At 69.0% G+C, this 110,154-nt stretch carries 112 protein-coding genes and 2 tRNA genes (2 of these 114 running past the window's edge); 52 read left to right on the top strand and 62 right to left on the bottom strand.

Going from position 1 to position 110,154, the window contains the following annotated elements:
- Nucleotides 1–555, bottom strand: the beginning of a protein-coding gene (locus HNR51_RS24105; protein ID WP_182556622.1) for a helicase-related protein. Its footprint begins 1,590 nt before the window's first position; the window shows 555 of its 2,145 coding nt (coding positions 1–555); it begins with the start codon at nt 553–555; the stop codon falls past the left edge of the window.
- Nucleotides 556–2,121: 1,566 nt separating this feature from the next.
- Here HNR51_RS24105 and HNR51_RS24100 point away from each other — a divergent pair.
- The 16 genes from HNR51_RS24100 (at nt 2,122) to HNR51_RS24025 (ending at nt 17,439) form a co-directional block, all read left to right on the top strand.
- Nucleotides 2,122–3,510 (top strand): site-specific integrase, encoded by a 1,389-nt coding sequence (locus HNR51_RS24100; protein WP_182556621.1) that lies wholly within the window; start codon nt 2,122–2,124, stop codon nt 3,508–3,510.
- 24 nt (nt 3,511–3,534) lie between these two features.
- A complete protein-coding gene (locus tag HNR51_RS24095; protein ID WP_182556620.1) occupies nt 3,535–3,720 on the top strand; it encodes a hypothetical protein in 186 nt (61 codons plus the stop codon).
- A gap of 574 nt (nt 3,721–4,294) precedes the next feature.
- Nucleotides 4,295–4,531: a hypothetical protein gene (locus HNR51_RS24090; protein ID WP_182556619.1), complete on the top strand. Its 237-nt coding sequence runs from the start codon at nt 4,295–4,297 to the stop codon at nt 4,529–4,531.
- 255 nt (nt 4,532–4,786) lie between these two features.
- Nucleotides 4,787–5,194 carry a hypothetical protein gene (locus HNR51_RS24085; RefSeq protein WP_182556618.1) on the top strand — a complete coding sequence of 136 codons (408 nt, stop codon included), beginning with the start codon at nt 4,787–4,789 and terminating at the stop codon, nt 5,192–5,194.
- Between the two features lie 184 nt (nt 5,195–5,378).
- On the top strand, nt 5,379–5,642 hold the full coding sequence (locus tag HNR51_RS24080) for a hypothetical protein (protein ID WP_182556617.1): 264 nt from the start codon (nt 5,379–5,381) through the stop codon (nt 5,640–5,642).
- Nucleotides 5,643–6,249: 607 nt separating this feature from the next.
- Nucleotides 6,250–6,942 carry a recombinase family protein gene (locus HNR51_RS24075; protein ID WP_182556616.1) on the top strand — a complete coding sequence of 231 codons (693 nt, stop codon included), beginning with the start codon at nt 6,250–6,252 and terminating at the stop codon, nt 6,940–6,942.
- A gap of 315 nt (nt 6,943–7,257) precedes the next feature.
- On the top strand, nt 7,258–7,539 hold the full coding sequence (locus HNR51_RS24070) for a hypothetical protein (RefSeq protein WP_182556615.1): 282 nt from the start codon (nt 7,258–7,260) through the stop codon (nt 7,537–7,539).
- Nucleotides 7,540–7,726: 187 nt separating this feature from the next.
- Nucleotides 7,727–8,119, top strand: a complete 393-nt coding sequence (locus tag HNR51_RS24065) for a hypothetical protein (protein WP_182556614.1) — start codon at nt 7,727–7,729, stop codon at nt 8,117–8,119.
- Nucleotides 8,112–8,510, top strand: a complete 399-nt coding sequence (locus tag HNR51_RS24060; protein WP_182556613.1) for a hypothetical protein — start codon at nt 8,112–8,114, stop codon at nt 8,508–8,510. The genes HNR51_RS24065 and HNR51_RS24060 overlap by 8 nt, the downstream gene beginning before the upstream one ends.
- Nucleotides 8,510–9,466 carry a hypothetical protein gene (locus HNR51_RS24055; RefSeq protein ID WP_182556612.1) on the top strand — a complete coding sequence of 319 codons (957 nt, stop codon included), beginning with the start codon at nt 8,510–8,512 and terminating at the stop codon, nt 9,464–9,466. Before HNR51_RS24060 ends, HNR51_RS24055 begins: the two co-directional genes overlap by 1 nt.
- Before the next feature lie 452 nt (nt 9,467–9,918).
- A complete protein-coding gene (locus HNR51_RS26980; RefSeq protein ID WP_182556611.1) occupies nt 9,919–10,278 on the top strand; it encodes a phage tail fiber domain-containing protein in 360 nt (119 codons plus the stop codon).
- Nucleotides 10,279–10,419: 141 nt separating this feature from the next.
- On the top strand, nt 10,420–12,072 hold the full coding sequence (locus HNR51_RS24045) for a hypothetical protein (protein WP_182556610.1): 1,653 nt from the start codon (nt 10,420–10,422) through the stop codon (nt 12,070–12,072).
- 961 nt (nt 12,073–13,033) lie between these two features.
- A complete protein-coding gene (locus HNR51_RS24040; RefSeq protein ID WP_182556609.1) occupies nt 13,034–14,665 on the top strand; it encodes an AlbA family DNA-binding domain-containing protein in 1,632 nt (543 codons plus the stop codon).
- 300 nt (nt 14,666–14,965) lie between these two features.
- Nucleotides 14,966–15,298, top strand: a complete 333-nt coding sequence (locus HNR51_RS24035; protein WP_182556608.1) for a hypothetical protein — start codon at nt 14,966–14,968, stop codon at nt 15,296–15,298.
- A 377-nt stretch (nt 15,299–15,675) separates the two neighbouring features.
- Nucleotides 15,676–16,656: a phospholipase D family protein gene (locus HNR51_RS24030; protein ID WP_182556607.1), complete on the top strand. Its 981-nt coding sequence runs from the start codon at nt 15,676–15,678 to the stop codon at nt 16,654–16,656.
- A gap of 123 nt (nt 16,657–16,779) precedes the next feature.
- On the top strand, nt 16,780–17,439 hold the full coding sequence (locus tag HNR51_RS24025; RefSeq protein WP_182556606.1) for an SOS response-associated peptidase: 660 nt from the start codon (nt 16,780–16,782) through the stop codon (nt 17,437–17,439).
- Nucleotides 17,440–17,606: 167 nt separating this feature from the next.
- On the opposite strand, the gene HNR51_RS24020 is transcribed toward HNR51_RS24025, so the two are convergent.
- From HNR51_RS24020 to HNR51_RS24010, 3 genes are all read right to left on the bottom strand, one after another.
- A tRNA-Ser gene (locus HNR51_RS24020) sits at nt 17,607–17,696 on the bottom strand.
- 158 nt (nt 17,697–17,854) lie between these two features.
- A complete protein-coding gene (locus HNR51_RS24015) occupies nt 17,855–19,390 on the bottom strand; it encodes a heme biosynthesis protein HemY (RefSeq protein WP_182556605.1) in 1,536 nt (511 codons plus the stop codon).
- 119 nt (nt 19,391–19,509) lie between these two features.
- Complete coding sequence (locus HNR51_RS24010) at nt 19,510–21,213, bottom strand: hypothetical protein (RefSeq protein WP_373325211.1); 1,704 nt, start codon at nt 21,211–21,213, stop codon at nt 19,510–19,512.
- Nucleotides 21,214–21,325: 112 nt separating this feature from the next.
- On the opposite strand from HNR51_RS24010, the gene HNR51_RS26975 reads away from it, so the two are divergent.
- Nucleotides 21,326–21,739, top strand: a complete 414-nt coding sequence (locus HNR51_RS26975) for a hypothetical protein (protein WP_239681545.1) — start codon at nt 21,326–21,328, stop codon at nt 21,737–21,739.
- Between the two features lie 255 nt (nt 21,740–21,994).
- On the opposite strand, the gene HNR51_RS24005 is transcribed toward HNR51_RS26975, so the two are convergent.
- Nucleotides 21,995–22,708 carry a uroporphyrinogen-III synthase gene (locus tag HNR51_RS24005; RefSeq protein WP_182556629.1) on the bottom strand — a complete coding sequence of 238 codons (714 nt, stop codon included), beginning with the start codon at nt 22,706–22,708 and terminating at the stop codon, nt 21,995–21,997.
- Between the two features lie 178 nt (nt 22,709–22,886).
- On the opposite strand from HNR51_RS24005, the gene tsaD reads away from it, so the two are divergent.
- Nucleotides 22,887–23,930, top strand: coding sequence for a tRNA (adenosine(37)-N6)-threonylcarbamoyltransferase complex transferase subunit TsaD (gene tsaD, locus HNR51_RS24000; RefSeq protein ID WP_182556628.1), 1,044 nt, complete (start codon nt 22,887–22,889; stop codon nt 23,928–23,930).
- A gap of 10 nt (nt 23,931–23,940) precedes the next feature.
- On the opposite strand, the gene HNR51_RS23995 is transcribed toward tsaD, so the two are convergent.
- A complete protein-coding gene (locus tag HNR51_RS23995) occupies nt 23,941–25,416 on the bottom strand; it encodes a methyl-accepting chemotaxis protein (RefSeq protein ID WP_182556603.1) in 1,476 nt (491 codons plus the stop codon).
- A gap of 545 nt (nt 25,417–25,961) precedes the next feature.
- Here HNR51_RS23995 and HNR51_RS23990 point away from each other — a divergent pair.
- The 3 genes from HNR51_RS23990 to HNR51_RS23980 all read left to right on the top strand — a co-directional run bounded on the left by HNR51_RS23990 (nt 25,962) and on the right by HNR51_RS23980 (nt 28,351).
- On the top strand, nt 25,962–26,987 hold the full coding sequence (locus HNR51_RS23990) for an NAD(P)H-dependent glycerol-3-phosphate dehydrogenase (RefSeq protein ID WP_182556602.1): 1,026 nt from the start codon (nt 25,962–25,964) through the stop codon (nt 26,985–26,987).
- A gap of 101 nt (nt 26,988–27,088) precedes the next feature.
- Complete coding sequence (locus HNR51_RS23985; RefSeq protein ID WP_182556601.1) at nt 27,089–27,508, top strand: EVE domain-containing protein; 420 nt, start codon at nt 27,089–27,091, stop codon at nt 27,506–27,508.
- 225 nt (nt 27,509–27,733) lie between these two features.
- On the top strand, nt 27,734–28,351 hold the full coding sequence (locus HNR51_RS23980) for a ParB-like protein (RefSeq protein WP_012452635.1): 618 nt from the start codon (nt 27,734–27,736) through the stop codon (nt 28,349–28,351).
- Here the strand turns inward: HNR51_RS23980 and HNR51_RS23975 are convergent.
- The 3 genes from HNR51_RS23975 to arsH all read right to left on the bottom strand — a co-directional run bounded on the left by HNR51_RS23975 (nt 28,315) and on the right by arsH (nt 30,267).
- Nucleotides 28,315–28,830: a disulfide bond formation protein B gene (locus HNR51_RS23975; RefSeq protein WP_182556600.1), complete on the bottom strand. Its 516-nt coding sequence runs from the start codon at nt 28,828–28,830 to the stop codon at nt 28,315–28,317. The two genes, HNR51_RS23980 and HNR51_RS23975, sit on opposite strands and share 37 nt — an antisense overlap.
- Nucleotides 28,827–29,408: a YqaA family protein gene (locus HNR51_RS23970; RefSeq protein WP_141950337.1), complete on the bottom strand. Its 582-nt coding sequence runs from the start codon at nt 29,406–29,408 to the stop codon at nt 28,827–28,829. Before HNR51_RS23970 ends, HNR51_RS23975 begins: the two co-directional genes overlap by 4 nt.
- A 106-nt stretch (nt 29,409–29,514) precedes the next feature.
- Complete coding sequence (gene arsH, locus HNR51_RS23965) at nt 29,515–30,267, bottom strand: arsenical resistance protein ArsH (protein ID WP_182556599.1); 753 nt, start codon at nt 30,265–30,267, stop codon at nt 29,515–29,517.
- 47 nt (nt 30,268–30,314) lie between these two features.
- Between arsH and HNR51_RS23960 the strand changes: the two genes are divergently transcribed.
- The 4 genes from HNR51_RS23960 to HNR51_RS23945 all read left to right on the top strand — a co-directional run bounded on the left by HNR51_RS23960 (nt 30,315) and on the right by HNR51_RS23945 (nt 32,626).
- Nucleotides 30,315–30,677 carry an ArsR/SmtB family transcription factor gene (locus HNR51_RS23960; protein WP_182556598.1) on the top strand — a complete coding sequence of 121 codons (363 nt, stop codon included), beginning with the start codon at nt 30,315–30,317 and terminating at the stop codon, nt 30,675–30,677.
- Nucleotides 30,670–31,107, top strand: a complete 438-nt coding sequence (gene arsC, locus HNR51_RS23955; RefSeq protein ID WP_182556597.1) for an arsenate reductase (glutaredoxin) — start codon at nt 30,670–30,672, stop codon at nt 31,105–31,107. Before HNR51_RS23960 ends, arsC begins: the two co-directional genes overlap by 8 nt.
- A 35-nt stretch (nt 31,108–31,142) precedes the next feature.
- A complete protein-coding gene (locus tag HNR51_RS23950; RefSeq protein WP_182556596.1) occupies nt 31,143–32,435 on the top strand; it encodes an arsenic transporter in 1,293 nt (430 codons plus the stop codon).
- Between the two features lie 106 nt (nt 32,436–32,541).
- Nucleotides 32,542–32,626 (top strand) — tRNA-Leu (locus HNR51_RS23945).
- Nucleotides 32,627–32,647: 21 nt separating this feature from the next.
- Here the strand turns inward: HNR51_RS23945 and HNR51_RS23940 are convergent.
- Complete coding sequence (locus HNR51_RS23940) at nt 32,648–33,559, bottom strand: AraC family transcriptional regulator (protein ID WP_182556595.1); 912 nt, start codon at nt 33,557–33,559, stop codon at nt 32,648–32,650.
- 158 nt (nt 33,560–33,717) lie between these two features.
- On the opposite strand from HNR51_RS23940, the gene HNR51_RS23935 reads away from it, so the two are divergent.
- Complete coding sequence (locus tag HNR51_RS23935; RefSeq protein WP_182556594.1) at nt 33,718–34,734, top strand: aldo/keto reductase; 1,017 nt, start codon at nt 33,718–33,720, stop codon at nt 34,732–34,734.
- Nucleotide 34,735: 1 nt separating this feature from the next.
- Here HNR51_RS23935 and HNR51_RS23930 read toward each other — a convergent pair whose 3' ends face one another.
- From HNR51_RS23930 to HNR51_RS23905, 6 genes are all read right to left on the bottom strand, one after another.
- Entirely contained in the window at nt 34,736–35,428 is a 693-nt protein-coding gene (locus HNR51_RS23930) for a glutamine amidotransferase-related protein (protein ID WP_182556593.1), read from the bottom strand.
- Nucleotides 35,429–35,458: 30 nt separating this feature from the next.
- Complete coding sequence (gene eat, locus HNR51_RS23925) at nt 35,459–36,829, bottom strand: ethanolamine permease (RefSeq protein ID WP_182556592.1); 1,371 nt, start codon at nt 36,827–36,829, stop codon at nt 35,459–35,461.
- Nucleotides 36,830–37,012: 183 nt separating this feature from the next.
- Nucleotides 37,013–37,519 (bottom strand): hypothetical protein, encoded by a 507-nt coding sequence (locus HNR51_RS23920; protein ID WP_182556591.1) that lies wholly within the window; start codon nt 37,517–37,519, stop codon nt 37,013–37,015.
- Between the two features lie 17 nt (nt 37,520–37,536).
- Entirely contained in the window at nt 37,537–38,025 is a 489-nt protein-coding gene (locus HNR51_RS23915) for a TolC family protein (protein ID WP_012452623.1), read from the bottom strand.
- A gap of 41 nt (nt 38,026–38,066) precedes the next feature.
- A complete protein-coding gene (locus HNR51_RS23910; protein WP_239681546.1) occupies nt 38,067–39,509 on the bottom strand; it encodes a chromosome partitioning protein ParA in 1,443 nt (480 codons plus the stop codon).
- A 556-nt stretch (nt 39,510–40,065) separates the two neighbouring features.
- Nucleotides 40,066–41,238: a ceramide glucosyltransferase gene (locus HNR51_RS23905; protein WP_182556589.1), complete on the bottom strand. Its 1,173-nt coding sequence runs from the start codon at nt 41,236–41,238 to the stop codon at nt 40,066–40,068.
- Between the two features lie 113 nt (nt 41,239–41,351).
- Between HNR51_RS23905 and HNR51_RS23900 the strand changes: the two genes are divergently transcribed.
- From HNR51_RS23900 to HNR51_RS23885, 4 genes are all read left to right on the top strand, one after another.
- Nucleotides 41,352–42,248 (top strand): histone deacetylase family protein, encoded by an 897-nt coding sequence (locus tag HNR51_RS23900; RefSeq protein WP_182556588.1) that lies wholly within the window; start codon nt 41,352–41,354, stop codon nt 42,246–42,248.
- A gap of 63 nt (nt 42,249–42,311) precedes the next feature.
- Complete coding sequence (locus tag HNR51_RS23895) at nt 42,312–42,743, top strand: DUF1810 domain-containing protein (RefSeq protein WP_182556587.1); 432 nt, start codon at nt 42,312–42,314, stop codon at nt 42,741–42,743.
- A 460-nt stretch (nt 42,744–43,203) separates the two neighbouring features.
- On the top strand, nt 43,204–44,061 hold the full coding sequence (locus HNR51_RS23890; protein ID WP_239681547.1) for an ATP-grasp domain-containing protein: 858 nt from the start codon (nt 43,204–43,206) through the stop codon (nt 44,059–44,061).
- A gap of 203 nt (nt 44,062–44,264) precedes the next feature.
- Nucleotides 44,265–45,575, top strand: a complete 1,311-nt coding sequence (locus tag HNR51_RS23885) for a GNAT family N-acetyltransferase (RefSeq protein ID WP_182556585.1) — start codon at nt 44,265–44,267, stop codon at nt 45,573–45,575.
- A gap of 7 nt (nt 45,576–45,582) precedes the next feature.
- Here the strand turns inward: HNR51_RS23885 and tsaA are convergent, their stop codons facing one another.
- Complete coding sequence (gene tsaA, locus HNR51_RS23880; protein ID WP_182556584.1) at nt 45,583–46,086, bottom strand: tRNA (N6-threonylcarbamoyladenosine(37)-N6)-methyltransferase TrmO; 504 nt, start codon at nt 46,084–46,086, stop codon at nt 45,583–45,585.
- A gap of 143 nt (nt 46,087–46,229) precedes the next feature.
- On the opposite strand from tsaA, the gene HNR51_RS23875 reads away from it, so the two are divergent.
- On the top strand, nt 46,230–47,717 hold the full coding sequence (locus tag HNR51_RS23875; RefSeq protein ID WP_012452615.1) for an AMP nucleosidase: 1,488 nt from the start codon (nt 46,230–46,232) through the stop codon (nt 47,715–47,717).
- 41 nt (nt 47,718–47,758) lie between these two features.
- Here the strand turns inward: HNR51_RS23875 and HNR51_RS23870 are convergent, their stop codons facing one another.
- Nucleotides 47,759–48,538, bottom strand: coding sequence for a YoaK family protein (locus tag HNR51_RS23870; RefSeq protein WP_012452614.1), 780 nt, complete (start codon nt 48,536–48,538; stop codon nt 47,759–47,761).
- A 43-nt stretch (nt 48,539–48,581) separates the two neighbouring features.
- Entirely contained in the window at nt 48,582–48,800 is a 219-nt protein-coding gene (locus HNR51_RS23865) for a hypothetical protein (protein WP_141950321.1), read from the bottom strand.
- A 97-nt stretch (nt 48,801–48,897) separates the two neighbouring features.
- Between HNR51_RS23865 and HNR51_RS23860 the strand changes: the two genes are divergently transcribed.
- Complete coding sequence (locus HNR51_RS23860; RefSeq protein ID WP_182556583.1) at nt 48,898–49,767, top strand: LysR family transcriptional regulator; 870 nt, start codon at nt 48,898–48,900, stop codon at nt 49,765–49,767.
- A 37-nt stretch (nt 49,768–49,804) separates the two neighbouring features.
- Here HNR51_RS23860 and HNR51_RS23855 read toward each other — a convergent pair whose 3' ends face one another.
- The 3 genes from HNR51_RS23855 to HNR51_RS23845 form a co-directional block, all read right to left on the bottom strand.
- Entirely contained in the window at nt 49,805–52,252 is a 2,448-nt protein-coding gene (locus HNR51_RS23855) for a PBP1A family penicillin-binding protein (protein ID WP_182556582.1), read from the bottom strand.
- A gap of 291 nt (nt 52,253–52,543) precedes the next feature.
- Nucleotides 52,544–53,587, bottom strand: coding sequence for a cytochrome d ubiquinol oxidase subunit II (cydB, locus tag HNR51_RS23850; protein WP_012452609.1), 1,044 nt, complete (start codon nt 53,585–53,587; stop codon nt 52,544–52,546).
- 63 nt (nt 53,588–53,650) lie between these two features.
- Entirely contained in the window at nt 53,651–54,010 is a 360-nt protein-coding gene (locus HNR51_RS23845; protein ID WP_182556581.1) for a hypothetical protein, read from the bottom strand.
- Between the two features lie 378 nt (nt 54,011–54,388).
- Here HNR51_RS23845 and HNR51_RS23840 point away from each other — a divergent pair, with 378 nt between their 5' ends.
- The 3 genes from HNR51_RS23840 (at nt 54,389) to HNR51_RS23830 (ending at nt 57,703) form a co-directional block, all read left to right on the top strand.
- On the top strand, nt 54,389–56,320 hold the full coding sequence (locus tag HNR51_RS23840; protein ID WP_182556580.1) for a PAS domain-containing sensor histidine kinase: 1,932 nt from the start codon (nt 54,389–54,391) through the stop codon (nt 56,318–56,320).
- A gap of 43 nt (nt 56,321–56,363) precedes the next feature.
- The gene (locus HNR51_RS23835) at nt 56,364–57,101 is read left to right on the top strand and encodes a peptidoglycan-binding domain-containing protein (RefSeq protein WP_182556579.1); all 738 of its coding nucleotides are present in this window, start codon (nt 56,364–56,366) and stop codon (nt 57,099–57,101) included.
- Between the two features lie 260 nt (nt 57,102–57,361).
- Complete coding sequence (locus HNR51_RS23830) at nt 57,362–57,703, top strand: DUF1491 family protein (protein ID WP_012452605.1); 342 nt, start codon at nt 57,362–57,364, stop codon at nt 57,701–57,703.
- A 17-nt stretch (nt 57,704–57,720) separates the two neighbouring features.
- Here the strand turns inward: HNR51_RS23830 and HNR51_RS23825 are convergent, their stop codons facing one another.
- From HNR51_RS23825 to HNR51_RS23740, 18 genes are all read right to left on the bottom strand, one after another.
- Nucleotides 57,721–58,716, bottom strand: coding sequence for a hypothetical protein (locus tag HNR51_RS23825; protein WP_182556578.1), 996 nt, complete (start codon nt 58,714–58,716; stop codon nt 57,721–57,723).
- Nucleotides 58,717–58,938: 222 nt separating this feature from the next.
- Entirely contained in the window at nt 58,939–59,385 is a 447-nt protein-coding gene (locus HNR51_RS23820) for a hypothetical protein (RefSeq protein ID WP_012452603.1), read from the bottom strand.
- 3 nt (nt 59,386–59,388) lie between these two features.
- A complete protein-coding gene (locus HNR51_RS23815) occupies nt 59,389–59,733 on the bottom strand; it encodes a flagellar protein FlgN (protein WP_152275825.1) in 345 nt (114 codons plus the stop codon).
- 6 nt (nt 59,734–59,739) lie between these two features.
- On the bottom strand, nt 59,740–60,210 hold the full coding sequence (locus HNR51_RS23810; protein WP_182556577.1) for a rod-binding protein: 471 nt from the start codon (nt 60,208–60,210) through the stop codon (nt 59,740–59,742).
- A gap of 72 nt (nt 60,211–60,282) precedes the next feature.
- Complete coding sequence (locus HNR51_RS23805) at nt 60,283–60,717, bottom strand: hypothetical protein (RefSeq protein ID WP_239681548.1); 435 nt, start codon at nt 60,715–60,717, stop codon at nt 60,283–60,285.
- Nucleotides 60,699–61,469 carry a flagellar biosynthesis protein FliR gene (fliR, locus tag HNR51_RS23800; RefSeq protein ID WP_182556576.1) on the bottom strand — a complete coding sequence of 257 codons (771 nt, stop codon included), beginning with the start codon at nt 61,467–61,469 and terminating at the stop codon, nt 60,699–60,701. The genes HNR51_RS23805 and fliR overlap by 19 nt, the downstream gene beginning before the upstream one ends.
- On the bottom strand, nt 61,466–63,547 hold the full coding sequence (gene flhA, locus HNR51_RS23795; protein ID WP_012452598.1) for a flagellar biosynthesis protein FlhA: 2,082 nt from the start codon (nt 63,545–63,547) through the stop codon (nt 61,466–61,468). The genes fliR and flhA overlap by 4 nt, the downstream gene beginning before the upstream one ends.
- Nucleotides 63,548–63,839: 292 nt before the next feature.
- On the bottom strand, nt 63,840–64,106 hold the full coding sequence (locus HNR51_RS23790) for a flagellar biosynthetic protein FliQ (protein ID WP_012452597.1): 267 nt from the start codon (nt 64,104–64,106) through the stop codon (nt 63,840–63,842).
- 129 nt (nt 64,107–64,235) lie between these two features.
- Complete coding sequence (gene flgD / locus HNR51_RS23785; protein ID WP_141950311.1) at nt 64,236–64,652, bottom strand: flagellar hook assembly protein FlgD; 417 nt, start codon at nt 64,650–64,652, stop codon at nt 64,236–64,238.
- Nucleotides 64,653–64,657: 5 nt separating this feature from the next.
- Nucleotides 64,658–65,149 (bottom strand): flagellar biosynthesis repressor FlbT, encoded by a 492-nt coding sequence (flbT, locus tag HNR51_RS23780; protein WP_373325212.1) that lies wholly within the window; start codon nt 65,147–65,149, stop codon nt 64,658–64,660.
- 46 nt (nt 65,150–65,195) lie between these two features.
- A complete protein-coding gene (gene flaF / locus HNR51_RS23775; protein WP_012452594.1) occupies nt 65,196–65,546 on the bottom strand; it encodes a flagellar biosynthesis regulator FlaF in 351 nt (116 codons plus the stop codon).
- 41 nt (nt 65,547–65,587) lie between these two features.
- Entirely contained in the window at nt 65,588–66,640 is a 1,053-nt protein-coding gene (locus HNR51_RS23770) for a flagellar hook-associated family protein (RefSeq protein ID WP_182556574.1), read from the bottom strand.
- 7 nt (nt 66,641–66,647) lie between these two features.
- Nucleotides 66,648–68,117, bottom strand: coding sequence for a flagellar hook-associated protein FlgK (gene flgK, locus HNR51_RS23765; RefSeq protein ID WP_182556573.1), 1,470 nt, complete (start codon nt 68,115–68,117; stop codon nt 66,648–66,650).
- Nucleotides 68,118–68,219: 102 nt separating this feature from the next.
- Nucleotides 68,220–69,428: a flagellar hook protein FlgE gene (locus tag HNR51_RS23760; RefSeq protein WP_012452591.1), complete on the bottom strand. Its 1,209-nt coding sequence runs from the start codon at nt 69,426–69,428 to the stop codon at nt 68,220–68,222.
- 82 nt (nt 69,429–69,510) lie between these two features.
- The gene (gene fliI, locus HNR51_RS23755; RefSeq protein WP_182556572.1) at nt 69,511–70,839 is read right to left on the bottom strand and encodes a flagellar protein export ATPase FliI; all 1,329 of its coding nucleotides are present in this window, start codon (nt 70,837–70,839) and stop codon (nt 69,511–69,513) included.
- A gap of 4 nt (nt 70,840–70,843) precedes the next feature.
- The gene (gene flgF / locus HNR51_RS23750) at nt 70,844–71,572 is read right to left on the bottom strand and encodes a flagellar basal-body rod protein FlgF (RefSeq protein WP_012452589.1); all 729 of its coding nucleotides are present in this window, start codon (nt 71,570–71,572) and stop codon (nt 70,844–70,846) included.
- 4 nt (nt 71,573–71,576) lie between these two features.
- Nucleotides 71,577–72,830 carry a DUF1217 domain-containing protein gene (locus HNR51_RS23745; RefSeq protein ID WP_182556571.1) on the bottom strand — a complete coding sequence of 418 codons (1,254 nt, stop codon included), beginning with the start codon at nt 72,828–72,830 and terminating at the stop codon, nt 71,577–71,579.
- Nucleotides 72,831–72,975: 145 nt separating this feature from the next.
- Complete coding sequence (locus HNR51_RS23740) at nt 72,976–73,542, bottom strand: hypothetical protein (RefSeq protein ID WP_182556570.1); 567 nt, start codon at nt 73,540–73,542, stop codon at nt 72,976–72,978.
- Between the two features lie 219 nt (nt 73,543–73,761).
- Here HNR51_RS23740 and HNR51_RS23735 point away from each other — a divergent pair, with 219 nt between their 5' ends.
- Nucleotides 73,762–74,067: a PilZ domain-containing protein gene (locus HNR51_RS23735; protein ID WP_182556569.1), complete on the top strand. Its 306-nt coding sequence runs from the start codon at nt 73,762–73,764 to the stop codon at nt 74,065–74,067.
- Nucleotides 74,068–74,514: 447 nt separating this feature from the next.
- Nucleotides 74,515–76,302, top strand: a complete 1,788-nt coding sequence (locus tag HNR51_RS23730) for a flagellin N-terminal helical domain-containing protein (RefSeq protein WP_182556568.1) — start codon at nt 74,515–74,517, stop codon at nt 76,300–76,302.
- A gap of 121 nt (nt 76,303–76,423) precedes the next feature.
- Here the strand turns inward: HNR51_RS23730 and HNR51_RS23725 are convergent, their stop codons facing one another.
- A complete protein-coding gene (locus HNR51_RS23725; protein ID WP_141950301.1) occupies nt 76,424–77,104 on the bottom strand; it encodes a response regulator transcription factor in 681 nt (226 codons plus the stop codon).
- Between the two features lie 392 nt (nt 77,105–77,496).
- On the opposite strand from HNR51_RS23725, the gene HNR51_RS23720 reads away from it, so the two are divergent.
- On the top strand, nt 77,497–78,774 hold the full coding sequence (locus HNR51_RS23720; RefSeq protein WP_182556567.1) for an aspartate aminotransferase type Ic: 1,278 nt from the start codon (nt 77,497–77,499) through the stop codon (nt 78,772–78,774).
- Nucleotides 78,775–79,219: 445 nt separating this feature from the next.
- On the opposite strand, the gene HNR51_RS23715 is transcribed toward HNR51_RS23720, so the two are convergent.
- The 4 genes from HNR51_RS23715 to HNR51_RS23700 form a co-directional block, all read right to left on the bottom strand.
- On the bottom strand, nt 79,220–80,338 hold the full coding sequence (locus tag HNR51_RS23715) for an ATP-dependent DNA helicase (RefSeq protein ID WP_012452582.1): 1,119 nt from the start codon (nt 80,336–80,338) through the stop codon (nt 79,220–79,222).
- A gap of 13 nt (nt 80,339–80,351) precedes the next feature.
- Nucleotides 80,352–81,275, bottom strand: a complete 924-nt coding sequence (gene hemF, locus HNR51_RS23710) for an oxygen-dependent coproporphyrinogen oxidase (RefSeq protein WP_182556566.1) — start codon at nt 81,273–81,275, stop codon at nt 80,352–80,354.
- A gap of 145 nt (nt 81,276–81,420) precedes the next feature.
- On the bottom strand, nt 81,421–83,607 hold the full coding sequence (locus HNR51_RS23705; protein ID WP_182556565.1) for a TonB-dependent siderophore receptor: 2,187 nt from the start codon (nt 83,605–83,607) through the stop codon (nt 81,421–81,423).
- A gap of 229 nt (nt 83,608–83,836) precedes the next feature.
- The gene (locus HNR51_RS23700) at nt 83,837–84,286 is read right to left on the bottom strand and encodes a tRNA (cytidine(34)-2'-O)-methyltransferase (RefSeq protein ID WP_182556564.1); all 450 of its coding nucleotides are present in this window, start codon (nt 84,284–84,286) and stop codon (nt 83,837–83,839) included.
- Nucleotides 84,287–84,414: 128 nt separating this feature from the next.
- Between HNR51_RS23700 and HNR51_RS23695 the strand changes: the two genes are divergently transcribed.
- Genes HNR51_RS23695 through HNR51_RS23685 form a run of 3 tightly spaced genes read left to right on the top strand, consistent with a single transcriptional unit; the run spans nt 84,415 to nt 88,120 of the window.
- Complete coding sequence (locus HNR51_RS23695) at nt 84,415–86,271, top strand: ABC transporter ATP-binding protein (RefSeq protein ID WP_182556563.1); 1,857 nt, start codon at nt 84,415–84,417, stop codon at nt 86,269–86,271.
- Nucleotides 86,272–86,293: 22 nt separating this feature from the next.
- Nucleotides 86,294–87,727 carry an MATE family efflux transporter gene (locus HNR51_RS23690; RefSeq protein ID WP_182556562.1) on the top strand — a complete coding sequence of 478 codons (1,434 nt, stop codon included), beginning with the start codon at nt 86,294–86,296 and terminating at the stop codon, nt 87,725–87,727.
- 45 nt (nt 87,728–87,772) lie between these two features.
- On the top strand, nt 87,773–88,120 hold the full coding sequence (locus HNR51_RS23685) for a DUF3140 domain-containing protein (protein WP_012452576.1): 348 nt from the start codon (nt 87,773–87,775) through the stop codon (nt 88,118–88,120).
- A gap of 13 nt (nt 88,121–88,133) precedes the next feature.
- Here the strand turns inward: HNR51_RS23685 and mtnA are convergent, their stop codons facing one another.
- The 8 genes from mtnA to HNR51_RS23645 form a co-directional block, all read right to left on the bottom strand.
- Nucleotides 88,134–89,231, bottom strand: coding sequence for an S-methyl-5-thioribose-1-phosphate isomerase (gene mtnA, locus HNR51_RS23680; RefSeq protein WP_182556561.1), 1,098 nt, complete (start codon nt 89,229–89,231; stop codon nt 88,134–88,136).
- Nucleotides 89,232–89,297: 66 nt separating this feature from the next.
- Nucleotides 89,298–89,492, bottom strand: coding sequence for a type II toxin-antitoxin system HicA family toxin (locus HNR51_RS23675; protein WP_182556560.1), 195 nt, complete (start codon nt 89,490–89,492; stop codon nt 89,298–89,300).
- 85 nt (nt 89,493–89,577) lie between these two features.
- Nucleotides 89,578–89,805, bottom strand: a complete 228-nt coding sequence (locus tag HNR51_RS23670; RefSeq protein ID WP_141950292.1) for a DUF1902 domain-containing protein — start codon at nt 89,803–89,805, stop codon at nt 89,578–89,580.
- A 74-nt stretch (nt 89,806–89,879) separates the two neighbouring features.
- Nucleotides 89,880–90,083, bottom strand: coding sequence for a DUF1902 domain-containing protein (locus HNR51_RS23665; protein WP_182556559.1), 204 nt, complete (start codon nt 90,081–90,083; stop codon nt 89,880–89,882).
- A gap of 103 nt (nt 90,084–90,186) precedes the next feature.
- Nucleotides 90,187–91,794: a phosphoglycerate dehydrogenase gene (gene serA, locus HNR51_RS23660; protein WP_182556558.1), complete on the bottom strand. Its 1,608-nt coding sequence runs from the start codon at nt 91,792–91,794 to the stop codon at nt 90,187–90,189.
- Between the two features lie 161 nt (nt 91,795–91,955).
- Nucleotides 91,956–93,131 carry a phosphoserine transaminase gene (locus HNR51_RS23655; RefSeq protein ID WP_182556557.1) on the bottom strand — a complete coding sequence of 392 codons (1,176 nt, stop codon included), beginning with the start codon at nt 93,129–93,131 and terminating at the stop codon, nt 91,956–91,958.
- Nucleotides 93,132–93,305: 174 nt separating this feature from the next.
- Nucleotides 93,306–94,025, bottom strand: a complete 720-nt coding sequence (gene trmD, locus HNR51_RS23650) for a tRNA (guanosine(37)-N1)-methyltransferase TrmD (RefSeq protein WP_182556556.1) — start codon at nt 94,023–94,025, stop codon at nt 93,306–93,308.
- A gap of 60 nt (nt 94,026–94,085) precedes the next feature.
- Nucleotides 94,086–94,397, bottom strand: coding sequence for a hypothetical protein (locus HNR51_RS23645; protein ID WP_182556555.1), 312 nt, complete (start codon nt 94,395–94,397; stop codon nt 94,086–94,088).
- Between the two features lie 107 nt (nt 94,398–94,504).
- On the opposite strand from HNR51_RS23645, the gene HNR51_RS23640 reads away from it, so the two are divergent.
- Nucleotides 94,505–95,239 (top strand): class I SAM-dependent methyltransferase, encoded by a 735-nt coding sequence (locus HNR51_RS23640; protein WP_182556554.1) that lies wholly within the window; start codon nt 94,505–94,507, stop codon nt 95,237–95,239.
- 68 nt (nt 95,240–95,307) lie between these two features.
- Nucleotides 95,308–96,102, top strand: a complete 795-nt coding sequence (locus tag HNR51_RS23635; protein WP_182556553.1) for a bestrophin-like domain — start codon at nt 95,308–95,310, stop codon at nt 96,100–96,102.
- A 43-nt stretch (nt 96,103–96,145) separates the two neighbouring features.
- Here the strand turns inward: HNR51_RS23635 and rimM are convergent, their stop codons facing one another.
- From rimM to HNR51_RS23610, 5 genes are all read right to left on the bottom strand, one after another.
- A complete protein-coding gene (gene rimM / locus HNR51_RS23630) occupies nt 96,146–96,820 on the bottom strand; it encodes a ribosome maturation factor RimM (protein ID WP_182556552.1) in 675 nt (224 codons plus the stop codon).
- Between the two features lie 62 nt (nt 96,821–96,882).
- On the bottom strand, nt 96,883–97,245 hold the full coding sequence (rpsP, locus tag HNR51_RS23625; protein ID WP_012452566.1) for a 30S ribosomal protein S16: 363 nt from the start codon (nt 97,243–97,245) through the stop codon (nt 96,883–96,885).
- Nucleotides 97,245–97,592, bottom strand: a complete 348-nt coding sequence (locus HNR51_RS23620; RefSeq protein WP_012452565.1) for a chorismate mutase — start codon at nt 97,590–97,592, stop codon at nt 97,245–97,247. The genes rpsP and HNR51_RS23620 overlap by 1 nt, the downstream gene beginning before the upstream one ends.
- A complete protein-coding gene (gene ffh / locus HNR51_RS23615; RefSeq protein WP_182556551.1) occupies nt 97,589–99,151 on the bottom strand; it encodes a signal recognition particle protein in 1,563 nt (520 codons plus the stop codon). Before ffh ends, HNR51_RS23620 begins: the two co-directional genes overlap by 4 nt.
- 16 nt (nt 99,152–99,167) lie before the next feature.
- Entirely contained in the window at nt 99,168–99,389 is a 222-nt protein-coding gene (locus HNR51_RS23610; protein ID WP_182556550.1) for a glutathione S-transferase, read from the bottom strand.
- Between the two features lie 340 nt (nt 99,390–99,729).
- Between HNR51_RS23610 and HNR51_RS23605 the strand changes: the two genes are divergently transcribed.
- The 3 genes from HNR51_RS23605 to HNR51_RS23595 all read left to right on the top strand — a co-directional run bounded on the left by HNR51_RS23605 (nt 99,730) and on the right by HNR51_RS23595 (nt 102,777).
- A complete protein-coding gene (locus tag HNR51_RS23605) occupies nt 99,730–100,194 on the top strand; it encodes a hypothetical protein (RefSeq protein WP_182556549.1) in 465 nt (154 codons plus the stop codon).
- Between the two features lie 386 nt (nt 100,195–100,580).
- The gene (locus tag HNR51_RS23600) at nt 100,581–101,666 is read left to right on the top strand and encodes an aromatic ring-hydroxylating oxygenase subunit alpha (RefSeq protein ID WP_182556548.1); all 1,086 of its coding nucleotides are present in this window, start codon (nt 100,581–100,583) and stop codon (nt 101,664–101,666) included.
- A 49-nt stretch (nt 101,667–101,715) separates the two neighbouring features.
- A complete protein-coding gene (locus HNR51_RS23595) occupies nt 101,716–102,777 on the top strand; it encodes an MBL fold metallo-hydrolase (RefSeq protein WP_182556547.1) in 1,062 nt (353 codons plus the stop codon).
- Between the two features lie 6 nt (nt 102,778–102,783).
- On the opposite strand, the gene HNR51_RS23590 is transcribed toward HNR51_RS23595, so the two are convergent.
- The 3 genes from HNR51_RS23590 to hslV all read right to left on the bottom strand — a co-directional run bounded on the left by HNR51_RS23590 (nt 102,784) and on the right by hslV (nt 105,657).
- On the bottom strand, nt 102,784–103,674 hold the full coding sequence (locus HNR51_RS23590) for an EamA family transporter (protein WP_182556546.1): 891 nt from the start codon (nt 103,672–103,674) through the stop codon (nt 102,784–102,786).
- 2 nt (nt 103,675–103,676) lie between these two features.
- Entirely contained in the window at nt 103,677–104,990 is a 1,314-nt protein-coding gene (gene hslU, locus HNR51_RS23585) for an ATP-dependent protease ATPase subunit HslU (protein ID WP_012452558.1), read from the bottom strand.
- 106 nt (nt 104,991–105,096) lie between these two features.
- On the bottom strand, nt 105,097–105,657 hold the full coding sequence (hslV, locus tag HNR51_RS23580) for an ATP-dependent protease subunit HslV (protein WP_041371019.1): 561 nt from the start codon (nt 105,655–105,657) through the stop codon (nt 105,097–105,099).
- 304 nt (nt 105,658–105,961) lie between these two features.
- On the opposite strand from hslV, the gene motA reads away from it, so the two are divergent.
- From motA to HNR51_RS23565, 3 genes are read left to right on the top strand one after another with little or no spacing between them, the layout of a single operon-like run.
- Nucleotides 105,962–106,837 (top strand): flagellar motor stator protein MotA, encoded by an 876-nt coding sequence (gene motA, locus HNR51_RS23575; RefSeq protein ID WP_012452556.1) that lies wholly within the window; start codon nt 105,962–105,964, stop codon nt 106,835–106,837.
- A gap of 12 nt (nt 106,838–106,849) precedes the next feature.
- Nucleotides 106,850–107,857, top strand: coding sequence for a flagellar motor switch protein FliM (locus tag HNR51_RS23570; RefSeq protein ID WP_012452555.1), 1,008 nt, complete (start codon nt 106,850–106,852; stop codon nt 107,855–107,857).
- Nucleotides 107,841–108,137, top strand: coding sequence for a hypothetical protein (locus HNR51_RS23565; RefSeq protein WP_012452554.1), 297 nt, complete (start codon nt 107,841–107,843; stop codon nt 108,135–108,137). The genes HNR51_RS23570 and HNR51_RS23565 overlap by 17 nt, the downstream gene beginning before the upstream one ends.
- A 13-nt stretch (nt 108,138–108,150) precedes the next feature.
- Here the strand turns inward: HNR51_RS23565 and HNR51_RS23560 are convergent, their stop codons facing one another.
- Nucleotides 108,151–108,450: a PepSY domain-containing protein gene (locus HNR51_RS23560; protein WP_012452553.1), complete on the bottom strand. Its 300-nt coding sequence runs from the start codon at nt 108,448–108,450 to the stop codon at nt 108,151–108,153.
- Nucleotides 108,451–108,646: 196 nt separating this feature from the next.
- On the opposite strand from HNR51_RS23560, the gene fliN reads away from it, so the two are divergent.
- The 3 genes in view from fliN to flhB are tightly spaced (at most 37 nt apart) and all read left to right on the top strand, a layout consistent with a single transcriptional unit that may run on beyond the window.
- On the top strand, nt 108,647–108,973 hold the full coding sequence (gene fliN, locus HNR51_RS23555; RefSeq protein ID WP_012452552.1) for a flagellar motor switch protein FliN: 327 nt from the start codon (nt 108,647–108,649) through the stop codon (nt 108,971–108,973).
- A 22-nt stretch (nt 108,974–108,995) separates the two neighbouring features.
- Nucleotides 108,996–110,072 carry a flagellar motor switch protein FliG gene (locus HNR51_RS23550; protein ID WP_012452551.1) on the top strand — a complete coding sequence of 359 codons (1,077 nt, stop codon included), beginning with the start codon at nt 108,996–108,998 and terminating at the stop codon, nt 110,070–110,072.
- Nucleotides 110,073–110,109: 37 nt separating this feature from the next.
- A protein-coding gene (gene flhB / locus HNR51_RS23545; protein ID WP_012452550.1) for a flagellar biosynthesis protein FlhB crosses the window boundary here: on the top strand, nt 110,110–110,154 show its 5' end (the start). 1,020 nt of this gene lie beyond the right edge of the window; 45 of the gene's 1,065 nt are visible here — the first part of the coding sequence; it begins with the start codon at nt 110,110–110,112; its stop codon lies beyond the right edge, outside the window.

Here is a 110,154-nt window from a genome sequence, read left to right as displayed (position 1 = left end):
GCGCAGGGAGCGGTCCATATGCGCGAGATAGGCCGCCGCGTCGGCGCCCACCTCGCGGAGGTCGGCGAGGATCTGAGCCCGGAGGCGATCGATGGGCTTGCGTAAAGCCCGGATGGTCTCGGCCGTCAGCTCCGCCACCGCGGCGCGCAGATCCTCAAGGCGGCGCGACGGATCGTTCCGCGCGGCCATGCCCGCGAGGATCTCGGCGACCCCCGGATCCGGGGCAACATCGACGCGCAGATCCAGGCGGCCGGCCTCGAGCAGGGGGATCTCGACCCGAACGGTCCAGCCGATGCCCTGATCCTTGCCGACCACGGCCCTGAGGGACGGAACGGCGCGTTTGAGCGCAGGAAGGCCTTCCTCGACGAAGGCACGCGCCGCCCGCATCTCGCGCAGGGCGCGCGTCACGCGCTCGTCCTCCACCGCCGCGCCGAATTCCGGCAATTCGAGATGGATGCGCAGGGCCTCGAAATCGATCTCCTTCGCCGGGAGGCCGAGCCGTCCGACGGCTTCGGTCAGGCTCTCGATCGTGGGGCGCACACGCTTGCGGGCCATGAACTCACTTTCGACAACGTCGTCGGTCCCCGGCGGGGCGCTCCAAGTCTCGATCCAGCGAGAGTGCCTCACAAGCCGTCTCGTCACCAGCCGCTGCACTTCGGGCGCGGGGCGGGCGGCTCGGTTGAGCACCAGCCCGGACGGTGGTGCGGGCAAGTGGACGCAATTGAAGGCCGGGCGCTGGATCGGCATTCCTGCAACCCGTCCGATGTTCAGCCGGTTCGCGACCGGATCCGCATTCCCCTGCGCATGACGTCGATCCTTGCGGGAGGCGGTCCCCGGAACACGGCCCATTGCCCGCCGTGGAGCCTCCGTGTGGAGCGCAATCACTTCGACCCGTTCGGTCCATTAAGCGCGACGTCGCCGGTCCCAGCGGGTCGCTTCGTTGGAAGACCGACCTTGGCCGTTACAGGGCATCAGTCGATCCAGTGCTCGGAACATGAGCATGCAGCGCGCGTTCACTGCGCACTTTTCCGAATAAACGCTCGCCAATAGGGCAATCCGATGCGCGACCTTAAGAAGTCGAACGGCTCTGCGACGCCTGCGAAATGGAAACGGAGCGGGAAAACATCGTCCGCGATGGGCATCGTTGGACTGGCAAAGGCATCATCCGTCACCACGACGAGCCAAGCGCCTCATGGACCGTCATGCGCTCCGACCAAACGCGTTTCTCCATCCAGCGATTTCGAGGGGTTCGGTTCATTTTCGAGCTGAACGCCGCAGTTCGAGGGGCCGGAGCACGGGCCCCTCGGATTCGGGCCGGCACATCGCCGCGGATTGGGCCTGCGCGTCACGCTGGAGACGGGCGCCGGTGAGCATCGGAATCGATCGGGCGTCCCCATCGGCGATTCAATTGCGAAGCCTGCGGGCAGCTTACCCCAATCAGAAACGGCGGCTCATCATCGCCCGGGAAACCGGCCCCTCCGGCGATCGCGTTGCGGCATCCGAGCGAAAAATCCCGCCGCGGCTGAGCCCAGGGGCTGCCTCTGGCGACGGTAACGACTGTCCCCCGCCGTTTCCACTCCCGCCGCCTGCGCTGCTCTGAGGAACGGCCGGCTCGGTTTGATTGGCGTCGTCACCGGCGGTCCGAGTTGCTGGCGATGGTATCGGCGCCTGCCACGCTGCGGAAGGGTGCGGCAGGAGAACGGCCCGTAGGTCTGAGGCCCAGCCTGCGCGAAGCCCGCGTGAACCTACTCCGTGTCGCCAAGACCCTCACGACTGCCGATCGGTGGCGAGCCCGCTCATCGCCGCCCTTCGGGATGTGCGACGCCCCGACATGATCGCCGCGACATGGCCGGGACGCGCGTGACGCCGTATCCGCATGACGAAACGGACGAAGGCAAGAAATCACATCAAGCGAGTAGGAGTACGGGACCAGGCAGAGCCGGAGTGCCCCGAAAACTGACTTTCTTCAGCGACTTATCGCAAAATCTGGCGGAGGGAGCGGGACCATACGCCCAGGCCCACCTAAGTGCCTGACATGCTGTGATCGTTGAGCTTTTTCCGCTTGATTTGGGGGACACATCGGGGGACATCGTGGGGGACACCTCCTCAAGGCCCCGTTCGATGCCCTCGAAGAAGCTCGGCAAGCACCTTGAACAGCACGGCAACCGCATCCGTGTGGTGATCCGTGTTCCGCCCTCGATGGTCGCCCGAGTTGGGCGGACGAAGCTCAAGCAGACCCTACAGACCACCGACCCTCTGGAAGCCGAACGGGAGAAGGTGGACGTGATCAAGCGCCTTCGAGCGATGCTCACGGGAGAGCGGGTGGCGGTCGTGCAGTCCTCCATCGTCGCTGAAGCCCTGGAGGTGAAGCGACTCCGTGATGCCGGCGAGTTGGTGATGGTCGGCGGCGGCAGTGAGGAAGACGAATACGACGCGGAGGAGGACGCCTTCCAGGCTCACGTTGACGACGTTGAAGCTCGGCATGGCGAGGCGACAGCGCAGACCTTCGCCGCCATCGCACTCGGCATCCAGACCCCGCTTCCCGCTCTCCTTGAGCGCATGTTCGCGGAGAAGGCCGATCTCTCCATCGGGTACCGAGACGACATCAAACGGGCTCTAGGGCGCCTGGAGGCGTGGTGCGACCGCACGCGAACGCCGAAGACCGTAGAGGCCATCACCCAGCGGGTGGCCGGTCGGTTCATCCACGACCAGTTCATCGAGCCGCGTGTCTCAATCAAGACCGCCAACAAGGACCTATCCGCGCTCCGCTCCTACTGGCGCTGGCTCGCGAAGCGGCACGGGACGAAGGAGAACCCGTGGCTCCAACAGTCGCTCGAAGCTCCGAAGCAGCGCCGGGAGGAGGGGAGCGCCAAGAAGCGGCCCTTCACGGACGCTGAGGTCCGCATCCTCCTCAATGGCATCCGCACCGAGCGGGAGCGTGAGTTCTCGAAGGTGAGCGCCTTGAGCGGCCTCCGGTTGGAGGAGGTGGCGGGACTACGGGTGCGTGACTGTGCCAACGGGTGCCTGCGGGTTACAGACGCGAAGACGCCGAGCGGCCTCCGCACCATTCCTGCTCACCCTGGTCTGGCCTCGATCATCGCCAAACGGAGCAAGGACAAGGCGCCTGACGCCTACCTCTTCCACGACCTTGAGGAGCAACGGCCGGGCTCCAAGCGCGACCGTTCGGCTCCCGTCAGTCAGGCGTTCACGCGCGAGCGGAGGCGCCTGGGTGTCGATGAGCGCGCCTCGGAGGCGCAGCGTCAGTCCAACGTGGACTTCCACTCCTGGCGCCGCTGGTTCGTCCGCAAGGCCGTGGAGGGACTTGAGCGCGGAGTGAAGGGGTACACGCCTTGGACCATCGCCAACGTAGTTGGGCACAAGGCCGAGGATGGGACGCTCGACGGCGTCAAACTGCCGCTCGGGATGACCATGGGCGTCTACGCGGGGGAAGCTTCGGTGGAGGCAATGCGGGCGTGCGTTGAAGCCGTGTCCCTACCTCCCGTAGATTGAAGGGAGCAGGATCGGGAGGTCGGGTTGGACTGGCTCAAGAACATCACGTTGAACCTGCACGCAGCCGGACCCGCAGCAGTGTTGTGCGTGTACCTGCTTGTAGTCGGCGCGGTCGGCATCTTCGCCAACGGCCCCGCAACTTTCTCAGTTGTGGGGATACTCGCCATGCTCGGCCCCATTCTTATCGGCGCTCTGGCACAACGAATGTAGCTAACGACACATTGGAGGGCGACGGCTCCCTCAGCCTACAACACGGGAGCTTTCACGGTCTCCCTCATCACCTTCAGCCCTGGCATCAGGGGCCTACAGCGCAGCTTCAGGCTCCGTTCCGGCACCTTCTAAGGCTGCCTGTGCCTCCTGACCAAGGATGCCGCCAGACCACTCGGATGGAGCGCCGGCAGCGTCTGTCAGCGGTGTCGCCAGAGCCATCAAGGCACCGTTTGGGGGTACGTGACCGTGCCTGACAAGCCCGGCAGACCCGCGATGATGACGCTGGTCTCGGTAGACGACCCGAGCCATCTCCTATCCACCGCTTGCACGGGTCAGGGAAGATTGTTCCGCCGCTGGTTCGACAGCCGCACGCTTCCCCGAGCGGTGTTGCAATTGAGCATCAAAACTGGCTGTCGTATGAAATTCAGCACGTCCATCATGACATTAGGGCGTCAGCAATAATTGCACCCCAGAGAACAGTTCCACCCCAGATATTCTCTTCAATATTGACCTGCGTAGAATCTGGCTGCTTCATAATACCCCTCCGCAAGTAGCGGGAACGGGAATAAAATCAATGAACATCCAGTGGGGAAAGTGGGGCATCGAGGCCCGGTCACGCAACCTGTTCGCCATCGTCAGTCGAGGCGATCTAGGCGTGAGAGTCGGGCCTTATGGCATGTCCATCATGTGGGGACACATGCCGATTACGGGCGTCTTCGTGGAAGGGTCGAAGCTCAATCGCCACTGGCACTGGGATGAGGTGCGAGCGTGGTTCACCCGGAAGCCGATCGCCCCCTTGGATGCCGTTTGAGGCTGTCCGGCAACGACTTCGGGCGGTGTTGTAATCGAGCACCGCCACACACGAACCGCCACGTGCAAGAAACTTCGCTGAAACCGATAAATATCCGAGTGATTTAGCATGCAAAGCTCGGACGCCGAAAAGTCTGCCGCAATCTTATATCCTCACATTGACGTGCTGCATCTTGGATATAATGTTGCAGGCCAGCATGATCGCTGGATTAGCCCTGCCGTTGACCGTACAGATGGCCGGCAATCGAGAGTAACGATGCACGGCCGCTACCTGCCCCCTTTGCACCTCCGTGAATTCGACGCCGTGGTACTCGCGGAGGTGCTGAGGGATCACCTTGGGCGTTCGAAGAAGGAGATGAACGCGGCTCGTGATCGTGCTGATCGGCGTGGATGGGCACTGGCTCAAGAACGCTGGCTCGCGATCCACTCCATCTGGACCAAGGTTGACGGAGAACTTCGCCTCCTTGGTCCCATGCTGCCCATCGGCCTGGAAAGCCTTGAAGGGGCCATCAGGGTCAGGGCGACAAGAATGCCCCGGTCGGCCGCCAATGCGGACACCCTGCGAGCTGAAGCGGTGGCGCGTCGAGAAGCCGAAGAGGCACGAAAGAGCCGTCTTCAAGAGGAGCGCGAGCGGTGCACACGCACCGACGAGCCTGGAGAGTGAAGCCTATCCGGGCTGTGCGGTAGCGATCGCCAGCGGCCGTGATCCCTTTGTGGCTCCCTGACTGCCCGAACGGTGCTGGCGGGCTTCCTTGATTGGCACCGCACACGCCGAAACGGCAATTACCCGCACACTAGCGAACTCGCATCCATCCCGAGCCTGACCGGCTCACGTCCGAGTCAAATCCATGACCACGACAAACGCACCCGTGACCATCGCAGGAATCGCCCTCGGCGCACCGAACTCCTACGTCGCTCAGATCGACACAGCCAACGAGGCTGAACTCGTCGCCTGCCTCCGCAAGCTCCCGGCAGAGGATTTCATTGCCGGGATGCAAGCGCTGACGAACTACCTGCACACGCTCGACCAGGGCATGGTGGTTGATCGGTACGTCACCGTGCTGGTTGAGATGGCCGGGGGACAGGCCGGTGAGGACGCGGTGAGCATCTGAGCCGACCGGATCGACCAAGTCCTTGTTCCTCTAGACGAAATCACCTCTGGCGGCCAATTACCCGCACCACTAGGGAAGAGTGAAAAAGGTTCATACTTAAGGAGACACCTAACAATGCTCCTTAACGTCTCCCTGAGGTTGTTACCTCTATCATCATAACCCTTAGAGCACCTTGTTCACGTACCTCGTAGAGTAGGTCTATGGTCCTCCTCACCGTCATCGGTGCCCTAGGATCGACCTCCGTGAACTCCATCTCCCTCCGTCACATCCTCATCGGTCTAGGCATCTTGGTCCTGATCGCCGTGGTCAACGGCTTGAATAACACCAGTCCGCATCTGTGGCGGTGAAGGGGGTCGAAATGTTTGTCGAGAATTTCTGAGAGCCCCTCGATCAATTCGAGACGGCCACTTTCCCCCTCGGCCCCTCCTCGCGTGCTACTCTGTGCGCAGCCGCGACGACGCGCGAGCGCCCACCGAGCGGCAACCACGGGCGTGTCTAGGCGCGCGTCACCACGCCGACCGAACGACAGCGGCAGACCTGGCCGCGTCAACCTCTTGCAGAAACGCCTAACGTCGGTTAGGTGATTGTGCATACGAGGTGCTGAACCATGTCCACCCGCATCGCAGTCGCCTACTTCCGTGTCTCCACGAAGCGCCAGGGCCGTAGTGGTCTAGGCCTTGAGGCACAGCGCGAGGCTGTCGAGCGGTTCGCCAGGGATCAGGGATACACGCTCCTCAGCACCTTCACCGAGGTGGAGACAGGCAAGGGCTCCGATGCCCTTGAGGCCCGTCCTCAGCTCGCGGCTGCCATACGTGACGCCAAGCTCCGCAACTGCCCGGTGTTGGTGGCGAAGCTGGATCGTCTCTCCCGAGATGTTCACTTCATCTCAGGCCTGATGCGGACCCGCGTCCCCTTCGTGGTCACCGAGCTTGGACCCGACGCAGACCCGTTTATGCTCCACATCTACGCCGCCCTTGCTGAGAAGGAGGCGAAGGTAATCAGCGAGCGGACGAAGCACGCTCTTGCTGCCGCCAGGGCGAGGGGAACGAAGCTCGGCAACCCGAACGGAGCAGCCCACCTCAAGGGACTGGGGAACGGGAGTGCTGTCGAGGCCCTCAAGGCTGGCGCTATGGAGCGCGCTGAGGGGCTGTCAGGCATCATCGCAGGCATCAAGGCTGAGGGCATCACCTCTGCCAACGGCATCGCAGGCGCGTTGAACGCTCGACACATCGCGACCCCTCGCGGCGGTAAGTGGACCGCTCGCAGCGTCCTCAACGTGATGGGACGCATTGCGGCGTAGGTCGGCCTCTGAGCCAATTACCCGCACCACTAGGAAATCCCAGGCACTCGCTTCAGGTGGGGTGTCTCTAGTTATTTACCGAATGGCCCTTCAAGCGCCTCCAAGAGGCCCCTTGAGGCCACTTCATCTGTTTTCGGATGGCCCTGGTGAACCTGCCGAGAGGCGCTTTTACCGGCTACTTCCCACCACCACACTGACCCTGTTTGCGTGACGCGTATGAGCGTCAGGACAGGCGTGTGCTCATCCAGGCTACCGACCTACCGGGGCCTGCTCCTTGCCGCCCCTTGCGGCGCACCGTCACCAACAATCGAGATCATGAACATCACCGTCAGCCCGGCTGGACGGGGGCGCTTCCACGCGCACCTCGACGGCCGCCTTCTCTGCACATCACTCACACCGTTCTTCTCAGCCGCCCGCGTCCTCAAGGCTGAAGGCGTGCTGCCCCAAGAACCGCTCACCATGACCCACGACGGGTCCACCATGGTGTGCCTGACCTCCACCGTAGGCGAGGCCGCCAACTTCACTGTCGATGAAGGCCGAAACGGCGGACCTACTCTGCGCCCTTACCGACCATCTCCGTTCGCCCGGCCCGAATAGGCCTTTGGCTCTCGCCGGTATCGACCGCCAGCGGCCGTGAAGTCTCCTTTGGTGCTGACCTACCAGATCGCGCCTGACGGACGCCTGTGAGCATACCGAGACACAACCGCACCAATCCAGTCCTGCCAGCCCGTTCCCTCTCCGCGGAACGCTGCTTCTGCATGGGCGCAACCCACCGACCAACATCATGAAATATAATGAATTGACATTCACGTCAGACCCCGATGGGCGACGCGTCGTCGGAGTTCTACTCTCAAACCGTGCCGAGACTGCTTGGCTCTACGTCGAGGATTACGCCAACGTACTCAAGGCGTATCCGCACGCCGTTTGGGGCGTCGTCAACAACGGCACTGGACGCTCCTACGTGCGAGTGAAGGTGCCAGGAAGGGCGCGACGCAATCTCACTGTCGCGCGTCTCATCGCTGGTGACTTCTCCCGTACGGCCGTCCAATTCAAGGACGGCAATTCATTCAATCTCCGCAACACGAACCTGATGCACGTCCCAGGCGGTGGAAAGTGCCGCAAGCGCCTGAAGGGTCGTGCCGCCCTCCGCATCTCGTCGGAGATGGCTCGTGTCTGAGGGAGCAACCATCACGGCTCCCGAGTGCCCCGTTGAGGAGCGCCTACCGCGCGCCGTCACCCGCCTTATCGACCGCGATCAGCACCGCGAGGGGCATCACGTCGCCAACTTCATCGGGGACGCGGAGGTGATGTTGTCCCACGGCGAGTTCTTCGGGCTCACCGAACGGGATTTCCGGCTCCTCCGTCACGTCCTGGCGACCGGCATCAAGCCCGCGAGCAACGATGAGGGCGCCGAAGTCCTCATGAACAACCGGCAGTGGGGGAACTTCGTCGGGATGCGACGCACGTACCTCCGCGCCTACCGCGACCCCTCCAACCTCATGGCGATGCTGAAGACCCGCTTCCGCGTCGCTTCCTCCTCCCAGACCCATTCTAGCGACACCAACTGATGGCCACCGTCCACACCTTCCAAGCCATGTCCGCTCCCGAGGGCAGCACCTCCAACGCCGTCCCCGAGGGCGTCATCCCGCCGTCCATCCGGCATCAGCCGGGCGTGGTGTCCGTCAACGGTGAAGGCCCTGCCGTCACCACTCGCCCCAACGGGCTCAACACGTCCGAATGGCAGTCCGGTAGCGCCGGTATCCTGTCGAGCGCCCGCACGACTGTCGGCGCACCGTCCACGGGCGGCGTGAAAGCCTCTGACATCATCACCCTGCCGAACGGCATGGAGGTGTCTGTCGCCATGGCCGAACAACTCGGCATGGTGCAGATGGACGGCAATGGCCGTTACGTCGAGGTGCAGGGCGGCGTTGATGCCGCGTCCCGTCAGCCAGAGCAGGAAGCCCCGGTTGATGACGCTGAAGGCTTCGCCGACCCGAAGGCCGAAGCGGACCTGATGGAGTTGGCGCAGAACGTCTCACCGTCCCTTCAAGTGGGCGCGGTAGCGGACGTGGTGCGCACCGGAGCCGTGGACCCGCTCACCCTCAACAGAGCGGCAGCGGAGGCAGGTATCGAGCCGGCTCAGATGCAGGCGAAGGTAGACGCCACGATGGCTCAATTCCGCGCCCAAGCGGTCGCAGCCGTTCAGGGTTTCGGCTCTGCCGACCCGGAGGACTTCTTCGAGTGGGCGCAAACCCACACGCCGGACCTCCTCAAGGAAGCGATGCAGCAACACGGCTTGCAACGGTCCACCAAGGGCTACGAACCGATCTACCGCACCTTCATCGGCTCTATGGAGCTTCATGATCCCCAATCGATCCTAGAGGCCGAGTTCGGGGGCGGCATCACGGCACGGCAGGAGCGAGGGACTGTCATCCTCAACATCCCCGGCAAGGGTGAAATTCCCTACGGCGTGGCCGTGAAGTCCGGCCTGATCAAGGTCACCGACATGGGCCGCAGGCGGTAACAGCCCACACTGATCAGGGTCGATCCGTTCGACACTGACCAACTCCTTCAGCGGCTCCCTCACGGCGGCCGTTTTCGTTTCAGCTAGAGAGCTTCACCCATGCAGACCGACCCCCTTGTCTATCCGACCCCAGTCGATGCCGCGATTGACGCCTTGATCCTCGCGGAGATGCCAGACGGCTCCCCGTTATCCGTGTCGGTCAAGGTTGATACCATTCTCGACCACGCAGGGTGCGCACACGCGCCCGACACTCTGCGCCGCCTACTCGCGACGGCCCTTTCCTACCGGCTTCGGCGCTCTCAGCGAAAGCGGAAGCTCAGGGAGTGCGAAGCTGCCTGAGACTGCCGCCACGTGGAGCGCTGAAACACCGGCAACACAGCAACCACAACCAATCACTCCCCCACAAAATAAAGCTCGCCTCGGCGGGCTTTTTCTCTGAACGAAGAAGAAAGATGTCGCACGCCTCCATCAAATACGCCGCTTCAGGGCGGACCTATGCCGTACCCTTCCCGTACATCAGCAAGTCTCATGTCGTGGTAACGGTGGACGAAACGCCCGTCCTCTTCTCATGGGCTTCTGAGCACACAGTTACTCTCGTTGTGCAGCCCCGGTCTGGGGCTGTGGTCGAGGTCGGGCGGATCACCCCGATTCCTTCTCGATTGGTGGACTTCGCTGACAGCTCCGTGCCGACTGAGGACAAACTCGGTCAGTCCGTCACGCAGCTCCTCTACCTCGTTCAGGAGAACGCAGACGGGGCACCTTCACCGGCCTGCGTGAGCGATCCCTCGTGCCTGTTGCCCGAGAGCGCCTAGCGGCCCCGCAAACGACCCGGCCCCCTCACCGGCTCTCGGAGATCACACTCCGGGGGCCTTTTCTTTTGCCCCATCAAGATTACGCACGGTCCCCCGTCGAGCGCCTTGAATCGCTCCGGGCCGATGCGTTCGGAACCCCAAGTGGACATCAACGCTAAATTCAACACCATCACTGCGGCGCGGGCACGCGATCTTTTGGGCGTCACTGCGCTCTTGGAGAAGAAACTCGACAAGGATCAGCTCTACCCCGTCCAAGCACTCGGCTACATCGGGGACGGCGCCAGCCACCCGCTCCGCTCCATCAAATTCTGTCAGTACCTCAACACCGATGGCTTCACGCTCGCTCAGTGGAAGACGCTCTTTCCGCGAGCCACGTCGTTAGACGATGAAATCGACCGCCACGCCATCCAGCGGTTCTTCGACCTTCGGCCCAAGGGCGGCAAGCTCAAGCTCCCGGCGGGGACCGCCCGCATCGACAAGGGGATTGTCACGGGTGGAGATCAGCACGTCGCCATCGAAGGTGAAGGCGGATACCTCACCGAAATCCACTTCTACGAGGCCAACGGCACGCTCTGGCAGCATGGCAATGCGACCACCAAGGCCAATGGCGTCTGGTTCGTGAACGACCTGATGGTGCGCCCGAAGGCAGTCTGTGCCGCCGCGTTCAATGTGTGGTTCAGCGGCAATCAGCCGGTCTACTGCCACACCATGCGCAATGTCCAGTTCTGCCCCAACGACGGGACCAACTACTTCATCAACGTCGCCATCACGCGGAAGATCGCCCGTGGCCTCGATTGGCAGAACGTCGTTGCCTTCGGGCGGCACTTCTTCCTGCTCAGTACGGACGCCTTCATCTTTCCTGGGACGGACGATGGGTCCGTGGCAGGGAACACGTACAACTTCAACAACTGCATGACCGTTGGGTACAGCTACGGTTGGACCTACGAGTATGTCGGCTTCACCTCGGACAACTCCCACTGCCACGAAGAGGGTCAGTTCTACAACGCGCAGAGCTATTCCGGCGTTGGCCTCTTCAAGGCCGTGAACGGGAACTACAACTACGCCCCCAGCGACAACTGGACCTTCACGTGCTGCGGCTGGCAGGGCACCGGCCCGGCGTTGCAGTGCCAGTACCTCGAACACGTTCGGATGCGTGACACGCTGTTGGTCAACGACAAGACCACCGATGCCGGCCGCGTGTCCTTCTTCAACTTCCTCGACTGCGCGTCCGTCATCCTCGACGCCAACGAGATTTTCTCCGTGGAGGGCACTGGGATTACGGCGATCTACGTGGGCGGGCCGAAGACGCGCAACATCAAGCTCCTCAACAACGACGTGGCCAACTACGCGTCCTGGGACCAGTACCTCTTCGTTCACGCCAACGTTCCCGTTCGGCAGGTGGAGGAGCGGAAGACAGCATTCGCCGGTACTGGCACCTACGCCCAGGGCAAGGCCAACGTCGCCACCGAGCAGATCAGCGAAACCCGCGTCGCTCAGTTGGTCTCCGGTGACACGTACGAGACATGGGACGTCAACGCCAAGGGCGACGTTACGTGGTCGAAGCGTTGCTTCGTCAGCGTGGACGTGAACGGCAACGCCACGATCTTCTTCCCGGCTGGCCTGTTCCGCTTCGTCCGCATGATCGAGGCGACGAACATGAACAACACGAATGGAGTTCATTCGTGGGTCGAGGTTGCTCAGTACAATACAGGCGGTGTGACCGTGCGCTTCGCGAATGGAGCCTACACCGCTGGCCAGGGCGCAGAAGTCGCTCTACGCGTAACAGGATGGTGAAATGAAACCGAAGGTAAGCAGGCACACATGCACGCCGTCTACCGGCCTCTCACGGAAGATGTGGGAGGCCGTTCTTTATGGGAGCGCCACGACCGCGTCGGCTAAACGCCTCGCGAGGGCCTTCGCGAAAGAAGCCGGCATCAATCCCTCCTTGAATCGGGTGTCTGACAAGTCGGGACAGAAGGGGATCGTAGAGGGTGGGTCCGAGTAGCGCGCGGCTTCACCCTCCTCATTATCGATGATTACCCGGAGGAGCCTCGAAAGGGGCTCCTCTTTTTTTTCTTTCTAGGAGAACATCTTATGTCGGGAACACGGAGTACGGCGGCGCTCACACAGGCCCGGCTAAGGGCAAAGCCGGGGCCTAAGCCCGGCTCGTCACGATCCTTACCGCCTCACGACACGATAACTGAAGGGGCCACGATAGGCGTCCTCCTCTCCAATCGACCGGATCGAGTGTGGCTCGATAGGGCTGACTATGCGCGCCTCATCACAGCCTACGGCACGAGGGCTTGGGTCTGGGTGAACACCGCCCGTTATGTCCGCGTCCGTCCTTCAGCTTCCGAGGATGTGCCCGTTGCGCGCGCCGTGCTGGAGAGCGACGGAGGTGGCTTCGTTCATTATGCGGATGGCGACAGGCTCAACCTTCGCCGTGAGAACCTCTCTATCCAGCCACAGAGGGAGCGGGGTCGTATACTGAAGCGGCCTGTGAAGGGGACGTTCGGGAAACAGATAGCGGTGCTGGGTAAGCCTCACAGCGCCAAAGGCGACGCTTGGCAGTTTCATACCTCGGCAGTCGTTGTCCAACCCGTGTTGGCGGCACCAGCCGTGAGAATTGTTGTGCCGCCCGTAAAGCGTAGGGCTGTTGCACGTTGAGCGTGATGGTTGCTGTGTCTTCTGTGTCATCGCACAGCGACCGCAAGAAACCTAATGTCACAAGGTGAACCTGGGCGAAGCAGCAACGATGACCAGTACGAAGCGCAAGCGTGAACAGAAACTCAGCCAAGAAGAGATGGGCCTCATCAAAGCACTTCTAGCAACAGGATTAAAGAACGATGAGGTCCATTTCTTCTTCAACCGAGCTGACCGCTTGATCAGTTCTGGACGAATTGCGCAGATCAGAAAGGGCTCGCTGGGAGCATCGGTTCCTCCAGCGACAAAGGCGGAGTTAGATACGTTCATTGAAGGGTGGCGAGCTAAGAATAGCTTGGGAAAGGTCTCGACAACGACCTCTCCCACAGATGCTGCGGTTATCGCCGCGTTGTTTGAGAGCGTCGAAGGCGCGTGGAAGCTCCGAATTGGCGAGACGAATCGGACAGAGTGCAAGAAAAACTTCCGCTTAAAGCCCGAAGAGCGGTTCTCTGATGCTATTCGCACGATCGCTGGATTCGCGAACAATAAGGGCGGCTATCTATTCTTCGGTGTCGATAATAAGACGATGATCGCAGATGGTTTGTCCGAGGCTTGGTTTGCTGATACTGACCCGGCAGAAATTAATAGAACCCTAATTTCAGCCTTGGACCCAGTACCCCACATCACGAAGGCTGTTGTCGACTTGGGAGGGCGAAGCGTAGGCGTTCTGCATGTTGAGCCCCACGAGCATCCGCCTGTAATGGCCGTCAAGAACGTCGGCCAGGAGATCAAGGAGGGTACAATCTACTTCCGGTACGAAGGCGAAAGCCGGCCAATCAAGCCCGGTGAACTCAGGCAGATCATCGCTCGAAGAGAGCAGCAAGCCGTTGCTGAGTTTACTCGTCGCATGAATCAAGTAGCCGTAGGCTCTGCTGCTACTATCGACCTCGAAACCGGAAAGGTGACAGGTAAAAACGGCGCGTTCGTCATTGACCGGGAATTGCTACCAAGTATCCAATTCATTAGGGAGGGTGAGTTCACTGAACTGAAAGGAGCCCCGGCCCTGAGACTTATTGGTGATGTAGAGCCCGTGTCTGAGGCTGAACGTGAGTTCGTCAAGGTGATTCGAGAGAACGTGACGCCTGATGCGGTCTTACGTAATTTCCTCTCAAGCACGCCTGTAGAAGACCCCTTGCAGTACATCCATGCACAGGCTCACTTTCAGCGGAAGTGGTTGCCGATTTGGTACTATGTCAGTGCTAGCAAAGCCCCATTGTCGGAATTGATTGCGGAGCTCAAGGCGCGGGTCGCTTCGCGTCCGTCCAGTCTTGATGCTGTGGTCAGGCGACTGAGGCAGACGGAAACGGCTCATCGGATGCACTCAGGCCAACCAAACGCAATTCGCGACGCTCTCGTTGCTGGGCAAATTCCCGACACGGTCACAGCTTCAACCGTCATGCACATCGCGAACGGCGTCATGAGCCTCAGTGAGAAAGTGGCTGACATGGACAAGCTCAAAGAGCTGATGCTGGCATGTCTTGCCCTCTCTAATGGCGAAGATGGGCCCTCGCGAGCACGCCGTAGCACCATCTATCGTGCGGCCTGTCGTCTAGACGAACTTCTCCACGCCCCCGTCAAAATGCCAGCGTTCCTACTGAACGCCTCCAGGCCCGCTAGGGCTCTCCCTTCGGAGTCCAGCTTACAGATGTCGGCACCTCCTGCGGTTAAACCTGCCAAGGATTGACTGAACCATCTTCGCTGCTACGTGTTCCCTCTTCGTTCTAATCGGGAGACACGAAGGGTATGCGCCAAGACGCTCTGCCGAACGCGCCGTCGCCTGCCCCTCGTAGCGGCCCCGTCGAGGACATCGCACGGGCCTACCTCGTGACCGCTCACGGTGACGCTGAGGCCGCTCTCCACGCTGCAATCGCGGATGCCCTTGCCGACCTCTGCGAAGCCGAACGCCGCACGTTACGCCAGGACAGGCTCATCTCCCGTGGCTACGTGCGGGCGGCCCTTCACGGGACCGTGCGGTAGCAGCGCCATGCGCCCGCCCATCCGGCCTGACATCCCCTGCCTCGCGGCCTATCCCTACGTCGTCGTCCGCGTGGCCTGCCCTCATTGTCCGAACCGCACAGGGAGCTACCGGCTCGCGAGGCTGGCCGCACGGCTGGGCCCTGAGACGCCGTTGGAGGACGTGCTTCGGCGCATCGCCTTCGACTGCCCGTGGCTCGATGAGCGACACCCCAGGGCAAAGAGCCAGTACGTGCCGAAGTGCAAGGCCCACTTCCCCGACCTCGAAGCCGCCAGCCCACAGCCCCCGGACATGCCGCCTGGGCTGATGAAGCTCCGCGTTGTCCAGGGAGGGAAGGCGTAGCCGTGTCGAAAGAACCGCCGCCCTCAGACCGCCTTCCGTTTAGTCGTCGTCCGACGCCGCCGTCTCCGCTTCGGCTTGCTCAGGCCGCCTGTAGCAGGCTTCAGCATCTCCGTAAGCGCCGCACGTTGCTGGCGACGCATCGCGTTGGCCGCGTGGCCTCACCACCGCCCGAGCGTCCCGTTGACGGACGTAAGCCATAGGCTGAGCGCGGGGTTCTTCATGGCGCGACCTCCGAGGGGGCACGGCCTTGCGGAGATCGGCCCGCAGGACTGGCATGAGACCAAAACTGGGCACCCATGCCTCGCAGGCGGGTTATTCCGGCACCATGCGAACCGCTCTCACCTGCGGCGAGCTGAGTTCAGGATGGGGTGCGGTTAATGGCGAGGTTCTTGGTTGGCGAGGAGTTGAGCGACGAAATCCGTAAGGTGCTGTTGGAGCCGGACGTTCGATGCGCAGTCGCATTCTGGGGAAAGGGGTCAAAGGCACTCGTTACCGGCACAGGAGCGAGAATCATCTGCAACCTCCGAATGGGCGGTACTAATCCACACGCACTCCAAGAAGTGAAGGCGACGATCCGCAAGCGCGACGACCTCCACGCAAAGGTTTACATCGGTGCTAAAGCGGCCATTGTGGCTTCTGCGAACGTTTCATCGAATGGGCTGGGACTGCAAGGGGTCGAGCAGGCCGGCTGGATCGAGGCCGGGGTGATCGTTGAGGACATAGCCGCCCTCTCCGATTGGTTCGACAAACTGTGGTTGGACAGCGATCAGATCGGCCCCGCTGATTGGAAGGCTGCGGAGGAGGCTTGGCGGGCGCGTACGAAGCCTACCGTTGTTTCATTCGCCTACTTCGACGCGGAAGCCTCGGACCTTCCGCTCCTTAACTGGTTGCGCTGGGTGAATTGGAACACCAATCGCGATGCCATTGCAGAGAAGTTCGGCGCCGTAACCGAAGGCCTTGTCCGTCAGGTTGATGGAGGCTTGGAACTTGAACATCCAGCAGACGAAGCGGTGCTGGTTGGACGGTGGGTGCTCTGCTGGGATCGAGGCAAGAAAGCCTCAGCGCTCATGAAGGGGCGGCCCTGGTGGGTGCGCCTTGGGTCAACGGTACTGAGGGGTGCCTTCAGTCTCGATGGAGAAGATCATAAACGTGATGTCGTGATGGCCGTGGAGAAAATGCCCCCGGTGCCCTTCGATCCAACCGAGGAGCGGTTCCTGGCAGCTTTTCGTGCAGTCCTAGTGCGCCCGCAGTACGCTGCTCTGCTGGAAGAGGACTACGAAGCTCCCTGGTTCAAGCCCCGGCAGGAAATCATCGCCTCGGCTTGGAGGGACATCAAGGCAGAGTATCTGCGCAGCTAAATGGCTGATGGCGCTGTCTGGATCAGGCCGGCTTTCCTGCCTGAGTTTGCATCAGCCGAATGTCTCCAATGGGCTGGGGGCAGTGATACCAGTCGCTAGGCTCTTGCCCGTTAGGCTGCCTCCATGTGCAACCTCTACAGCCTCCACCGTCCCCAGGATGAGATACGGCGCTGGTTCGACGTAAGTCGCGATAGCGCCGGCAACCTGCCTCCCATGCCCGGCATCTTCCCTGATCAGATGGCCCCCGTGGTCCTGGCCAGTAAGGAGGGCCGTGAGCTGACGATAATGCGGTGGGGCATCCCAGGGCCGAAGGCTTACGGGGAGCAACCCGTCACCAACGTCCGCAACGTGAAGAGCCCGCATTGGCGCCCGTGGCTCAAGCCTGAGTTCCGCTGCCTCGTGCCCGCGTCATCGTTCAGCGAGTATGCCGACACAAAGCCCCGCAAGACGCCCGTCTGGTTCGCCCTGGACGATGACCGCCCGCTGTTCGCCTTCGCGGGCATCTGGCGCCCCTGGACGGGCGTGAGGGGAACCAAGAAGGAGAACCCTGACAGGGTCGAGGAGGAGCACCGGCTGTTCTCATTCCTCACGACAGAGGCCAACGGCGTGGTCGGACCCGTGCATCCGAAGGCGATGCCCGTGCTGCTCACCACGAAGGAGGAGTGCGGCGCGTGGCTTGAGGCGCCCACGGAGGAGGCGCTGAGGCTGCAACGTCCGCTGCCTGATGGGCTCATGAAGGAGGTGGCGCGTGGCGAGCGTCACGATGGGAGAGCCCAGAATTGAACCATGAAGAGGGGCGGCGCTGGCCATGCTCGATCGATGCAAGCACATCCCTGCGGCGTTTGAACGCAGACGATGGGGGACGCTTTGGGGACAGTTATGGGGGACATCTTCGCCCTGGCGTCACCCAAGTGTCTGTGATTGCTGATAAATTCAGAACGTACTGAAAGTGGCGGAGGGAGCGGGATTCGAACCCGCGATACCGTTTCCGGTATACACACTTTCCAGGCGTGCGCCTTCAACCACTCGGCCACCCCTCCGGAACCGGCCGGGGACCATGCGGGCGCGGGGCGCGGGCGGTGGTCACTTGCGGCAGGTGGCGGGTCTGTAGCCGGGGTGTCGGCGTCTGGCAAGGCAGAGAATGCCACAGAACGTGGGTTATGCGCCGCCCGGCCGACAGACCGGGCGGCGCAGGGCCTCAGGCGATGCGGCGGGCGCGGTCCGCGGCCGTCGTCTGCGTGGCTGCCGGGGAGCCGGCGGGCGCGTTGACCGGGGCGGGCGACGGCGGGGCCGACGGCGTCCCGGCGCCCGTCTGGAGGAAGCCCGGCGTGGAGGGGGCCGGGCTGTCGGTGGTGATGGGGGCCGGGCCCGGCGAGGCCGGGATGGCGGCCGGAGCCGTGGGTTCGGGCGAGGCCGGAACGGAGGTGTCGTCGTCCTCGGGGCCGGCGAGGATCTCCGGCGGCGTCTTCCACACGAAAGCGTCGAGACGGCCGGTGACCGGTGAGACCGGCGCCCAGCGCTCGGAGACCACGCCGTCGGCGACCCAGGCCGGATCGCGCGGGGCGCGGGCCGCGCGGGCGAGCCACTCGCGGGAGCGCCCACTGTCGGCCCCGTGCTCCGCGGCCTCGAGCCGCGCCATCATCCGGCAGACGCGGGCCGTCGGCCGGTCGTCGACCAGCGGCGCCAGGACCTCGCGGGCACGGGCGAAATCCTTCGCCTCGCTCGCGGCCTGGGCGATCACGAGGCGCGATTCCGGATCCCAGGACGACAGCTTGGCCAGGGTCTCTGCGCGCGCCAGCCGGTCGCGGGCGGAATCGCCCGTGCGCAGGTTGAGGTAGACCTTTCCGAGTTCCGGATGCGGCGTCGCCTTCCAGGCCGCCTCGATGATCTTGGCGGCCTTGCGCAAGTCGTTGCGGCGAGCGAGCAGCCGGCCCGCGATCACCGCCGCGGGCACGAGATCGGGGGCGAGCTTGACCGCCTTCAGCGCCTGCTCCGTGGCGGTCTCGGGCTCGCCGGCTTCGTGGCGCTGCGCCGCGGCGGTGAGCAGCACCGCGCGCTGGCGGCGGGCGGCATGCTTGTCCATCAGGCCGAGCGCGGCGCGGCGCTCCACCGTCTCGGTGGCGGCCGACCATTCGCCATCGGCGCACTGCGCCTCCAGCACCGCCTCGTTCGCCCAGGTGACACTCGGCGCGAGCCGGGCGGCCTCGGCGGCGTAGGCGCGCGCGGCCCCCTCGTCCTCGCGGCGGCGGGCCTCCACGAACAGCCCGCGCAGACCCAGCACCCGGGTCTCGGGATCGTCCGCCATGCGCTTGAACGCCTGCTCGGCCGCGTCCCGGTCACCGGAGATCTGGGCCGCCTGGGCCTTGAGGAGAAGCGTCAGCGGCTGGCTGCCGAGCAGGCGCTCGGCATCGCCCGCATGGCGGCGGGCGGCGAGCGGATCGCCGGAGCCGACCGCGATCATGCCGCGCGAGAGCGAGGCGAGGCCCTTGTTGCGGCGCCGCTCGCGGGTCGAACGGCTGATGCTGGCCGGCAGGCCGATCACGCCCGTCACGATCGCCCAGATGAGGCCGAGGATGATCGCCGCCACCAGCACGCCGGTCAGCGCGATGGCGAGGCTCGTGCCGATCTCGTAGCCGTTCCAGACGACGGTCACGGTGCCCGGATGGTCGGCGATCCATACCGCGCCGTAGGCGGCGACGGCCAGGAGGGCCAGGAAGACGAGGGCGCGCCACATGGGTCAGGGCCTCCTTGGGAGCACGGGGAGCGGGCGCACGCGGCCCGGGCAGAGTGGAAGGGGGGAACGCCGCGCGGGGCGCGGCCGGTTCATCGTCATCGGTCGCCGCATCCGGCCGGTCAGCGCGCGGGCGGCAGGCCGGTGAAGGCGTCGGCGAGCAGCGCTTGCGCCGCCCGGCCCGCCTCGGCGCGCGCCGCGAGCCGGGCGCCGAAATCGCCGCCCTGCGCCCGCGCCTCCTCGGGGAGGGCGGCGTAGGCCTTGGCCGCCTCGGCGAGATCGCCGCGGTCGAGCGCCGCCTGAACCTGCGCGGTCGAGCCGTCGCCGCCCGCGGCCGGTGCCGTGCCGCCCGAGGCGGGGGCATCCGTCCGCTTCACCTGCACCAGGGAGCTGGCCATGTTCATCAGACGGTCGCTCACGCTGCCGGTCTCGGCCACGGACTTGGCCTGGGCCGCACGCCGGGCCTCGGCGATCTTCTCCGAGATCCGGCGGAACTCCGCCGCGAGGCTGGCCGGCTTCGGCGCGCCCTTCTCGGCGAAGGGGGCGAGGGCCTCGAGCCGCTTCGAATCCGCCGGTTCGAGGGTGCGCAGGCTGGCCAGGGCATCCGGGTAGGGCTGGCCCGCCTCCAGTGCCGAGGCGATCCGGTCGGCCGCGACGATGCGCAGGGCCGACTGCACCGTGCTCTGCTTGGCGCTCTGATCGACCGCCTTGTCCAGACTTGCGATCCGATCCGACTGTTCCTGAAGCTTGTCCTGGAGCCTGCGCTCTAAGCCCCGCACGGCCTCGTCGGCGCGGGTCTGGGCGGCGTCGGCGGCCTGCCGGCCCGCCTGCGTCGCCTCCTGCGCGGCCTGGGACGCCGCGGTGATCCGGCCCTCCAGAGCCTTCTGCAACTCGTCCACGCGCTTGCCGAGGGCCGCCTCGGCCGCCTCGTCGGCCTTGGTGCGGGACGCGACCTCGCCCTGCAGCGCCGCGATCTTGTCCGCGAGATCGGACGACGTGTCCTTGACGCCGTTGGCTTCGAGCGCCTTGATCCTCTGGTCGAGGGCGCCGAGCGCGGCCGGGTCGAGCGTCGGCGCGGTCTTCACCTCCGCCGTGCCGTCCCGGCCCGGCTCCTCCTGCAGCGCCGAGACGCGCTGATCGAGGGCGTCGAGACGCGCCGCGAGATCGGCGGGGACGGACGGCGCGGGCGCCGAGCCATCGGCGGCGGGCGTGGCCCCCGCTTTCTGGAGCGCTTCGCCGGCGCGGTCGTTGGCCGCCTTCGCCGCGGCCTCGGCCCGGGCAATCGCGTCGGGCAGGGGCTTGAGCGCCTGCTCGTTGGCGGCGAGGCGCTTGTCGAGGGAGGCCACGGCGTCCTTCGTGGCTAGGCCGGCGATCGATGTGTCGAGGGCGGCCAGCCGCGGGTCGGCGCCGCGCTGGTAGGTGGTGACCCCGTAGAGCAGGCCCGCGCCGATCAGGCCGCCGAGCAAGCCGGAGGCGGCCACGGTGCCGAAGCCCGCACCGCCGCGGGCCGGTGCCGGCCTCACGGTTTCCTTGGACGGGTCCTTCGAAGCGTCCTTCGGGGCATCCTTCGAGGCGTCCTTGGCCGAAGCGGAGGCGCCCGGCGCGTTCTTGCCAGTGTCCTTGCCGGCGTCCTTGCCCGCCTCGGCCGGGTCGGAAAGGCGCTTGGCCTTCAGATCGAGGATCGGGCCGTCGGTCAGCGAAGCGGCTTCCGTCACCCGCGTGGCACCCGACGCCGCTCCCGGCTTGGCGCCCGCGGCCGGATCCGGCTTGGCGCCCGCGGCCGTGTCCGGCTTGGCGCTTCCGGAGGCCGGCGCTTCCGGCCTCACCGCGCTGCTTCCGGTGGCGCCGGGTTTGGCGGGCGCTTCCGGCTTGGCATCGGCGGGTTTGGCATCGGCGGATTGGGCGCCGCCGGTGCTCGGCGGGACGGCGCTGCTGCCGGTGGCGCCCGGCTTCAACGGGGCTGTCCCTCCCGGCGTGCCGGCGGCGGCAGCCGGTGAGCCGGATCCCGTGGACGGCCTTCCGGTCTCTGCGGGTTTACCCGACGGCGATCCTGCGGTGGCGGATGCGGCGCTCGAAGGCGGCACGGCGCTGCTGCCCGTGGCGCCCGGCTTGGTCGAAGCGTCAGGTTTGGCCGAGACGTCGGATTTGGTGTCCTGCGGACGCGACGCGGTTCCCGGCGCGCTGCTGCCGGACAGCGCGCTGCTGCCGGTCGGCCCCGGCTTGGCCGGCTCGGTGCGGGATGGTTCGGAGGCGGCCGGCCCGGACTTGACAGGATCGACCTTCGTGGCGGAGGCGGCCGCAGACGGCTCGGGGGGCTTGCCCGCCGCTTTGGCGTCGGCGGGCCGGGACTGATCCTTCGTCAGGTCCCTGGCCGGCTCCTTGCCCTGCTCCGGCGACTTGCCTTGCTCGGGAGACTTGGCACCGTCCCTGGGGCCGTCCTTGGGTGAAGTCACGGGCGTTCGCTCCATTCAGCCGCCGCACGGCGCGGTCTGCTCCCATAGAAGAGCGAACCGGCGCCGTCATCCATCGGAACCGCTTCCAGGCTCCTTCTCCGACGCTTCGGCCTGCTCCTGCCTCCGATCGGCCCGTGAGGGGCGACGGGGGCGTTCAGTCCGAAGCCGCGAGACCGGCGAGGAGAGCCTCCTCGCTCGGCCGCGCCGCCACAAAATGGGCCGCAACGCCGAGCTCGACCAGTCCCGCGGCGACGTCCGCGGACAGGCAGTAATGCGCCAGCGCCCGAAACGCTCCGCTCAGTCCCGCCTCACGGCACAAATGCGCGGCGATTTCGGCGCTGCGCCGGGAGAAGTGCAAGGCTGCCGTGAGGGGTGGGGCGCCATCCCGATCGCGGAGCGCCCGCGCCGCCGCCTCGGGCAGGGCCGTCTCGGCCAGGGCGGCGTAGGCGGTCCAGGTCGTGACGCGGTAACCCTCGGCCGTGAGACGCGCCGCGGGCTCCGCCTTGCGGTCCTCGCCCGCGGCGTGGAGGAGGGCCCCCCCCGGCCGCACATGCGCCGCGACGAGCCGGGCCAGGTCGGCGGCATCCCCGTCGGCGCAGAGGACCGGGTGAAGGCCGGCCCGCGCCGCCCGCTCCGCCGTGCGGGCACCGACGGCGAAGACCGGTGCGGCGGGAAGGCCCGCGCCGGCGAGCGGCGCGGCGGCGTTAGCACTTGTGAGGATCAGCCCGTCGAACCGGCCGGCGGGCGGCGGCCCGTCGCTCGGCGCGATCCGCAGCACGGGTGCCACGAGCGCCGTGTGGCCGCGTTCGGCCAGCCGCCGCGCCGTGCGTCCCGCGCCCGGCTCGGGCCGCGACACCCAGATCCGCATGCCCTCGTTCCCCATCCCGCTGTCCACAGGCGCCGCCGGCCGGAGGCGTCACCTGTATCCCTCGGCGGTTTCGTCGTAGACCTGTCCCCGCGAGCGGCCCACCTGAGCTTTCGCGTGACATGGAGTAGGCGGGCCGGCCCCCGGCGCGCAACGGTGCTTGGACATCAGCGTGATCCCCATGAAGATCCTCGGCATCGAGACCACCTGCGACGAGACCGCCGCCGCCGTCGTGACCCTCGGCGATGAGGAGCGCGGCCGGATTCTGTCCAACGAGGTGCTGAGCCAGATCGCTGAACACGCGGCCTATGGCGGCGTCGTGCCCGAGATCGCCGCCCGCGCCCATGTCGAGGTGCTCGACCGGCTGATCGCCCGGGCGCTCCAGCGGGCGGGAACGACGCTGCCGGAGATCGACGGCATCGCGGTTGCCGCCGGGCCGGGCCTGATCGGCGGCGTGCTGATCGGCCTCGTCACGGCCAAGACCCTGGCCCTCGTCGCCCGCAAGCCGCTCCTCGCGGTCAACCATCTGGAGGCGCACGCGCTGACGCCGCGGCTCACCGACGGGCTCGCCTTCCCCTACCTGCTGCTGCTCGCCTCCGGCGGGCATACGCAGCTCGTCGCCGTGAAGGGCGTGGGCGATTACGTCCGCCTCGGCACCACCATCGACGACGCCATCGGCGAGGCGTTCGACAAGGTCGCCAAGCTCCTGGGGCTCGGCTATCCCGGCGGGCCCGAGGTGGAGCGGCAGGCGCAGAACGGCAATCCGGAGCGGTTCGCGCTGCCCCGGCCGATGCTCGGGCGGCGGCAGGCGGATTTCTCGCTGTCGGGCCTCAAGACGGCCCTGCGCATCGAGGCCGAGCGGCTCGAACCCCTGGCCTCGCAGGACGTGGCCGACCTGTGCGCGAGCTTTCAGGCGGCGGTGGTGGACGTGGTGGTGGACCGCGTGCGCGTGGCCCTGCGGGCCTTCGCGGGCGTCGCCGGGCATCCGACGGCCCTGGTCGCGGCGGGCGGCGTGGCCGCTAACGGGGCGATCCGCCGGGCTCTGGCCGCGCAGGCGGGGGAGGTGGGCCTGAGCTTCGTCGCGCCGCCGCTGCCGCTCTGCGGCGACAACGGCGCGATGATCGCCTGGGCGGGGCTGGAGCGCCTGCGCCTCGGCCTCGTCGACGACCTTACCGTGCCGGCGCGCGCCCGGTGGCCCTTCGCCGAGGCCGCCCCGGCCGCCTGAGCGCCCGACGTCAGGCCATCGCCCGCGCGGCGGCGGTCACCTTCTGCACGGAGAGATCGACCTCGTTCGCCGCGTGGGCGATGCCGTCGGCGTTGCGGCGGACGGCGTCCACGCTGCGCGCGGCGGTCTGCATGTTGGAGGCGATCTCCTGCGTGACCGCGGCCTGCTCGGTGACGGCGGAGGAGACGCTCATCGAGATCTCGCTCAGATCCGTGATGGTCGAGACGATGGCACGGATCGCCTCGACGGCCCGCGCCGAGGAATCCTGCACCGCGGCAATCTGCTGGCCGATATCTTCGGTGGCGCGCGAGGATTGGCTCGCCAGCGCCTTCACTTCGGTGGCGACCACGGCGAAGCCGCGCCCGGCCGCGCCGGCGCGGGCCGCCTCGATGGTGGCGTTCAGCGCCAGCAGATTGGTCTGATCGGCGATCGAACGGATCACGGAGACGACCTCGCCGATGCGCTCGGCGGTGGCGGTCAGGCCGCTCACGATCCCGCCCGCCTCCTCGGCGCGGGTCACCGCGGCGTCGGCGGCGGTCTTGGCCTGCGAGGCGTGGCGGCTCAGCTCCGAGATCGAGGCCGCGAATTCCTCGGCCCCGGCGGCGACCGACTGGACGTTGTCGGAGGTGGCGGCGACCGCGGTCGCCGTCTCGCTGGCCTGACGGCTGACATCCGACATCGCTCCGGTGATGGAGCCGAGATCGGCCTGGATGACGCGCTGTCCGTCGGCGCGGCGGAGGCGGTCGGCCACGGCCTGCGTGACGTCGCTGGCGAACTTCACCACCGCACAGGGCCGCCCCTCGGAGTCGAGGACCGGATTGTAGGTGCCGTAGATCCAGATCGACCGTCCGCCCTTGGCGAGCCGCCGGAACTCGCCGGCCTGATAGGTGCCCTTGGCCAGCGCCTTCCAGAAATCGGCATAGGCGGCGCTCCCGGCCTCCTCCGGATCGACGAACAGGCTGTGATGCCGGCCGCGGATCTCGTCGAGTTCGTACCCCACCGTGTCGAGGAAATTGCGGTTGGCGTCGGTGATCGTGCCGTCGAGGTCGAAATGGATGACCGCCTGCGAACGGTTGATCGCCGTGATCTGGCCCTCATAGCCCGCGTTGCGGCGGGTCTGGGCCGAGATGTCGGTGGCGAACTTCACGACCTTGTAGGGGCGCCCGCGCCGGTCGAGGATCGGATTGTAGGACGCCTGGATCCAGACCGACCGGCCCGCCTTGTCGATGCGTCGGAACTCCCGGGCCTGGAATTCGCCGCGGCGCAGGGCCTCCCAAAAGGCCTTGTATTCCGGACTCTCACGCTGCTCCGGCGGCATGAACAGGGCGTGCGGGCGGCCGCGCACCTCCTCGAGGGTATAACCCAGCAGGTTCAGGAAGTTGGCGTTCGCGTGCAGGACAGTGCCGTCCATCGCGAACTCGATGCGCCCTTGTGCGCGATCGACGGCGGCAAGAATGGAATCCTGCTCGGAATGGAAGATCGCCAAGGTTCGAATGTCCGGAAATCATGCGTTTCGGTGGAAGCACTTTTCCCTTATGTTCCTAAGCAACCGTTAATCTGGGGATGCAGCATCAGTATTTTGGCTTCAAAAACCTGTGTTCCGATGAAATGTAGGATTGGTAAGTGGTGAATTTGCAGGGAATAAATCTCGATTGACTAAAAATTGCGCAGACGAAAACATAATTCTGTGCAGTCGAAGCTCACGATCATATGATATTTTGCCGCGAACATTGTATTCACGCATTGAGCGAGCGAAATTGCCTATTTTGCCCAAGGTTGTGGGGATAAAGCCTTTTGGTGTCAAATAGTGCCGGAAACTGCGGCGGCAGGTCGATGCCGTGAGGCGCTGGACCGAGAAGCCGCCATTGCCGAATTCGTCAAGCGCCCGCGGTGCGGCGTTATGGCGGCCTGCCGCCGGATGGGTCGCGACCGCCCCTCGCTCTTCGGCCGGGAGACCGCTATCGCAGCCTCGGCGATCCGGTGCCGGACCGGCATCGTGGCTTGAACCGACCGGGGCGCACCGGATTCCCGATGGAGGCGGACATGGAGTCAGGCACCGAGCGGCGGGACGAAGCGGTCGCCGTCGTCGGCGGCGGGTCCTGGGGCACCGCGCTGGCCAACGCCGCCGCTGCGGCAGGCCACCCGGTGACGCTCTGGATGCGCGACCCCGCCGCCGCCGCGCGGATGGAGCAGGCTCGCGCCAACGAGCGCTACCTGCCCGGCGTCGCCCTGCATCCGGGCGTGCGGGCGACGGCGGAGGCCGCCGCCCTCGGCTCTGCGGCCACGGTGCTGCTCGTGGTGCCGGCCCAGACTCTCCGCGGCGTCCTCTCGGCGCTCGCCCCATCCCTGGCGCCCGGCGCCGCGATGGTGCTCTGCGCCAAAGGGATCGAGCGGGGCAGCGACGCCTTCATGAGCGCGGTCGCCGCCGATGTCCTGCCCGTCGGCACGCCGGTCGCGGTTCTGTCGGGGCCGAGCTTCGCCTCCGACGTCGCCCGCGGCCTGCCCACAGCGGTGACGCTCGCCGCGGAGGACGGGGCGCTGGCGGCGCGGCTCGCCGGCCTGCTTTCCGGGCCGGCCTTCCGGCTCTACCACACCGACGACGTGCGCGGCGTCGAGGTCGGGGGCGCGGGCAAGAACGTGCTCGCCATCGCCGCCGGCATCGTCGCCGGCCGTGGGCTCGGCGAGAGCGCCCGCGCCGCGCTGATCGCCCGCGCCTTCGCCGAGCTGATGCGGTTCGCCCGCGCCTATGGCGGCCGGGCGGAGACGCTGATGGGATTGTCGGGCCTCGGCGACCTCGTGCTCACGGCCTCCTCGCCGCAATCGCGCAACTTCGCCTTCGGCGAGCGCCTGGGGAAGGGGGCGACGCCGGAGGAAGCCTCGGGCGGCAAGCTGGTGGAGGGCGCCTTCACCGCGCAGGCGCTGGTGGATCTCGCCCGGACGCAGGCGGTCGAGATGCCCGTGGCCGAGGCCGTCGCCGCGGTGGTGGCCGGGGCGCTCACGGTCGATGCGGCCATGGCTCGCCTGCTGTCGCGCCCGCTCAAGGCCGAGACGGCGTAAGCGCATCCCGAGCTCCGGCGGGGCCCGTGCGAGGCGCCCTTCAAGCGCGGCCGTATTTTCGCTAAGCGGAGGCGCTGTCCCCGACGGAGCCGTCCCGCGCCATGGCCTACTGGCTGTTCAAGTCCGAACCCTCGACCTGGTCCTGGGACCAGCAGGTCGAGGCGGGAGAGGGCGGCACCTTCTGGAACGGCGTGCGCAACCACCTCGCCAAGAAGCAGATGCAGGCAATGCAGGTCGGCGAGCGCGGCTTCTTCTACCATTCCAACGAGGGCAAGGCCGTCGTCGGCATCGTCGAGGTCATCAAGCCCTACTATCCCGACCACACCGATGAGAGCGGGCGCTTCGGCATGGTCGACTTACGCGCGGTGGCGCCGATGCCGCGACCGGTCGGCCTCGACGCGATCAAGGCGGAGGCCGTGCTCAAGGACATGGCGCTGGTCACCAATTCCCGCCTCTCGGTTCAGCCGGTGACGGAGGCGGAATGGGCCAGGATCTGTGCCATGGGCGGCTACCAGGGCTGAGCCGGCTTCTTCCGTCTTCCGGCAGGCCGATCCTTGGGACGACGGGATGAGAAGACCGGGTCACGCGCTTGTCCCGGTCCGATGACCGTTGTGAGCGGAGAAAGGCGAACCGAACTCTCGCGGAAATGTGAGGCTCGGCCGTGCGCCCGGCGCCGCGCGAACGACGTTGCGCCCCGGATCGAGGCCCGCCTCACGGAGCGGGCCTGACAGGAACGGGAGAGATCGATGGCGTCGCGCGAACCTCTGCTCATCTCCGTGCCGATCGCGGAGCTGCGGCCGACGCAGATCACGGTGGGCTATCGCGAGGTCGCGGAGAAGCGCCGCCGCTGGCGGGCGCACGATCCCGAGAAGAAGGCGGCCTTCCTCGGCTCGCACATGATCCCGGTGCTGCTCGGCCCGAAGAAGAAGCACTACGTGATTGACCACCACCACCTCGCCCGCGCGCTGCAGGAGGAGGGGGAGGAGAACGTGCTGGTGACCGTCGTCGCCGACCTGCACAAGCTCGACAAGGACGCCTTCTGGACGGTGGCCGACCACAAGGCCTGGGTCCATCCCTACGACGCGGATGGCAAGCGGGTCGGCTTCGACGACATCCCGAAGGCGATCGCGGACCTGCCCGACGACCCGTTCCGCAGCCTCGCGGGCGAGTTGCGCCGGGCCGGGGGCTTTGCCAAGGACACGACGCCCTTCAGCGAGTTCCTCTGGGCCGACTACCTGCGGCGCAACCTCAAGCGGAAGGGGGTCGAGAAGGACTTCACGCAGGCGCTCGAGCAGGCGCTGCGCCTCGCCAAGGCGCCGGAGGCCGGCTACCTGCCCGGCTGGTGCGGCCCCCTCGACGGTTGAGCGACGAGCGCGGCGGCCGCCGCCAGGAGGCCGAGCCCGGCCGCGATCACGGCGTTCCAGCCGGCGAGCGAGAGGCCGAGGAAGCGCCACGCCGCGGCCGTGCAATCGACCGGCCGCACGGTTTCGAGCTTCTTCAGGAAGTCGGCCACGTCCGCCGGCCCGGCGCCGGATCCGCCGCCGCAATCGTTGGGCCCCGGCCAGAATCCCCACTCGGCGCCCGCATGGTAGACGCCGAGACCGGCCCCGTAGATCAGCACCAGCGCGACGAGCCCGAGGAGGAAGCGCGCGGGACGCGGCGGGAGCAGCGCGGCGATCAGCGCCAGCGGTGCGGCGGCGTAGTAGGGCACCCGCTCGGTCAGGCAGAGCTTGCACGGGACGTAGCCGAGGCCGTGCTCGAACACGAGGGCGCCGCCGACGGTGAGTGCGGCGCCGAGGGCCACGGCGAGCGCCGCGCCGCGCAGGGTGAGGAGACGGGTCACAGCATCACCTTGAAGGCGACGAAGCCGAGGATCACCACCGCCGCGAACAGCCCCGCCACCACGTTGAGGTGCCGGTCGAGCACCGCACGGATGCCGATGCCGTAGCGCCCGAGCAGCCAGGCCAGCAGGAAGAAGCGCGCCCCGCGGGTGACGACCGAGAGCAGAACGAACCAGAACAGCGAGTAATGGGCGAAGCCCGAGGTGATGGTGACGAGCTTGTAGGGGATCGGGGTGAGCCCCTTGAGCAGGATCACCCAGTGCCCGTAGGTCGCGTAGGAGGCCTGGAAGGTCTCGGCCTTGTCGGCGAGCCCGTAGAGGTTGAACAGCCAGAGCCCGACCGAATCGAACAGCAGCGCGCCGATGGCGTAGCCGAGCAGTCCGCCGAGCACCGAGGCGACGGTGGCGATGGTGGCGTAGAGCCAGACCCGGTCCGGCCGGCTCACCGCCATCGGCACCAGCATCGCGTCCGGCGGCACGGGGAAGAACGAACTTTCGGCAAACGCCACCGCCCCGAGCGCCCAGGGCGCGGAGGGCTTGGCGGCGAGCGCGAGTATCCACTCGTAGAGCCGGCGGATCATGGGGCCTCGTTGGGGTCCGGGAAGCGGAGCCCTTTCAGCACAGATGCAGGTTTGAGGCGAGGGTGGGGCGACGTGGGCCCGTGCGGAAAGGGACAGCCGCAGCCGGTCAGATCGAGCGTTTCACGAATCCGATATCGGCGGCCACGGCTTCGAGCCGCGCGGGCGCCCGCTCCTTCCGCTCGCTGTAGCGATCCACGAGGTAGTCGGCCCGCTCGCGGGTCAGCAGCGTGAACTTCATCAACTCCTCGCACACGTCGACCACGCGCTCGTAGAGCGGCCCCGGCTTCATCCGGCCGGCCTCGTCGAATTCCTTGTAGGCCATCGGCACGGAAGACTGGTTGGGGATCGTGATCATCCGCATCCAGCGGCCGAGGACGCGCAGGGCATTCACGGCGTTGAAGCTCTGCGAGCCGCCCGAGACCTGCATCACCGCGAGGGTGCGCCCTTGCGTCGGGCGCACCGAACCTTCGCTCAGGGGCAGCCAGTCGATCTGACTCTTCATCACCCCCGTCAGGTTGCCGTGCCGCTCCGGCGAGACCCAGACCTGCCCCTCGGACCAGAGCGAGAGCCGGCGCAGCTCCTGCACCTTCGGGTGATCGGCCGTGGTGTCGTCGGGCAGGGGCAGGCCGTGGGCGTCGTAGATCCGCACCTCGCCGCCCATGGCCTCCAAGAGCCGGGCGGCCTCGTAGGCGAGGAAGCGGCTGAAGGAGCGCTCCCGCAGCGACCCGTAGAGGATCAGGAACCGGGGCGAGTGAGTGAAGGGTGTCGAAGGGTGCAGCCGTTCGACGGTCGGCACCTCGAAATGTGCGGCGCTCAGATGCGGCAGGCCATCGGTGAAGGGGAGAGGCGGCTTGTCCACGGCGCGGGCTTCATCTACATTTCAACGATGATTGAGATATTGCAGTAATGGTCGAGGAACGGCAAGCCATCGCCGCCTTCGCCGCGCTCGGTCAGGAGCACCGCCTGCGCATCGTGCGGGCTCTGGTCACGGCCGGTCCGGAGGGGCTGGCGGCCGGTGCGCTGGCTGGCGAGGTCGGGGTGTCGGGCACCAATTTGTCCTTCCACGTGAAGGAATTGAGCCATGCCGGGCTCGTCCAGTCCCGGCGAGAGGGCCGCTCGGTCATCTACAGCGCTGCCTATCCGGCCCTGTCCGGCCTGATCGAGTTCCTGATGCGCGATTGCTGCCAGGGCCGCCCGGAGGTCTGCGATCCGGCGGTGACGGCTCTGGCCTCCTGCTGCCCACCGACCGGAGACGCTGCCCGTGCCTGAGCCGTTCGATGTCGTGATCTACCACAACCCGGCCTGCGGCACGTCCCGCAACACCCTGGCGATGATCCGCAATGCCGGCATCGAGCCGCATGTCATCGAGTACCTCAAGACTCCGCCGACACGGGATCTGGTCCGTCAGCTCGCCCGCCGGGCCGGCCTTGCCGTGCGGGATCTCCTTCGCGAAAAGGGCACGCCCTACGCGGAACTGAACCTGGGCGACGCGTCGCTCAGCGACGATCAGCTTCTGGACGCCGTCGCCGCACACCCGGTCCTGCTGAACCGGCCGTTGGTGGTCACGCCGCGGGGCGTGCGCCTCTGCCGTCCGTCGGAGGCCGTGCTGGACCTCCTGCCGCCGCAGCAGGGCGCGTTCGTCAAGGAAGACGGCGAGCGGGTCGTGGACGCGCACGGCCGCCGCGTCACCACTGCCTGAGACTCGTCCTTCCCCACGAATAAGAAACGACCCCGATGCTCGCGTTCGCCATCTTTCTCGCGACCCTCGTCCTCGTCATCTGGCAGCCCAAGGGCCTCGGGATCGGGTGGAGCGCGCTGGGCGGCGCGGGCGTGGCCCTGGCCACGGGCGTGATCCAGCCCGGAGACATCCCGGTGGTCTGGCAGATCGTCTGGGATGCCACCTTCGCCTTCGTGGCGCTGATCGTCATCTCGCTCCTGCTCGACGAGGCCGGCTTCTTCCATTGGGCGGCGCTGCACGTCGCCCGCTGGGGCGGCGGCCGGGGCCGGCGGCTGTTCCCGCTCGTGGTCCTGCTCGGTGCGGCCATCGCGGCCCTGTTCGCCAATGACGGCGCGGCGCTGCTGCTGACGCCGATCGTGCTGGCAATCCTGCTCCGCCTGAACGTGAGGCCGGCGGCGGCGCTCGCCTTCATCGTCGCCTGCGGCTTCGTGGCGGACTCGACGTCCCTGCCGCTGGTGATCTCCAACCTCGTCAACATCGTCTCGGCCAACTTCTTCGGGCTGACCTTCGGCCGCTACACCGCGGTGATGGTGCCGGTGAACCTCGTGTCGCTGGCGGCAACGCTCGTGGTGCTGTGGGTGTATTTCCGCCGCGATGTGCCGGCCACCTATCCAGTCGCGATTCTGGAGCGTCCAGCCACCGCGATCCGCGACCCGCTGGTGTTCCGGGCGGCATTTCCGCTCCTCGCCGTGTTGCTCTGCGCCTACTTCGTCACGGCGCCGTTCGGCGTCCCGGTCTCGCTCGTCACCGGCGTCGGTGCCGCGGTGCTGCTGCTGCTCGCCAACCGGAGCCGTGTCATCCCGATCCGCACGGTGATGGCCGGCGCGCCCTGGCAGATCGTGCTGTTCAGCCTCGGGATGTACCTCGTCGTCTACGGCCTGCGGAATGCCGGCCTGACCGAGGAACTGGCCAAGGGGCTGGTCTGGCTCGCCGGATACGGCCCCCTCGTCGCGACCCTCGGCACCGGCTTTTCCGCCGCGATCCTGTCCTCGGTCATGAACAACATGCCGAGCGTGCTGATCGGAGCGCTCTCGATCGAGCAGGCGCCGGATCTGCCGCAGCAGACCCGCGAATTGATGATCTACGCCAACGTGATCGGCTGCGACCTGGGCCCGAAATTCACCCCCATCGGCAGCCTGGCCACCCTGCTCTGGCTGCACGTGCTCGCCCGCAAAGGCCAGACCATCACCTGGGGCCAGTACATGAGGGTCGGTCTCGTGATCACGCCCCCGGTGCTGCTGGCGACGCTGCTGGCACTCGCCACTTGGCTTCCCCTGCTCGGCCGTTGAGGACAGCCCGGTTCGGCCGCGTCCTCAAGCGCTGGGCGCGGCCTTCGCCGGGCGAGAAATTGGCTCTGGCCCGCCGCCCCGGCTTGTGCCAAGAGGCGGGGGCGTCGCGGGTATGGCGGAATTGGTAGACGCGGGCGACTCAAAATCGCCAGCCGAAAGGCGTGGGGGTTCGATTCCCTCTACCCGCACCAATCCTCTCTCATCGAAGCTGGTCACGGCAGCGCCGGCTCGGGCGCGAGGCGGGCGCGGATCGCGGCGCCGTCCCGCCCCGGTGGGGCGCCGAACAAGCGGCGGTAGTCGCGGCTGAACTGCGACGGACTCTCGTAGCCGATGGCGTAGCCCACGCCGGCCACATCCCCGGCCCCGAGCAGCAGGCGCCGCGCCTCGTGGAGCCGGACCTGCTTCTGGAACTGCACCGGCGTCATCGTCGTCACCGCCTTGAAATGGCGATGGAAGCTCGCCGCGCTCATGCGCGCGAGCGCCGCCAGATCGGCCACGCGCAGCGGCTCCGCATAATGCGCGCGGATCCAGGCCGTCGTCCGTCCGATCCGCGCGGCGTGGCTCTCGGGCAGGCCGGCTTGGCGCAGCGCCGGACCGAGAGGGCCGCCGAGCAGGCGCCAGATAATCTCCCGGCCGATCAACGGGGCCAGCACCGGCAGGTCGCGGGGGTGATCGAGCAGGGTGAGAAGGCGCGCGAGAGGATCGCACAGGTCCGGGTCGAGGGCGGCGGTGCGCAGGGGGGCGAAAGCGGGAGCGGAATCCATCCCATCGGCGAGGGTGTCCGCCTGGGCACTGAGCAACTCGGCCAGGGCATCCAGGTCGATGGCGAGGCTGAGCGCCAGATAGGGCCGCGTCGGGCTCGCCTCGGTGATCCGGGCCGTGACCGCGAGATCGAGGGAGGCAAGCAGCGCCTGACCCGCGGCGTAGCGGTAGGCGGTGTCACCGAGCAGCGTCGCCTTCGCGCCCTGCACCACGAGGCAGAAGGAGGGGCGGTAGACCGCGCGGATCAGGCCGCTCGGCGCCTCGGCGCGGTTCAGGAGCAGCCCGTCGGCCGGCGTTTCCCGGCCATAGCGATGCCATTGCCGTTCGATCAGCGCCGCGAGGCCGGAAAGGTCCGTCGTCATGCCGGCGACCCTAGCGCGCCTGGGCCGCCCACGCATCCGCGCGCGGCGGCGACACGGCGGCTTTGAGAGGATCGGGCAAGAGCTTGAGAGGATCGGCCGCCGCGCGGCGGCGTCGCCCGCCGTACCAGGGACCGTCCCAACCCGACGGAGATCCCTCCATGCGTATGCGCTCCCTCGGCCGCAGCGGCCTGTTCGTGTCCGAACTCTGCCTCGGCACCATGACCTTCGGCGGCAGCGAAGGATTTTGGGGCCAGATCGGCCGGCTCGGCCAGGACGAGGCCGACGCCCTGGTGAAGACCGCGTTCGACGCCGGCATCAACTTCATCGACACCGCCAACGTCTATGCGGGCGGGATGAGCGAGCGGATCCTCGGCCAGTCGCTCAAGAATCTCGGCATACCCCGCGACGACGTGGTGATCGCCACCAAGGTGCTGGGTCCGATGGGCGAGGGGCCGAACGCCCGCGGCGCGTCGCGCGGGCACATCCTGAGCCAGTGCAAGGCGAGCCTCGCCCGGCTCGGCCTCGACCATATCGACCTCTACCAGATCCACGGCTTCGACCCGGCCACCCCGATCACCGAGACGCTGGAGGCGCTCGATACCCTCGTGCGCCACGGCCATGTCCGCTATCTCGGCCTGTCGAACTGGGCGGCGTGGCAGGTGATGAAGGCGGTGGGCATCGCCGAGGCGCGCCGGCTCGCGCCCATCGTCTCGCTCCAGGCCTACTACACCCTGGTCGGGCGCGACCTCGAACGCGAGATCGCCCCGATGCTGACGTCCGAAGACATCGGGCTGATGGTCTGGAGCCCGCTGGCCGGCGGCTATCTCTCGGGCAAGTACGACGCCGAGGGCACGCAAGCGGACGGGCGGCGCACCACCTTCGACTTCCCGCCGGTCGACCGCACCCGCGGCGCCGGGACGCTTGAAGCGATGCGCGCGGTGGCCGGGGCGAAGGGCTGCAGCGTGGCGCAGGTGGCGCTCGCGTGGCTGCTGCATCGGGAGACCGTCACCAGCGTCATCATCGGAGCCAAACGCGTCAAACAGCTTCAGGACAATCTCGGCGCGACGGCGGTCCGGCTCGAGGCCGACGACCTCGCGCGGCTCGACGCCGCCACGCGCCTGCCGCCGGAATATCCCGGCTGGATGCTGGAGCGGCAGGGCGCCTACCGGGCCTGAGCTACGCCCGCAGGAAGCGCCGGATCCAGCCGCCGACCCGGGCGCTGTCGTGCGGCGCCTCCAGCGAGGCCAAGGCCGCCGGCACCAGGGCTGGGTCGTCCACGCCGGCCCGGTGGCCGTCGGTGAGCGCGCGGGCGTAATCGGGGGCGAATTCCGGGTGGCACTGGAAGGAGAGGGCCGGGCGGTCGCTCCAGGCCAGCACGCCGTAGGGCGTGAAGGCGCTGCCCGCGAGCACCCGCGCGCCGGGCGGCAGGGCCACGACCTGATCCTGATGGCTCACGGGGATGGCGATGGTCTCCGCCTCGTCCATGAAGGGTGCGCGCTCCGCCACTTTGTAGGCGTGAAGCCCGAGGCCCCAGCCGCGCTGCGAGCGCTCCACCCGCCCGCCGAAGGCCTGCGCCAGCGCCTGATGCCCGAAGCAGAGGCCGACGAGCTTCTTCGACGGGTCGAGGTCGCGCAGAAAGGCGAGCAGGTCCTCGACCCAAGGGGTCGGATCGTAGACCGAGGCGGGCGAGCCGGTGATGACGAAGGCGTCGAACGCCTCCGGCGCCTTGGGCCAGTGCCCCGCCGTCACGTCGAAGCCCGTGAAGGCGTGGCCGTCGCCGATCAGCGCCTCCACCATCGCGCCGTAAGAGGGAAAGCGTCCGCCGAGGCGTTCGGGCGGATGGCCGGTCTCGAGGATGGCGATGTTCATGGGCCTGGATCCCGTCTCTTGGGCCCGGATCTAGATCGCCGGATCGAGGGCGGACACCGTCGCCGGCGTCGCGGGTTTGCCCACACGCCGCACCAGCACCACCGCCACGGCCATCACCCCGGCGAAGATCGCGAAGATCAGCGGGTTGTAGACGATGAGCGCCACGAGACAGACCACGGCCATCACCAGCGCGAAGGCCGGCGCGTAGGGATAGAGCGGCGCCCGGTAGGGCCGGGTGAGATCCGGCTCGGTCCGGCGCAGGCGGAACAGCGCGGCCATGCTCATCACGTACATGGTCAGCGCGCCGAACACCGCCATCGTCACGATGCTGGCGGTGAGCGACTGGCCGGCGACGCTGATCAGGTTGTCGCTGTAGATGGCGGCGATGCCGACGACCCCGCCCGCGACTGTCGCCACATGCGGTGTCTGGAAGCGCGGATGCACCCGCGCGAACACCGCCGGCAGGAAGCCGGCGCGGGCGAGCGCGAAGATCTGGCGGGCATAGCCCATGATGATGCCGTGGAAGGAGGCGACGAGCCCGAACAGGCCGAGCCAGACCAGCATGTGCAGCCAGCCGCTCGACTCGCCGACCACCCGCTTCATCGCCTGGGGCAGGGGATCGTTGAGGTCGGACAGGCTCTTCCAATCCCCGGCGGCACCGGCGAACAGCATCACCCCGAAGGCGAGCGCGGTGAGCGTCAGCACGCCGGTGATGTAGGCGATCGGGATCGTCCGCTTGGGGTCCTTGGCCTCTTCCGCCGCCATGGCGACGCCCTCGATGGCGAGGAAGAACCAGATCGCGAAGGGGATCGCCGCGAAGATGCCGCCGATGGCGGCCGGTCCGAAGCGGTCCTCACCGGCCCAGCCGCCCGCGGTGAAGCTGGCAAGGCTGAAGGCGGGAGCGACGACACCCATGAAGACGAGGAGTTCGCCGACCGCCAGCACGGTGACGAACAGTTCGAAGGTCGCGGCGATGTGCACGCCGACGATGTTGAGGCCCATGAACAGCAGGTAGGCGCCGAGCGCCGCGTGCTTCGGGTCGAGGCCAGGAAACTGGACGTTGAGGTAGGCGCCGATGGCGAGCGAGATCGCGGGCGGCGCGAACACGAACTCGATCAGCGTCGCGTAGCCCGCCACCGCCGCACCCGTGGGCCCGAAGGCGCGATGCGCGTAGGCGAAGGGGCCGCCCGCCTGCGGGATCGCGGTGGTGAGTTCGGTGAAGCTGAAGATGAAGGCCACGTACATCGCGGCCACGCACAGGGTGGTGACGAGGAAGCCGAGGGTCCCGGCCTGCGCCCAGCCGTAGCTCCACCCGAAATACTCGCCCGAGATCACGAGCCCGACGGCGATGCCCCAGAGATGGAAGGCGTTGAGGCTCTTGTCGAGCGAGGGGGTCGGCATCGTGCATCTCCGCATTCCCGGCCCGGAGGCCGCCCCGAACGAGGCCGCTGGGCGGGGCCGTGGGACGACGGGCCAAGCAAGAGCGTTGCCGTCCGCGCCTGGAGCCGTATGCAGGCGATGCCGCTCAGCCGCCGGACCCCGGCCCGCGCGACGATCCGAGGGTCGGCCCCCTGCGCACGAGGATCACTCGGGCGAGATCCAGGCGGCGGCCGGATGAGCGAACGGCCGGCCGACCGGGCCCTTCGACGGCGTTTCCGTGAGTTCGAGGGCGAACGTCTTGTAGAGGAAGGCCAGCAGCGCCTCGGCCGCGCTGGCGCGCTGTTCGGAGGCCGCGGCCGCAGCACCGGCGTCCTGGCAGCGCCGCGCCAGCGCCTCCCTGTCCGAGAGAGCCGTCCGCAGCGCCGTTCTCGTCGCGGTGATGGTGAGCCGGCATTCGCTGATCTCGGCCATCAGGGCCGAGCGCTCCACCTGCCAGCGGGCGCGCTCCTGCTGGACGCTCTGGATCAGGCTCAGGGCCTGCGGCTCGATCGTCTCCTTCCACCGCTGCAGGTCATGGATCGTGTCCGCAGCCTGCTTCACGAGGTCCAGCGCGTCGTACACCTTCACCTCGACGTCGAACCTGTCCCACTCGGACGGACGAAGCATCAGGCTGTTCTCGTTGCTCGCCGGACATGTGCCGTCGATGTCCATCGGAGCGCGTTCTCGCCTCAGGGCGTGTCCTGTTCGCCGCCGCTCGGCTCCGCGGGGACGGTCTTGGCCTTCGAGCCGAAGGCCGTGAACACGGCATCGTGGATGCGGACCAGCCAGCTCTCCGCTTCCTGGGCGCGCGCCTCGGCGCGGCGGGCGCGGTCTTCGGCCTGGCTCACCATCTGCTGGCTCGCGGCGAGCGTCTTCTGGAGCTGCCGCACCTCCTCCTCGGCCTGGCCGATGACGCTCCTGAGCTGGTTTTCCAGCTCGACGGCGCGCTCTTCACTGATCCGGATCGCCTCGGCCGCCTCCTGCACGAGATCGATCGCGGAGGTCCAGTCGCGCTGCGGCAGGGGCGGGGCGCCCCCGTCGGCGGAGGCGTTGTCGGACAGGGCCGGCGAGAAGCTGATGACCTTGTCCCCCGGCCGCGCCACGTTGGCCTGCCAAGCCCGCATCAGGATGGAATTGCCGGCGGAAGGGGCGGCGTCTTTCACGGCCTGTTCTGACATTCAAACATCCTTCCAAATCGTCGTCGGCGAGGGGCGCCGGATCAGGTCGCCTTGCCCGTGGAGGTGAACGGGCGAACGTTGCTCACCGCCTCGGCCGAGGCGGGCGCGGCCTCTTCGCCGGCCTCGTCGTTCATCTGCTCCCGCCACGGACGGCCCGAGCGCTTCAGGGCATCGTGCTGCTTCTGAAGCGTCGTCCGGCTCTCGCGCGCGATATCGAGGGCACCCTGCAGCAGAGCGCGCTCCGAGCGCTCGTTCTGCAACTCCTCCGTCAGCCTGCGGTTCGACGCTTCGAGATCGGCGCGGGCGGCTTCGTGCCGGTGCGTCAGGTGCTCGATCCGGTCGTTCAAGACCGCGTTGCGGTTCGTCGTCTGCTCGATCGCCGCATCCTTGGCGGCGAGTGCCTTGTTGAGCATGTCGCAGCGGCTATCCAGTTCGCCGCGGATGCGCTGGATCTCCAGGAACCGCTCCGTCTGGCGGGAGAGATCGGCCTGCAGGGCCTCGAGGCGGCGCTCCAGGGTGCTGCGCGCGATGGTTGCTTCCTTGAAGTTGCGGTCGACGGAGCGGAACTCCTCGTCTTTATCCCGCAGCTGGTTGCGCGCCTGCACCAGCAACTGCTCCGTCGAGGTCGCCCGGTTGAGGGCGGCTTCGAGCTTCATGGCGAGGCTGGCGCGGTCGTTGCGCAGCGCGGAGAGTTCCGCCTCGTGCTGCGCCTCGTTGCGCTCGCGAACCGACATCTCCGTCGCGAGCTGCGTCTCGACGAGACGCAGGCGCTGCCGGTCCGCCTCGGCGCTGGCGGTCAGGTCGCGATGGCGGGCATCGAGGTCGGCGAGCTGCGTCGCCTGCTCCTCGCTGAGAAGCTGGAGCCGGCGCCCCTCGACCTCCAGCAGGCTGTTCTTCTCGCGGATATTGTTCAGTTCGTGCTCGGAGCGCGCCAGGGCGGAATCGGCGGCCTGCGCCTCCTGCCGCAGCGCCCGGCTCTCGCTCGCCAGGGCCTTGTTCTGCTCGACCTCGGAAAAGAGCTGGCGCTCCAGGTTCTCGATCGCCGAGACCTTGTCGCGCAGGTCGATCTGATGTGCCTCCACGGCCGCATCGCGCTCGCGCAAGCTCTCGAGCGTCCGTTTCGCGTGGAGCTGTGAATCCGCAAGCTCGCTGTTCATGCGCGACAGCTTCGCCGAGAGGTCCACGACCTCGTCGCGCAGGCCGCCATTGGCGCTGACCGCCTGCGACAGCGTGTTCTCGAGTTCGGCGATCCGCACGCTGGCCTTGGACAGCTCGCTGCTGATGCTCGAAAGCGGCTGCAGGATCAGCGTGAAGTCGTCCTGGAGGCTCCGCAGATCGTCCAGGCGGCCGACCATCGCGTCGATGCGCTGGCGGACGACTTCGTCCCGCTGGCCGATGGCATCGAGATTGGTCGGGGCAGGCTCGGGCGCCGGTCGCGGACGGCGCGCGCCCTCCATCAGGTCGGGGATGGCAGCCTTCGGCAAGCGCGGCGGAGCGGCCGGCGGCTCCGGATTCTGTTGTTCACCGTCCCTGTCGCGCGGCGCGGACGACGTCGGCAGCACATTACGGAACGGCATCCAGGCCATCGCGGTGTTGTCCCCCCTCACGACACAGCGAATGTGCGGTGCTTACTGCATTGTTAACAGATCCCCCGTCCGAGGCGAGTCGTCGGCTTCGTTGGCAACAGGCTTCTTTGCAGCTGTGATGCGAATGATGGTTGCTTTGTGTGGCCGATATTTCTCTTTATAGATCTGCGTTGTTGCTTGGGGACGAGCTTACTTTATGAGACGAACCGGCGCGTTCGGTAACAGACTTGTGTCCTATCGTGCCGTTTTTTATCGTGTCTCTGTTCTGATCGGCTGGTGGTTCGCGCTCGCGGCAGTGCTTGGCCGTGAGCATCCACAAGGCTGACCGCATCCGCCCGGGCCGGTTCAGCCGCGTTCCGTCGGTCGCGCTGCCGCGACGGACCCGGATCCACCAGGGCTGACGTTCTGCTCGGACGCGGCGTCGGCGGTCGAGCCCGTGCGAGGGCCGCTTCGGTCAGGCGGCGGTCGGCCCCGTCTCGAGCGGAGTCGCGTCGCGGGTGCGGATGTCCATGGCGTTGCCGCGCCAGACGATGGCCGTGCGGGCCCAGGCGCTCGCCCAGACCGCCGGCAGCATTGCGTCGCGCACGAGGAAGGCGGCCAGCATCCGCGGCGAGCGGTGCCAACCGGCGCGGTAGGCCAGCGCCATCTCGGCCCCGTACCAGAGCGCGCCCGCGCCCACGAGCCAGAGAGCGGCCTCGACGGTGCCCAGCGCGAGGCCCGTCAGCACCAGCGGCAGCAGGGCGCCGATACCGATCTCGGGGGCGAAGAACAGCGGGAAGGTGACGCGCCGCAGCCGTGCCCAGCGCACCTGCCGCGACCAGACCTCGGACAGGTCGCGATGTCCGAGCGGCTGCCGGAAGGGCGAGGCGACGAGATGGACGCGCTTGCCCGCCGCGCGCACGAGCTTGGTCGCCGCGGCATCCTCGGCGATCTCGGCGTTGAGCGCGCGGATGCCGCCCTGCGCTTCGAGGAACGGCTTGTTCCAGAGCATGCTCTTGCCCTGGGCGAAGCCGAGGCCGAGCGCCTCGCCGGCATATTGCCAGCGGGCCTGGAGGGTGTTGAGGAAGGCGCATTCCACTTCGGCGAAGAAGCTGTCCGGCCGCGCGCCGATCGGCGTCGAGCAGACGAGGCCGCTGTCCGAGCGCCACGCCGCCTGCATCTGCTGGATGTAGTCGGGCGGCATCAGGACGTTGGAATCGGCCAGGATCACCCAGTCGTGCCGGGCGGCGTCCCAGCCGCGCACGCAGTTGTTGAGCTTCGGGTTGCCGCCGATGCGCTCGTCGCCGAGGATCAGCCGCGACGGGATGTGCGGATGCGCCGTCCGCATCCGCTCCAGCATCGGCAGGACCGGATCGGCCGCATCCGCCACGCAGAAGATCAACTCGTAGGCCGGATAGTCGAGCCGGAAGCTCGCCAGAAGGGTTTCCTCGCTGAACGCTTCGAGGCCGCGCAGGGGCCGCACCACCGAGACGGGTGCGTCCATGGGGAAGACGGAGGGCTTGCCCCGATCCGCGCCCCTGCGCCCGATGCGCAGAGCCGCCACCGCGACGCTCGCGAGGTTGATGGCAACGAGGGCCGCGCAGAACGCGAGGGCGGCGAGCGCGCCGCTCTCCGGCATTGCGATCATGCGCGGCGTCTCCCGTCGAGGGTGGATCCGGGCGCGACGGCGCGCCCCATCACGCCCCTAGCAGCGCCGCCTTATCAGGCGTGTGACACTCCGACCCGCGCCGGGCTGATCCCTTGATCCCGATCGTGTTCCATCCCGCCTACGAGGCGGAACTGCCGGACGGCCATCGCTTTCCGATGCGCAAGTACGGCCGGCTCGCCGAGACCCTGCGCGCCCGCGGCCTCGTGCCGGATGGTTTCGTTATGCCCGAACCCGCCGACGCGGCGCTGCTGTCGGGGGCGCACGACCCGGCCTATGTCGCGGCGGTGCTTGCCGCGCAGGTGCCGCGGGCGATCGAGCGGGCGATCGGCCTGCCCGTCACCGAGAGCGTGGCCGCCCGCTCCCGCGCCTCGGCCGGGGGGACGCTGCGGGCCGCGCGTCTCGCGCTCGGTCACGGCCTCGCAGGCAGCACCGCGGGCGGCAGCCACCACGCCCGGAGGGACGGCGGGGCGGGCTTCTGTGTGTTCAACGACGTGGCGGTGGCCGCCCTTGCCCTGAGGCGCGAGGGCGCGATCGGCCGGGCGCTGATCATCGACCTCGACGTGCATCAGGGCGACGGCACCGCCGACTGCCTCGCCCGCGAGCCGGAGCTGTTCACGCTCTCGATCCACTGCGAGCGCAACTACCCCCACGACAAGGTGCCGGGCGACCTCGATATCGGCCTTCCCGACGGTCTCGGCGACGCGGAATACCGCGCGGTGCTGGAGGCGCACCTGCCCGGCCTCGTCCAGAACTTCGCGCCGGATCTGATCTTCTACAATGCCGGCGTCGATCCCCATCGCGACGATCGGCTCGGCCGCCTCGACCTCACCGACGACGGCCTGCGCGCCCGCGACCGCTACGTCGTCGGCCTCGCCCGATCACAGGGAGTCCCGCTCTGCGCGGTGATCGGCGGCGGTTACGGCAGCGACATCGACGCGCTCGCCGCGCGTCACGCCTTCGTCTTCGAGGCGATGGCGGCGCTGGCCTGAAGGAACGCGGCCCCCCGCGGCCGGTTGGCCCTGCCTCACCCGCGCACGCGCCGGAAGGAGGGCATGATGGAGGACCGCTTCGACCTCAACCGCTTCGTTGAGGCGCAGGACGGCGTTTACGAGCAGGCGCTCGCGGAACTGCGGAACGGGCGCAAGCAGAGCCACTGGATGTGGTTCGTCTTCCCGCAGATCGCCGGGCTCGGCTCCAGCACCATGGCGCAACGCTACGCGATCCGTTCGCTGGCCGAGGCGCGGGCCTATCTCGCCCATCCGCTGCTCGGCGAGCGGCTGCGCACCTGCACCCGGGCCGCGAATGCCTGGGAGGGCCGCTCGGCCCATGCCCTGTTCGGCGCGCCCGACGACATGAAGTTCCGCTCCTCGGTGACGCTGTTCGCGCAGGCCGCTCCGGATGAGCCGGACTTCGCCCGCGCGCTGGCCGCGTTCTTCGACGGGAAACCCGATCCGATGACCCTGGAACGTCTGAGACAAGGCTGATCCGAGCCCGCCTTCGAACCGGATTCCGGTCGTCGCGGTAGCTGCGAAGGGGCAATTGCGGACTAATCCGCCGTCCCCGTTCCAATCATCAGTATAGCGTTGCTGCAAAAAATTGTATGTGCCTGAGATTAGATGTTGACGATATATTTCGCGAAAAACAAACTTGGCTCAAGGCCGAAATTATTGGATCTCAGATATCAGTCCGTTCCCCGGTCCTCCGGAGATAAGTCGGGCATGAGGCTTTACAATGAAGCGCGCACTTGTCTTGGCCAATGGTCTGCGCATTCAGTACCGGGTGTTGCGATGTGCGAGCGACTGTTTCGATGAAGTTTATGTTCTGGGCGTCGAGGACGCTGGCCTCCTGAGGCACTCACGGTTCTGTGCAAGATTTCTTCCGTATTCGGGAGATTTCTCCAACGTCCAGCCGTCCGACCTGGCCGAAATTCGCCGGCTCTGTGCCGTGCACGACATCGACATGGTGCTTCCGAGTTGCAGCCGGACCACGCGCCTTCTGGCTGCCTATGGGGACCAGATCGGCGCGCCGTTCTATCCGGTGCCGGATCCGGAGACCGTCGATGTGCTCGACGACAAGTGGCGCTTCGCCGGACTGTGCGTCGATCTCGGCCTTCCCGTCCCCGCGACGCGGCGGTTCGAGACGATGGCGGATCTGCGCCGTGATCGCGAGCGCGAGCCCCTCGCCTTTCCTCTGATCCTGAAACCGGCCGCGATGTCCGGCGGCTACGGCGTGCGGCGGATCGATACGGCCGACGCGTTGCCCGAGCACCTCAACTACGCGCCGATCATCTGCCAGTCCTACGTGCCGGGCGAGGAACTGAGCGCGTTCTATCTCTGCGAATCAGGTCGGATCCGAGCATCCTTCTCCTACCGTCGGACCTTCACCAAACTGGAGGAGATCCGCGTTCCGGTGATCGACGGGCATGCCCGCAGGCTGATCGAGCATTTCCGTTACGACGGGGTCATCGGCTTCGATATCCGGCGGCAGCCGGATGGCCGGATCGGCTTCATCGAGTGCAATCCGCGCTTCTGGTACCACATGGACGTGGCGATGCTGGCGGGCCTGAACTTCGTCACCCTCGGTTGCCGCCTGCGGGAGGGGGAGGGCGAACTGGCGGAGACGGATACGCTCAAGATCCGCTCGCCGCGCCGCCTGTGCGGCAACCTGCTCACGCCCTGGCGCCTGAACCGGGCGGAGCGGGCGTATCTCCGCTACATCATCCGCGATCCCGCGATTTCCGCCTGGGCGGCGTTCCAGAGCGCGATGGGCCGTTACCGTCTGGCCGGCGGACAGCTCCTCTGACGACGGAATCCGGTCCGGCAGAGGTCGCGCCCGGTCGCCCGGGGGGGCGAGCGGGGCCGCTCATCCGGATGTACCTCTCAAGACCGCGTGCGTCGCACGCGGCTTTGCCGTTCTTCTCGCTCGCTGAGGGATGCGCGGACAGTGCGGCGCCCGGGCCGCCGCCCTGCCGGCGGAGCGGCGATGCCGAGGGAGAGGGGTCGTCCATGGATTCGAGCGGCGATTTCAGGGGCCTGCACCTGGCCGATCCCGCCCCGGACACGGGCGCGGACGCGACGGCCGCCTCCCGGCCGGCCGTCTCGGCCGAGATCGCCACGGCGCCGCGCTTCCGCTCGCTCGCCCTGCTCTGGCGCCGGTTGGTCCAGCGCTGCGCCGAGCCGAACGTGTTCATGGAGCCGGCTGTCGCCGGCGCGATGTACACGGCGACCGAGACGCCGCTGCACGTCCTCCTCGCCTGGTCGCATCGCACCGGGGAGGAATCCGAACTGATCGGCGTCTGGCTCCTGGTGATCGCGCGGCCCTCGTCGCGTCTGCCGATCCGGACCCTCGAAGCGCCGTGCAATTCGCTGACCTTTCTCGGCTCGCCGGTGCTCGATCGCGACCGGGCGCTCGAGGCGCTCTCGGCGATGCTCGCCGTCGTCGCCGACGATCCCGCCCTGCCGAAGCTGATCTGCGCCAACCAGATTGCGACCGACGGCCCGGTCTTCCCCGCCCTCCTCGGCGCCGTGGCGCGGCGGAACGGCAGGATCGTCGAGATCGAGCGGCGGCAGCGCGCCCGGCTCGATGCGCCGGCTGCGGGGCAGGGCGCACCGTCCTCTGTCGTCTCGGCGAAGCGCCGTGCCGAGTTGCGGCGCCATCGCAAGCGTCTCGCAGAGCGCGGGGCCTTGCGCCACGTCAGCCACCGCAAGCCCGAGGAGGTCAGCGCCGCGTTCCGGGCGTTCCTCGATCTGGAGGCCGCCGGTTGGAAGGGGCGCAAGAGCCGGCGCGGCCGGGCGATCCGCCAAGCGCCCTCGCTCTGCGCCTTCGCCCAAACGATGATCGCGGGACTGGCGCGGGACGGCTGCGCCGGCATCGAGGCGCTGCATCTGGACGGCCGGCCGATCGCGATGAATGTCTGGCTGCGGTCCGGCCGCACCGCCTTCGGCTGGAAGATGGCCTATGACGAGACTTTCGCGAAATGGGGGCCCGGCTCGCTGCTGATGGAGATGACGACCGAGACGGTGTTTGCCGATGGCACCCTCGACGTCATCGATTCCTGCAACCGGGACGCCTCGGCGACCCTGGCCCAGCTCTGGCCGGAGCGGCGCGAGATCGCCGACCTCTTGATCGACGTCACCCCCGGCGGTTCCGCGCGGGGGCGGCTGACCGCCCTGGCCGAAAGGCTGTTCCGGCAGGGGCGCGGCGTGGCCCGCCGGACCTACAAGGCCCACGTCAAGCCGGTCTACCTGCGCCTGCTCGCCCGGCTTGGCGCGCAGCGGCCATCCGCAGCCCCGAGGCAGGGGACGACGGAGCGGTAGCGCCCGATCAGGCCTCCGCCTTTGCCGTGCCTGCGCGGTCGACCCGTGCCTCGGGCCGGCTGTCGGTGGAAGCGTAGTAGGGCTTGATGTCGAGGAGCGGCGTGCCGTCGATGCAGTCGAGCCCGCGCACGCGGACGGTGCCGTCGGCGATGGCAAGCCGCTCGACCACGGAAAGGGCGATGGGATTCGGCCGCGCGGGCGAGCGCAGCGAGAAGGTGCCGCGGCTGCCCTCGGCGTGGCGCGGCTGCTGGCGTACGAGGTCGCGGGCGGCTCGGTCCATCCAGTAGAGCACGATCAGGTGGGTGGCGCCCTCCAGGTTCTGCAGCGCGGCTTGGTAGCGGGCATCGACTTCGAGGGTGCAGATCGCATCCGTCTGCGTGCCGTTCTTCGGGCACTCGGCGCGGGCCTTCCAGGGCGTGCGCACCCGGCCGATGAAGTAGAGGCCGGCATCGTAAGCGGCGGGCAGCGGGATCGCCTCCTCGCCGGGGCGCCGCTCGACATCCTCGTTCATCCGCCCTCGCTTCCCTTCCTGCGTGACCCTGCCTTGTCGCCGCGCCGCGAGGCCGCCGCAAGGCAGGCAGGCCCCTTGCAAGCCGATCGCTCGTCTCGCTGCCTCGGGCAGTGTAGACACCGCAGGGTGAGCGGGGAGGGTGCATGGTCATCGACGAGTTGCGGCCGATGGAGGCCGTTGCCGACGCGGAGACGGCCGTGGATCGGCTCGAAGCGTTGCACGCGGGCGCGACCCAGGCGCTCCAAGCGGCCCTGGCGCGCTACCTCGAACACCGCATCCCGCCGGACGCGACCGAGCGGCTCCAGTTCCGCTATCCCGAACTGCGCCTGACCTACCAGCCCAAGGGGCCGCTGCCGCGGCTCAACCGGGCCACCGCCAAGTTCCAGGCGCCGGGGCTCTACGCCACGACGGTGACGCAGCCGGGCTACTTCCGGCCCTACCTGCTGGAGCAGTTGCGGCCGCTCGTGCGCGATTACGGCGCCGGCATCGAGGTGGGCCTCTCGGCGCAGGAGATTCCCTATCCCTACATCGTCGAGCCCGGCACCGATCTCGGCGGCAGCGGGGTCAGCGCCAGCGATCTCGCCAGCCTGTTTCCGGTGCCGCTGCTCTCCGTCGTCGGCGACGAGGTGGCCGACGGACTGTGGCTGGAGAATCCCGGCGATCCGCGCCCGCTCGCCCTGTTCGACGGCGTGCGCACCGACTACTCCCTACGCCGGCTCGTCCACTACACCGGTTCCGACTGGCGCGAGATCCAGCCCTGGATCCTGCTCACCAATTACCACCGCTACGTCGATGGCTTCGTCCGCTACGGGCTGGAGCGTCTGGCGGCGGGAGAGGGCGAGCGGTTGGTCCTGCCCGGCGGGGTCGTGGTCGAGCGCTCCGAGGCGGCCTCGGCCGACCCGGCGGCGCTGATCGCCGCCTCGCCCTGGCACAAGTCCCAGATGCCGGCCTACCACCTCGTCGGCCGCGGCCCCGACGGGGCGCCGCAGGGGACGACGCTGGTCAATATCGGCGTCGGCCCCTCCAACGCGAAGACGATCACCGACCATCTCGCGGTCCTGCGCCCGCATTGCTGGCTGATGGTCGGCCATTGCGGCGGCCTGCGCCAGTCGCAGACCATCGGCGACTACGTGCTCGCCCACGGGTATCTGCGCCGCGACCGCATCCTCGACGACCTCGTGCCGCCGGAGATTCCGGTGCCCGCGCTCGCCGAGGTGCAGATCGCGCTGCAATCGGCGGCGGCCGCCGTCACCGGCGAGCGGGCGGAGGCGCTCAAGCGCCGCCTGCGCACCGGAACGGTCGTGACCTACGACGACCGCAACTGGGAACTCCGCTTCAGCCAGGAACGGCGGCGCATCAACCTCTCGCGGGCGATCGCCGTCGACATGGAGAGCGGCACCATCGCGGCGCAGGGGTTTCGCCTTCGCGTTCCCTACGGCACCCTGCTCTGCGTCTCCGACAAGCCGCTGCACGGTGAGATCAAGCTGCCGGGCGCGGCCAATGCCTTCTACGAGCGGGCGGTGGCCGAGCACCTGCAGATCGGGCTTGCCACCCTCGACGCGCTGCGCGCCGACCGGGCGGGCCTGCATTCGAGGAAGCTCAGGAGCTTCGACGAGCCGCCGTTCCGATAGGCCGTGCCGAGACCGCGCCTGATCGGGCGGCCGCGCTTGCCTCACCGCTCGGGCGCGGAGGCGAGGCCGCGCGCCGTTCCCGGCAATCCGTCCTTGCGCGATGGCGCGGGCGCAGCCGCGGTCGTGGCGTCCGCTCCCGTCGGCGTCGTCGCGAGGACGATCAAGCCGACCAGGATCAGGATCGGCAGCGCGACGCAGCCGAAGGCCAGATAAGCGATCCCGAACGCTCCGCAGAGGGCGCCCGCGGCGAAGGCGGCGATGGCCGGCAGGACGCGCAGAAACCGCGCGCGGGTCTGAGCCGGATCTCCGGAGGTCCGCAGGGCGAGGTCCGTCGCGTCGATGACGGCTTGGCTCACGCTCACGGTCATCACCGTGGTCGGAGCGAGATGGCCCAGCGAGAGACGGCCGATCGCGTTCTGCACCCCCATGGCCGCGACGGCGAGCATGCCGACGGTCAGGGCCGGGACGCCGTCGGGCGCGACCAGCGGCGACCACAGGATCCCGCAGAGGCCGAAACCCGCGAGCAGGCCCGCCTCGACGGCGAGCAGCCAGGGCAGCGGATCGCCGTCGCGCCGCTCCAGGAGCAACGCGAGGATGCGTGCGCCCGCCACCGCACCCACGAAGACCGGCAGCGCCAGGAGTTTCGCCATCACGCCGCTCGAACGCGCGACCAACTCGGCACCGATGAGAACGAAGTTGCCGGTGATGTGCGCCGTGAACAGGCCCGTCAACGCGATGAAGGCGGCGGCATCGACGAAGCCGGCGACGAAGGCGAGGCCGGTTGCGGCGGATGTGCCGCCACGCGTGATCTGCGGCTTCACCAGACTGTCCCTGGTTGGCAAACGATGAGGGCGGCGCGATCGGCTAATCGTCGAGAGGTGGATCCGTGACGACGACCGGGGCTCGCGGGTTGGCATAGTATTCCGGCCAACGATTGCAGAGGAACAGGATGATGGTGACGACGACGACGGTCGCCAGGAGGAACGCGAGGGCCTCGGTGATTTGAAGAGCCCATCGGCCGAGGGCCGGGATTGCGACGAAGCCGCCGATGAAGATCATGGTGATGGCAACGGGTGCAGTCATCGGCGAGGCTTCGCGCTGGGCGGAAGGTCTGGGTCGGCCGCGATCCTATGCCCGCCGGGCTCCTGGCCGGTAGGGATATCGGCTATCACGAATCATGATGAGCAACCTGAACCTCGATCAGATCCGCTCCTTCCTGGCCGTCCTCGACAGCGGCAGCTTCACGGCCGCCGCGGGGGTGCTGGGCGTGCGGCAATCCACGGTCAGCGGGCACATCGCGCGGCTCGAACAGGCGCTGGACCGCCCCCTCCTCATGCGGGACACGCACCGGGTCGCCGCGACGCCGGACGGCCAAGCCATGATCGGCTTCGCCCGCGACCTGTTGGAGGCGCACGACCGGCTTCGCGCCTTCTTCTCGCCGAGCGGCCTGCGCGGTCGCATCCGCCTCGGCGTCTCCGAAGACTACACCCTGTCGGCCCTGGCCCAGGTGCTCGCGCGTTTCGCGGATCGCCATCCCTCCGTGGACCTACAGTTGACGGTCGGGCTCAGCCGGACCCTCTACCAGGGCTACGATGCGGGCGAACTCGACGTGATCTTCTGCAAGCGCCGACGCGGCGATCCGCGCGGCGAGTTGGCCTGGGCGGAGGAACTGATCTGGGCCGGCCGCCCCGGCTCGCTCCCCGATCCGGCGCTGCCGGTGCCCCTGATCCTCTATCCGCCGCCCTCGATGACGCGCGCGCTGGCGCTCGATGCGCTCGAAGCGGCCGGGCGCTCCTGGCGGATCGCCTGCACCAGCGGCAGCCTGATGGGGCTGCGCGCCGCCGTCGAAGCGGGTCTGGGCTTCGCGCCGCACTCGGCCAGGGTCATGCCGCCGGGACTGGCACCGATCCCGAAATCGGCCGGGCTGCCTGCAATCGGCGAGGTCGAGTTCGTCGTGCTCGGCTCAGGCCATCAGCATCCGATCGCGACGGCGTTGAAGGAGACGATCCTGGCCAGCACGGCGGAGCTTCAGGCCGTGCCCGAGCCGTGAGCGCGCGGGGGCCGATCACCGCAACGCACGCCCCGTCTCACCGCTCCCGTTGCCACAAGCCCGCGCGCTCGGCCCGGGCCTGATCCTCGGCCTCGATCAGGTCGGACGGTGCGTCCTCGCTCGCCCGCGCGCCGCCGGCCGTGACGATCAGGGCGGCGAGGTCGTCGCCATCCAGCCGGCAGCGGAGTCCCGCGGGCTCGCCCGAGCAGACGACCTCGCGGCGGCGCAGGTAGCGCGCGAGCTGGCGGGCGAGTGCGCCGCCCTCGCCGACGACGCCGAGCAGGTGCACCGTGCGTCCGCGGATCGTCAGCGTGCCGGTATCGACGACCTCGGGCACGCCGCGCACCTCGCCCGTGGCCGGGCTCGGCGCGGGCGCCACGGCGCTTGCCGGGACCGGCTCCGCCCGCGCGGCGGACGGCGCGGGGCGCTTGCGGCCCTTCAGCACCTTCTGCGCCCGCTCGACGAAGTCGTGGAAGACGCGAGCCGGAATGTCGCCGCCGGTCACCTTGTTCATCGGCGCGTTGTCGTCGTTGCCGACCCACACGCCGACGATCATGTCCGGCGTCAGCCCGATGAACCACGCATCGCGGAAATCCTGGCTGGTGCCGGTCTTGCCGCCGACCGCAAGGCCGCCGACCCGCGCCGCCTTGCCGGTGCCGGATTCGACCACCGCCTGGAGCGAGTCGAGCATCATCGACTGGACCTGCGAATCCATCGGTGACCCGGCCTTCGGCGCGGGGCGCTGGTAGAGGGGTTGCGGGCCGCTCCCGCGGATCGTGCGGACGAGGTAGGGCTCCACCGGCACGCCGGGGCCGAGCACGCCGGCAAAGGCGCGGGTCATCTCGAGGAGCGAGACGTCGGCCGAGCCGAGCGCGAGGCTCGGCACCTCCGGTAGGTCCGATTGCACCCCGAGGCGGCGCGCTTCGGCGATGACGGACGCGATCCCGACCTCTTCGCCGAGCTGGGCGGCGATGGTGTTGACCGAGAGCGCGAAGGCCGAGCGCAGGGGCAGTGCCCCGCGAAAGCGGTTGTTGGCGTTCTGCGGCTCCCACTCGCCGATCTGGGTCGGGCGATCGACGAGCACGCTGTCGGGGGTGAATCCCTTGCCGTAGGCAGCGAGGTACACGAACAGCTTGAACAGCGAGCCGGCCTGCCGCTTGGCCTGGATCGCCCGGTTGAACTGGCTGTCCTCGTAGTCGCGCCCGCCCACCATGGCGAGGATCGCTCCGTCCGGAGCGAGCGCCACCAGCGCGCCCTGGCCGACCTTCTTCTTTCCGCCCTCCGCGTCGAGGCGGCGGGCGAGCACGCCCTCGGCGAGGCTCTGGAGCTCGAGGTTGAGCGTCGAGCGCACGGTGACGTCGCCGGCCGCCTCGGTCAGCCGCTTCACCTCGCCCTGGAGCGCGTCGAGGAAGTAGTTGGTGCCCGGCGGCGTCTCGGACGGAGTGTGGAGCGTCAGCTTCGCCGCCCGCGCCTTATCGGCCTCGGCTTGGCTGATCGCGCCGGTCTCGACCATGGCCTGAAGCACGAGGTCGGCCCGCTCCTTGGCGCCGCCGAAATTGCGGGTCGGGGCGAGTTGCGAAGGGGCGCGCACGAGGCCGGCGAGCATCGCCGCCTCCGGCAGGGTCAGCCCCTCGGCCCCGTGACCGAAATAGCGCCGGGCCGCCGCATCCGCCCCATAGGCGCCGGCGCCGAAATAGGCGGTGTTGAGATAGCCGACGAGGATTTCGGGCTTCGACAGGGTGCTCTCCAGGCGCAGGGCCAGGAACGCCTCCTGGATCTTGCGCTTGAGCGTCTTCTCCTGGGTGAGCGAGGTGAGCCGGGCATATTGCTGGGTGATGGTCGATCCGCCCTCGCGCACGCCGCCGCCGGTGGCATTGCGCCAGACGGCCCGCGCCATGCCGCGCAGGTCGATTCCCCAGTGGCTGTAGAAGCGCCGGTCCTCGATCGCGACGATCGCCTGGGCGAGGCGGGGCGGCAGGGTCTTCTCGGTGAGCCGCTCGCCCTGGAAGGCGCCGCGGGTGGCAAAGGATCGGCCGCTCTCGGCCTCCACCACGAGCGCGCGCTGGCCCGCCTCCGGCGCGGCTCCGCCCAGCGGCGGCAGGGTGGCGAAGGCGGCGAAGACATAGCCGGCCAGGATCACCAGCGGCAGGCCGACGAGGACGGCGAGCCCGAGGAGCCAGGGCCGGCGGGACAGGCGGGTCGAGCGGCGCGGCGCCTGCGGGACCGTCTCGGCGACCGGGGCTGCGGCGGCATCCCGGTGTCCCGTCGCGCGCAGGCGGGTGCGCGTTCGGGCGAGGACCGGCGCGGCCTCCCGCGCGGCGCCTCTTGCGGCGGCGGTTCCGCTGCGCCAGACGCTGCGGCCCGCGCTCCCGGCGAGGCGGCCGAGCTGGCGCGCGAGCAGGGCGGCCGCCCGCGCGGCCTCGCGCGCCGCGGCCCGGGTCTCGGTCCCGTCCTCGCCCGGCCTGTCCGGTCCCTGCGCCGTCATCGCGAACCGTTCGCCACCCGCCCGACATCACCCGTCACGGCGCCGACCTTAGCGGAGCGGGGGGCGGCAAGGCTACGCGCGCGAAGGGGGAGGGATGACGATGGACGCTGGCGGTGACCCCGGAGACACGCCGGGGATGTCGCGGCCGCTCGGGCTTCGAACCGGCCTCCCGCTCTGCCTCCGAGGGGTGCCCGCCTCACCGCGCGATGGCACGGATGAAGTATACGAGCGCCGTGAAGGCGACGAGGCTCAGGCCGTAGAGGGCGACGAACCAGAGGATGCGCCGGAGGCTCAATGATAGCTCGCCGCGTTCGGGTTCTCCTCGATCTTCCCCCGGAAGACCCAGTAGGCGTAGGCCGTGTAGGCCAGCGTCAGCGGCATCACGACCGAGTAGCCGACGAGGGCGAATTGCAGCGCCGAGGTCGCGTTGGCGGCCTGCCAGATCGTGAGCTTGGGCGGCACGATATAGGGGAACAGGCTGATCGCCAGGCCGAGAAAGCCGAGCAGGAACAGGGCGATCGAGAGCAGGAAGGGGGCGACCTCGCGCCCGTCCTCGATCGCCTTCCAGATCCGCCAGCAGACGAAGGCGGTCAGCAACGGCACGGGGGCCACGAACAGCACGTTCGGCCAGGAGAACCAGCGCCACTGGATGTGCAGGCCGAGGAACGGCACCCAGGCGCTGACGATCGCCATCGAGATGACGGTGCCGATCAGGAACTGCTTGGCCTTGATCCGCGACCAGATCTCCAACTCGCCGGAGGTCTTCATCACGCACCACGTGGCGCCGAGCAGCCCGTAGCCGCAGACGAGGCCGATCCCGGTCATCACGCTGAAGGGCGTGAGCCAGTCGAACGTGCCGCCGGCAAAGCCCCGGCCCTCGGTCTGGAAGCCCTGGACGAAGGCGCCGAGCACCATGCCCTGCGCGAAGGTGGCGGTGAGCGAGCCGTAGTGGAACGCATTGTCCCACACCACCTGCGAACGTTCGGCCTTGAAGCGGAACTCGAAGGCGACGCCCCGGAAGATCAGCGCGATCAGCATCAGGATGATCGGCAGGTAGAGCGCCGGCAGCAGGATCGCGTAGGCGACCGAGAACACCGCGAACAATCCGCCGCCGCCGAGGACGAGCCACGTCTCGTTGCCGTCCCAGATCGGCGCCACCGAGAGCATCATCCGGTCGCGCCAGTTGCCGGGCCGCGCGGCGGTGAACAGGATGCCGACGCCGAGATCGAACCCGTCGATGACGACGTACATCGCCACCGCGAGCGCCAGCAGCCCGGCCCAGACCAGCGGCAGCCAGAAGGCCAGGCCCTCGTACTCGTTCCCGAAGCCGAACATCGTCGCGCCCTCCGACAGCGCCTGCCCCTTGCGGGGGATCGCCTCTTCAGGCCTGAACCGCGCTCAGTGCGATATGGCTCCCCGCCAGGGCGGCTGTCGATCGCTCGCCGAGAGCGTGTCGACCGAGGGACGCGGCGGCGCGATCTGTCCCGCGACATGGCGCGCGACGGCATCGGCCCCGGCCCGTGCCATCTCCGCGCGGGTCTCGGGTGGCAGCGCGTTCACCAGCGCGCCGATGCCGCCGGTGGTCAGGCGATCCATCGCATCGCCCATCGTCCGGCCCGCCCCGATCCCCGTCTCGATCCCCGTGCCGATACCCGCTGCGGCGGTCTGCGGCCGCGCCGGGTCGAGCCCGCCCTGGCGCTGGAGCGCGAGGTAGGAGAGGGCGCCGATCACGAGAGCGGCGCGCAGGAGAAACGACATCGGTCCGGTTCCAGGAAGGCGCAGCTTGGCCGGCACGGCCGGCGGGGTTCGGTCGCCTGATCCTGACACCGTTGCGCCGCCGCCGGATGAAGCGGGGACGGGCAAAACGTCGACGTGGTGAACGAAGCCTTGTCCGGCGGAAGACCGCGCTCCGGGCGCCCGGTTTACCCTCTGCGCGGCCCCGTTCCGGCAGCCGCCCGGTGCTGTGAAGAACGGGGATCGGCGCCCCGGCCGGGGCCGCGCGGCACGCCGGTCGGCGGCAAGTGAGCGACCCTTTTCATCCTCGCTTAAACCGCCTCTGCGACGGTTTCCCTCGAAGATCGTAACGAGCAGTCGAGGGGCGCGGGACACCCGTTTTCGAGGGGACTCGCGCTGTGCGTGGTGGTGTTGCGTAAAGACGGTGCCCTTGCCTCCCTCTTCGATTCCCGGCTCGCCGGGCTGGTCCATGCCTCCGCGCTGGCCGAGCCGGGCGTGCGCTTCCGCCACGAGCGCTTTCTCATTTCGCGGCTCGCCACCGGCGCGGTGATGATGGCGGGCCTGCCGCCCTACCTCGTCTGGCGCGGCGTTCCGAGCGGCATCGAAGCGCTCGCCATCGCGAGCCTGTTCCTGCCGCTCGTGGCCGCCGTCATCCTGTCGCGCACCGGCTCGCTCTGGATCGCGCACGCCCTGTCCTCGCTCGGCCTGACCGGCATCGTCGTCTGCCTCGCCGCGCTCACCGGCGGCGCGAGTTCGGCCGCCGCCATCTGGCTCGTGGCGGTGCCGCTGGAGGCGATGATCTCCGGCTCGCGCCGGGCGACGATCGCGGCCTCCGTCATCGCCGTCCTCGGCGCCTTCGCGGTGGCGCTGAGCGGCTACCTGCCGGTGGGAAGCCTCGCGCTGGCTTGGCCCAACGCCGTCGTCATGCCGGTCTTCGCCGTGACCGCCATCGGCCACATCGCGGCGCAGGCGATGGAGCACATGCGCCGCGAGGGCGAGTGGCGTGCGCGCATGCAGGACAACGAGGCCCGCGACCGCCTGCTGCTCTCCGCCATCGACGACCTCGTGACGTGGCACGACGCCAACGGCCGCGTGCTGGAGGCGAGCGGCTCGGCCGCCCGCTTCGTCGGCGCCGAGGCGAGCCGGCTGCGCGGCCACGGCCTGCTCGACCGGGTGCATATCGGCGACCGTCCGGCCCTGCTTCAGGCGATCAGCGACGTCGCCGCCCACGGCATGCCGGCAACGGTGCCCTTCCGCCTGCATCTCGACGCGCCGCGCGCCGACGGCAGCCGCACCATCTACGCCGAGATGCGGGCGCACCGGATCGAATCGGGGCTCGCCGGGGCCAACGGCTCGACCGTCGTCGCCGTGACCCGCGACGTGTCCGAACATCGCCGCCACGCCCAGGAACTCGACCGCGCCCGCGCCGAGGCCGAGCGCGCCGACGAGGTGAAGACCCACTTCCTCGCCACCGTCAGCCACGAGCTGCGCACGCCGCTCAACGCAATTATCGGCTTCTCGGACGTGCTGTCGGGGGAGGGCGCGGTGAGCCTCTCGCCGGAGCGTTCCCGCGAATATGCCGGCATCATCGCCCAGTCCGGGCGCCACCTGCTGGACGTGGTCAACACGCTGCTCGACATCTCGCGCATCCGCGGCGGCCATTTCGACTTCCAGCCGGAGCCGGTCGATGTCGAGGCGCTGATCCGCAGCTGCTGCGACCTGATGCGGCTCAAGGCCGATGCCTCGGGGATCGCTCTGGTGAGCGCCCCGGTGCCGGCCGGCTGTGCCCTCGTGGCCGATGCCCGCGCCTGCCGCCAGATGCTGATCAACCTGATCTCGAACGCCGTGAAGTTCACCCCCCGCGGCGGGCGGGTGGAGGTGATGGTGCGCCGGGGCGGCGCCTATCTCGACGTGGTGGTGAGCGACAACGGCATCGGCATCACCGAGGCCGACCTGCCGCGGCTCGGCGACCCCTTCTTCCAGGCCGGCGGCGGCTACGGCCGCAGCCACGAGGGCACCGGACTCGGCCTCTCGGTGGTGCGCGGCCTCGCCGGGCTGCACGGCGGCGCTGTCTCGGTCGAGAGCGCGCCGGGGAAGGGCACCGCGGTGACCGTGACCCTGCCGCTCGACTGCAGCCGCGCCAAGGCCGCCGCGAAGGCCGGTCGAAACGGTGTCAACGGGGCGGCCGCGGAACCGGCCCAGCCGGCGCCGATCCGGACGTCGGTGCGGGGCGCGGTGGTGCCGGAGCCGGCGCCCGAGCCGATCCGCCTGCCGGTCGGCCTGTTCGATCCCGCCCCGGTCTCCACGATCCCCCCGATGCGCCGCGCCTCATGAGGCGACCGAACGCGACGCGACAGACAGGTGAAGGAGCGAATCGATGCGCGAGCCGCCCGTGAGACGGGACCAGCGCGAGATCGTCGTCCCCGGTGACATGCGCGCCGGGCGGAGCCCGGCCCGATCCCCGCGCCGCAAGCCGGCCGCGCGCGGACCCGCCGCCTCGGGCTGGCGGGCGACAGCCCTCTCCGCGGCGGCGGGGGCCGGTCAGTTCTGCCTGCGCTATCCCGGCGGCGTGTCCGGAACGCTGCTCGGCCTCGGCGCGGCGGTCTATGTCTGCGTGAACGCCATGGGCTTCCAGGCCGGGCCGCATCCGGCGCCGATCCTGCCGACCGTCGAGTCGAAGCCGGTGGCCGCACGATCGCCTGCGCCACCCGCGCCGCAACCGGTCCGCGAGATCCGCACGGCGGCAGCGGCGCCCAAGCCCGCGCCGGTGCGGGAGGCGCCGCCCGCGCCCCGCGACGCCATCGCCGACATGATCCGCTCCGGCGAGACCACCGCTTCGGTCACCCCGAAGCCCCCCAAGGACGCGAAGGCCGAAGCGAAGACGGAGGCGGTCAAGCCGGAGGGGCCGAAGCCGGACCCGACGGTGACCCGCGTCCAGCGCGCTCTGACCAAGCTCGGCTACGGCCCGCTCAAGGATGACGGCCTGATGGGACCGGGCACGAAGGCGGCGATCGAGAAGTTCGAGCGCGACCGCAAGCTGCCGGTCAAGGGCGAGGCCGCCGGGCCGACGCTCCGCGCGCTCACCCGCGAGATGACCGCCAAGGCGAGCGGGTAAGGCGGCATCCGTTCGATCGCGTCGCTACCCTCACCGAAAGATCGTCATTCCGGGGCTCTGACAAGCGAACCCGGACCCGAAGGGGCGCGCCGGAGGCGTGCAATCCACGACCGGCCGCGACGCCGGGCTCTCGCCGCGCATCACGGGTTGCTTCCGGGTTCCGCTGCGCGGCCCCGGAATGACAGCCGTGGGAGCTGGGAGAGCGACCGCAACAGCACCGCGCCATCGACGCGGCGGCGGCGGGCGCCTATGAACCGCGCATGCCACGTCTTCGCTCGGATTTCTGGGTCTCCGCCCAGCTGCGCCGCCTCAACGGCGAGGGCATCCCGGCGGTGCAACGCCGTCGGGGTTCACCGGAGGCGGGGGCGATCTTCGTCAAGATCGATCGGCTCGACGGTACCGCCGACCTCTACGGTCCGGCACCCCAAGCGCTGATCGAGGCGGAGGATTCCGGCGAGCGCCTGTTCTCGGCGATCCTCACCGCCGCCCCATCGCCGGATGTCGAGGAGCGGCTCGCGCGGGAGATCCGCTTCGATTCCGATCTCTGGATCGTCGAGATCGACGACCGCGAGGGGCGGCACGGCCTGCCGCTGGCGGCGTAGTTTTTTGCCGTGAAACGTCAGCTCGTGCGGCGCAGGCGGCTGGGCAGCACCGTGCGGAAGCCGCCGCGCTCGGCGGCGGCCGGCGTGCTGCGCTTGGCTTCGGGCCCGTGCAGCGGCTGGTGCTCGCCGCCGGCACGCTCCATCACCGGTACGCCGAGGATCGCGCAGAGCAGGTCGCGGGCGGCGGCCCGGCTCGTTTCGCGGAACAGCGTGACGAGGGAAAAGACCCGCTCGACCGAGCGCGCCACGCTGTCGTTGAGGGTGAGGAAGACGAAGACCGCCTCGCCCTCGCGCAGATCGGCCGCGCGCAGAGCCAGCGTCAGCAGGTCGTAGCGGGCGGCCGGATCGCTCGCGGCGCCGAGATAGTTCGGCGGCAGGCCGAGCCCGTCGCCGAGCGCGGTGATGAAGGCCTGGACGTCGCGGGAATGGGAATGCTCGACGAGGCGCGTCGCGAGCGAGCGCGGCGCCGGCGGGCAGGGGCGCAGGGCGGCGGTGGCCTCCACGGCCTCGGTGATCGCGCGGCGCTGCTCCGGTTCGGCGGCGAGCCAGAGCGGCGCGAGGTCGGCGGGCGGGATCTCGGGCCGGGCGAGCAGGGTGCGGGCGAGGTCCGCATCGGTGCGGGCGCGGGCGAGCAGGCGTTCCAGCACGCGGGTGCCGATCAGCGCCCCGGGATTCTCGGCAAGCGCCCGGTCGGCCTCCGCTTCCGATTCCGGCTCGCGGGGCAGCGCGATGGGAAAGCCGCGGGTCTCCAGCGCGGCGCGGACGCCGGCCGGCACGTCGGGACATCCGTCGAGCTTTTCGGCGACGATGCGCAGGGTCTCCTCGTCCACAGTCGGGATCAGGCCCGCGGCCAGGGACTCGAAGGCCTGGAGGATCGCCCGGTCGTGGACCGGAGCGGACAGGAAAAGGTCGGTCTGCACCCGCAGGATCACGGGCTTCAGGTCCAGCGCGGGGTCGCGCGAGAGCTCGATGAGGCCGGACAGGTCCGGCGCGCCGGCGACCGATAAGGACATGGCACTCGATTACGCAGAACTTACTCTGACGATGAGTCAAACAGTTCGGCGTGAATCGACCTTTAAGAGTGCGCAACCGCGACTGTCCCGCAGCGGCCGGGTCAGGCGGAAACGAGCCGGTTCAGGACCTCCGCGACCCGGTCCTGGACGGGCTCGGCGAGCGCCGGCCGTCCGCTCCAACATGGCCGCCACGGCTAGGCAGAGCATTCGGTCGCGGCGGAGCTACGAGCGCACTTCGCGCTTGGCGACGAAGTTCAGTTCGTCCACCAGCACATCCTTGACCACGTCGGAGCCGAGACGCTCGTTCACCCGGGCGCGGATCTGGGCGAGCCGGCCGTTGATGTCGTAGCGGGCGAGCTTGCGGAAATCGATCGTGGTGTCGCCGTAGATCTGGCGGAAGGCCTCATCGACCACGAAGGCGTTCGGGGCGACGGGCAGCGTGTGCATCAGCTTGGCATCGGCCGTGAAGACCAGCACCGCGATGACGTAGCCCTGCACCTTGCCGTCCGCGACCATCGGAATGTTGATGGGCGCGAGCTTCTGGTACTGCAGCCCTTCGAGATAGGGCTCGGTCGATTTCGAGAAGAACCCGCCGCCGAAGGTCACCGCCGCGTAGCAGGAGGCGATGGTGACGGCGCAGATCCACAGGCCCGAGAGGAGGACGCGCATCGCTCACGCGCGCCCGGACTGCGCGGGCGGGCGCGCGGAATAGGTGCCGTCGGACTCCGCGGCCTGCAGGCTCGCCTGAAGCGTCTCGCCGACCTCCTCCACCGCCCGCAGATGCAGGGCGACCGCCTCCTGATTGCGGATCAGCTTGTCGCGCAGGCGGGCCAGCACGATGCCGGTCTCGGCGTCGATGTTCGCGGCATCGATGCCGCGGGCCAGCCGCGTGAGTTCGAGCAGGCTCCGGCTCTTGGCCCGGTTGACCGCGTCGAGATCGAGAGGCGCGTTGGCGGCGAGCGCCTCGGTCTCGGCCTCGACGGTGGCTTCCAATCGCTTGAGGGAATCGAGCAGCATCGGCGATCAGACCTTGCCCGCCACGCCGGTCGCGGCGGGGGCCGCCGTCGCCTCGGTGGGATGGGCGGCGTTCAGCATGCGGGCGATGCCGATGCCGCCGGTCTTGGCGATCTGCTGCCCGATCTGCTCGGAGAGCATCGACTTCCAGATCCCGCCGGCATTGCCCTTGCCGAACACGGTCTCGGCCTTGGGCAGCATCGCCTCGACGAATTGCTGGATCACCTGCCCCTCGAACTTGCGGTAGGGGTCGGCGGCGGCGTTGCGGGCGGTGTCGTTCTTCAGGCCGGTCAGCGCCCCGTGGACGTCGAGCGGCAGATGCGTGGTCAGGCCCGCCTCGCGCGCGGCCTCGTCGGCGGCGCTGGCGAAGGCCGCCGGATCACCGGGCTGCGACAGCTTGGAGGCGGCCTCCTGATAGCGGGCCGGATCGGCGGCGCGGGCCACGTCCATGACGATGTCGGAGGGGGGGGTGATGCTCATCGCGCCATCGAACCTGACGCGGCGCGAACCGGCGGCGCCGCTGACAATCGCTGGAACCCTAGACCCGCTGGCTTACGGGAGGCTTGCGTCGCGCGCTCGCGTGAGTCCGTCGAGTTGCTCCATCGCCTCGACGCGCTCGCGCTCGCGGCCGAGCAGCGTCTCGATCCGTTCCGCGTTCAGTTCGGCGCGCTTCTGCGCGAGCCCCTGCTCGCGCACTTCGTCGGCTTGCGAGGCGGCGATCCGTTCGAGTTCCGTCGCCCGGGCGGCGAGCCCGCGCAGGCGGCGGTTGGCGGCTTCCAGAAACAGGTGGCCGTGCACAGAGGCACCGACGGCCGCGAGCAGGGCGGCGCGGTCCGCCTCGACGGCGTCGGCGTCGCGCCGGGTCTGGGCGAGCTGCCACTCGGCGGCCCGGCGCATCTGTTCCTGTACGGCGGTAAGCCGCTCGGCGCGCTTCAGGCGCTTGGCGATGTCGGCGGCGGACAATCGGGTCAGCCCTTGCGCAGCCACGCGACGTAGCCCGACAGGAACTGCGTCATGAACTCGCTCGACAGGGTGTAGAGCAGGATCAGCGCCCCGAACATCACGAAGGGCGTGGCGATGAAGTAGACGGGAATCGTCGGCGTCAGCTTGTTCACGAAGCCCGCCGCGAGGTTCACCGCCACAGCGTAGATGATGAAGGGCGCGGCGATCCGTAAGGCGAGGGTGAAGGCCTCGCCGATCTGGTCGGCGATGCGCACCAGCGCCGTCTGGGTGCCGAACCCCTCGCCCGGCGGGATGCGGGCATAGGAATCGACGAGGCCGCGAAACAGCTCCCAATGCAGGTCGGCGGCGAACATCAGTGCGACGGCCGTGAAGACGATGAGCGACTCGACGGCGGGGATCGCGTCGGTGCCCTCCACCGGGGTGCCCGGCATCGAGCCGAACCCGACCATGGTCGAGACCGCATTCATCACCGTCTCCAGCACGAAGACGAAGATGCGCCCGAGAAAGCCGATGAGGAGCCCGGTGATCGACTCGCTGGCGATCCAGACGAGCGTCTCGGTCGGCGCCTGCCCCGGAAGCCGGCCCTGGAACAGCGGCAGCAGCAGCGGCGTGACGGCCAGCGAGACGCCAGCCGCGATCAGCAGGCGCACCTGCGCCGGCACGCGCGGGCTCGAGAAGCCCGGCACGATCAGCAGGCAGCCGCCGATGCGGCAGAAGATCAGGAAGACGCTGAGGAAGGCGTCGCCGCCGAGCAGGCTGCCAAAGCCCGGGATCACGAGATGGTGCCCAGCGACTTGATCTCGACGCCGCGGGCGATCTCCAGATGCGAGAGGACGGGGAGTGTCGGGAAGATGCGCTCGATGATCATCCGCACATAGGGCCGGGCATCGGGGGCGGTGACGAGGGCGAAGCCGTGCACCTGCCGCATCCGCTCGCGGATCGCCTCGCCGGCTTCCGCGCCGAACTGCTCCACGAGGCGCGGATCGATGTCGAACTCGATGACCTCGCCTTTGGCGTCGCGCTTCAGGCTCTGGTGGAAGGTGAGGTCCCAGTTGGCCCCGAGCCGCAGCACGTGCAGCACCCCGTCCTCGGCGAGATCGCCGCAGATCTGCTGGGCGACGCGCATGCGAACGTGCTCGGCGATCTGTTCGGCCCGGCGGGCATGCGGAGTGATCTCGGCCACCGCCTCCAGGATCAGGTGGAGGTTGCGGATCGAGACCCGCTCGGAGAGCAAGAGCTTCAGCACCGCCTGGAGGCCGGAATGCGAGATCTGCGAGGGGCAGATCTCATCGATCAGCCGCTTGTATTCGGGGTCGAGCCGGTCGAGCAGCGCCCGCATGTCCTTGTAGGAGAGGAACTGGGGCAGGTTGTTGCGGATCACCTCGGACAGGTGGGTGAGCAGCACCGAGGCGCCGTCGATCGCCTCGAAGCCGGAACGGCGGATCTCGCCGGCATAGGCATCGACGATCCACAGCGCCTTCATGCCGAAGGCCGGCTCGCGCACCTCCTCGGCCGGGACGTCGGGGCGGGGCCCGTCGCCGACGACGACGAGCAGCTCGCCGGGCCGCATCTCCTGGGTCGCGGCGACCGTGCCGTGGATGCGGATCTGGTAGGTCTTGGGCGGCAGGTTGAGACTGTCGGTCAGCTTGATGTCGGGCACGACGAAGCCGTACTGGCGCGCGAACTTGCGGCGCATCTTGGCGACCCGGTGGTGCAGCTCGGCGTGGCTGCCCTGGATCTGCGCGGCGACCTGCCGGCCGAGGCACAGCTCGATCTCCGGGGTGCGGAGCTGCTCCTTGACCGAGTCCTTGACCTCGGCCTGCTTGGTCTCCTCCTCGCGCTTCACCTGGGCTGCCGCGGCGGCGGCCTGGGCCGCGCGGCGCTTCGGGATGGTGATCGCGACGAAGCCCATCAGGCCCGAGAGCGCGACGAAGGGCAGGAACGGCAGGCCCGGTACGATGGCGAACATCAGCATCAGGGCCGCGGCGACCAGCAGCGCGCGGGGATAGGCGCTGAGCTGGCCGAGCACGGCCTCTTCCGCTGCGCCGCGGGTGCCGCCCTTGGAGACGAGGAGGCCCGCGGCGAGCGAGACGATCAGCGCCGGGATCTGCGAGACGAGGCCGTCGCCCACCGACAGCTTGACGAAGACGTCCGCGGCCTGACCCAGCGGCATGCCGTGGCGGGTGGTGCCGATGATGACGCCGCCGAACACGTTGACGGCGATGACGATGAGCGAGGCCACCGCCTCGCCGCGCACGAATTTCGAGGCGCCGTCCATCGAGCCGAAGAACGCGCTCTCCTCCTCCAGCTCGCGGCGGCGGCGCTGCGCCTCCTTGTCGTCGATCAGCCCGGCATTGAGGTCGGCGTCGATCGCCATCTGCTTGCCGGGGATGGCGTCGAGGGTGAAGCGGGCACCGACTTCGGCGATGCGGGTCGCGCCCTTGGTGATGACGAGGAAGTTGACCGTGATCAGGATCATGAAGACGACGATTCCGATCACGAAATCGCCGCTCATTACGAACTGCGAGAAGCCCTGGATGACGTGGCCGGCGGCATCCACGCCCTTCTGGCCATTGGCCAGGATCAGGCGCGTCGTGGCGATGCCGAGCGCGAGCCGCAGCAGCGTCGCGATCAGGAGCACGGTGGGGAAGGCGGAGAATTCGAGGGGCTTCTGGATCCAGAGCGCCACCATCAGGATCAGCACCGACAGCGCGATCGAGAAGGCGAGCCCGACATCGATCAGCACCGCCGGCACCGGCAGGAACAGGACCGCCAGGATCGCGACGATTCCGGCCGCGAAGCCGAAGTCGCGCCGCGACCGCTTTTCCAGGACGAGCGCTTCGCTCACCGCCATGACGTGAACCGATTCCCTGAAGGTCGGGCGGTTTTGGCGCGGCAAGCTTGCGCGGGGATGGCCGGACGCCGCCGGCGCCGGATAACCGCTCTTAACCGTGACTCTCGAAGCCTGCCGTCACCGTTCGCATGGCAGGGCCTCGTATCGGATGCTGCCGTCGCCCGCGCGGAGTGCTAAACTCCTCATCGCCGAAGCTTTTGTCCTTCCCAAGGTCGAGGCTCTCGCGAGGGACCGGGCGGTCAAGTCTCGACAGCTTCCTCCGCCCGGTCCCGCCCGCTTCGGCGCATCCCCGTCAGAACCCCGTCGCGATCCGCCCGTAGGTCATCTCGGCGAAGGCGTAGATCTGCGAGCCGACGAAGGTGCCGGTCACCAGCATCACCAGCAGGATCGCGACGATCTTCGGGACGAAGGTGAGCGTCACTTCCTGGACCTGCGTCAGCGCCTGGAGCAGCGCCACCGCGATGCCGACCAGCATCGCCGCGCCCACCGAGGGGCCGGCGGCGACCAGCACCGTCCAGATCGCCGAGCGGACGAGTTCGAGGGCGTCGACCTCGTTCATGACGGGGTCTTCGAAGGGCGCATCATCTGTGTCCGAGAGCCGGCCGCCATCTTTCGGGACGATGCGCTAAAGTCTTGTTTCTGCATCGCCTTTTTCCGAAAGCCGGAAACCACCTTTCGGGATGATGCTCTAGCTGATCGAGATGCCGGAGGCGAGCAGCATCTCGCGGCCGTCGGTGAGCTTGGCCATCACCCCGTCGCCGGTCACCCGCACCGACTGCACCGTGCCGGTCGTCAGGCCGTCGGCCGAGGTGATGCTCCGCCCGATGATCGCGTCGGCCTGGTTCAGGAAGCTGGAGGCCAGGAGCGAATCGAGCTTCTGGTTGGTCTTGGTCGCCTGCTCGACCTGCGAGAACGAGGCGAGCTGGCCGACATATTCCGTCGAATCCATCGGCTTCGTCGGATCCTGGTTCTGAAGCTGAGCCATCAGCAATTGCAGGAAGGTGTCGGCGTTCATCTTGGAGGCGACCGAGGTCGCCGCCTTCGCCGCCGCGGCGGTGGTGCCGGTGTTCGTTCCGCTCGTCGCGCCGGTGCTGGTGACGTCCATCGGTGTCAGGCCTTGTCGGAGGAGGGGGCCGGCCGGGCGCGCAACGGCGGCCGGCGGCGGGGGCCGGACCGGCCGGGCGCCACGAGAGCGGCGGGGGGCATGTCGGGGAGGGGCGTCGAGGGGCCGAGCACGGCGGCCTCGGCCGGGTAGAGGCTGCGGATGAGCTTCAGCGCCTCGAAGGCCCGTCCGGCCTCGACCAGGGCGTGCGCCGCCGCCAGCCCGTCGCGGATCGCCGGCTCGGTCGTGGCGGCGAGGATGCCCTCCTCGATCCGGGCGTAGAGCGCCCGGGCCGGGCCGGCCTGGGCCGGGGCGATCAGGATGGTCTGGGCCGCGAAGTAGAGCTGGCGCAGGGGCGTCGTCGCCTCCTCCGCCTGGAGGACGTGACCCTCCAGTAGGAAGGTCGCGTCGTTCATCAGTTCGAGCGCGACCTTGCGATCGACGCGCACCACCGCGCCGTTGATGTAGACGCGCTCGCCCGCCTTCAGGCTCAGATGCATCGTGCGGGCGGGGGGGCGGCCGGTCTCGCGCGTCATGGCCGGCGCCTCACCGCAGACCGTCGCGGATCGAGGTGTTGACCTCGATCAGCGCCGAGAGGCTGCGTTCGGGCGTGCTCAGCACCTCGCCGGCCTCGCGCATGTTCCACAGGCCGATGGCGACGAGGTCGGCGCGAAGGCCTTCGGGCAGACCGTTTTCGGGATCGAGCAGGTCGGAGATCAGCACGTTCCAGAGTTCCTGGATCGAACCGACGGCGCTGTTGCGCTCCGCACCCGCCCCGGCGCCCTGCGCCTCGGCGGTTCGCAGCAGGCCGAGCGCCCGGTCGAAGGCCTCGCGCTCGCGCTCGCGGCCGAGATCGGGCGCGTCTTCCATGATCTCGGAATAGGACAGGCGGTACATCGGGGCCGACGCTCCGTACTCGGTTCTGAAAAAGCGCGCGTTCAGGAGATGAAGTTGATCAGGCTGAGGCTGCGCAGCTGCGCCGTCAGCCCGTAGGACATCTGCATCTGGGTGGTGATGGCATCGACGCGGGCCTTGGCCTCCGCCGGATCGACGCTCTCCAGATCGCGGATCTGTCCGGTCAGCAGCGTGGTCTGCTTGGCCATGCGCGCATTCGCGTCCGTGATCTGACTCTGGGTCCGGCCGAGATCGGCCCGCAGCGTCGTCAGGCCTCCGCTGACTTGGCCCAGCAGGTCCATGACCTTGACGGTGGCCACCTCCTGCGCCTCCGGCGAGAGGCCGGACAGGCCGAGCCCCGAGGCGATGACGTAGGCCATTCCGAGCTTGCGGAACGGCTCGGCATTGGCGCTCGTCGAGGTCGTGGCGGTTTCGGTGAGCGAGATCTGGCTGTCGATGGTGCGGCTCGACGCGCTCGACCATGTCCGGCTCCAGTTCACCTCGGTGAACAGGCCCGCGAGCGGCCCGTCGAGGAAGCCCTTGAGCTCGGTCGGAGTGATCGCGGCGGCCGCCGCGCTGCCCGGCGCGAAGCCGAAGAAGTCGGTGAAGGCGTCATCGACGGCCGCCTTGGCCGCGGAGGGCGGGCTGCCCTCGTAGGGTGTCAGCGGTGCCGTGCCGCTGTCGGTGCCGCCGAACACGAATTGACCGCCCGCGCTGGTGTTGAGCGCACCCGCCAGGGCCACGAGGCGGCCGCGCGCGGTTTCCGCCACCGTCTTCGCGCGCTGGTCGGCGGGGAGCGCGGTGAGTTCGTTGAGCGTCGCCTCGGCGGCCGACTGGATCTCCTTGAGCGCGCTCTGCGTCGCTTCGAGCCGGAAGGAGGCCGCCGTGTTGCTCTGGGTCAGCGCCGCGAGCACGGCGCTCTGCCGCCGCAGGCCGAAGGATTCCACCACGCCGCCGCCCAGGCTCGCGCCGACATCGGCGAAGCGGCCGGTGGCGATCTCCTTGGTCGCGGTGGCGAGGTCGGTCTGGAGGCGCGCAGCGCCGGTGCGCGGCGCGTTCCAGAGGCTGAGGCTCGAGATGAAGCCGGTGGTCATCATGGCCGTATCACCGCACCGCGTCGAGGAGGGTCTTGAGGAGGTCGTTGACGACCGAGATGAGCTTGGCCGAGGCGCTGTAGGAGCGCTCCAGCTGCAGGGCCAGCGCCGTCTCGTCGTCGCCGTTGACGCCGGCCACGTTCGACAGCGCCTCGTTGGCGCGGGTCAGCAGGGTCTTCTGGTAGGCGGCGCCGGTCGCGGCGTCCTTGCGCTGGGCTTCGAGCCAGCCGGCCGAGGCCGCGGCCAGTTCGGGCAGGCTCGACGCGGTGCCGAGCCCAAGGGCCGGATCGACGGGCTTCGAGCTGGAGAGCGCCGTGACGAGGCCGCGCAGGCGGCCCGCATAGGCCGCGTCGCCGCCGGCTGCGGGGTCGTCGTAGTCGCTGCCGTTCATGCCGCCGCTGCGCAGCAGGGTGAGGTTGCCGCCTCGGCTCGGATCGACCGCCGCGTTGATCGCGAGCGAGGCCGCGAGGCCGGTTCGTCCGGCAGCGGTCGCCGTCGGCAGGAGGGCGCTGCCGCCCGCGGTGAACAGGCCGGCCCGTGGACCGTCGTCGATCAGCGACGTGTCGTTCTCGGCGAAGGCACCGATCAGGCCGCCGGCCACCGCGTCGAGCTGCGCCTCGTAGGCCACCGCGGTGCCGTCGCGGAGGGCGGCGAGCCCGGCGATCCGGCCGGAGGTCAGCGGCATCGGCGAGGCGGCGCCGGTCACCGGCACGCCATCGATCGTCACGCTGCCGCCGACGGTGCCGGCGGTGAAGGTGGCAGTGGGGGAAAACGCGACCGTGCGGGGGCCGCGCTCGAACAGGGTGACGCCGCCATCGGTGTAGAGGGCCATGTCCCCGCCCTCGCGGGACACCGCGGTCACACCGATTTCCTGAGACAGGGCGGTCAGGATACGGTCGCGGTCGTCCAGCGCATCGGTGGCGTCGCCGCCGAGCGCCGTGGCTTTGACGACGGCGCGGTTCGCGGCGTCGAACCGGCCGAGAAGATCGTTGATGCGGCCGACCGCGTCACCGATGCCGGCATCAGCCTCCGCCCGCACGGCGTGGACCGTGTCCGCGGCTTGGTTGAGGCTTCCCGCCAGGGCCTTGGCCGCCTCGACCGCGTCGCGGGCGAGCTGCGTGTTGTCGGGCTGGTTGGCGGCAGCCTGGAGGGCGGCCTGGAAGATCGAGAGCCGCGCGGCGGGCGCGCTCGTGTCGTCGGTGTCGCCGATGGTCTGAGCGAGCTTCGTCAGCCCGGTCAGCAGGGCGTCGCCGCGGGCGGCGTCGGACGAGGCGGTGAGGGTGCGGGCGTAGAGCGCCGGGTCGCCCGCGCGGGTGATCGTCACCGTGGCGCCGCCCGCGCTGCCGGCCACCAGCGTCGCGATCTTGCGCGAGTAGCCGGGATCGTTCGCGCCCGCGACGTTGCGCGCGGACACGGCGATCTGGTTCGAATTCGCGAGCAGCGAGGCGCGCGCGGTGTTGAGCGCGAGGGTGAGACCCATCGGTCGGTTCCTGGGACGCGATACGGGACGCGGGATGGGAAAGGTCACGGGGCGGGGGCGCCGGCGTCGGGCCGGCGCCCCCGGATGCGGCGACGGTCCCCGTCAGCGCTTCAGGTTCATCAGGGTCTCGAGCAGCTCGTTGCCGGTCATGAACACCTTGGAATTGGCGGTGTAGACCGTCTGCGACTCGATCATCGTGGTCAGCTCGGTGCTGACATCGACGTTGGACTGTTCGAGCGCGCCGGCTTTGAGGATGCCGCGCCCGCCCGCGCCGGCGAAGCCGATCTGGATGTCGCCGGACTCGGCGCTCGTCGTGAAGACGTTGCCCGCCCGCGGCGACAGGTTGTCGGGGCTCGCCACGTCCGCGAGCGGCACCTTGAAGGCGGCCTTGCGGGTGCCGTCCGAGTAGACGGCGTAGACGGTGCCGTCCTCTCCGAAGGCGGTTCCGCTCACGGAGGTGGGCGACGAGCCGTCGGCGGTGCCGGACAGGGCGTGGTCGCCGGAGAGCTGCGTAAGGCCGCCGAGATCGACCTTGATTTCGCGCCCGTTCGGCACCTGCACGAGGGTCGACCCGCCGCTCGTGACCTTGCCGTTGCCGTCGAAGGCCACGGTGGCCGTCCCGACGGGGGTCGTGGCATCCGCCGGGTTGAAGAATTTGACCGACCACGTGTTGGCGGCGGTCTTGGTCATCTGCACGTCCAGCGTCACCGGCTGGCCGACATTGTCGTAGACCTTGAGCGAGTTCTTCTTCGAGTAGCCGATGGTGCTCGTCGCCGGATCGTAGACGGGCGTCTCGAAGGAGAGGTTGCCGCTGATCGTGGCGCTGGTGGAGGGACGCGCCTCCTGTCCCATCACGCTGACATTGACCGGCTTGAGGTCGGCCACGCCGTTGAGGACCGGGTTCGGGGTGCCGTTGGCGAGGCTGTAGCCCATCAGGGTGAAGCCGCCGGCATTGACGAGGTTGCCGGTCTTGCCGTCGACGACGAAGTTGCCCGCCCGCGTCATGAAGGGCGCGCCGGCCGCGTCGCTCACCACGAAGAAACCGTTGCCCTGGATCGCGAGATCCTTGTCGGAATTCGTCGAGGCGATCGGGCCGCCCTCGCTGACCGAGCGGCGCAGGGTGGTCTCGACCGCGCCGGAGTTGTAGTTGCCGACATCGCCCGAATCGAGCAGCAGCGACGAGAACTCGGCCGAAGTGCGCTTGTAGCCGGTGGTGCTGGCGTTCTGGATGTTCTCGGCCACCGTCGAGATGCGGTTGGACTGAGCGTTCATCCCGGACACGCCGGTGCGGAGCACGCCGATGAGACTCATGCTGAGACCTCGTTGACTTTCGAATTCTTGCGCAATGGACACGGTGTCGCTTGCGCGGGGCTGAAGGAATGGATGGATGCCTTCATCCCCGGAGGGACTGGGCGAGTTCGAGGAAGGCGTCGCGGCTCGGCGGCTGGCCCGGCTCCTGGCGCAGGGCCTCGTAGATCCGCGGCACGAGGCTGACCGCCTGATCGAGGTCGGGGTCGCTGCCGGCGCGGTAGCCGCCCATCAGGCGCAGATCCCGCGTCTCCTCGAAGCGGGCCATCATGCTCTTGAGCTTGCGCACCAATTCGCGCTGGTCGCCGGTCCAGACCTCGCCCGCGAGCCGCGAGATCGAGCCGAGCAGGTTGATCGCTGGATAGCGGCCCTGTTCGGCAATGGCGCGGTCGAGCACCACGTGGCCGTCGAGGGTGCCGCGGATCGAGTCGGCGACCGGGTCGTTGTGGTCGTCGCCATCGACCAGCACCGAGAAGATGCCGGTGATGGTGCCACTCCCCTCGGCGCCGGGGCCGGCGCGTTCCAGGAGGCGCGGCAGGTCCGAAAAGACGCTCGGCGGATAGCCGCGGGCCACCGCCGGTTCGCCGGCTGCGAGCGCCACGTCGCGGGCGGCGTGGGCGTAGCGGGTCACGGAATCGACGATGAGCAGCACCGACTCGCCGCGGTCGCGGAAGCACTCGGCCACCGCAAGCGCCACCTTCGGCGCCTGCCGGCGCATCATCGGGCTCTCGTCGCCGGTCGAGACCACGATCACCGCGCGCTCGCGACTGGCGGCGATCGGGCCTTCGAGGAACTCGCGCACCTCGCGTCCGCGCTCGCCCACCAGCGCCACTACGACGCTGTCGAAGCCTTCGGCGCCCGCCAGCATCGCCAGCAAGGTGGACTTGCCGACGCCGGAGCCGGCGAAGATGCCGATGCGCTGGCCGGCGCAGAGCGGCGTGAACAGGTCGACCGCCCTGACCCCCGTGGGCAGCGGCGTCCGCACCCGGGCACGCGTCATGGCGGCGGGCGGATCGGCGTCGAGGGGGACGCTGTCCGGCCCCTCGGCCAGCGGGCCGAGGCCATCGACGGGGCGGCCGAGCGCGTCGATCACCCGGCCCTTCCAGCGCGGGTCCGGGCGCAGCTGCGCCGGGCCGATGCGGTGGGCGAGGCTGCCGATGCCGGCCTCGATCCGGCTCTCGAACGGCTTGACCGTGGCACCGGCAGAATCGATGCGGACGACCTCGCCGACCTGCACGCGGCCGTCGGCCGAGAAGCCCATGCGGTCGCCGAGCCGGACGAAGGCGGAGACGCCCGCGACCCGCGCGGCGCTCGCGGTGACCTCGCGCACGGGGCCGCCGACGCGCACCAGGGGCCGGTCGCGGCGTCCGGCTTCCATCGCCTTGCGGAGGCGCTCGATGGCGTTGTCCGTCATCGCGCTAGCCCTGCGGACCGAGGGTCTTGACGGCGCCGGTGAGCGTGTTGTCGGCCTCCGAGGTCATAGTGGCCGCGCTCTCGAAGGCGCGCTGGATCGCGATGAGCCGCGTCATCTCCAGAATCGGGTTGACGTTGGCGCCCTCGACATAACCCTGCACGACGCCGATCCGGGTGAAATCCTGTACCGGCCGACCGGGCAGGCTGGCCGCGACCGCATTCTCGCCGGAGCGGCTGAGGGTCGCCTTCGGGTCGAGGCTGAAGACGCCGAGCGCACCGACTTGGTTGACGCCCTGGTGGATGCTGCCGTCGCGGCCGATGGTCGGCGGACCGGCCTGAGGGTCGAGCAGCAGGGGGCCGCCGCCGGGATCGACCACCGGCATCCCGCCGACCGTGCGCAACTGCCCGTTGGCGTCCATCGTCAGGCGGCCGTCGCGGGTATAGAGCGTATCGCCCTTCGGACCCTTCACGCCGAGCCAGGCATCGCCCTGCACGGCGACGTCGAGGGCGGAATCGGTCTTCGTGGTCGGGCCGGCGGCCCGCGAGAGGGTGTTCTTGCCGGGGCCGACGAAGGCGACCTCGCCGCGGTTGGAGCGGGCGAGCAGCTCCGAGAAGCTGACCTCCTCGGCCCGGAAGCCGGCGGTCGCCATGTTGGCGACGTTGTTGGCGGTGGTCGTCAGCCGCTTCTCGAGGGCGATCTGGCTCGACAGGGCGACGTAGAGGCTGCTTTGCATCCGCTCAGGCTCCGATCCGCGCCGTCTGCCGGTTGAGGAGCAGCTCGGCGTCGATGCCGCCCGCGCCGGTGAACAGCGCGAGCACGGGCGCGCTGGCGGTGTTGTTCTGCGCGTCCCAGATCGCCGCGAAGCGCCGCAGGAAAGCGTCGAGCTTGGCCGGATCCCGAAGGCCCGCGATGTCGATCTTGTCGGCGATCAGCTGCGCTCGCTTGGCCAGGGCCTCGCTCGTCGCCGCCCCGTTAGTGGCCGGCAGGCCGATCACGGTGTTGGCCACCTGGCTCAGCGCCGCGTCGCCGAGGATATCGTAGGCGCTGCTCAGCGACGGGCCCTTGCGGGCGAAATACAGGGCAAGGCGCACGCCCGTATCCGTGTCCCCCGCGTCGCTCTCGAGTGACTGGCGCAGATAGGCCTGGGTCACGGTCAGCGCCATCGTGTCCGGCCCCAGATCCGTGCCGAACCCGACATCGACGGCGATCCGGTCGGCGGAGAGCGGCACGTTGCGGATCGCCAGGGTGCGGATCGCGCCGCCCGCACTCACCAGCGTGTCGGCGTTTAGGCCTGAACCGCCGTAAGCGCCGTCGGCGCCGAGATCGGTCAGGGCCGTGGTCTCGAAGAACAGGCTTCCGTCCGCCGCAAGACCCGCCTGGACCTTGCCCTTGAGGTCGGAGCCCTCGATCTGCGCCGCCACCGCGGTGGCGATCTCCGAGGGCGTCACCTTCGACAGGTCCTGCACGCGTCCGGCGAGGGTCTGCGCGTTGAGCCGGATCGTCACCGATTGCGTGGTCGTGGCGTCGAGCCGCGATTCCACGAGGAAGCTCGCCTCGGCGCGGCCGCTGAAATCGTAGGCGTCGGCGAGGAGCTTCGGCGCGCTGAGCGTGGCGGCGCGGGCGCGCTCGCCGAAACTGGCAGCGTCCGCGCCCGTGGCGGACACGCCCTGGCCGAAGCTGAAGGCCTTGGCGAAGGCTGTGTAGCGGTCGTCCGCCAGCCGGTTGGCGAAGCTCGCCGCGCTCGCGGCCCCTTCCTCCAGCACCTTGCGCATGAACGCCTTGGCGTAGGTCATCTCCTCCAGGCCGTAGGCCTTCATGGCGTAGGCGTAGAGGCGCTGGTCGCCGAGCAGGTCGTCGACCGTCTTCACTTGGCCGATATGGGCCTCGTAATAGGCGGTCTCCCGGGCGACCGTCGGCTCCGCCGCCTTCCGCGCGAGCGAGGCGGGCAGATCCTTGGCGATCAGCCGGTAGCTGGTGAGCGTATCGGTCACGGGCGGGCGCCTGGGCGGGAGCGCGGGAGGGACACGGCCATTGGCTCGGCGGCGAGGGCAGGGTCCGAGTCTGCCTCTAGGCGGGCACGCTTGCTCCAGGCTTGTCCGCCGCTGCGGGAGCGCCCGGCCGGGCGAGGGGGCCGCGTCACGACGAGGGCCCGATGATCGTCTCGGTCGTGATCACGACCCAGCCCGCGCCGGTCCGGCGGATCGACAGCACGCGCCCCGCGCCGGGCAGTACGCTGCCGAGGGAGGCCGTGACCCGTCCCTCGCGGCTCTCCAGAGTCGCCACGCCGTCGGCGACGCCGCGCAGGGCGTAGCCGCCCGCGGGCGGCGGCGCGGAGCGCTCCGGCACAGCCAGGGGGCCGGACGTCGCGGCCAGGGGACGATCGGGCAGCGAGCCGGTGGTGACGGGGTCGAAGTCGGGATCGGCGAGGCGCCCCTGCGCCACGGTCTTCTTCCAGGCGAAGGGTGCGGCACCGGCCGGCAGCACCGCCTGCACGTCGTAGCCGTGCGTACCGGTCGCGATGGTGTAGCCGGCGAAGCCGCTCGCGGTCAGAGCGAGCAGCACGAAACCGGCCAGCACGGTGCGCTCGCCGGCAGCCTCGCGGGCGCGGCGGGCCGCGACGCTTCCCGCCAGCGGCCGCGCGGGCGGGCTCGGGGCACGTGCAACGGTGCCGTGGGCGGATCGCCGTGCGGGATCGGGCGTCATGGGTGTCTCGACGGGCGTCTCGATGAGACGCTCCCGGGATCCGCCCCGCGAAGCGGTTTCGCGGGGAGCGCCTCGGGAGCGGCAGCGTCATCGTTCACGATCCGTGTACAATTATGCTTGACGTCCGGTTAACGATGCCGCGCGAAGGGCCTTTCCGTCTCATCGACAGCGCGGCGGATGCTCATTAAGCCGGTATCGGCGAGGCGCCGGGGAGCGAGCATGGCCGATCCGCGGGAGAGTGTGGTGCCGGACCCCGCGGCGCCCGTCGCCCGGGCGGGCAAGCGTCACCGCGTGGTCCAGCAGGGCCGCATCGTCCTCGGTCCCGAGCGGCTGATCGCCTGCACCGTGCGCGACCTCTCGCGCCGGGGCGCCCAGATCCGCGTTGCCTCCGGGCATGTTCTGCCGGAGACCTTCTCCCTCGTCATCGCGGCGCACGATCTGCGCACGATGAAGGCCCGGCTGTGCTGGCGCCGGGGCGACCTCGCCGGCGTCGTCTTCGAGGATGCCACCGATCCGGCCCCGTGACCGGACCCCGCCCCGTGGATGCCGGGCAGCACGTCAACTCCTTGATGTCGCGACGTCTTTTCGGGCGAGCCGTCGGCCCGTGCGCGTGGCCGCCCAAGTCCCTTCTCCACAGACACGGGACCGCCCTGTGGAGGAGGCGCGGCGGGACGGTGTCGGGCCGGGTCGCTTAATCGCTTCGTAACGGGGAGCGGCCATTGTCGGGCCATCGCGAGGCGGCGCCGTCACCAAACGGAGGCCGCCTTCGCCAACAGGCCAGCGGGTGAATCCTTCGACGGGTTCACAGACATGATGTCGGTCCGCTGATCCGGTGCGAGTCCGGAGGTGTGATGCGCGGTGAACGGGCCCTTGCGGGCTCGCCGCGGCTCTCTCGAAGGGCCGCGCGGCCGCACCGGTGCGAGTCCGGTCCTGAGAACCATCCCCCTCTCCCTTTTTCCGGAAGTCTGATCCGTGACCAGCCTGCTGACCAACTCCGCCGCGATGACGGCGCTGACGACCCTCAAGTCGATCAACTCCAACCTCGACGCCACCTCGAACCGCGTCTCCACCGGCCAGCGCGTCTCGAACGCCGCCGACAACGCCGCCTACTGGTCGATCGCCACGACCGTTCGCACCGACAACGCCTCGCTCTCGGCGGTCAAGGACTCGCTCGGCCTCGGCTCGTCGGCGGTCGACACCGCCTATAACGGCCTGAACTCGATCCTGTCCGACCTGCAGAACATGCGCGCCAAGCTGCAGACGGCGCTGCAGCCGGGCGTGGACCGCTCGAAGGTGCAGACCGAGATCGCCGCGCTCCAGAGCAAGATGAAGGCGACCGCCGATTCCTCGAACTCGTCGGGTCAGAACTGGCTGTCGGTCAACTCGTCCTCGACCAACACCGCCTACAAGGCGACGCAGAACGTGGTCGCCGGCTTCGCCCGCAGCAGCACCGGCGCGATCTCGTTCTCGCAGATCACCATCGATGTGCAGAGCATCCGCCTCTACGACACCAACTCCACCAGCGTGACGACCGCCGCCACCAACGCCCAGGTCGTCGGCGCCGCCGCCCTGACGGGCACGGCTGCGTTCCGCCCCAACGACGCCGTCATCGCCAACCGCGGCACGGCCAACTTCAGCGGCAACAGCGAGGTCGGCTTCACCCTGACCACCGGCGGCACCTCGGTGACCGTGCGGATGAACGCCGACACGCTGAAGTCCGCCGCCAAGGATCTCACCAAGGTCACCACCGACGAGTTCCTCAGCGCCTTCAACAACCAGATCGCCGCCTCCGGCCTCGCGGGTGAGGTGACCGCGTCCCTCGACAGCTCCGGTCGTCTGACCTTCTCCACCTCCGATACCGGGGCGACCACCGGCCTGAACGTGTCGGTGGCGGCCGCCTCCCTCACCACCGGCGGCACCGCACGGACGCTGATCGACGCCGGCTTCGGCACCGCTCCCGACGTCGCCTCGGTGACCGGCGGCGCCTACAGCAACCTCAACCTGTCGTCGGGTTCGAAGGTCATCTCCATCAACGACGGCACGACGGCCAAGACCATCACCCTGAACGCGGCGTCCTACACCGCACTCGGTGGCGCGGCGACCTCCACGGGCAACAACGCCGTGAACGGCGCCGACATCGTGGCGATGATCAACGCGGAGCTGGACAAGACCACGACGGGCACGCCCCCCGGAGCGAGCACGGTCGAGGCAAGCTTTGCGGGCGGCAAGATCACCCTGACGAACGCGGTCACGGGCAAGGCCATCACGCTCGGCGGCGCCGACGTGGCGGATTTCGGCTTCACCGCCGGCGCGACGGCGGCCCCGGCCGGCCGGAACGCCTCCGGCACGAACGCCGGCACGACGCAGGCCCAGGGCATCCTCGACACCAACGTCGGCACCTACACCACCCCGGCCGCCGGCACCGACTACTCGATCGCGACCCTCGACATCTCCAAGCTGGTCGGCACCAGCGGCGACACCGATCTCTCGGCGATCATCACGGCGGTGGACCGGGCGATCGCCAAGGTCACCGATGCGGGCACGAAGCTCGGCGCCGGCAAGACCCAGATCGACGGCCAGAAGTCCTTCGTCGACACCCTGATGAAGGCCAACGACCGCACGATCGGCATCCTGGTCGACGCCGATGTCGAGGAGGAATCGACCAAGCTGAAGGCGCTCCAGACCCAGCAGCAGCTCGCGGTCCAGACGCTCTCGATCGCCAACAGCTCGACCCAGAGCATCCTCTCGCTCTTCCGCTAAGCCGAAGGTCCAATCGAACGGCGGGCCCGTCCCTCGCGGGCGGGCCCAAACGGACACGCGAAAAGGCCGCACTCACACCGAGCGCGGCCTTTTTCTCGTCTGCGGATTTCGAACGGGCGCTTCAGCCGACGAAGGTGTAGCCGGCCATCCGCTTGGCCTCGATCGGGTCGTAGCCGAGGCGCATGCGCAGCTTCTTGCGCAGCTTGCTGATATGGCCCTCCACCACGCTCTCTTCCACGCTGGAATCGAGGTCGCCGTAGACGGCCGTGAAGATCTGGCCCTTGGTCACCTGCCGGCCGCGGTTCTTGGCGAGATATTCGAGGATGTGCCGCTCGCGCCGGGGCAGGATCAGGCAGGTGCCGTCGATCTCCGGATCGCGTCCGTCGGTGTAGACCTTGAGGCGGCCGGCCCGGTCGGGGGCGGGGGCCGGCTCGACGCCCCGGCCGGTCCGGCGCCGGATCGCGGTGGCACGGGCGATGATCTCGCGGACATGGACGGGCTTGCGCACCACGTCGTCGATGCCGGCGGTGAACAGCGCCAGGGTCTGCTCCAGGGAGCGCGTCTCGTTGAGGGCGATGATCGGCGCCCGGCTGAGCGAGCGGATCGCCACGGTGCAGGAGGCGCGGTCGGCGCAGTCGCCGATCAGGAAGCCGTCGATCGCCTCGACGTCGATCCGCGGCGTGGCGTCGAGCCAGTCCTTCATGGATCCGACGGCCAAACCCTGCGCCGGCACGCCCTCGGCGCCGAAGCCGGCGACGTATTGCTCGGTGACGCTCTGCCGCTCGTCGACAACGATGTACATCGTCAGTGCTCGAAGATGTGCGAGGTCATTGCGCTCGGCACGGATATCCTCCGCGCCGCGCCATGGCCGATCTGGTTTTTCGAAGGGCTGCCGAATGTCGTCGGATCGCGGTTCAGGAGCGTCGTCGCTGTCGCGGGTCGCTCCGGTGTGCCGCTTCCTCCATCATTTGACGGATTAATCTTTTTGGCTGGAATGGTTAACGACGCGTTAAGGCCAAGCTCGCGCTTCACACTGCGTTAGGAGTTTGATCACGTCGCACCGGCCCACGTGACCGATCGGCCACAGTGTTGCCGGGCTGACCCTCCATTGCCCACGCCTCTCCCCCTTCCCGGGGTTGACCCTGGCGCCACCGCAGGATCGAAGGCGGGTTCGGCACCGCCACGAGGAATCCCATGCCTGCGTTGTCCACCCTGTCTTCCGAGGCGCTCGCGGAGCTGCGCTCCGGCCTGCGCGGCGAGTACGAGGCCCTGAAAGCGCAGGGGCTCAAGCTCGACATGACCCGCGGCAAGCCGGCTTCCGACCAGCTCGACCTCGCCGCCGAGATGCTGGCCCTGCCGGGCAACCGCGACACCACCGCCGAGGACGGCACCGACGCGCGCAATTACGGCAACCTCCAGGGCCTGCCCGAGACCCGCGCGCTGTTCTCGCCCGTGCTCGGGGCGCCCGCGGATCAGATCGTGGTGGCCAACAATTCGAGCCTCGCGCTGATGCACGACGTGCTCGTCTACGCGCTCCTGAAGGGTGTGCCCGGCGGCGAGCGGCCCTGGTCGAAGCAGGAGCCGATCACGATCCTCTGCCCCGTGCCCGGCTACGACCGCCACTTCTTCCTCTGCGAGGGCTTCGGCATCCGCATGATCCCGATCCCGATGACGGGGGAGGGGCCGGATATGGAGGCGGTGGAGCGCGAGGTCGCCGACCCGTCGGTGAAGGGCATCTGGTGCGTGCCGCAATACTCGAACCCGAGCGGCGAGACCTATTCCGACGAGACCGTGCGGCGTCTGGCCTCGCTCAAGGCCGCGGCCCCCGATTTCCGCATCCTGTGGGACAACGCCTACGTGGTGCATCACCTCACCGAGGCGCGGCCCGCGCTCGCCAACATCCTGGAGGCCTGTGCCGAGGCCGGACATCCCGACCGGCCGATCGTGTTCGCCTCGACCTCGAAGGTGACGCTGGCCGGCGCCGGCCTTGCCATGCTCGCCGCCTCGCCGACCAACGTGAAGTGGTATCTCGCCCAGGCCGGGCGCCGCAGCATCGGGCCGGACAAGCTGAACCAGCTCCGCCACGTCCGCTTCCTGCGCGACGCGGCCGGGATCGCCGCGCATATGGAGCGCCACCGCGCCCTGATCGCCCCGAAATTCGCTGCGGTGGAGGAGGCGTTCGCCGCCCGCCTCGACGGGTGGGAGGTGGCCCGCTGGAGCCGTCCGCTCGGTGGCTACTTCATCACGCTCGATGTCGCCGACGGCACCGCCTCGCAGGTGGTCCGGCTCGCGGGCGAGGCGGGCATCGCCCTGACCCCGGCCGGCGCGACGCATCCCTACGGCAAGGACCCGCACGACCGCACGCTGCGGATCGCCCCGACGTTTCCGAAGCTCGAGGCGGTGCGCCAGGCGGCCGAGGCGGTGGCGCTGTGCACGCTGCTGGCGGCGGTGGAGGCGCGTGCGGCAGGGTGAGGCGCCGGGCATTCACCGCCGATCATGCGGGGAATGTCGCTTCCAATCTCCGCATAGGGTGCTTCGCGTTTCCAGCCGATCCGCCGCAGATCCGATCTGGCGCCACTCCTCTCCCCGCGAGCGGGGAGAGGGAATGCACGCCGCCTAAGTGTCTCTCACAAAACTCCCGCCGCGCTGTCCTCGCCAGAGCGAGAACGGTTGGTGACCGGGAGTTTTGTGAGGCACTCTAAGCGCTTTGGGAGAAGGTCCCATACGGCTTCCGGCTGACGCGTTCAGTCCCGTTTCTATCGCCGTCATTACGGGGCGCTGATGAGCGAACCCGGAATCCGCGACCGGCCGCAATGTCCGGTTTCAGCGCCTCATCACGGGTGGATCCCGGGTTCCGCTGCGCGGCCCCGGGATGACGAAGAGGTGACCGCACCGAACGCAGTCATCGGAAACGGTATCACACCACCACGGTGATCGCCTGCGCCGCCCGGGTCAGCCCGGTATAGAGCCAGCGCGCCCGGTGCTCGCGAAACGCGTAGGATTCGTCGAACAGGACCACCTTGTCCCATTGCGAGCCTTGAGCCTTGTGGACGGTCAGTGCGTAGCCGTAGGTGAACTCGTCGGTCTCGCGGCGCAGGAACAGCGGGATCTCCTCCTCCGAACCCTCGATCACCTGCCGCAGCACCTTGATGTCGACCGCCCGGCGGCGCACGGCCGGGTCGTCCTCCGGCACCACGTCGAGGCGGATCGTGTCGGGCCGGGGCGGCGCGCGCAGGGCCTGGACCGTCCAGGTCGAGCCGTTGAGCAGGCCCTTGGTGCGGTCGTTCCTGAGACAGACCAGCTTCTCGCCCACCGACGGCATCGGGTCGGTATGGCCGGCCAGTTCCCGCAGGCGGTTGTTGTAGAGGCGGCGCGTCCGGTTGAGGCCGACCAGGACCTGATCGCAGTCGAGCACCTGGGCCGGGTCGATGTCGCGGCGGCGGATCACCCGGCTCTCGCCGTACTCGCCGACCTCCAGCCGCCCGCCCTCGCGGATCGTCATCGCCATGCGCACGATCGGGTCGTCGGCCGCCTGCCGGTGGACGTCGGTGAGCATCACGTCGGGCTCGGCCTCGGTGAAGAAGCCGCCGCCGCGCACCGGCGGCAACTGGGCCGGATCGCCCAGCACCAGCACCGGCTTGTCGAAGGACAGGAGGTCGTGGCCGAGATCGGAATCGACCATCGAGCACTCGTCGATGACGATGAGGTCGGCCTTGGCCGCGGGGCCCGAGCGGTTGAGGGTGAAGGTCGGGCCGCCCTCGTCGCCCTCCTTGCTGCGGTAGATCAGCGAGTGGATCGTCGCCGCGTCGTGGCAGCCCTTCTGGCGCATGACCGAAGCCGCCTTGCCGGTGAAGGCGCCGTAGACGACCGGGCCGTCGATGTCGTCGGCGATGCGGCGGGCGAGCGTGGTCTTCCCGGTGCCGGCATAGCCGAACAGGCGGAAGACCTGGTCGCCGCCCTCCTTGCGCCAGCGGGCGATGGCCTTCAGCGCCGCATCCTGCTGCGGCGCGAACTGGGTGGGAACGGATTCAGGCATGGCCGGACGCCCCTCAGGGCCAGCGCACCGTGGGGGGCAGCGAGGACAGGATCGAGGCGACGTTGCCGCCGGTCTTCAGGCCGAAGATGGTGCCGCGGTCGTAGAGCAGGTTGAACTCGACGTAGCGCCCGCGCCGCACCTGCTGCTCCTCGCGGTCGGCCTCGGTCCAGGCCTGTGCGAAGTTGCGCCGGACGATCTCGGGATAGGCCTTGAGGAAGGCTCCGCCGACATCGCGGGTATAGGCGAGATCGGCCTGCGGCTCGCCGGTCCAGTGATAGTCGTAGAAGATCCCGCCGATGCCGCGGGGCTCGTTGCGGTGCTTGAGGTGGAAATACTCGTCGCACCACGCCTTGTACCGCTCGTAGTTCGCGGCCGGCGCGTGCGCCTCGCAGGCCTCGCGCAGGCAGGCGTGGAAGAACTGCGTGTCGGGGTCGTCCTGGGTCCGGCGCCGGTCGAGTACGGGGGTGAGGTCGGCGCCGCCGCCGAACCACGCCTTCGTCGTCACGACGAAGCGGGTGTTCATGTGCACCGTCGGAACGTTCGGGTTCCAGGGGTGGGCGATCAGCGAGATGCCGGTGGCGAAGAAGCGCGGATCCTCGGCCGCGCCGGGCATCTGGGCGCGAAACTCCGGCGCGAACTCGCCGTGCACCGTCGAGACGTGGACGCCGGCCTTCTCGAACACCCGGCCCTTGAGCATCGCCATGACGCCGCCGCCGCCCGGCGTGCCGCTATGGTCGGTGCGCTGCCAGGGCGTCTTCTCGAACCGGCCCGCCTGCTTCGGCGCATCCGGATGGAACGGGCCGGTCGCCTCGTCCTCCAGCGTCTCCAGCGCGGCGACGATCCGGTCGCGCAGGGTGGAAAACCACGCCCCCGCCTCGCTCTTCAGCGCGGCGAGGTCGTCGGGTGAGGGAAGGGGAGAAGCCGTCGCGTCGCTCATGCGAGAGGCTTTCCCACCCAAGCGGCGATCCGTCAATTCGGGCTCAGAGCATCGTCCTGGATACCGGATCCAGGACGATGCTCTAAACTTCTGGTTCTGCATCGTCTTTTTCCGAAAGCCGGAGGCCACCTTTCGGGACGATGCTCTAGAACTTGTAGGTCAGGCTGCCGAGGATCGTGCGCCGGGTGCCGACGAAGCAGTCGCCGCGGGCGAGGCAGGTCGAGAGATACCGCGTGTCGGCGATGTTGGAGACGTTGAGCTGAGCACGCCAATGCGCGTCCTCCCATCCGATCAGCGCGTCGGCGAGTGTCGCGGCGGGCGTGTTGAAGCTGTTGAGCGAGCCGTCGAAGGATTCGCCGATGTAGCGCACGCCGCCGCCGACGAGGAAGGCGCCGGGCACCTCCGAGAGGGTGAAGCGGTGCGTCACCCAGAGCGAGGCGAGGTGCAGCGGCTGCGTCTCGACCCGCGCCCCGGCATTGGCGCCGGCGGCGTAGCGGGCGTCGGTGTAGGCGTAGCTCGCGATGATGTTGGTGTCGGTGTTGATGGTGGCGATCGCCTCGATGTCGCCGCCCTGGATCTTGACCTTGCCGGTCTGGATCGAGATCGGCAGGCCGCTCGGATCGGGGGCGAGGCGGTTGCGCTCCGTCGTGTCGTAGATCGCCGCGTTGACCGCGAACCACGGCGTCGGGTTGTACTTGAAGCCGCCCTCGATCTGCTCGCCCTCGATCGGCCGGCAGGCCCCGCCCGCGCAGACATTGGCGCCGAAGATCGGGGTGAACGAGGTCGCGTAGGAGACGTAAGGGGTCAGCCCGTTCTCGAAGGCGTACATCAGGCCGACGCGGCCGGTTGTGGCCTCGCCCGACGTGCTCTCGGCGCCGCGGGTCGCGCTGTTCACCCAATCGTGCCGCAGGGTGGCGAGCACGATCCACTGGCCGAACTTGATCTGATCCTGAAGGTAGAGACCGGTCTGGCTCTGCGAGAGCGCGGTCGGCACGCCGAGATCCGGCGGCGTCACGCCGACATAGACCGGCGCGTAGAGGTCGAACGGGCGCGGATCGGTGCCGAAGCCGGTGCGCGTGCTGTCCCATTGCTGGCGGAAATCGACGCCGCCGAGCACCACGTGCGAGATCGGCCCGGTGTCGAAGCGCCCCTGGAGGTTGGTGTCGGTGGTGATCCGGTCCTTGACCGAGCTGACCCGGTAGGTGAACCGGTCGACCGTCCGGCGGGCGGGATCGAGGAACGGCGCGTTCGGCAGGTCGGCGCTCGGCGTCAGCGTGTACACGTTGCCGTAGGCGGACTGATAGGTGCCGTCGATGTGGCTGTAGCGCAGGTTCTGCCGCAGGATCAGGCTATCGTCGAAGCGGTGCTCGAACAGGCTGGTGATCGAACTCGTCTCGGTCTCGTAGCGGTTGAAGTTCGGATCGCCCGTGAAGCGGTTCAGGGGAATGAAGCCGTTGGGGCCGGCATAGAGCGAGCCCTCGCGCGGCAGGAAGGCGTCGGAGGCGCCGAACGCATCCTTCTGGTGCAGGCCGATCAGGGTCCAGGTCGTGTCGGCGGAGGGGCGCCACGTCACCGAAGGGTTGAGGACGTAGCGGTCGTTGGCGACGAAATCGGTCTGCGCGTCGGCGAGCCGGCCGATGCCGACGAAGCGGTAGAGGAACTGCCCGTCTTCGCTCAGGCGCCCGGTCGAGTCGGTGAAGGCTTCCTTCCAGCCGTAATTGCCGAAGCGGATTCCGGCCTCGGTGTAGGGCACGTCGAGGGGCCGCTTCGAGACGAGATTGATCAGGCCGCCGACCGGGCTCGACCCGTACAGGGTCGAGGCGGGGCCGCGCAGCACCTCGAAGCGCGACAGGGTGTAGGGATCCGGCCGCGGCTCGTTGAAGACGTCGGGGTCCTTCAGGCGCAGGCCGTCGAGGAAGATCGCCGCGTCCGAGCCGCGGATGCGAGGATAGTCGCCGCGGGTGCTCGGGCCGTAGGCTTCGGCCGCGACGCCGGCCGTGTAGCGCAGGGCTTCCTGCACGCTGGTGGCCGCCTGCTCGCGGACCTGCTGCTCGCCGACGACCGAGATCGATTGCGGCGTCTCGGCCAGCGCCGTGTCGGTCTTGGTGCCAGTGGCGCTGCGCTTGGCGACGTAGCCGGGCACGGGGCCGAAGGCGCTCTCGGCACCGGCTCCCCCCAGTCCCGCGCCGCCGCGGCCCGAACCCTCGACGCTGAGCGTCTCCAGCGTCACCGCCTCCTGAGCCCACGCCGTGCCGGATTGGCCCAAGCCCGCGGTGCTCACCAGCAGGGCAGCCACGCCGTGACACAGGCGATTACGCAACACAGACGACATCAAGAACCCTAGCTCACCGTTCTTTCGCTGAAGGTGCAGCTAGAGCAGTGGGGTCAGGCTGCGCAACACAGGTTATTTTTCTAGAAGTGGAACGATTCAAATCTCGAATGTGTTCTTTGTTTATATTCAAGCGCGAGGCGAATTTCTTGCAGGAACGCACCACGAAGCATCGTCGATCTTTCGTGCCGTAGTGTTTCCTTTCGGTCACGCTGTGGCGCCGGCTTGCCCGTCACCCCACCTGCCGGATCGCCTCGCCCAGGATCATCGCGGCGCAGACCGCGACGTTGAGCGAGCGCAGCCCCGGCCGGATCGGCACCACCACGCGGGCATCGGCCGCCGCATGGACGACCTCCGGCACGCCGGCGGATTCGCGGCCCATCAGCAGGCAATCGCCGTCACGGAAGGCATGCTGCGTGTAGGGCAGCGCACCGGCGGTGGTGGCGAGGACGAGCCGGAGGCGGGCCTCCTGCCGCCACGCCTGGAACGCATCCCACGAGCGGTGCCGGGTGATCGCGACATGGTCGAGATAGTCCAGCCCCGAGCGGCGCAGGTGCCGGTCGGACACGTCGAAGCCCGCCGGCTCGATGATCTCCACCGCAACCCCGAGGCAGGCGGCCATGCGCAGCATCGTCCCCGTGTTCTGCGGGATGTCGGGCTGGTAGAGGGCGAGGTGCAGCATCGGCGGGACAGGTTCGCGCGACCGGATAAGGGCGGGGCAGGGTCTTGCCTGCGGCATGGGCGCGGGGTTGGCTCGGCGTCAAGGAGGCTTACCTGAGCCTCTCCTTCCTCGCACGGTCCCCGAAAATCATGTTCCTCGACTGGCTCGAGCGCCGCATCGATCCGTTCGCGCCCTTCGATGACCGGCGCATGCCGCCCAAGACCGTGCTCGGTTTTGCCGGGTTCTACCTGCGGCCGATCCGCCGGGCGCTGCTGCTGCTGTTCGTCATCGCCGTGATCGCGGGCGGGATCGAGGCCTCGCTCTACCTGCTGATGCGCTGGTTCATCGACCTGATGAGCGAGGCCAACCGCGCCACCGTGCTCTCGGACAACGCCGTGCCGCTGATGCTCGCCGCGCTGCTGCTGCTCGTGGTGCGCCCATTGGCGGCCTTCCTGCACGAACTCGCCTCGAACCAGCTCATCGTGCCGCAATCGACCAACCAGATCCGCTGGCGCACCCATCTCTACACGCTCGGCCACTCGCTCTCGTACTTCCAGGCGGATTTCGCTGGGCGGCTCGCCAACCGCACGGTGCAGGTCGGGCCGGCGGTGCGCGAACTCGCCGTGGTGTTCATCGACACGCTGCTCTACGTGGCGATCTACGCGGTGACCGCGATCGGGCTGTTCTCCTCGATCTCCGCGTGGTTGGCGCTCCCGGTGGTTGTCTGGGTCGCGGCCTATGCCGGGCTGACGGCGTGGTTCGTCCCACGCGCCCGCACGCGCTCGCACCTGACCGCCGAGACCCGCTCGACCCTGATCGGCCGGGTGGTCGACAGCTACACCAACATCCTCACCGTCAAGCTCTTCGCCCGCGACCGCGAGGAGCGGGCCGCGGTGCGCGACGCGGTTGAGACCCACACCAAGGCCTATCTCCACCAGTTCCGGCTCACCACCCTGACGACGAGCCTCCTGGCGGGGCTCAACAGCCTGCTGCTCTTCACCACGGCCGCCGTCTGCTTCGCCCTCTGGCAGCGCGGCGCGATGACCACCGGCGAGGCCTCGGCCGGGCTCGCGCTGATCCTGCGGCTGATGGCGATGTCGGGCTGGGTGATGCAGACCGTGCGCGGCGTGTTCGAGAATGTCGGTGTGATCCAGGAGAGCATGCAGACCATCGCCCGGCCGCACGGCCTCACCGACGCGCCCGACGCGAAGGTGCTGCAGGTGAGCGGCGGCGACATCCGCTTCGAGAACGTGGATTTCCACTACGGCCGGGGCGATGCCAGCATCATCGAGAACCTGTCCTTCCACATCCGTCCGGGCGAGAAGGTCGGCCTCGTCGGCGTCAGCGGCGCGGGCAAGAGCACGATCACGTCGCTGCTGCTGCGCCTGCACGACGTGGAGGGCGGGCGCATCCTCGTGGACGGGCAGGACATCGCCGGGGTGACGCAGGATTCCCTGCGCGAGGCCATCGCCATGGTCAGCCAGGACACCTCGCTGCTGCACCGCTCGATCCGCGACAACATCGGCTACGGCCGGCCGGACGCCTCGGATGCCGAGATCGAGCGGGCGGCGCGGCTGGCGCACGCCCACGACTTCATCCTCGACCTCGTGGACCACAAGGGCCGCCGCGGCTACGACGCCCATGTCGGCGAGCGCGGCGTGAAGCTCTCGGGCGGACAGCGCCAGCGCATCGCCATTGCCCGCGTCATCCTCAAGGATGCGCCGATCCTGATCCTCGACGAGGCGACGAGCGCGCTGGACAGCCAGGTCGAGGCGGCGATCCAGGAGGCGCTCGACACGCTGATGGGCGGCAAGACCGTGCTCGCCATCGCCCACCGCCTCTCGACCATCGCCGCCCTCGACCGGCTGATCGTGATCGACCGCGGCCGGATCGTGGAGGAGGGCACGCATGCCGAACTGATCCGCCGGGGCGGCCTCTACGCCGACCTGTGGCGGCGTCAGTCCGGCGGCTTCCTGGGGGATCGGGCGCCGGCTCCGGCCTCGTGAGCGAACCAACGGAGCGGCATACGTGACCTCCTCACCAAGCCTCGCGGCCGGCGGCCTGCGGCGGCCGCCGGCCTCGCCCTGGCTCGACGAACTGCGCGCGACGCTGAAGCTGTCGGCGCCCCTCGTCCTCATCAATCTCGCCCAGCACGGGCTGGTCGCGTCGAACGCGGTGCTGCTCGGCCGACTCGGCGCCGAGCCGATCGCCGCGGGCGCGCTCGCCACCAGCCTCTACCTCCTGCTGTTCATCGGCGGCATCGGCCTCACCTCGTCGGTGGCGCCCCTCGTTGCGGAAGCCGTCGGACAGGGTGCGGAGGCGGCCGGCGGGGTGCGGCGCACCGTGCGGGCGGGCCTGTGGGTCGGCTTCCTCGTGACGCTCGCGCTGATGCCGGTGCTGTGGTTCACCGAGGCGCTGCTCGGCCTGCTGCATCAGGAGCCGGCGGTCGCCCGCGATGCCGGCGCCTACATGCGGGTGCTGCAATGGTGGATGGTCCCGGCGCTCGCCTTCATGGTGCTGAAGGGCGCCCTCGCTGCACTCCAGCGGCCGGGACCGCCGCTCGCCGTGAGCCTCGTCGCCTTGCCGCTCAATCTCGCCCTCGGCGCCTTCTTCGCCTTCGGGCCGCCCGATCTCGGCATCGTCGGCGTGGCCCTCGGCACCGTCATCACCGAATTTCTGGCGATCGGCGCGCTGATCGCGGTGATCCGGCTCGAACCCAACCTGCACCGTCACCGGATGTTCGCCCAGCTCTGGCGGCTCGACAGCGAGCGCCTCGCCCGCGTGGTGCGGGTCGGCCTGCCGATGGGCGTGGCCGGCATCGCCGAGGCTGGGCTGTTCGAGGCGGCGACGGTCGCGATGGGCACCTTCGGCACGCTGCCGCTCGCCGCCCATGCGGTGACGCTCCAGATCGCCGCGACCTGCTTCATGGTGCCCAACGGCATCGGACAGGCGGCGACGGTGCGGGTCGGGCGCGCCTACGGCGCCGCCGACCGGGCCGCCCTGCGCCGCGCCGGCGCCATCGCGCTCTGGCTCGGTTTCGGCTTCATGGTGGCCTGCGCCGGGCTGCAACTCCTCGCCCCGCGCACGCTCATCGGCCTGTTCCTCGATGCGGACGCGCCCGGCGCCGCCGACGTGTTTCCGGTGGCCGCCGGTTTCCTGATCTTCTCGGCCCTGTTCGCGATCTCCGACGGGGTGCAGTCGGTGGCGCTCGGCTGCCTGCGCGGTCTTCAGGACACCAAGGTGCCGATGCTGATCGCGCTGTTCGGCTACTGGGGCATCGGTGTGCCGCTCGGGGCGGCGTTGGCCTGGGGCGCCGGGATGGGCGGGCGCGGCATCTGGGCGGGTTTCTGCGCCGGGTTGCTTGTCGTCTCCGTGGCTCTCGTGGTCCGCTGGCGGCGGCTCAGCACCGTGCGCCCGCGCGGCTCAAGCGCGCATCCGTCCGCCGGGCGGAACCGCGCCTGAAAGACCCCCGTTCCCGTCCCCGACGACAGCGAGAGGGGACGCGCGATGGCCGGGACCGACGACCACGAGACGATCTGGAAGGAGTTCAAGGGCGCGGTCAACATGACCGCCTCCGCCCTCGAGAAATTCCTTGAGACCGACGAGAGCCAGTCGGTCGGGCAGAAGAAGGATGGCGGCGAGGCCACCGGCCACAAGGAGGGCCGGCGCATCGTCGAGATCCTGCACAAGAAGAAGGCCGATCTCAGCGACGACGACTACGCCCACATGAAGAAGGTGGTGGGCTACGTGAACCGCCACCTCAAGCAGGGCGGACCCGAGGACAAGTCCAAGACGAAGGACTCGCCCTGGCGGCTTTCGCTGATGAACTGGGGCCACGACCCTTTGAAGGATTGAGGCCCGCAGCCGTTCAGGCGGCCTTGCGCCGCTCCGGGTAGAGTCCGGCCAGGCCCTCCTCGGTCGCCGCGCAGACGCCGCGCTCGGTGATGAGGCCGGTGACGAGGCGGGCCGGCGTCACGTCGAAGGCGGGGTTCGCCACCGGGCTGCCCGGCGACACCACGGCGACGGTGGCGAAGGCACCGTCGTCGGTGCGGCCGGTGAGGTGGGTCACCTCGCGGGCGTCGCGCTCCTCGATCGGAATGTCGCGCACCCCGTCCGACAGGGTCCAGTCGATCGTCGAGAACGGCAGGGCGGCGTAGAACGGGATCCGGTTGTCGGAGGCGGCCAGCGCCTTCAGGTAGGTGCCGATCTTGTTGCAGACATCGCCCGCGGCGGTGGTGCGGTCGGAGCCGACGATGCAGACATCGACCTGTCCGTGCTGCATCAGGTGGCCGCCGGCATTGTCGGCGATCACGGTGTGCGGCACGCCGTGGGCGTTGAGTTCGAAGGCGGTGAGCGCCGCGCCCTGGTTGCGCGGCCGGGTCTCGTCCACGAAGACATGGACCGGCACGCCGGCATCGTGCGCCACGTAGATCGGTGCCAGCGCGGTGCCCCAATCGACGGTGGCGAGCCAGCCGGCGTTGCAATGGGTCAGCACGTTGACGGGACCGCCCTTCTTCACGGCGATCTCGGCCAGGATCCGGGCGCCGTGCTCGCCGATGGCGCGGCAACTCGCGACGTCCTCCTCCGCGATGGAAGCGGCCTCCGTGAAGGCGAGGGCCGCGCGCTCGGCTTCCGGCGCCCGGCGCAGCACGGCGGCCATCCGGTCGAGCGCCCAGCGCAGGTTGATCGCGGTCGGTCGCGTCGCGGCGAGCGTCGCGGCGGCGCGCTCGATCCCGGCCTCGCTCGCATCCTCCCGCATGGCCAGCGCCAGCCCGTAGGCGGCGGTGACGCCGATCAGCGGCGCACCGCGCACCACCATGGTGCGGATCGCCACTGCCGCATCGTCGAGGCTCGCCAGCCGCTTGAGCTCGAAGGCGAAGGGCAGGCGGGTCTGATCGATGACCGTGACCGCGTTGCCGTCGGCCTCGGGGAAGATGGTGCGATAGGGACGTCCGTCGATCTTCATGAGCTGCTCGCGCGAAACTTCAGGCGGGGCCGTTCCGAGGCATACGGCTGGAAGATCGGTGACGGATCAGAAAGCCTTGGGCAAGCCGGCCTGCTTCAGGATGCCGTTGGCGGTGTGACGCGATTTGATCGCACTGTCCACGACGACCGTCCTGCCTGTCTCGTCGTTGCGCCAAACCTCATGATCTCCGCGACCGCTCCGCAGGAATGCATAGCCTTGCTGACGCAGCAGCTTTTTCAATGCCGGAGTGTAGTCGGTCACCTGTCACGGCCCTCACGAACCTTGGATTGTCCGTTAATGGCACAGGTGGGGCACCGGCGTGTTGACGCTAACTCAAGCTGTTCGATCAGGCGGCTTGCACCCGGACGCGATCGTGGGCGTAGGCGATCAGGTCGACCTCGATATCCATCGCGGTCTCCACCTCAAGCAGATCTTGGATCATCCCCGGCAGCTTGCGGCGGAGGGCTTCCAAAGTGTCAGCCTCGGTGACGAGACCCGGCACATCGGATTCCTGCACGAACCAGACGTCCGCTTCGTCGTCCCAGGCGCAGCGTACGACAACGTGCCGGTTCATCGCGGATCCCTCATGATGGATCGGAGGATGACCGCGCGATGTGCATCGCGCAATCCCTCCGATCGGACATCCTCTTATCGCTTCACCCGTTCGACGTAGATGTCGAGATAGGCGCTGTCGTCGAGGTCCAGCAACTCGCGGATCATGCCGGGCAGCTTGCACAGCAGGGCCGGCATGGTCGGCGCCTCGGTGGCGAGGCCCGGCACAGGCGAATCGTGGACGAAGAAGACGCCGGCAGCCTCGTCCCAGGCGCAGCGGACGGTGAGTTGGCGGGCCATCGCGCGATCCTCATGTTCAAGGGGGGAGGGGGCCGGCGCGGCAGGCGCCGTGCCGTCGCTGTCGAGGGGGCGGTCGGGATCGTCCGCCCGGGCCTTGCCGGCCTTAGAATCGGACGAGGCGAACACGTTTCACCTGCGGGATCGTCTCGATCGCCTTCAGAACCTCGGGGGAGACCTCGGCATCCACCGCCACGAAGGCGATGGCGTTGCCGCCCTCGGCTTCGCGACCGAGCGCGAAGGTCGCGAGGTTGACGCCCGCATCGCCGAGCACCGAGCCGAAGCTGCCGACGAAACCCGGCTTGTCGTGGTTGCGCACGTAGAGCATGAGCGGCGCGAACGGGGCATCGATGCCGATCCCGCGGATCTCGATCACCCGCGGCTTGCCGTCGTTGAACACGGTGCCGGCGGCGTCGCGCGGCATGTCCTTTGCGTCCACGGTGATGCGCACCACCGATTCGTAGTCGCTCGCCCCGCCCTCGCGCTTGATCTCGTCGATGACGATGCCGCGGTCCCGGGCGATCACCGGGGCCGAGACCATGTTCACCTCCTGCAGGATCGGGCGCAGCACGCCGGTCACCGCCGCGGAGGTGAGCGCCCGGGTGTTCATCCCGGCGACCGCGCCCTCGTAGGTGATGCGGATGCCCTTGATCGGCGCTTCCGTGAGCTGGCCCAGGAACGAGCCGAGCTTCTCGCACAGAGCGACGAAGGGCTTGAGCCGGGGCGCCTCCTCGGCCGAGATCGAGGGGAAGTTGATCGCGTTGGTGATGGCGCCGCTGAGCAGGTAGTCGGCCATCTGCTCGGCGACCTGAAGCGCCACGTTCTCCTGCGCCTCGGCGGTCGAGGCGCCGAGATGCGGCGTGCAGATCACGTTCGGATGGCCGAAGAGCGGGTTCTCCGTCGCCGGCTCGGTGACGAACACGTCGAGGGCCGCGCCCGCCACGTGCCCGGAATCGAGGGCCGCGCGGAGCGCCGCCTCGTCGACGAGGCCGCCGCGGGCGCAGTTGACGATGCGCACGCCGCGCTTGGTCTTGGCGAGGTTCTCTTCCGAGAGGATGTTGCGGGTCTTGTCGGTGAGCGGCACGTGGAGCGTGATGATGTCGGCCCGCGCCAGAAGCTCGTCGAGTTCGACCTTCTCGACGCCGATCTCGACGGCGCGCTCCGGTGTCAGGAAGGGATCGTAGGCGACGACCTTCAGCTTCAGCCCGATCGCCCGGTCGGCGACCACGGCGCCGATATTGCCGCAGCCGATGACGCCGAGCGTCTTGGCCGTCAGCTCGACGCCCATGAAGCGGTTCTTCTCCCACTTGCCGGCCTGCGTGGAGGCATCCGCCGCGGGGATCTGACGGGCGAGCGCGAACATCAGGGCGATGGCGTGCTCGGCGGTGGTGATCGAGTTGCCGAACGGCGTGTTCATGACGATCACGCCCTTGGCGGTGGCTGCCGGGACGTCGACGTTGTCGACGCCGATGCCGGCGCGGCCGACCACCTTGAGCCGGGTGGCCTGGGCGAGCAGCTTGCCCGTCACCTTGGTGGCGGAGCGGATGGCGAGACCGTCATAGTTGCCGATGATGGCGGCCAGCGCCTCCTTGTCCTTGCCGAGGCCGGGCTGGAAATCGACCTCGATGCCGCGATCGCGGAAGATCTGGACGGCGGCGTCGGACAGGGCGTCGGAGATGAGAACCTTCGGTTTGGACTGGGTGAGCTTGGGCATGGTGGGCACCTCGCGTCAGGCAGGCGCGCAGGATCGCTCGCTTCTCGGCGAAGCGTTGGCCGGTTCACGCAGAACTCGGAACGGGAGACCGGCGGATCGCTGGAACGCGTCGATAAGCAAATGGCCGGTCTCGCGACCGGCCATCAGGACGTCTCAGAGCCTCAGGCCGCCGCGGCGGCGAGCGCCGCCTTCTCCTGGGCGAAGGCCCAGTCGAGCCAGGGCGTGAGCGCCGCGAGGTCGGAGGCCTCCACGGTGGCCCCGCACCAGATCCGCAGCCCGGCCGGGGCGTCGCGGTAGGCGCCGAAGTCGAAGGCGACGCCTTCCTTCTCGAGCCGCGTGACGATGCCGGCGGCGACCTTCTTGACCACGTCGTTGCCCTTGGCGAGCACGTCCGGATCGGTGATCACGAGGCAGACGCCCGTGTTCGAATAGGTCGCCGGATCCACCGCGAGGTGGCCGATCCAGGGGGTGCGCGCCACCCATTCGTGGACCACCCGGGCATTGGCGTCCGCCCGCGCGTGGAGCGCGTCGAGACCGCCGATGCTCTCGGCCCATTTCAGGGTGTCGAGGTAATCCTCGACCGCGAGCATCGAGGGCGTGTTGATGGTGTCGCCCTTGAAGATGCCCTCGATCAGCTTGCCGTCCTTGGTCAGGCGGAACACCTTCGGGATCGGCCAGGCCGGCGTGTGGCTCTCCAGGCGCGCCACGGCGCGCGGCGAGAGGATCAGCATGCCGTGCGCGGCCTCGCCGCCCATCACCTTCTGCCAGGAATAGGTGACGACATCGAGCTTGTCCCACGGCAGCGGCATCGCGAAGGCGGCCGAGGTCGCGTCGCAGATCGTGACGCCCTCACGGTCGTCGGCGATCCAGTCGCTGCGGGGCACCTTCACGCCGGCGGTGGTGCCGTTCCAGGTGAAGACGACGTCGTTGTTCTTCGTGTCGATCGCGTCGAGCTCGGGCAGGATGCCGTGCTCGCCGACATGCACGATCGGATCGATCTTGAGTTCCTTGAGCGCGTCGGTGACCCACTCGGCGCCGAAGGAATCCCAGGCCATGACCTCGACGGTCTTGGATCCGAGCATCGACCACATCGCCATCTCGACGGCGCCGGTGTCGGAGCCGGGGACGATGCCGATGCGGTATTCGGCGGGAACGCGCAGGACCTTGCGGGTGAGTTCGATGGCCTCGGCGAGCTTGGCCTTGCCGGCGGCCGAGCGGTGCGAGCGGCCCAGCGCCGCGCCGGAGAGGGCATCGAGGCTCCAGCCGGGACGCTTGGTCGTGGGGCCGGACGAGAAATAGGGCACGCGCGGGCGCGCGGCGGGCATTTGAGCCGTCATGTCAGCCATCCTTCCAGATGAGCGCCTCCCGTTGGGGGGAGGTGTCCCGCCGCCGGCAATGACGGATCGCGCGCCGCAATGCAAGCGGCGTTTTCAAGGATTCAGGTCCGCGTGTGCTGCAGGCAACAGAAGGATATGTCAGTTCTCGGAAGAACAGCGGCACAGAAAATCGATCTAGGATTCGTCCCTCTGCAGCAGGTCGGGCCGGCGCGCCCGTGTCAGCGCGCGGCTTCGGTCGGCCCGCCAGCGGGCGATGGCCGCGTGGTTGCCGCCAATCAGCACGTCGGGAATCGTGCGCCCCTCCCATTCCCGCGGGCGGGTGTAGTGCGGATATTCGAGCAGGCCGCCCTCGAAGCTCTCCTCCACGCCGGAGGCGTGCTTGCCCATCACCCCGGGCAGCAGGCGCACGCAGGCATCGATCAGCACGAGCGCGGCGATCTCGCCGCCCGAGAGCACGTAGTCGCCGATGGACACCTCTTCGAGGTTGCGGGCCTCGATCACCCGCTCGTCCACGCCCTCGAACCGGCCGCAGACGATGATCGCGCCGGGTCCCTCGGCCAGCGCCCGCACCCGCGCCTGCGACAGAGGCTTTCCACGCGGCGACATGAGCAGGCGAGGCCGGGCGTCGTCCGCAGGCGTCGCGGCGTCGATGGCCGCGCCGAGCACGTCGCAGCGCAGGACCATCCCGGCCCCGCCGCCGGCCGGCGTGTCGTCGACGTTGCGGTGGCGACCGAGCCCGTGCTCGCGGATCTGCCGCGGCTCCAGGCTCCACGTTCCGCGGGCGAGCGCGTCGCCCGACAGCGAATGGCCGAGTGGGCCGGGGAACATCTCCGGATAGAGGGTGAGGACGGTCGCCCGCCAGGGCGCGGCGTCCGGGACGATGGGCTCGCTCATGCCGCTTGATGGCGGCGCGCGCGAGGCCGGTCAACGGAGGCGGCGCGGCGGGCGATCGCGTCAGCGCCGGGCCACCGGCGCCCGCCGCTTCGGCCCGGCGGACCGCTGGCTCTTGAGCCGCCGGTGCGGCCGCGGATCGACGCGGCGCTCGGCCGGGTCGATGCCGGGCTCGACGCCGGGGCCGGCGAACGGCTCGGCGGTCCCCGAAGGCCGGTTCACCGTCGAGAGCCCGAACGGATCGGGCGAGCCCATGGGAAGACCGACCGTCGCGCCGGGCATGCCCTGCGCCTGGGCGAGGCGTGCCGGCAGGAGCGTCAGCGCCAAGGCGGCGGAGGCCGCGAGGACGGGCCTGTGAAAGAGGGGATTGTGCATCGGACTCTCGCGCGCCTCGGTTCGGGCCTGCCTCGACGCAACGACCCTCGCCCGCGAAGGTTCGCTCGCGCCGGGGCGATCCGCCGCCTCGCGCGTTGACGCCCGGCATGACCCGTTTCGCCGCCGCCGCTCTCCTCCTTCTGTCCCTGCCGGCCCTTGCGGCCGAACCGCTCGCGCCGCCCGGTGCGCCGGCCGGGCGCTTTCCGATGCCCGACCGGCCAGTCGCCGAGATCGTCGCGCCGCAATGGGCGCACGAGCGCCAGCGGGACAAGGCCGACGAGGTCGGCCAGGTCGCCCGGCTGATGCGGATCGCTCCCGGCGAGACGGTGGCCGATATCGGCGCAGGCAGCGGCTACTATGTGTTCCGCCTGAGCCCCCGCGTCGGACCGGCGGGACGCATTCTCGCGCAGGACATCACGCCGGATTACCTGGCCGATCTCGAGCGCCGGGTCTCGGAAGCGGGGCTTGCCAACGTCACCGTGGTGCGGGGCGAGGCGCACGACCCGCGCCTGCCGCCCGGCTCGGTCGATGCGGCGGTCCTCGTCCACATGTACCACGAGATCGCCCAGCCCTTCGGTCTGCTCTGGAACCTCGCTGCCGCGATGAAGCCCGGCGGCCGAGTCGGCATCGTCGATGCCGACGCGATCCCCTCGCGCCACGGCACGCCGCCCAAGCTCCTGCGCTGCGAACTCGCCGCGGTCGGTTTTCGCGAGGTGTCGATGACGCGGCTGAAGGGCGGGGTCGGCTATCTCGCGGTGTTCGAAGCCCCGGCACCGGAGCGGCGGCCGGAGCCGGAGGCGATCCGTCCCTGCCGGGACGCGGCGACGCGGGAGACGCGCTGACTGCTTTTACCGAATCGGAGGGTTTGGCGGTCACGCTGGCGGGCCCCGTCCCTTCGATCGATCCCGCGATGATTCTCGGCCTCTGGCTCGACCAACCGGTCTGGCTGATGTTCACCCTCGTGGCGGGTGTCTTCCTCACGGTCTGCCTCGTCCTGAGCCTGCTCACCAACCTGCCGTGGACGCGGGGCGGGATACGCCTCCTCGCGACCGGAATCGTGCCGCCCTATATCGGCGTCGTCGCGGTTCTGCTCGCCCTGCTGACCGGCTTCGTCGCCAACGATGCCTGGGAGCGCCAGCGTCAGGCCAGCCGCGTGCTCCAGGCCGAGCGCTCGCACGCGCTGGCGGTCTACGATCTCAGCATCGCCTCGGCGCCGGACATGAGCGGCCTGCGCACGTCGCTGTTCGCCTATCTCGATGCCGTGGTGAAGGAGGAATGGCCCTCCATGGCCGCGACCGGCGCCTCGGCGCCCGCGGCGGGTCAGGCGCTCGGTCGCCTGCTCCAGAGCGCAGCCGACCCGCGCACCGCGGCGGAGGCGGGGGAGGCGACGCACGCGGCCCTGCTCGAAGCGGTGATGCAGCTCCGCTCGGCCCGCAGCGAGCGCCTCGCGCTCAGTGCCGCCCGCAGCGACGAGAGCAAGTGGCTGACGCTGCTCGTCCTCGCCGTGCTGACGCTGACGGCGATCGCCCTGGTGCATGCCGAGCGCCCGTTCGCGCAGGCCACGACGCTGTTCCTGTTCTCCGCCGCGATGGTGACCACGCTGGGCGTCGTCGCCCTGCACGAGCGCCCCTTCGACGGCCCCCTGGCGCTGTCGTCCGAGCCGATCCGCCTCGCCCGTGCCGCCATGGAGGCGGGCGGACGGTAGGGGACAGACGCATCGTCCGGGATTCGGTATCCGGCGCGGTGCCCTAGCCCGGATCGTCGGCGGGCTTCGGCCCCGGCGGGGCGAACAGGTCCTCGGGCGGATTGGCCACGACCTTCCCGCCCGCGAGATCGAGGGTCGGCACGAAGGCCTTGGTGAAGGGCAGGAGCGCGGTCGGTCCGCCGGCCGCCGGGCGGATCTCGAGCAGGTCGCCGCCGCCGTAATTCGGCACGGCGACGATGGTGCCGATCACCGTGCCGGCCTCGTCCTCGACGGCGAGGCCGATCAGGTCGGTGAGGAAGAACTCGTCCTCATCCTCCGCCTGCCCCAGGCGCTCGCGGGCGATCGCCAGGGTGATGCGATTGAGCGCTTCCGCGCCGCTGCGGTTGTCGACCCCCTTCACCCGCACGATCAGCAGGTCGGGCGAGCCGCCGGGAGCGGGGCGGGCGTCTTCGAGTTCGAGGGTGCGGCCGTCCGAGGCGTGCAGGGGGCCGTAGCCCGCGATCGCCAGCGGTTCGCCGGTAAAGGATTTCAGCCGGACCTCGCCGTGCAGCCCGTGCGGCCGGCCGAATTCGCCGAGCAGGACGAGGCTCGGATCGGGGGAGGCGGGCTTCGGAGATTTGTCCGGTGTCTGCGGCCTGCGCGCCGAGGTCACCGCCTGCGGTGCGAGGCGGTCGGGCCGCGCGGGTCCGCGCGATGACGATCCGGGGCGGCGGGCCATGCAGCGTGCCTGTCTCGAGCGGCGAGAGGCCCTCCCCCATGAATGGGGGAGGGCTGAGCGGCTTACGCCGCGGCGTCTTCGGCCGGAGCGGCGGCCTTCTCGGCGCGCTTGGCGGCGCGCTCCTTGGACTTCTCGCCGGGCTCCGCCTTCTGCGGGTTGTTGCGGGCCGGGCGCTTGGCGAGGCCGGCGGCATCGAGGAAGCGCAGGACGCGGTCGGTCGGCTGCGCGCCCTTGGCGAGCCAGGACTGGATCTTCTCGTTGTCGAGCACGATGCGGGCCGGATCGTCCTTGGCCTTCATCGGGTCGTAGGCGCCGACCTTGTCGATGAAGCGGCCGTCGCGCGGGGCGCGGGCGTCGGCGACGACGATGCGGTAGTAGGGGCGCTTCTTGGCGCCGCCGCGGGTGAGACGGATCTTGAGGGACATCAGTCGTTCCTTTCGGTGTCGTGTTTCGAGGCGGTGTTGTGATCGACGCTTTCGGCGATCGTCCGGTGGTGCCGAATGACTTCCTTGACCACGAAGGCCAGGAACTTCTCGGCGAAATCGGGGTCGAGCTTGGCTTCGACCGCGAGATTCCTCAGGCGCTTGACCTGACGCGCCTCCCGGTCCGGATCGGAGGGAGGCAGGCCCTTGCGGGCCTTCAGCTCGCCGACCCGCTGGGTGCAGCGGAAGCGTTCGGCGAGCAGATGGATGAGCGCGGCATCGAAGTTGTCGATGCTCTCGCGCAGGCTTGCCAGCTCGGGATCGATTCCTTGCGCGGACAAGATCGTCATTTCTTCTTACCCGGCAGGAAGCCGCCCAGCCCCGGCAGCTTCGGACCGCCCAGGCCCGGAAGCCCCGGCATCTTTCCGCCGCCCAGGCCCGCCGGCATCGGCGGCAGCTTGCCGCCGAACTGCTTCTCGATCTCGGCGATCTGCTCCGGCGTCGGCTCGGGCATGCCCGGGGGCAGCTTCATGCCGCCGGGAAGGCCGCCCGGCGTGCCGCCGCCCAGCCCGAACATGTTGCCCAGCGCCTGGCCGATGCCGCCGCGCTTGCCCGATCCCATCGCCTTCATCATGTCGGCCATGGTCCGGTGCATCTTGAGGAGCTTGTTGATCTCCTCGACCTTCACGCCGGCGCCCGCCGCGATGCGCTTCTTGCGGCTGTTCTTGAGGAGGTCGGGGTTCTTGCGCTCCTGGGCCGTCATCGAGGAGATGATGGCGCGTTGGCGCTTGAACATCTTCTCGTCGAGATTGGCGCCCTCGACCTGCTTCTTGATCTGCCCCATGCCGGGCAGCATCCCCATCAGGCCGCCGATGCCGCCCATCTTCTCCATCTGGGCGAGCTGCATCGACAGGTCTTCGAGGTCGAACTTGCCCTTCCGCATCTTCTCGGCGGTGCGCAGGGCCTGCTCGTGGTCGATGGTCTCGGCCGCCTTCTCGACGAGCGAGACGATGTCGCCCATGCCGAGGATGCGGTTGGCCACCCGCTGCGGGTGGAACTCTTCGAGCGCGTCGACCTTCTCGCCGACGCCGACGAGCTTGATCGGCTTGCCGGTGACGGCGCGCATGGAGAGCGCCGCGCCGCCGCGGGAATCGCCGTCCATGCGGGTCAGGACGATGCCGGTGACGCCGAGCCGCTGGTCGAAGGCCCGCGCCGTGTTCACCGCGTCTTGGCCGGTGAGCGCGTCGGCCACCAGCAGCACTTCGTGCGGGTTCGTCGCCGCCTTCACCTCGGCGGCCTCGGCCATCAGGCCCTCGTCGACGGTGGTGCGGCCGGCGGTGTCGAGCATCACCACGTCGAAGCCGCCGAGCCGGGCGGCCTCCATGGCGCGCCGGGCGATCTGCACCGCCGACTGGCCGGCGACGATCGGCAGGCTCTCGACCTCGACCTGCTTGGCCAGCACCGCGAGCTGCTCCATCGCCGCGGGGCGACGGGTGTCGAGGGAGGCGAGCAGCACCCGGCGCTTCTCGCGCTGGTTCAGGCGGCGCGCGATCTTGGCCGTGGTGGTCGTCTTGCCCGAGCCCTGGAGGCCGACCATCAGGATGGCGACGGGGGCGGGGGCGTTCAGGTCGACGACGCTGGCATCGGTGCCGAGCATCGCGATGAGCTCGTCGTTGACGATCTTCACGACCATCTGGCCGGGCGTCACCGACTTGAGCACGACGGCGCCCACCGCCTTCTCGCGCACCTTGTCGGTGAACGAGCGCACCACTTCGAGCGCGACGTCCGCCTCCAGCAGGGCGCGGCGCACCTCGCGCATGGCGGCGGTGACGTCGGCTTCCGTCAGCGCGCCGCGGCGCGTCAGCCCGGAGAGAATGCCGGAAAGGCGGTCGGAAAGGCCTTCGAACATGCGGGTTCAGAGGTCCTTACTGGTGGAGGCCGGCATTGGCCACGCGGCGCGCGCGCAGCGCATCCTCGAAGGCCGCCACCGCGCGGGCGAACTTGTCACGGCAGGCCGCGTCGCAGAAGCCGACCACCGCGCCGTTGTAGAGGGTCAGCGCCTCGGGCACGATCGGCTTGCCCGACCAGGGGCAGAGGTCGTTGACCGCATCTTCGATGCGAAGGGTGGTGTCGTTCGCGGGCGCCATGGCAGGGCTCGTTTGACGCTTCGGCGAATGTACGGCAACGACAAGGGCGCCCGAGGGCGCAGACGCGCTGTCGGACGTTGACCTCCGGCCTCTCGGGCCGGTCGGCGGCTCATCGTGACGTTCGAACGTCGAAATGGAAGCCGGGCGGATAGGCCCTGAGCCCGTTCAAGTCAATCCCGGGGCCCTTCCCGCATCGTTCCGAGCGTGGCCACCGAGGGCCGGCCGGCGGGCGCCATGTGCCCGCAAAGGACGTAACCGGAAGGTTAAGCTTTACCCTTCGTTAAGCATGTTCGGCTCTGATGCCGTCGATGCACCGCTGGAGGTGCCCGAGGACTACCCGATGTCGGAACCCGCGCGACAGGCCCCATCCCCCGAGACCGGTCTGCGGTCCTCGCCCAGCAGCGCGCCGCTACGGGATTGGCTCGCCGCCATGCGCGCGACGGCGTCCGAGACCCGGTCCGTGGAAGGGCGCGGCGCGGAACCCGCCATCGCCGAGACGGACGTCGAATCGCGCATCAGCGGCTGGTCGCCCCGCCTCGTCTCCGCCGCCGCGAAATCGGCCGAGGCCGCCGACGAGGACGTCGCCGAGATCATGGCCGAGAACATGATGCTGAAGGCCCGGCTCCGGCTGGAGGCCGAACGCCGCGACGAGCTTCAGGTCATCCTGGCCCAGGAGATCCGCGAGCTGCGCGCCCACATCGCCGAGGAAGTCGGCAAGATGGAGGATCTGCGGGCCGAGCGCGATCTGTGGCGCGCCCGCTGCGAGGCCCTGGCCGCCCCGCTGTTCCAAGTCCAGCAGCGCTGAACCAAGTCCAGCAGCGCTGAGCGCCTTCCGACACCCCGAACATGCGAAGGGCCGCCCCGATGGGGGCGGCCCTTCCATTGTCGAACCGGTCAGTCCGACGAAACCTGTCGTAATCCCGCGAATGCGTTAGGCGCACACGCCGGAGGTAACGGTCCAGGCCTTGGTCGTCGGCGACGGCTGATGACAATGAGACACTGGATCACCTCCTTTCGTTCGTTGCGGATGAGCCCAAGGTAGGGAGGAATTCCGCCGCGCGAAAGGCCCCTCGCGGCCGATCCGGTGCGTTGTCTCGCCGCGGTGCACAATGTGGCGCTCACGCCCCTGCTGGCCGACCGGCGGCGGGAGGCCTAAAGAGGGCGCCCGTCAGCATCGGGCTTCTCGACATCATGTCCTCCGCCGCCGCCCCGCGCGTTTCCACCGACGACGCTCTCGATCCGCGTGCCATGCGCGAGCCGCTGCCGAACGCGTGGTACTGCGCCGGCCAAGCCTCCGCGGTCGCGGGCGGGAAGATGCGGGCGGTGGCGCTCAACGGCGAGCAGGTGGTGCTCGGCCGGGGCAAGGACGGCGCCCTGTTCGCGCTGCGCGACCGCTGCCCTCATCGCGGCATGGCGCTGTCCAAGGGCAAGTTCGACGGCGACACGCTGATGTGCCCGTTCCACGGCTGGCGCTTCGGCACCGATGGGCGCTGCCGCGACGTGCCGACCCTTTCCGAGCACGATGCCTCCGACTTCTCGCGCATCGCCGTGCAGCGCTTTCCCATCGTCGAGAGCGCCGGCTTCCTCTGGGTCAACCCGCATCTCGGCCCCTCCAACCCGGAGGCGGTGCCGGCGGTGCCCTCGCTCGATTTCGAGCCGGCGGGCTGCCTCGTGCTCGAACTCGAGGTCGAGGCCTCTTTCGACCTGACGACGCTCAGCCTTGTCGATCCCGGCCACGTCGCCTTCGTCCACGACACGTGGTGGTTCCGGCCCTCCAAGGAGCTGCGGGAGAAGGTGAAGACCTTCCAGCCCGTGCCGCACGGCTTCGTCATGACGAGCCACGCCACCACGACGAGTTCGCCGGTCTACCGCCTGCTCGGCGGCGCGCCGGAGGTCGAGATCGAGTTCCGCCTGCCCGGTGTCCGGCTGGAGCGGATCAAGGCGGGTACGAAGCGGGTGGCGAACTACACCTTCGCCACGCCGATGGGCCCGAACCGGACCATGCTGACCAACGCGCTCTACTGGAGCATGCCCGCGCTCAACCTGCTGAAGCCGATCGCCCGGCCGCTGATGCGCCAGTTCCTGACCCAGGATCAGCAGGTGCTCCAGCACGCGCAGGCCGGCCTCGACCGCAAGCCGACCATGGTGCTGCTCGGCCAGGGCGATCTGCCCTCGCAATGGTACTTCCGCCTCAAGCGCGAGGCCCTGGAAGCCGCCCGCGAGGGTCGGCCGTTCGCCAACCCGCTGACGCGCCAGGAGCTGCGCTGGCGCTCCTGAGGCCCCTCGCCGCGCTTGAACCGCAAGGCGGGCGGGCCATCTTGGCCGTATGAAGAAGCGTGGCCTGCTCACGGTCGCCAGCGCGGCCACGGTGATGACCCTTGGCGGCGTCGGCTATGCCGCCCATCGCCGGGGCCGGAACCCCTATTACCGCGGGCCCAAGAGCGATCATTTCGACGGCCTGCGCTTCCACACCGCCGACCAGCCCCCCGACAAATCCCTCGGCGACCTCGCCCGCTGGCGCCGGACCGGCAAGCCCGAGGCTTGGCCGGCGCGCTTTCCGAGCCCGTTTCCGGCGGACAAGCCGCCGGAGCGGGTCGAGGACTTTCGCGTCGTGCTGATCGGGCATGCGAGCTACCTGTTCCAGGTCGCCGGCCGCAACATCCTGGTCGATCCGGTCTTTGCGCGGCGCGCGAGTCCGGTCCGCTTCGCCGGCCCGAAAAGGGTGAACCCGCCCGGTATCGCCTATGCGGATCTCCCGCCAATCGACGCGGTGCTGATCACCCACAACCACTACGACCATCTCGACGGCCCCACCGTCGCCCGGCTCTGGCAGGACCATCAGCCGCTGATCGTGGCCCCCCTCGGCAACGACGCGATCCTGCGCGGCTACGACGAGACGATGCATGTCGAGACCCGCGACTGGGGCGAGTCGGTCGATCTCGGCTCGGGGATCAGCGCGCACCTGACCCCCGCCAACCACTGGTCGGCCCGCGGCCTCAACGACCGGCGCATGGCGCTGTGGTGCGCCTTCGTGCTGACCACGCCGCGCGGGGTGCACTACCATGTCGGCGATACGGGACTGGGCGACGGCACGATCTTCCGCGAGATCCGCGCCCGGTTCGGCCCGCCCCGGCTCGCGACCCTGCCGATCGGCGCCTACGAGCCGCGCTGGTTCATGCAGCCCCAGCACATGAACCCGGCCGACGCGGTGGAGGCCCTGCAATTGCTCGGCGCCGATCAGGCGCTCGGGCACCACTGGGGCACCTTCAAGCTCACCGACGAGGGCATCGAGCGTCCCGTCGAGGCGCTGGCCGAGGCGCTGACGGCGGCCGCGTTGCGGCCGGAGCGGTTCCTGGCCTTGCGGCCAGGACAGGTCTGGGAGGGGTAGAGGGCTTCAAGCGGCCGCATCCTCCTCAGACTTGCTCTTGTCAGGCTTGCGGCCCGCCAGCGTGATCCCGGCGGAGGCGGCCACGATGCAGCCGATGGCGCTTCCCTGCACCGGGGTCAGGCGCTCGCCGAGGAGCGCCAGGGCGGCCAATGCCGCGACCGCCGGCTCCAGGCTCATCAGCACGCCGAAGGCAGGGCGGGGCAGGCGGGTGAGGGCGAACATCTCGAGCGAGTAGGGCAGGGCGCTCGACAGCACGGCGATGACGAGGCCCGTCGCCAGGGTCGCGGGCGTAAACAGCTCCGTGCCGGCCTGACCGATTCCCACGGGCGCGACCACGACGGCGGCGACCAGCATGCCGAGGGATACCGCCCGCCCGCCGCCGGCGCGGCCGGCACGCTGGCCGAAGACGATGTAGGCGGCCCAGCACAGGCCTGCGCCGAGGGCGAGGGCCGCGCCCGTCGGGTCGAGGGTGGGGGCGTCGCCGAGCGGCAGGAGCAGGCCGAGGCCCAACACTGCGAGGCCGATCCAGGCGAAATCGATTCCGCGGCGCGCGCCTGCGAGCGCCACGGTGAGCGGGCCGGTGAACTCGATGGCGACGGCGATCCCGAGCGGGATCGTGCGGAGCGCCAGATAGAACAGCAGGTTCATCAGCCCGAGCGCCGCGCCGTAGAGCGCGATGGCGCCGAGATCGCCGCGTTCCGGACCGCGCCGCCAGGGTCGCCAGACCGCGAGCAGGATCAGCGCCGAGAAGCCGACACGGAGCGCCGTGACGCCCGCTGCGCCGACGACCGGAAACAATCCCTTGGCGAGTGCTGCACCGCTCTGGATCGAGACCATCCCCGCGACCAGAGCGAGGATGGGCAGGGCGACGTCGGACGCGTCCGGCCGTGCCGGCACGGTCAGAGGATGAAGCGGCTGAGATCCGTGTTGGCGGCCAGATCCGCCACCCGCTCGCGGACATAGCCCGCATCGATCGGCACGGTCTCGCCCGAGCGGTCGGTGGCGGTGAACGAGATCTCGTCGATCACCCGTTCCAGCACGGTCTGGAGGCGGCGGGCGCCGATATTCTCCACCGAGCCGTTCACCTCCACCGCCACGCGGGCGAGCGCGTCGATGGCGTCCTCGGTGAAGTCGAGGGTGACGCCCTCGGTCTCCATCAGCGCCACCGTCTGCTTGATCAGGCTCGCCTCCGTCGCCGTGAGGATCTGCTTGAAATCCTCCACGGTCAGCGGCTGCAGCTCGACGCGGATCGGCAGGCGGCCCTGCAATTCGGGGAGCAGGTCGGACGGCTTCGAGACGTGGAAGGCGCCGGATGCGATGAACAGGATGTGGTCGGTCTTCACCGGCCCGTGCTTGGTCGCCACCGTGGTGCCCTCGATCAAGGGCAGCAGGTCGCGCTGCACGCCCTCGCGGGACACATCGGCACCCGAGCGGCCCTCGCGGGCGCAGATCTTGTCGATCTCGTCGAGGAAGACGATGCCGTTGTCCTCCACCTCGCGGATCGCCTCGCGGGTGAGCGCGTCGTCGTCCACGAGCTTGTCGCTCTCCTCGGCGATCAGCGGCGCGTAGGCGTCGGCGACGGTGATGCGGCGCGGCTTGCCGCGCTGGCCGCCCAGCGCCTTGCCGAGCATGTCGGAGATGTTGATCGCACCCATGGAGGCGCCCGGCATGCCGGGGATCTCGAACATCGGCATGCCCTGCGGACCCGACGGGGCGAGTTCAATCTCGACCTCCTTGTCGTCGAGTTCGCTGTTGCGCAGCTTCTTGCGGAAGCTCTCGCGGGTCGCCTGGCTCGCGGTCGGGCCGACGAGCGCGTCGAGGATGCGCGACTCGGCCGCGGCCTCCGCCTTGGCTTTCACCGCCTTGCGCTTCTCCTCCCGCGTCAGGCCGATGCCGACCTCGACGAGGTCGCGCACGATCTGCTCGACGTCGCGACCGACATAGCCGACCTCGGTGAACTTGGTCGCCTCGACCTTGAGGAAGGGCGCGCCGGCCAGTCGCGCGAGGCGGCGGGCGATCTCGGTCTTGCCGCAGCCGGTCGGGCCGATCATCAGAATGTTCTTGGGCGCCACCTCGTCCCGCAGCGGACCTTTCAGCTGCTGGCGGCGCCAGCGGTTGCGCAGCGCGATGGCGACCGCGCGCTTGGCGTCCTTCTGGCCGACGATGAAGCGGTCGAGCTCGGAGACGATCTCGCGGGGAGAGAAGGTGGTCATCGGGCTCCTGCGGCCGATTCTTTCAGGACTTGGCGGGGCGGCACGAGGCCACCCCCTGACCGTCGATCTAAGCGGGGCTGGGCTGGCTTTCCAGAGAGCGCGGCCTTCAGCCCGCGTCGAGGGCTTCGATCACGAGGTTGCCGTTGGTGTAGACGCAGATCTCGGCAGCGATCTTCATCGACCGGCGCACGATCGCCTCGGCGTCGTGCTCCCCGTCCTCCAGCGCGCGTGCGGCGGCGAGCGCGAAGTTGCCGCCCGATCCGATCGCCATCACGCCGGTCTCGGGCTCCAGCACGTCGCCGGATCCGGAGAGCAGCAGGCTGACGTCCTTGTCGGCCACCAGCATCATCGCCTCCAGGCGGCGCAGGTAGCGGTCGGTGCGCCAATCCTTGGTGAGTTCGACGCAGGCGCGGGTGAGCTGGCCGGGATACTGCTCCAGCTTGGCCTCCAGCCGCTCGAACAGGGTGAAGGCGTCGGCGGTCGCGCCCGCGAAGCCGCCGATGACGCTGCCCTTGGCCAGCCGCCGGACCTTGCGGGCATTGCCCTTCACGATGGTCTGGCCGAGGCTGACCTGTCCGTCGCCGCCGATCACGACGCGGCCGCCCTTGCGGACCATCAGGATCGTGGTGGCGTGCATCTGCGGCAGGCGATCGTCGGTCTGGGCCAAGGAGGCGCTCCGGTTCGTTTGAAACTGGTTCGAGAACAGCCGAGGATGAGGGGCGCTCATCCTCGGCCGCCCTCGCGACGGCGAGGCGGCGGTCGTCCGCCGGATGCGATACCCCCGGATATCGGCCGGGCGTATCGCCGCTCATGATGAGCCTTCAGTTATGCGCTCGTGTGCCCGGCTCCAAGCGGGGGCGCCGCATCGCTCCAAAAAGCTCCGCGCAAGCCACCGCCCGTATTCGCTCGGGGAGAAGGGCCGCCGCGCGTCGGTACCCGTCCCCGCAGCGGTGTCCCCCCGGAGCCTCCCCATGGGAATCCTCGTCGGCCTCGTCATCGCGATTGGCTGCATGCTCGGCGGCTTCGTCGCCATGGGCGGGCACCTGATCGTGATCTGGCAGCCCTGGGAATTCGTCATCATCGGCGGCATGGCGGCGGGCACCTTCGTCATCGCCAACCCGCTGAAGGTCGTGATGGATTCCGGCAAGGCGACGATGGAGGCCTTCACCAACAAGGGTCCGAAGCGCCAGGACTTCCTCTCGCTGCTCGGGCTGCTGCACGCCCTGATGCGCGAATTGAAGACCAAGCCGCGCAACGAGGTCGAGACGCATTTCGACGATCCGGCCAATTCCGAGATCTTCAAGAACTATCCCGATGTGACCAAGGATCAGGATCTGCTCCTGTTCATCTGCGACTATTGCCGCCTGATCCTGATCGGCAACGCCCGCTCGCACGAGATCGAGGCGCTGATGGAGGAGGAGATCGGCACCCACAAGAAGTATCGGCTCAAGCCCTACGCCGCGATCAACACCGTGGCCGAGGCGCTGCCGGCCCTCGGCATCGTCGCGGCGGTGCTCGGCATCGTGAAGGCGATGGGCGCGCTCGACCAGTCGCCGCAGATCCTCGGCGGCCTGATCGGCGCGGCGCTGGTCGGCACCTTCTTCGGCGTGTTCGCCTCCTACGGCGTGCTGGCCCCGCTCGCCATCAAGGTGAAGGGCGTGCGCGAGAAGCAGTGTGCCCCCTACACCATCGTGAAGCAGAGCCTGATCGCCTACATGAACGGCGCGCTGCCCCAGGTCGCGATCGAGCACGGTCGCAAGGGTATCGCCGGGGCCGACCGCCCGACCATCGACGAGGTCGAGAGCGCCACCGTGCCGGGCGCCCGCGCCGAACCGGCTGCGGCCTAAGGGTTTTTCCAGATGGACGAGACGCAAGCCTCCGACGCGGCGGCCGAGGCGGCCGAGGCGACCCCGGATTCCCGGCCCGAGCTGCCCCCCTTCGTCACGGCCACGAAGCCCGCGAGCGATCTCCGCGCCCGCATCCAGGAGGCCGGCGGCCTGTCGCTCGACCGGCTGCCGATGCTGAGCGTGGTGTTCGACCGCCTCGCCACCGCCTGCAGCGATGCGGCCAAGCACTTCGCCGCCTCCTCGACCTTCTACTCGCTCAGCGGTGTCGAGAGCGGGCGCTTCGGCGAGTTCCTCGACGCCTACGACGCCAACGCGGTGGTCGGCATCTTCCACGCGGCGGAATGGGACGGGCACGTGCTCGTCGGGCTCGACCGCGACTTCCTCTACACCATGGTCGAGGTGCTGTTCGGCTCCGACGGCTCCGAGCCGCCGGTGGAGGACGAGCGCACCTTCTCGGCGATCGAGCTGCGCATCGCGCAGATGGTGTTCGAGCAGGTCGGGAAGGCGCTGGAATCCTCCTTCGGCCTCGTCTCGCAGACCGCCTTCCGCCTGGAGCGGACCGAGACCCGGATGGAGTTCGCCGTCATCGGCCGGCGCTCCAACAAGGCGGTACAGGCCAAGTTCCTGTTGCAGGCGCTCAACCGCGGCGGCGAGATGTTCCTCATCATCCCGCAGACGGTGCTGAACCCCCTGCGCCCGGCGCTCGCCAAGGTGCTCACCGGCGAATCCGCCGCCCGCGACCCGCGCTGGGCCCAGCAGATCGCCGCGGAGGTCCAGAAGACCACCGTGCGCCTGCGGGCGGTGCTGGAGGAGCGCCACCTGACGCTCGGCGAGATCGCCGGGCTGAAGGTCGGGCAGGTGCTCACCCTCGACGCGACGCCCGCGACGCGGATCAAGCTCGAAGGCAACGACCGGCCGCTGTTCTGGTGCCGGGCCGGCCAGTCGCAGGGCGCCTACGTCCTGCGGGTGGAGGACGCGATCAATCCCGAGAAGGAGGGCGGCCATGGGCTCCTTGGTTGACGGCGTACTGCTTGTCGCGCTCGTGGCGACGAGCGCCTGCGTGGTGCCGATGTACCTGAAGCTCAAGCGCCTCGACCGGACCCAGGCCGAGTACGGCGCGGCGGTCGCCGCCTCCGGCGTGGCGCTGACCCAGGCCGGGGAGGCGGTGCGCTCCTTCAAGGAGGAGGGCCGCGAGGTGCTGGACGCGCTCAGCCTCAAGATCGAGGAGGCGCGGGCGGTGCTGGACGCGCTGGAGGCCTCGCGCGCCGCCCTCGTCGCGGCGCGCTCCGAGACCGCGTGAGGCGTGTCCCGCCTCAGTCGTCGCTCTGCCGCTTGGCCTTCTCGACGACGGCGCCGGTCCGCGGATCGACCTGAACCTTGATGGTCCGGCCGTCCCTCTCGGCCTTGGCCTTCCACACCCCGTCATCGGCCTCGATGCTGCGCACCGGGCCGTAGCCGGCTTCCGACAGCTTGGTCAGCACTTGGTCGATCGGCATCCAGTCCTTTCCCGGCGCATCGGCGAGGGCCGGGGCGGCGAGGCCGGCGATGAGCGTAGCGGCTGCGAGGCGAGCGACGACGGTCTTGTGGGCATTCACGGTCTTGCGGGCATTCATGGCGTTCGGCTCCGGTTGGAATCGCGTGACGCCTCCTGATGTCACCGCGTGGCCCCGCGACGCTGACGCCCGCCGTCAGCGAAATGTCAGGCAGTCCGGCGCGCCGTGGACCCGTCCGGACATCCGGCGACAGCCTCGCGTCAGCCAGGCGCGCTAGACCGGCCCGACGGCCAAGCCGACCCACCGAGCCCGAGCGATGAGCAGCAGCCCCTTCCCCGAAACCGATCTCGCCGGCAACGAGCCCCGCGTCGGCGACGGGCGCAACCTCGACTCGATCCTGCGCATCCCGGTGCTGATGCAGGTCGTGCTCGGCTCGGCGACCATGCCGGTGGCCGACCTGATGAAGCTCGGACGCGGCGCCGTCGTGCCGCTCGATCACCGGGTCGGCGAGCCGGTGGACGTGATGGTCAACGGCCGCGTCATCGCCCGCGGCGAGATCGTCATCGTCGAGGAGGACAATTCCCGCTTCGGCGTGTCGCTGACCGAGGTGGTCGGCCCGTCGGCCGCCGACCAGACCACCTGAGCCTGGGCGAGAGCGGGCCGCCATGTCGTCGAGTCCCCTGGCCGCGAGCCCCGTCCCGTCGGACGCCCTGCCCGTGAGCGCCGTCGCCCCCCGTGCGGCGGCGCGGCGGCTCGATCCCGTCGATCAGGTCGCGGCGCTCCTGCTCGCCATGGGCAAGCCCGCGGCCGGGCGGCTCATCAAGTATTTCGAGCCGGACGAGCTCAAGCGCATCACCCGCTCGGCCTCGAATCTCGGGGCGGTCAGCCCCGAGCAGCTCGACACCGTGGTGGAGCACTTCTCCGCCGAATTCTCCGCCGGCAACAGCCTGATCGGCACCGCGGGCGAGATCGAGAAGCTGCTCACCGGCCTGCTGCCGGCCGACCAGATCGCCGACATCCTCGCCGACGTGCGCGGCAGCGCCACCCGCTCGGTCTGGGAGCGCCTTGGCACGGTGCAGGAGAGCGTGCTGGCGAGCTACCTCGTCAAGGAACACCCTCAGACCGCGGCGCTGATCCTGTCGAAGGTGAAGCCCGCCACCGCCGCCAAGGTGATGGGCCACCTGCCCGCGCCCTTACGCAACACGGTGATGCGGCGGATGCTGAGCTTCAAGCCCATCGTCGACGACGTGCTGCACGCGATCGAGAAGACGCTGCACGAGGACTTCATGATCAACGGCGCGCGCAATTCCGGCGCCGACACGCACGCCAAGATGGCCGACATCATCAACAAGATGGAGCGCCAGCAGATGGACGACGTGCTGACCAGCCTGGGCGAGTCGCGTCCGAAATCGGTCGAGATCCTGAAAGGCCTGCTCTTCACCTTCGACGACATCGTCAAGCTAGCGCCGCGTGCCCGCACCACCCTGTTCGACGCCGTGCCCAACGACCGCCTGGTGCTGGCGCTGAAGGGGACGGACGTCGAGTTCCGCACCACCGTGCTCAGCGCGCTTTCGGCGCGGGTGCGCCGCATGGTCGAGCACGAGCTGAACGGCGGCGAGCCGGCGGCGCAGCGCGACGTGCTGGAGGCGCGCCGCTCCATCACCGATCTGGCCATGGACATGGCCGGACGCGGCGAGATCGAGATCAATCCGGGAGGCGAGGATGAAGCGCTCATTCGCTGACCGGCGTCCCGTCCGCGCACGCCCCCGGGGCTGATGCGTGGCGGAGGAGACCGACCACGAGAGCAAGACAGAAGCCGCCACG

The organism is Methylorubrum thiocyanatum, from assembly GCA_014138645.1.
GTDB lineage: Bacteria > Pseudomonadota > Alphaproteobacteria > Rhizobiales > Beijerinckiaceae > Methylobacterium > Methylobacterium thiocyanatum.
Note: the sequence above shows the minus strand (reverse complement) of the source record. Positions and strands in the feature narration are given on the sequence as shown.

What these genes read in the sequence shown, in the direction of transcription:
- HNR51_RS24100 (WP_182556621.1), top strand. Translation starts at nt 2,122, where the DNA reads ATGCCCTCGAAGAAGCTCGGCAAGCACCTTGAACAGCACGGCAACCGC.
- HNR51_RS24090 (WP_182556619.1), top strand. Translation starts at nt 4,295, where the DNA reads ATGAACATCCAGTGGGGAAAGTGGGGCATCGAGGCCCGGTCACGCAAC.
- HNR51_RS24085 (WP_182556618.1), top strand. Translation starts at nt 4,787, where the DNA reads ATGCACGGCCGCTACCTGCCCCCTTTGCACCTCCGTGAATTCGACGCC.
- HNR51_RS24080 (WP_182556617.1), top strand. Translation starts at nt 5,379, where the DNA reads ATGACCACGACAAACGCACCCGTGACCATCGCAGGAATCGCCCTCGGC.
- HNR51_RS24075 (WP_182556616.1), top strand. Translation starts at nt 6,250, where the DNA reads ATGTCCACCCGCATCGCAGTCGCCTACTTCCGTGTCTCCACGAAGCGC.
- HNR51_RS24070 (WP_182556615.1), top strand. Translation starts at nt 7,258, where the DNA reads ATGAACATCACCGTCAGCCCGGCTGGACGGGGGCGCTTCCACGCGCAC.
- HNR51_RS24065 (WP_182556614.1), top strand. Translation starts at nt 7,727, where the DNA reads ATGAAATATAATGAATTGACATTCACGTCAGACCCCGATGGGCGACGC.
- HNR51_RS24055 (WP_182556612.1), top strand. Translation starts at nt 8,510, where the DNA reads ATGGCCACCGTCCACACCTTCCAAGCCATGTCCGCTCCCGAGGGCAGC.
- HNR51_RS26980 (WP_182556611.1), top strand. Translation starts at nt 9,919, where the DNA reads ATGTCGCACGCCTCCATCAAATACGCCGCTTCAGGGCGGACCTATGCC.
- HNR51_RS24040 (WP_182556609.1), top strand. Translation starts at nt 13,034, where the DNA reads ATGACCAGTACGAAGCGCAAGCGTGAACAGAAACTCAGCCAAGAAGAG.
- HNR51_RS24035 (WP_182556608.1), top strand. Translation starts at nt 14,966, where the DNA reads ATGCGCCCGCCCATCCGGCCTGACATCCCCTGCCTCGCGGCCTATCCC.
- HNR51_RS24030 (WP_182556607.1), top strand. Translation starts at nt 15,676, where the DNA reads ATGGCGAGGTTCTTGGTTGGCGAGGAGTTGAGCGACGAAATCCGTAAG.
- HNR51_RS24025 (WP_182556606.1), top strand. Translation starts at nt 16,780, where the DNA reads ATGTGCAACCTCTACAGCCTCCACCGTCCCCAGGATGAGATACGGCGC.
- HNR51_RS24015 (WP_182556605.1), bottom strand. Translation starts at nt 19,390, where the DNA reads ATGTGGCGCGCCCTCGTCTTCCTGGCCCTCCTGGCCGTCGCCGCCTAC.
- HNR51_RS24005 (WP_182556629.1), bottom strand. Translation starts at nt 22,708, where the DNA reads ATGCGGATCTGGGTGTCGCGGCCCGAGCCGGGCGCGGGACGCACGGCG.
- tsaD (WP_182556628.1), top strand. Translation starts at nt 22,887, where the DNA reads ATGAAGATCCTCGGCATCGAGACCACCTGCGACGAGACCGCCGCCGCC.
- HNR51_RS23990 (WP_182556602.1), top strand. Translation starts at nt 25,962, where the DNA reads ATGGAGGCGGACATGGAGTCAGGCACCGAGCGGCGGGACGAAGCGGTC.
- HNR51_RS23985 (WP_182556601.1), top strand. Translation starts at nt 27,089, where the DNA reads ATGGCCTACTGGCTGTTCAAGTCCGAACCCTCGACCTGGTCCTGGGAC.
- HNR51_RS23980 (WP_012452635.1), top strand. Translation starts at nt 27,734, where the DNA reads ATGGCGTCGCGCGAACCTCTGCTCATCTCCGTGCCGATCGCGGAGCTG.
- HNR51_RS23970 (WP_141950337.1), bottom strand. Translation starts at nt 29,408, where the DNA reads ATGATCCGCCGGCTCTACGAGTGGATACTCGCGCTCGCCGCCAAGCCC.
- HNR51_RS23960 (WP_182556598.1), top strand. Translation starts at nt 30,315, where the DNA reads ATGGTCGAGGAACGGCAAGCCATCGCCGCCTTCGCCGCGCTCGGTCAG.
- HNR51_RS23950 (WP_182556596.1), top strand. Translation starts at nt 31,143, where the DNA reads ATGCTCGCGTTCGCCATCTTTCTCGCGACCCTCGTCCTCGTCATCTGG.
- HNR51_RS23940 (WP_182556595.1), bottom strand. Translation starts at nt 33,559, where the DNA reads ATGACGACGGACCTTTCCGGCCTCGCGGCGCTGATCGAACGGCAATGG.
- HNR51_RS23935 (WP_182556594.1), top strand. Translation starts at nt 33,718, where the DNA reads ATGCGTATGCGCTCCCTCGGCCGCAGCGGCCTGTTCGTGTCCGAACTC.
- HNR51_RS23930 (WP_182556593.1), bottom strand. Translation starts at nt 35,428, where the DNA reads ATGAACATCGCCATCCTCGAGACCGGCCATCCGCCCGAACGCCTCGGC.
- eat (WP_182556592.1), bottom strand. Translation starts at nt 36,829, where the DNA reads ATGCCGACCCCCTCGCTCGACAAGAGCCTCAACGCCTTCCATCTCTGG.
- HNR51_RS23920 (WP_182556591.1), bottom strand. Translation starts at nt 37,519, where the DNA reads ATGGACATCGACGGCACATGTCCGGCGAGCAACGAGAACAGCCTGATG.
- HNR51_RS23915 (WP_012452623.1), bottom strand. Translation starts at nt 38,025, where the DNA reads ATGTCAGAACAGGCCGTGAAAGACGCCGCCCCTTCCGCCGGCAATTCC.
- HNR51_RS23905 (WP_182556589.1), bottom strand. Translation starts at nt 41,238, where the DNA reads ATGATCGCAATGCCGGAGAGCGGCGCGCTCGCCGCCCTCGCGTTCTGC.
- HNR51_RS23895 (WP_182556587.1), top strand. Translation starts at nt 42,312, where the DNA reads ATGATGGAGGACCGCTTCGACCTCAACCGCTTCGTTGAGGCGCAGGAC.
- HNR51_RS23885 (WP_182556585.1), top strand. Translation starts at nt 44,265, where the DNA reads ATGGATTCGAGCGGCGATTTCAGGGGCCTGCACCTGGCCGATCCCGCC.
- tsaA (WP_182556584.1), bottom strand. Translation starts at nt 46,086, where the DNA reads ATGAACGAGGATGTCGAGCGGCGCCCCGGCGAGGAGGCGATCCCGCTG.
- HNR51_RS23875 (WP_012452615.1), top strand. Translation starts at nt 46,230, where the DNA reads ATGGTCATCGACGAGTTGCGGCCGATGGAGGCCGTTGCCGACGCGGAG.
- HNR51_RS23865 (WP_141950321.1), bottom strand. Translation starts at nt 48,800, where the DNA reads ATGACTGCACCCGTTGCCATCACCATGATCTTCATCGGCGGCTTCGTC.
- HNR51_RS23860 (WP_182556583.1), top strand. Translation starts at nt 48,898, where the DNA reads ATGAGCAACCTGAACCTCGATCAGATCCGCTCCTTCCTGGCCGTCCTC.
- HNR51_RS23855 (WP_182556582.1), bottom strand. Translation starts at nt 52,252, where the DNA reads ATGACGGCGCAGGGACCGGACAGGCCGGGCGAGGACGGGACCGAGACC.
- cydB (WP_012452609.1), bottom strand. Translation starts at nt 53,587, where the DNA reads ATGTTCGGCTTCGGGAACGAGTACGAGGGCCTGGCCTTCTGGCTGCCG.
- HNR51_RS23845 (WP_182556581.1), bottom strand. Translation starts at nt 54,010, where the DNA reads ATGTCGTTTCTCCTGCGCGCCGCTCTCGTGATCGGCGCCCTCTCCTAC.
- HNR51_RS23835 (WP_182556579.1), top strand. Translation starts at nt 56,364, where the DNA reads ATGCGCGAGCCGCCCGTGAGACGGGACCAGCGCGAGATCGTCGTCCCC.
- HNR51_RS23830 (WP_012452605.1), top strand. Translation starts at nt 57,362, where the DNA reads ATGCCACGTCTTCGCTCGGATTTCTGGGTCTCCGCCCAGCTGCGCCGC.
- HNR51_RS23825 (WP_182556578.1), bottom strand. Translation starts at nt 58,716, where the DNA reads ATGTCCTTATCGGTCGCCGGCGCGCCGGACCTGTCCGGCCTCATCGAG.
- HNR51_RS23820 (WP_012452603.1), bottom strand. Translation starts at nt 59,385, where the DNA reads ATGCGCGTCCTCCTCTCGGGCCTGTGGATCTGCGCCGTCACCATCGCC.
- HNR51_RS23815 (WP_152275825.1), bottom strand. Translation starts at nt 59,733, where the DNA reads ATGCTGCTCGATTCCCTCAAGCGATTGGAAGCCACCGTCGAGGCCGAG.
- HNR51_RS23810 (WP_182556577.1), bottom strand. Translation starts at nt 60,210, where the DNA reads ATGAGCATCACCCCCCCCTCCGACATCGTCATGGACGTGGCCCGCGCC.
- flhA (WP_012452598.1), bottom strand. Translation starts at nt 63,547, where the DNA reads ATGGCGGTGAGCGAAGCGCTCGTCCTGGAAAAGCGGTCGCGGCGCGAC.
- HNR51_RS23790 (WP_012452597.1), bottom strand. Translation starts at nt 64,106, where the DNA reads ATGAACGAGGTCGACGCCCTCGAACTCGTCCGCTCGGCGATCTGGACG.
- flgD (WP_141950311.1), bottom strand. Translation starts at nt 64,652, where the DNA reads ATGGACGTCACCAGCACCGGCGCGACGAGCGGAACGAACACCGGCACC.
- flbT (WP_373325212.1), bottom strand. Translation starts at nt 65,149, where the DNA reads ATGCATCTGAGCCTGAAGGCGGGCGAGCGCGTCTACATCAACGGCGCG.
- flaF (WP_012452594.1), bottom strand. Translation starts at nt 65,546, where the DNA reads ATGTACCGCCTGTCCTATTCCGAGATCATGGAAGACGCGCCCGATCTC.
- HNR51_RS23770 (WP_182556574.1), bottom strand. Translation starts at nt 66,640, where the DNA reads ATGATGACCACCGGCTTCATCTCGAGCCTCAGCCTCTGGAACGCGCCG.
- flgK (WP_182556573.1), bottom strand. Translation starts at nt 68,117, where the DNA reads ATGGGTCTCACCCTCGCGCTCAACACCGCGCGCGCCTCGCTGCTCGCG.
- HNR51_RS23760 (WP_012452591.1), bottom strand. Translation starts at nt 69,428, where the DNA reads ATGAGTCTCATCGGCGTGCTCCGCACCGGCGTGTCCGGGATGAACGCT.
- fliI (WP_182556572.1), bottom strand. Translation starts at nt 70,839, where the DNA reads ATGACGGACAACGCCATCGAGCGCCTCCGCAAGGCGATGGAAGCCGGA.
- flgF (WP_012452589.1), bottom strand. Translation starts at nt 71,572, where the DNA reads ATGCAAAGCAGCCTCTACGTCGCCCTGTCGAGCCAGATCGCCCTCGAG.
- HNR51_RS23740 (WP_182556570.1), bottom strand. Translation starts at nt 73,542, where the DNA reads ATGACGCCCGATCCCGCACGGCGATCCGCCCACGGCACCGTTGCACGT.
- HNR51_RS23735 (WP_182556569.1), top strand. Translation starts at nt 73,762, where the DNA reads ATGGCCGATCCGCGGGAGAGTGTGGTGCCGGACCCCGCGGCGCCCGTC.
- HNR51_RS23725 (WP_141950301.1), bottom strand. Translation starts at nt 77,104, where the DNA reads ATGTACATCGTTGTCGACGAGCGGCAGAGCGTCACCGAGCAATACGTC.
- HNR51_RS23720 (WP_182556567.1), top strand. Translation starts at nt 77,497, where the DNA reads ATGCCTGCGTTGTCCACCCTGTCTTCCGAGGCGCTCGCGGAGCTGCGC.
- HNR51_RS23715 (WP_012452582.1), bottom strand. Translation starts at nt 80,338, where the DNA reads ATGCCTGAATCCGTTCCCACCCAGTTCGCGCCGCAGCAGGATGCGGCG.
- hemF (WP_182556566.1), bottom strand. Translation starts at nt 81,275, where the DNA reads ATGAGCGACGCGACGGCTTCTCCCCTTCCCTCACCCGACGACCTCGCC.
- HNR51_RS23705 (WP_182556565.1), bottom strand. Translation starts at nt 83,607, where the DNA reads ATGTCGTCTGTGTTGCGTAATCGCCTGTGTCACGGCGTGGCTGCCCTG.
- HNR51_RS23700 (WP_182556564.1), bottom strand. Translation starts at nt 84,286, where the DNA reads ATGCTGCACCTCGCCCTCTACCAGCCCGACATCCCGCAGAACACGGGG.
- HNR51_RS23695 (WP_182556563.1), top strand. Translation starts at nt 84,415, where the DNA reads ATGTTCCTCGACTGGCTCGAGCGCCGCATCGATCCGTTCGCGCCCTTC.
- HNR51_RS23685 (WP_012452576.1), top strand. Translation starts at nt 87,773, where the DNA reads ATGGCCGGGACCGACGACCACGAGACGATCTGGAAGGAGTTCAAGGGC.
- mtnA (WP_182556561.1), bottom strand. Translation starts at nt 89,231, where the DNA reads ATGAAGATCGACGGACGTCCCTATCGCACCATCTTCCCCGAGGCCGAC.
- HNR51_RS23670 (WP_141950292.1), bottom strand. Translation starts at nt 89,805, where the DNA reads ATGAACCGGCACGTTGTCGTACGCTGCGCCTGGGACGACGAAGCGGAC.
- HNR51_RS23665 (WP_182556559.1), bottom strand. Translation starts at nt 90,083, where the DNA reads ATGGCCCGCCAACTCACCGTCCGCTGCGCCTGGGACGAGGCTGCCGGC.
- serA (WP_182556558.1), bottom strand. Translation starts at nt 91,794, where the DNA reads ATGCCCAAGCTCACCCAGTCCAAACCGAAGGTTCTCATCTCCGACGCC.
- HNR51_RS23655 (WP_182556557.1), bottom strand. Translation starts at nt 93,131, where the DNA reads ATGACGGCTCAAATGCCCGCCGCGCGCCCGCGCGTGCCCTATTTCTCG.
- trmD (WP_182556556.1), bottom strand. Translation starts at nt 94,025, where the DNA reads ATGAGCGAGCCCATCGTCCCGGACGCCGCGCCCTGGCGGGCGACCGTC.
- HNR51_RS23645 (WP_182556555.1), bottom strand. Translation starts at nt 94,397, where the DNA reads ATGCACAATCCCCTCTTTCACAGGCCCGTCCTCGCGGCCTCCGCCGCC.
- HNR51_RS23640 (WP_182556554.1), top strand. Translation starts at nt 94,505, where the DNA reads ATGACCCGTTTCGCCGCCGCCGCTCTCCTCCTTCTGTCCCTGCCGGCC.
- HNR51_RS23635 (WP_182556553.1), top strand. Translation starts at nt 95,308, where the DNA reads ATGATTCTCGGCCTCTGGCTCGACCAACCGGTCTGGCTGATGTTCACC.
- rimM (WP_182556552.1), bottom strand. Translation starts at nt 96,820, where the DNA reads ATGGCCCGCCGCCCCGGATCGTCATCGCGCGGACCCGCGCGGCCCGAC.
- rpsP (WP_012452566.1), bottom strand. Translation starts at nt 97,245, where the DNA reads ATGTCCCTCAAGATCCGTCTCACCCGCGGCGGCGCCAAGAAGCGCCCC.
- HNR51_RS23620 (WP_012452565.1), bottom strand. Translation starts at nt 97,592, where the DNA reads ATGACGATCTTGTCCGCGCAAGGAATCGATCCCGAGCTGGCAAGCCTG.
- ffh (WP_182556551.1), bottom strand. Translation starts at nt 99,151, where the DNA reads ATGTTCGAAGGCCTTTCCGACCGCCTTTCCGGCATTCTCTCCGGGCTG.
- HNR51_RS23610 (WP_182556550.1), bottom strand. Translation starts at nt 99,389, where the DNA reads ATGGCGCCCGCGAACGACACCACCCTTCGCATCGAAGATGCGGTCAAC.
- HNR51_RS23605 (WP_182556549.1), top strand. Translation starts at nt 99,730, where the DNA reads ATGTCGGAACCCGCGCGACAGGCCCCATCCCCCGAGACCGGTCTGCGG.
- HNR51_RS23600 (WP_182556548.1), top strand. Translation starts at nt 100,581, where the DNA reads ATGTCCTCCGCCGCCGCCCCGCGCGTTTCCACCGACGACGCTCTCGAT.
- HNR51_RS23595 (WP_182556547.1), top strand. Translation starts at nt 101,716, where the DNA reads ATGAAGAAGCGTGGCCTGCTCACGGTCGCCAGCGCGGCCACGGTGATG.
- hslU (WP_012452558.1), bottom strand. Translation starts at nt 104,990, where the DNA reads ATGACCACCTTCTCTCCCCGCGAGATCGTCTCCGAGCTCGACCGCTTC.
- motA (WP_012452556.1), top strand. Translation starts at nt 105,962, where the DNA reads ATGGGAATCCTCGTCGGCCTCGTCATCGCGATTGGCTGCATGCTCGGC.
- HNR51_RS23570 (WP_012452555.1), top strand. Translation starts at nt 106,850, where the DNA reads ATGGACGAGACGCAAGCCTCCGACGCGGCGGCCGAGGCGGCCGAGGCG.
- HNR51_RS23565 (WP_012452554.1), top strand. Translation starts at nt 107,841, where the DNA reads ATGGGCTCCTTGGTTGACGGCGTACTGCTTGTCGCGCTCGTGGCGACG.
- HNR51_RS23560 (WP_012452553.1), bottom strand. Translation starts at nt 108,450, where the DNA reads ATGAATGCCCGCAAGACCGTGAATGCCCACAAGACCGTCGTCGCTCGC.
- fliN (WP_012452552.1), top strand. Translation starts at nt 108,647, where the DNA reads ATGAGCAGCAGCCCCTTCCCCGAAACCGATCTCGCCGGCAACGAGCCC.
- HNR51_RS23550 (WP_012452551.1), top strand. Translation starts at nt 108,996, where the DNA reads ATGTCGTCGAGTCCCCTGGCCGCGAGCCCCGTCCCGTCGGACGCCCTG.